At 51.9% G+C, this 115343-nt stretch carries 100 protein-coding genes and 1 other annotated feature (2 of these 101 running past the window's edge); of the genes, 6 read left to right on the top strand and 94 right to left on the bottom strand.

From position 1 onward, the window contains the following. The 23 genes from rpoD to rsgA all read right to left on the bottom strand — a co-directional run. A protein-coding gene (gene rpoD / locus AR333_RS06065) for an RNA polymerase sigma factor RpoD (protein ID WP_068774388.1) crosses the window boundary here: on the bottom strand, positions 1-392 show its 5' portion. Its footprint begins 730 nt before the window's first position; the window shows 392 of its 1122 coding nt (coding positions 1-392); it begins with the start codon at positions 390-392; the stop codon falls past the left edge of the window. Positions 393-432: 40 nt separating this feature from the next. Continuing rightward, entirely contained in the window at positions 433-2259 is a 1827-nt protein-coding gene (gene dnaG / locus AR333_RS06060) for a DNA primase (RefSeq protein WP_068774387.1), read from the bottom strand. 60 nt (positions 2260-2319) lie between these two features. Next, positions 2320-2784, bottom strand: a complete 465-nt coding sequence (locus AR333_RS06055) for a YaiI/YqxD family protein (protein WP_068774386.1) — start codon at positions 2782-2784, stop codon at positions 2320-2322. 88 nt (positions 2785-2872) lie between these two features. Beyond that, positions 2873-3700 (bottom strand): pyruvate, water dikinase regulatory protein, encoded by an 828-nt coding sequence (locus AR333_RS06050; protein WP_068774385.1) that lies wholly within the window; start codon positions 3698-3700, stop codon positions 2873-2875. 200 nt (positions 3701-3900) lie between these two features. Continuing rightward, positions 3901-4650, bottom strand: a complete 750-nt coding sequence (gene recO, locus AR333_RS06045) for a DNA repair protein RecO (RefSeq protein WP_068774384.1) — start codon at positions 4648-4650, stop codon at positions 3901-3903. A gap of 56 nt (positions 4651-4706) precedes the next feature. Beyond that, positions 4707-4853: a YqzL family protein gene (locus AR333_RS24205; protein ID WP_084783515.1), complete on the bottom strand. Its 147-nt coding sequence runs from the start codon at positions 4851-4853 to the stop codon at positions 4707-4709. Between the two features lie 109 nt (positions 4854-4962). After that, positions 4963-5862, bottom strand: a complete 900-nt coding sequence (era, locus tag AR333_RS06040) for a GTPase Era (protein ID WP_068774383.1) — start codon at positions 5860-5862, stop codon at positions 4963-4965. Between the two features lie 114 nt (positions 5863-5976). Next, positions 5977-6678, bottom strand: coding sequence for a diacylglycerol kinase (locus AR333_RS06035; RefSeq protein ID WP_068774382.1), 702 nt, complete (start codon positions 6676-6678; stop codon positions 5977-5979). Further along, on the bottom strand, positions 6675-7205 hold the full coding sequence (gene ybeY / locus AR333_RS06030) for an rRNA maturation RNase YbeY (RefSeq protein ID WP_068774381.1): 531 nt from the start codon (positions 7203-7205) through the stop codon (positions 6675-6677). The genes AR333_RS06035 and ybeY overlap by 4 nt, the downstream gene beginning before the upstream one ends. A 33-nt stretch (positions 7206-7238) precedes the next feature. Further along, the gene (locus AR333_RS06025; protein ID WP_068775146.1) at positions 7239-9461 is read right to left on the bottom strand and encodes an HD family phosphohydrolase; all 2223 of its coding nucleotides are present in this window, start codon (positions 9459-9461) and stop codon (positions 7239-7241) included. 40 nt (positions 9462-9501) lie between these two features. Further along, the gene (locus AR333_RS06020) at positions 9502-10473 is read right to left on the bottom strand and encodes a PhoH family protein (RefSeq protein WP_068774380.1); all 972 of its coding nucleotides are present in this window, start codon (positions 10471-10473) and stop codon (positions 9502-9504) included. 6 nt (positions 10474-10479) lie between these two features. Next, positions 10480-11670 (bottom strand): sporulation protein YqfD, encoded by a 1191-nt coding sequence (gene yqfD, locus AR333_RS06015; protein ID WP_068774379.1) that lies wholly within the window; start codon positions 11668-11670, stop codon positions 10480-10482. A gap of 25 nt (positions 11671-11695) precedes the next feature. Continuing rightward, positions 11696-11974 (bottom strand): sporulation protein YqfC, encoded by a 279-nt coding sequence (yqfC, locus tag AR333_RS06010; RefSeq protein WP_068774378.1) that lies wholly within the window; start codon positions 11972-11974, stop codon positions 11696-11698. Positions 11975-12231: 257 nt separating this feature from the next. Further along, positions 12232-12750 (bottom strand): hypothetical protein, encoded by a 519-nt coding sequence (locus tag AR333_RS06005; protein WP_068774377.1) that lies wholly within the window; start codon positions 12748-12750, stop codon positions 12232-12234. Between the two features lie 67 nt (positions 12751-12817). Next, positions 12818-13801, bottom strand: coding sequence for a flotillin-like protein FloA (floA, locus tag AR333_RS06000; RefSeq protein ID WP_068774376.1), 984 nt, complete (start codon positions 13799-13801; stop codon positions 12818-12820). A 60-nt stretch (positions 13802-13861) separates the two neighbouring features. Next, positions 13862-14641, bottom strand: coding sequence for an NfeD family protein (locus tag AR333_RS05995; RefSeq protein ID WP_068774375.1), 780 nt, complete (start codon positions 14639-14641; stop codon positions 13862-13864). A gap of 138 nt (positions 14642-14779) precedes the next feature. After that, complete coding sequence (locus AR333_RS05990) at positions 14780-15220, bottom strand: GatB/YqeY domain-containing protein (RefSeq protein WP_068774374.1); 441 nt, start codon at positions 15218-15220, stop codon at positions 14780-14782. Positions 15221-15236: 16 nt separating this feature from the next. Beyond that, a complete protein-coding gene (gene rpsU / locus AR333_RS05985) occupies positions 15237-15410 on the bottom strand; it encodes a 30S ribosomal protein S21 (protein WP_024094532.1) in 174 nt (57 codons plus the stop codon). 122 nt (positions 15411-15532) lie between these two features. Beyond that, positions 15533-15880, bottom strand: a complete 348-nt coding sequence (locus tag AR333_RS05980; protein ID WP_068774373.1) for a histidine triad nucleotide-binding protein — start codon at positions 15878-15880, stop codon at positions 15533-15535. Positions 15881-16099: 219 nt separating this feature from the next. After that, positions 16100-16405, bottom strand: coding sequence for a hypothetical protein (locus AR333_RS05975; RefSeq protein WP_068774372.1), 306 nt, complete (start codon positions 16403-16405; stop codon positions 16100-16102). Positions 16406-16464: 59 nt separating this feature from the next. Next, positions 16465-17532, bottom strand: coding sequence for a hypothetical protein (locus tag AR333_RS05970; RefSeq protein WP_068774371.1), 1068 nt, complete (start codon positions 17530-17532; stop codon positions 16465-16467). Between the two features lie 332 nt (positions 17533-17864). Further along, positions 17865-19154: an MFS transporter gene (locus tag AR333_RS05965; RefSeq protein ID WP_068774370.1), complete on the bottom strand. Its 1290-nt coding sequence runs from the start codon at positions 19152-19154 to the stop codon at positions 17865-17867. 453 nt (positions 19155-19607) lie between these two features. Then, positions 19608-20681 (bottom strand): ribosome small subunit-dependent GTPase A, encoded by a 1074-nt coding sequence (gene rsgA, locus AR333_RS05960; RefSeq protein ID WP_068775145.1) that lies wholly within the window; start codon positions 20679-20681, stop codon positions 19608-19610. A gap of 219 nt (positions 20682-20900) precedes the next feature. Between rsgA and AR333_RS24915 the strand changes: the two genes are divergently transcribed. After that, positions 20901-21044, top strand: a complete 144-nt coding sequence (locus AR333_RS24915; protein ID WP_172798773.1) for a hypothetical protein — start codon at positions 20901-20903, stop codon at positions 21042-21044. A gap of 112 nt (positions 21045-21156) precedes the next feature. Here the strand turns inward: AR333_RS24915 and AR333_RS24575 are convergent, their stop codons facing one another. The 8 genes from AR333_RS24575 to adhE all read right to left on the bottom strand — a co-directional run bounded on the left by AR333_RS24575 (position 21157) and on the right by adhE (position 32211). Continuing rightward, positions 21157-21366: a hypothetical protein gene (locus tag AR333_RS24575; protein WP_156430841.1), complete on the bottom strand. Its 210-nt coding sequence runs from the start codon at positions 21364-21366 to the stop codon at positions 21157-21159. Positions 21367-21396: 30 nt separating this feature from the next. Next, positions 21397-22794, bottom strand: coding sequence for an ATP-binding protein (locus AR333_RS05955; RefSeq protein ID WP_068774369.1), 1398 nt, complete (start codon positions 22792-22794; stop codon positions 21397-21399). Continuing rightward, positions 22775-23491 (bottom strand): response regulator transcription factor, encoded by a 717-nt coding sequence (locus AR333_RS05950; protein ID WP_068774368.1) that lies wholly within the window; start codon positions 23489-23491, stop codon positions 22775-22777. Before AR333_RS05950 ends, AR333_RS05955 begins: the two co-directional genes overlap by 20 nt. Positions 23492-23512: 21 nt before the next feature. Beyond that, positions 23513-24913, bottom strand: coding sequence for a hypothetical protein (locus tag AR333_RS05945; protein WP_068774367.1), 1401 nt, complete (start codon positions 24911-24913; stop codon positions 23513-23515). Positions 24914-25086: 173 nt separating this feature from the next. Then, positions 25087-26052, bottom strand: a complete 966-nt coding sequence (locus AR333_RS05940; RefSeq protein WP_068774366.1) for a polysaccharide deacetylase family protein — start codon at positions 26050-26052, stop codon at positions 25087-25089. 331 nt (positions 26053-26383) lie between these two features. Next, positions 26384-27142, bottom strand: a complete 759-nt coding sequence (gene pflA / locus AR333_RS05935; protein ID WP_068774365.1) for a pyruvate formate-lyase-activating protein — start codon at positions 27140-27142, stop codon at positions 26384-26386. A 40-nt stretch (positions 27143-27182) separates the two neighbouring features. Beyond that, positions 27183-29453 (bottom strand): formate C-acetyltransferase, encoded by a 2271-nt coding sequence (gene pflB, locus AR333_RS05930; protein WP_068774364.1) that lies wholly within the window; start codon positions 29451-29453, stop codon positions 27183-27185. Positions 29454-29604: 151 nt separating this feature from the next. Next, the gene (adhE, locus tag AR333_RS05925) at positions 29605-32211 is read right to left on the bottom strand and encodes a bifunctional acetaldehyde-CoA/alcohol dehydrogenase (protein WP_068774363.1); all 2607 of its coding nucleotides are present in this window, start codon (positions 32209-32211) and stop codon (positions 29605-29607) included. Between the two features lie 298 nt (positions 32212-32509). Between adhE and AR333_RS05920 the strand changes: the two genes are divergently transcribed. Continuing rightward, the gene (locus AR333_RS05920; RefSeq protein ID WP_068774362.1) at positions 32510-33034 is read left to right on the top strand and encodes a hemerythrin domain-containing protein; all 525 of its coding nucleotides are present in this window, start codon (positions 32510-32512) and stop codon (positions 33032-33034) included. A gap of 127 nt (positions 33035-33161) precedes the next feature. Here AR333_RS05920 and AR333_RS05915 read toward each other — a convergent pair whose 3' ends face one another. Continuing rightward, on the bottom strand, positions 33162-33638 hold the full coding sequence (locus tag AR333_RS05915; RefSeq protein ID WP_068774361.1) for a hypothetical protein: 477 nt from the start codon (positions 33636-33638) through the stop codon (positions 33162-33164). Between the two features lie 522 nt (positions 33639-34160). Here AR333_RS05915 and AR333_RS05905 point away from each other — a divergent pair. Beyond that, complete coding sequence (locus AR333_RS05905) at positions 34161-34886, top strand: Crp/Fnr family transcriptional regulator (protein WP_068774359.1); 726 nt, start codon at positions 34161-34163, stop codon at positions 34884-34886. 274 nt (positions 34887-35160) lie between these two features. Here AR333_RS05905 and AR333_RS05900 read toward each other — a convergent pair whose 3' ends face one another. The 11 genes from AR333_RS05900 to AR333_RS05850 all read right to left on the bottom strand — a co-directional run bounded on the left by AR333_RS05900 (position 35161) and on the right by AR333_RS05850 (position 56184). Then, positions 35161-35952: a formate/nitrite transporter family protein gene (locus AR333_RS05900; protein WP_068774358.1), complete on the bottom strand. Its 792-nt coding sequence runs from the start codon at positions 35950-35952 to the stop codon at positions 35161-35163. A gap of 67 nt (positions 35953-36019) precedes the next feature. After that, complete coding sequence (nirD, locus tag AR333_RS05895) at positions 36020-36364, bottom strand: nitrite reductase small subunit NirD (protein WP_068774357.1); 345 nt, start codon at positions 36362-36364, stop codon at positions 36020-36022. Between the two features lie 55 nt (positions 36365-36419). Then, a complete protein-coding gene (nirB, locus tag AR333_RS05890; RefSeq protein WP_068774356.1) occupies positions 36420-38852 on the bottom strand; it encodes a nitrite reductase large subunit NirB in 2433 nt (810 codons plus the stop codon). 582 nt (positions 38853-39434) lie between these two features. After that, positions 39435-42965 carry an AAA family ATPase gene (locus AR333_RS05885; RefSeq protein WP_068774355.1) on the bottom strand — a complete coding sequence of 1177 codons (3531 nt, stop codon included), beginning with the start codon at positions 42963-42965 and terminating at the stop codon, positions 39435-39437. 15 nt (positions 42966-42980) lie between these two features. Beyond that, a complete protein-coding gene (locus AR333_RS05880; protein ID WP_068774354.1) occupies positions 42981-44165 on the bottom strand; it encodes an exonuclease SbcCD subunit D in 1185 nt (394 codons plus the stop codon). Positions 44166-44264: 99 nt separating this feature from the next. Beyond that, on the bottom strand, positions 44265-48644 hold the full coding sequence (addA, locus tag AR333_RS05875; RefSeq protein ID WP_068774353.1) for a helicase-exonuclease AddAB subunit AddA: 4380 nt from the start codon (positions 48642-48644) through the stop codon (positions 44265-44267). Then, on the bottom strand, positions 48641-52318 hold the full coding sequence (locus tag AR333_RS05870; RefSeq protein ID WP_084783514.1) for a PD-(D/E)XK nuclease family protein: 3678 nt from the start codon (positions 52316-52318) through the stop codon (positions 48641-48643). Before AR333_RS05870 ends, addA begins: the two co-directional genes overlap by 4 nt. Before the next feature lie 290 nt (positions 52319-52608). Beyond that, positions 52609-53049: a GNAT family N-acetyltransferase gene (locus AR333_RS05865; RefSeq protein ID WP_367583964.1), complete on the bottom strand. Its 441-nt coding sequence runs from the start codon at positions 53047-53049 to the stop codon at positions 52609-52611. A gap of 73 nt (positions 53050-53122) precedes the next feature. After that, positions 53123-54043, bottom strand: coding sequence for an AEC family transporter (locus tag AR333_RS05860; RefSeq protein ID WP_068774351.1), 921 nt, complete (start codon positions 54041-54043; stop codon positions 53123-53125). A gap of 155 nt (positions 54044-54198) precedes the next feature. Then, positions 54199-54729, bottom strand: coding sequence for a DinB family protein (locus AR333_RS05855; RefSeq protein WP_068774350.1), 531 nt, complete (start codon positions 54727-54729; stop codon positions 54199-54201). A 90-nt stretch (positions 54730-54819) separates the two neighbouring features. Further along, a complete protein-coding gene (locus tag AR333_RS05850; protein WP_068774349.1) occupies positions 54820-56184 on the bottom strand; it encodes a class I SAM-dependent rRNA methyltransferase in 1365 nt (454 codons plus the stop codon). 124 nt (positions 56185-56308) lie between these two features. Here AR333_RS05850 and AR333_RS05845 point away from each other — a divergent pair, with 124 nt between their 5' ends. Next, on the top strand, positions 56309-57772 hold the full coding sequence (locus AR333_RS05845) for a Na/Pi symporter (protein ID WP_367583961.1): 1464 nt from the start codon (positions 56309-56311) through the stop codon (positions 57770-57772). Between the two features lie 56 nt (positions 57773-57828). On the opposite strand, the gene AR333_RS05840 is transcribed toward AR333_RS05845, so the two are convergent. From AR333_RS05840 to gpr, 21 genes are all read right to left on the bottom strand, one after another. After that, positions 57829-58263 carry an NUDIX hydrolase gene (locus tag AR333_RS05840; RefSeq protein ID WP_068774347.1) on the bottom strand — a complete coding sequence of 145 codons (435 nt, stop codon included), beginning with the start codon at positions 58261-58263 and terminating at the stop codon, positions 57829-57831. Positions 58264-58586: 323 nt separating this feature from the next. Beyond that, positions 58587-60992 (bottom strand): transglycosylase domain-containing protein, encoded by a 2406-nt coding sequence (locus tag AR333_RS05835; RefSeq protein ID WP_068774346.1) that lies wholly within the window; start codon positions 60990-60992, stop codon positions 58587-58589. Between the two features lie 318 nt (positions 60993-61310). Then, a complete protein-coding gene (locus AR333_RS05830) occupies positions 61311-62375 on the bottom strand; it encodes an aliphatic sulfonate ABC transporter substrate-binding protein (protein WP_068774345.1) in 1065 nt (354 codons plus the stop codon). Positions 62376-62458: 83 nt separating this feature from the next. After that, entirely contained in the window at positions 62459-63670 is a 1212-nt protein-coding gene (locus AR333_RS05825) for an LLM class flavin-dependent oxidoreductase (RefSeq protein ID WP_068774344.1), read from the bottom strand. A gap of 322 nt (positions 63671-63992) precedes the next feature. Further along, a complete protein-coding gene (gene mtaB, locus AR333_RS05820; protein ID WP_068774343.1) occupies positions 63993-65351 on the bottom strand; it encodes a tRNA (N(6)-L-threonylcarbamoyladenosine(37)-C(2))-methylthiotransferase MtaB in 1359 nt (452 codons plus the stop codon). 4 nt (positions 65352-65355) lie between these two features. Then, positions 65356-66183, bottom strand: coding sequence for a 16S rRNA (uracil(1498)-N(3))-methyltransferase (locus AR333_RS05815; protein ID WP_068774342.1), 828 nt, complete (start codon positions 66181-66183; stop codon positions 65356-65358). 199 nt (positions 66184-66382) lie between these two features. Beyond that, a complete protein-coding gene (locus tag AR333_RS05810; protein WP_068774341.1) occupies positions 66383-67087 on the bottom strand; it encodes a site-2 protease family protein in 705 nt (234 codons plus the stop codon). 10 nt (positions 67088-67097) lie between these two features. After that, entirely contained in the window at positions 67098-68072 is a 975-nt protein-coding gene (prmA, locus tag AR333_RS05805) for a 50S ribosomal protein L11 methyltransferase (protein ID WP_068775143.1), read from the bottom strand. Positions 68073-68566: 494 nt separating this feature from the next. Then, on the bottom strand, positions 68567-68938 hold the full coding sequence (locus tag AR333_RS05795; protein WP_068774339.1) for a hypothetical protein: 372 nt from the start codon (positions 68936-68938) through the stop codon (positions 68567-68569). Next, positions 68935-69096, bottom strand: a complete 162-nt coding sequence (locus AR333_RS24200; protein WP_084783513.1) for a YfhD family protein — start codon at positions 69094-69096, stop codon at positions 68935-68937. Before AR333_RS24200 ends, AR333_RS05795 begins: the two co-directional genes overlap by 4 nt. A gap of 198 nt (positions 69097-69294) precedes the next feature. Next, positions 69295-70644, bottom strand: coding sequence for an APC family permease (locus AR333_RS05790; RefSeq protein WP_068774338.1), 1350 nt, complete (start codon positions 70642-70644; stop codon positions 69295-69297). A gap of 217 nt (positions 70645-70861) precedes the next feature. After that, the gene (gene dnaJ / locus AR333_RS05785) at positions 70862-71977 is read right to left on the bottom strand and encodes a molecular chaperone DnaJ (protein WP_068774337.1); all 1116 of its coding nucleotides are present in this window, start codon (positions 71975-71977) and stop codon (positions 70862-70864) included. A 114-nt stretch (positions 71978-72091) separates the two neighbouring features. Next, positions 72092-73927: a molecular chaperone DnaK gene (dnaK, locus tag AR333_RS05780; RefSeq protein WP_068774336.1), complete on the bottom strand. Its 1836-nt coding sequence runs from the start codon at positions 73925-73927 to the stop codon at positions 72092-72094. 75 nt (positions 73928-74002) lie between these two features. Next, a complete protein-coding gene (grpE, locus tag AR333_RS05775) occupies positions 74003-74602 on the bottom strand; it encodes a nucleotide exchange factor GrpE (protein ID WP_068774335.1) in 600 nt (199 codons plus the stop codon). A gap of 101 nt (positions 74603-74703) precedes the next feature. Next, positions 74704-75729 (bottom strand): heat-inducible transcriptional repressor HrcA, encoded by a 1026-nt coding sequence (gene hrcA / locus AR333_RS05770; protein WP_068774334.1) that lies wholly within the window; start codon positions 75727-75729, stop codon positions 74704-74706. Positions 75730-75875: 146 nt separating this feature from the next. Beyond that, positions 75876-76337 carry an N-acetyltransferase gene (locus tag AR333_RS05765; RefSeq protein ID WP_068774333.1) on the bottom strand — a complete coding sequence of 154 codons (462 nt, stop codon included), beginning with the start codon at positions 76335-76337 and terminating at the stop codon, positions 75876-75878. Between the two features lie 158 nt (positions 76338-76495). Continuing rightward, positions 76496-77644 carry a radical SAM family heme chaperone HemW gene (hemW, locus tag AR333_RS05760; protein ID WP_068774332.1) on the bottom strand — a complete coding sequence of 383 codons (1149 nt, stop codon included), beginning with the start codon at positions 77642-77644 and terminating at the stop codon, positions 76496-76498. A gap of 152 nt (positions 77645-77796) precedes the next feature. Beyond that, the gene (lepA, locus tag AR333_RS05755) at positions 77797-79614 is read right to left on the bottom strand and encodes a translation elongation factor 4 (RefSeq protein ID WP_068774331.1); all 1818 of its coding nucleotides are present in this window, start codon (positions 79612-79614) and stop codon (positions 77797-77799) included. Positions 79615-79739: 125 nt separating this feature from the next. After that, positions 79740-80243, bottom strand: coding sequence for a hypothetical protein (locus tag AR333_RS05750; protein ID WP_068774330.1), 504 nt, complete (start codon positions 80241-80243; stop codon positions 79740-79742). 37 nt (positions 80244-80280) lie between these two features. After that, positions 80281-81489, bottom strand: a complete 1209-nt coding sequence (gene spoIIP / locus AR333_RS05745) for a stage II sporulation protein P (RefSeq protein ID WP_068774329.1) — start codon at positions 81487-81489, stop codon at positions 80281-80283. 307 nt (positions 81490-81796) lie between these two features. Further along, on the bottom strand, positions 81797-82798 hold the full coding sequence (gene gpr, locus AR333_RS05740; protein WP_068774328.1) for a GPR endopeptidase: 1002 nt from the start codon (positions 82796-82798) through the stop codon (positions 81797-81799). A gap of 225 nt (positions 82799-83023) precedes the next feature. On the opposite strand from gpr, the gene rpsT reads away from it, so the two are divergent. After that, complete coding sequence (gene rpsT / locus AR333_RS05735) at positions 83024-83296, top strand: 30S ribosomal protein S20 (RefSeq protein ID WP_068774327.1); 273 nt, start codon at positions 83024-83026, stop codon at positions 83294-83296. Between the two features lie 473 nt (positions 83297-83769). Here rpsT and holA read toward each other — a convergent pair whose 3' ends face one another. The 8 genes from holA to AR333_RS05695 all read right to left on the bottom strand — a co-directional run bounded on the left by holA (position 83770) and on the right by AR333_RS05695 (position 92964). Continuing rightward, a complete protein-coding gene (holA, locus tag AR333_RS05725; protein WP_068774325.1) occupies positions 83770-84789 on the bottom strand; it encodes a DNA polymerase III subunit delta in 1020 nt (339 codons plus the stop codon). A gap of 315 nt (positions 84790-85104) precedes the next feature. Beyond that, entirely contained in the window at positions 85105-86289 is a 1185-nt protein-coding gene (locus tag AR333_RS05720) for an anti-sigma factor (RefSeq protein ID WP_068774324.1), read from the bottom strand. Further along, on the bottom strand, positions 86286-86834 hold the full coding sequence (locus AR333_RS05715) for an RNA polymerase sigma factor (protein ID WP_068774323.1): 549 nt from the start codon (positions 86832-86834) through the stop codon (positions 86286-86288). Before AR333_RS05715 ends, AR333_RS05720 begins: the two co-directional genes overlap by 4 nt. 270 nt (positions 86835-87104) lie before the next feature. Beyond that, the gene (locus AR333_RS25315) at positions 87105-90104 is read right to left on the bottom strand and encodes a ComEC/Rec2 family competence protein (RefSeq protein ID WP_068774322.1); all 3000 of its coding nucleotides are present in this window, start codon (positions 90102-90104) and stop codon (positions 87105-87107) included. Between the two features lie 49 nt (positions 90105-90153). Then, on the bottom strand, positions 90154-90306 hold the full coding sequence (locus AR333_RS24570) for a hypothetical protein (RefSeq protein WP_156430840.1): 153 nt from the start codon (positions 90304-90306) through the stop codon (positions 90154-90156). Next, positions 90306-90818, bottom strand: a complete 513-nt coding sequence (locus tag AR333_RS05705; protein ID WP_068774321.1) for a dCMP deaminase family protein — start codon at positions 90816-90818, stop codon at positions 90306-90308. Before AR333_RS05705 ends, AR333_RS24570 begins: the two co-directional genes overlap by 1 nt. 9 nt (positions 90819-90827) lie before the next feature. Then, the gene (locus AR333_RS05700; RefSeq protein WP_068774320.1) at positions 90828-92120 is read right to left on the bottom strand and encodes a homocysteine synthase; all 1293 of its coding nucleotides are present in this window, start codon (positions 92118-92120) and stop codon (positions 90828-90830) included. 133 nt (positions 92121-92253) lie between these two features. Next, entirely contained in the window at positions 92254-92964 is a 711-nt protein-coding gene (locus AR333_RS05695) for a ComEA family DNA-binding protein (RefSeq protein WP_068774319.1), read from the bottom strand. 295 nt (positions 92965-93259) lie between these two features. Between AR333_RS05695 and comER the strand changes: the two genes are divergently transcribed. Beyond that, on the top strand, positions 93260-94087 hold the full coding sequence (gene comER / locus AR333_RS05690; RefSeq protein WP_068774318.1) for a late competence protein ComER: 828 nt from the start codon (positions 93260-93262) through the stop codon (positions 94085-94087). A 255-nt stretch (positions 94088-94342) separates the two neighbouring features. Here comER and leuS read toward each other — a convergent pair whose 3' ends face one another. The 22 genes from leuS to AR333_RS05580 form a co-directional block, all read right to left on the bottom strand. Next, entirely contained in the window at positions 94343-96790 is a 2448-nt protein-coding gene (gene leuS, locus AR333_RS05685; RefSeq protein WP_068774317.1) for a leucine--tRNA ligase, read from the bottom strand. Between the two features lie 59 nt (positions 96791-96849). Beyond that, positions 96850-97141 (bottom strand) — a binding site (T-box leader). Between the two features lie 69 nt (positions 97142-97210). Next, positions 97211-97993 (bottom strand): class I SAM-dependent methyltransferase, encoded by a 783-nt coding sequence (locus AR333_RS05680; RefSeq protein ID WP_068774316.1) that lies wholly within the window; start codon positions 97991-97993, stop codon positions 97211-97213. Positions 97994-97995: 2 nt separating this feature from the next. After that, a complete protein-coding gene (locus tag AR333_RS05675; RefSeq protein WP_068774315.1) occupies positions 97996-98880 on the bottom strand; it encodes a S1 RNA-binding domain-containing protein in 885 nt (294 codons plus the stop codon). Beyond that, positions 98877-99224, bottom strand: a complete 348-nt coding sequence (gene rsfS, locus AR333_RS05670) for a ribosome silencing factor (RefSeq protein ID WP_068774314.1) — start codon at positions 99222-99224, stop codon at positions 98877-98879. The genes AR333_RS05675 and rsfS overlap by 4 nt, the downstream gene beginning before the upstream one ends. Before the next feature lie 120 nt (positions 99225-99344). Beyond that, positions 99345-99911: a bis(5'-nucleosyl)-tetraphosphatase (symmetrical) YqeK gene (gene yqeK, locus AR333_RS05665; protein WP_068774313.1), complete on the bottom strand. Its 567-nt coding sequence runs from the start codon at positions 99909-99911 to the stop codon at positions 99345-99347. Then, complete coding sequence (gene nadD, locus AR333_RS05660) at positions 99901-100488, bottom strand: nicotinate-nucleotide adenylyltransferase (protein WP_068774312.1); 588 nt, start codon at positions 100486-100488, stop codon at positions 99901-99903. The genes yqeK and nadD overlap by 11 nt, the downstream gene beginning before the upstream one ends. A gap of 31 nt (positions 100489-100519) precedes the next feature. Next, entirely contained in the window at positions 100520-100813 is a 294-nt protein-coding gene (gene yhbY, locus AR333_RS05655; protein ID WP_068774311.1) for a ribosome assembly RNA-binding protein YhbY, read from the bottom strand. Between the two features lie 13 nt (positions 100814-100826). After that, the gene (gene aroE, locus AR333_RS05650; protein WP_068774310.1) at positions 100827-101696 is read right to left on the bottom strand and encodes a shikimate dehydrogenase; all 870 of its coding nucleotides are present in this window, start codon (positions 101694-101696) and stop codon (positions 100827-100829) included. 85 nt (positions 101697-101781) lie between these two features. Next, positions 101782-102897 (bottom strand): ribosome biogenesis GTPase YqeH, encoded by a 1116-nt coding sequence (yqeH, locus tag AR333_RS05645; protein ID WP_068774309.1) that lies wholly within the window; start codon positions 102895-102897, stop codon positions 101782-101784. A gap of 78 nt (positions 102898-102975) precedes the next feature. Beyond that, a complete protein-coding gene (locus tag AR333_RS05640) occupies positions 102976-103476 on the bottom strand; it encodes a YqeG family HAD IIIA-type phosphatase (protein ID WP_068774308.1) in 501 nt (166 codons plus the stop codon). Positions 103477-103764: 288 nt separating this feature from the next. After that, positions 103765-106035 (bottom strand): transglutaminase domain-containing protein, encoded by a 2271-nt coding sequence (locus AR333_RS05635; RefSeq protein WP_068774307.1) that lies wholly within the window; start codon positions 106033-106035, stop codon positions 103765-103767. Continuing rightward, complete coding sequence (locus tag AR333_RS05630) at positions 106028-107272, bottom strand: DUF58 domain-containing protein (protein ID WP_068774306.1); 1245 nt, start codon at positions 107270-107272, stop codon at positions 106028-106030. Before AR333_RS05630 ends, AR333_RS05635 begins: the two co-directional genes overlap by 8 nt. After that, positions 107269-108234, bottom strand: coding sequence for a MoxR family ATPase (locus tag AR333_RS05625; RefSeq protein WP_068774305.1), 966 nt, complete (start codon positions 108232-108234; stop codon positions 107269-107271). The genes AR333_RS05630 and AR333_RS05625 overlap by 4 nt, the downstream gene beginning before the upstream one ends. Before the next feature lie 233 nt (positions 108235-108467). Beyond that, the gene (spoVAE, locus tag AR333_RS05620; RefSeq protein WP_068774304.1) at positions 108468-108818 is read right to left on the bottom strand and encodes a stage V sporulation protein AE; all 351 of its coding nucleotides are present in this window, start codon (positions 108816-108818) and stop codon (positions 108468-108470) included. A gap of 2 nt (positions 108819-108820) precedes the next feature. Then, complete coding sequence (gene spoVAD / locus AR333_RS05615; RefSeq protein ID WP_068774303.1) at positions 108821-109840, bottom strand: stage V sporulation protein AD; 1020 nt, start codon at positions 109838-109840, stop codon at positions 108821-108823. Continuing rightward, the gene (gene spoVAC, locus AR333_RS05610) at positions 109837-110310 is read right to left on the bottom strand and encodes a stage V sporulation protein AC (protein WP_068774302.1); all 474 of its coding nucleotides are present in this window, start codon (positions 110308-110310) and stop codon (positions 109837-109839) included. The genes spoVAD and spoVAC overlap by 4 nt, the downstream gene beginning before the upstream one ends. 28 nt (positions 110311-110338) lie before the next feature. Continuing rightward, positions 110339-111202 (bottom strand): DUF421 domain-containing protein, encoded by an 864-nt coding sequence (locus AR333_RS05605; protein ID WP_253735729.1) that lies wholly within the window; start codon positions 111200-111202, stop codon positions 110339-110341. A 477-nt stretch (positions 111203-111679) separates the two neighbouring features. Further along, complete coding sequence (locus AR333_RS05600) at positions 111680-112675, bottom strand: cation diffusion facilitator family transporter (protein ID WP_068774301.1); 996 nt, start codon at positions 112673-112675, stop codon at positions 111680-111682. 254 nt (positions 112676-112929) lie between these two features. Continuing rightward, a complete protein-coding gene (locus AR333_RS24910) occupies positions 112930-113127 on the bottom strand; it encodes a hypothetical protein (protein WP_068774300.1) in 198 nt (65 codons plus the stop codon). A gap of 89 nt (positions 113128-113216) precedes the next feature. Next, complete coding sequence (locus tag AR333_RS05590) at positions 113217-114575, bottom strand: TrkH family potassium uptake protein (protein ID WP_068774299.1); 1359 nt, start codon at positions 114573-114575, stop codon at positions 113217-113219. Positions 114576-114609: 34 nt separating this feature from the next. Further along, on the bottom strand, positions 114610-115158 hold the full coding sequence (locus tag AR333_RS05585) for an SGNH/GDSL hydrolase family protein (RefSeq protein ID WP_068774298.1): 549 nt from the start codon (positions 115156-115158) through the stop codon (positions 114610-114612). A gap of 66 nt (positions 115159-115224) precedes the next feature. Next, positions 115225-115343 carry the 3' portion of an 8-oxo-dGTP diphosphatase gene (locus AR333_RS05580; RefSeq protein ID WP_068774297.1) on the bottom strand. Its footprint extends 430 nt past the window's final position, so the window shows 119 of its 549 coding nt (coding positions 431-549); its start codon lies beyond the right edge, outside the window; it ends in the stop codon at positions 115225-115227.

The raw sequence follows: 115343 nt of genomic DNA, 5'->3' as shown, positions 1-115343 counted from the left end.
TCATTAATACGCTTGGCCAAGCCCACTTCATCATCTGCAGAGAGAAGCGGAACACGACCTATTTCTTTCAGATACATACGGACAGGATCATTAATTTTAATGCCTGGCGGTAGAGTCAGATCATCTTCAAAACTAAATTCTTCATTGTCCTGATCATCCGACTTCGGTCTTCCTTCTTCTTCATCGGATTCGTTTCCAACATCAATACCCATTTCAGATAATTGTTCAAAGAACTCATCAATCTGTTCCGGATCTTGATCGTAAGGAGCCAACCGTTCCGTAATATCTTTATAAGTGAGTGAGGAACGTTTCTTGCCTAATTCAATTAGCTGATCCTTTACTTGCTCCAAGGTCAACTCGGTTTCGATATCAGTATGTTGATCGTTCGCCATAATCCAACTCCCTCCTCCCTAGATTATCCGGAACCTTTCGTTACGATAACTTAAGCTGTTTCTCTAGGGCAATGATTTCACTAAGAATTTGTGCGGCCTGCAATGGATCTCCCGAACGCTCCGCACGGACCATTTCTTCTCTTTTTTTCACTATTTCCTGCTGCTTCGGGTATTTTTTGATTTCTTTAATGTAATCATCAATAACCGTTTCATTAATGCCATGTCTTGCGCCGATCATCGCGATAGAACTAGCCAAAGATTCGAGTTTGTCATCCTGCAGCATAGCCATATACCGGCTTACATTAGGCATGGGATTCTGAGCGTAAAAAGCATATAAATAAGCTGCAAGAACCGCATGGGCATCCACGTTAAATTCATCGCCTAGCCGCTCTTCCACATGGGCACATACGTCCTGATCGTGCATCATAATGGCAAGCAGTTGTCGTTCCGCATTGTGATAAGCCGGATAAAGAGGCGTCTTTGGCTTTTCCTTCCTATTCTGCCTACCATTATTCCACGGAGCGTCGATATTATCCCTGAACGTGAGGTTTTTTTCGCTTTTGGTCCGGTGATTGGCAAGATCTTGCTTAAGGGACTCGTAGGATGTGTCGAATTCCGATGCCAATTGTTTTAAATAATGTTCACGTTCGATCGAACTCAGATCCGCAATCATCTTCAGGGCCGTCTGCTGGTAACGCAGCCGATCCCCTTCCTCTTGGAGGCGGAAATGCCGGCGGACGTAGTGCAGCTTGTATTTGATCGAGGGTGCGGCATATTCGATAATATCCCGTACAAATCGCTCGGCGCCGTATGCGGTAATAAATTCATCCGGATCTTTGGCATCCGGCAGCATAGCTACTTTTACTTCCAATCCGGCTTGTTCGAGCAGGGGAATAGCTTTATAAGCCGCGTTCTGGCCTGCTGAATCTCCGTCATAACAGATGACAACTTTTCCTGCGTTGCGCCGGATCACTTCAGCATGCTCCGGTGTAAGTGCGGTGCCCATTGTACCGACCCCGTGCTTCACTCCGGCTTCCCACGCTTTTACCACGTCCATATAACCCTCAAACAGAACCATGGTATTCGTTTTCCGAATATGCGGGCGTGCCTGATGGAAATTGTACAGCACCCGGCTTTTGTTAAACAGCATGGTTTCGGGACTATTTAAATATTTGGGCTGTACCTCACCTATAGCCCGGCCGCCGAAGGCGATCACCTTGCCTTGAGCGTCCCAGATCGGGAAAATTACCCGGTCCCGGAACTTATCGATATATCCGTCCCCTTCAGAGCGTGCGGATATCAGCCCGCCGCGCTCCATAAGCGGAAGATCATATCCCGCTTTTTGCAGCTGCTGGACAAGCGTATCCCACATCGCGGGAGCATATCCGATTTGAAAACTATCGATCAATTTATCCGACATCTGCCGGCGTCGCACATAATCCAGCGCATTTTTACCTTGATCGGTGTTCATTAAAATGTAACGGTACAGCTTGGCCGCTTTCTCGTAGGCTTCAAGCAGCTTGGACCGGTCCATCTGCTGGGGATTTTGTCCCAGGTTTGAATCTTCCCAAGTAACGGGAATGCCCGCTTCTTCCGCAAGATGGCTGACTGCCTCACCGAACGAGTACCCTTCGATTTCCCGAAGAAATTGAAACATATTCCCGCCAGATCCGCATCCGAAACAATGATAAATTTGTTTCTCAGGCGTAACGGTAAAGGAAGGTGTCTTCTCCGAGTGAAAGGGGCAAAGCCCTTTCAGGTAGTGGCCCTGTTTGGTCAAATGGACGTATTTGCCGATAACATCGGCGATGTCATGTCGCTGCAAAACAGCTTCAATCACTTCATCCGGGATGCGTCCGTAACCCATTTCCCCCACCTTCAATCCTTAAAAAAAGCTTCATGTGCGGTAAACAACTATACGTATTCGCTAAACAGGCCTATTCTCCTGCAAACGACGTAAAACTTTTGTCAAACCATGTAGAAAAAATTCTCTATCTTCGCTTGAAAAGGGGTTAGGTCCCTTGGAATGTTTACCTCCACGGCGTAGTTTTCCTTGGGTGTGGCGCCTATCGAGCAGAAAATCAATGGTCTGGTTCGTATACTCCTGACCCCGATTAGATAAGCATACCGCCCCCTTACCTAAACCGATAGCAGCCAGTCCGAAATCTTGCGTTACAAGCACATCTCCACGGTGGATATGGTTAGCAATAAACAAATCGACGGATTGATCCGAGCGGTCGACCTGTACGATTTGAACTCCTTCCTGCTCTTGAAGCCGGTGATCAAAAGAAGCCACCATAAGAACAGGAACCGAATATCGTAAAGCAACTTGTACGATCTCGTTTTTGACGGGACATGCGTCTGCGTCTACGATGATCTGAAAAGAAGAAATGACAATAAATAAAGCCCCCGATTCTTACTTAAGTTCTTCCGTACTATTATATACGCGGAACACCCGAAAAATCCTGCCTCTTATGTGCTTAAGATAAATTAGGGCTGCGCCGGATGTGTTCGAGAACAAGACTGGCCGTTTCTTCGACTGCGCGGTTCGACACATCGATCACCTTGCATCCAATCCGGTCCAATACTTTCCTTGCAAAATCCAACTCTTTTTTAATACGTTCCGCATTGGCATAAGTTGCATTGGAAGCTAATCCAAGGGTACGCAGCCTTTCCCTGCGGATCGCATTTAATTTATCGGGATCAATAAGAAGTCCGATAACCTTATTATTAGGTACACGGAAGATAATGTCGGGAGGCTGCATTTCAGGCACGAGCGGCACGTTAGCCACTTTATATTTTTTGTGGGCTAAGTACATGGATAACGGTGTTTTGGACGTGCGGGATACGCCGACCAGAACGATATCCGCTTTGACAACCCCGCTAAAATCACGGCCGTCATCGTACTTAACAGCAAACTCGATAGCTTCGACTTTGCGGAAATAATCTTCGTCCAGGGGATGGTTCCCACCAGGCAGATGACTGGCTTTCCGATTGAAAGCTTTCTCGAATGTATGGATGAGCGGTCCGAGCAAATCAACGAAAGCAAACCCGGCCTGTTCAGCCCGGGTCGTTAAATAATCACGTAATTCAGGTATAACCAGCGTAAAAGCAATAACTCCCTGCTGCTTGGATACTTTATCGAGAAGTCTGTCGATCTCTTGCTTATCGTGAACAAAAGGCACTCGTTCGATAATAATAGGCGCAGGGTAAAATTGTAAGGCAACTGCATTGACAACCGATTCGCCCGTCTCTCCAATGGCATCGGAGACCACATAGACGATAACCGGGTTGTTTGTTGAATTCATAGGTTTCCCTCCCTGTACCAATTGACGGAAAGGACGACAAAAGAACCGTCGGGAGCTTCGAATGCCAAGGCATCCCGGATACGAGAAGATTAAGAAATTCTTCCTCAAGTTTCACCCACGGCTTGCATCTATGAACGAGCATCCATTTCCGTATAAACCATATCCACTTACTATAGGGAATGAACTTACAAAAGTCAAACCTACAAATCGTATTTATCCATCTGATCTAGGAAGCTCCGTGCTTTCCACTTAATACCTACATGTGCATCCATATAAAGCCGCATGGAATGCTTGAGCTGCGCTTTAGTCGAGTCTTTCACGTTCACGTTACCGATTCTGCGTAAGTCAACTTGCTGCAAAAGCCTCATCAGCCTGAGGGTGCTGTCCGCCACTGGAGCCGCGTAGTGATCCTGCCTGCGGCAATTGATGCAGGCGGCTCCTCCAAGACTGACACTGAAAGCCGACAGCTCATCAGTACGCTCGCAGGAGGCACATCTATCCAGAATCGGCGTATACCCTGCCAATGCCAGCATTTTGAGTTCAAAAACATGCGCGACAATTTGCATATCCTTGTCCTGTTCAATAGCCAGTAAACCTGCTTCCAGCTGGTCAAACAAGAATAAACTGCGGTCTTCCTCTCCTAACATACGATCGACCATTTCGACCAAATAGGAAGCGTACGCAGATTTGTAAAGATCTTCTCTGAGCTTATGATGGGGCTCAATGATTTCGCCGCTATTAAGTGATGCGAGCTGCTGGCCTTGTCTGAAAAATACGTAATCTCCATTGGTAAACAACTGGGTTACGGCACCGAGCCTGCTTTTCACTTTCTTAGCTCCGCGCGCCATAACCCCCACTTTACCGAGTTCACGCGTATACAGCGTTATGATTTTATTGCCTTCTCCATAGTCCATACTACGAAGCACAATCCCTTGCACACGGTTCAGCATTATTCATGCGCTTCCTTCCCCGAAGCGTGAACCAGTCTCACGTTCTTATGTGTTCCTCAGGCTTCAACCGGCTCCAATGCCATCCGCTCGAACGTTTCAGACTCTTCCGCACCGGTATCGGAACTTGGAGTCAAATCTTTGTAGAGCATATAGGCATCTACATCTCCGGTTGTACAGAAATATTGCCACGTAAAATCTCTCATGCGGATCATCCTCTCCTGGAATCTCAATTATTGATGATTACCCTTAAGATGAGCCTGCCGAAGCAGATTATACGAAGCAATTAATGGAACAACCGCAGGTGCGGCGAATTTATTCGTTACGGAAGCCCAAATCACGCAGAACACGTTCCTGGTTCCGCCAATCTTTTTTAACCTTGACCCATAATTCAAGGAATGTTTTGGAGCCAAGCAGCGTTTCGATATCATGTCTGGCCTGCTTGCCTATTTCTTTGAGCAGGGCACCACGCTTGCCGATAATGATTCCTTTCTGGGAATCACGTTCCACGTAAATAACAGCCGAAATATGCACAACTCCATTTGGTTCTACCTTCATGTCCTCAATAGCTACCGCAATGGAATGCGGGATTTCTTCCCGTGTGAGATGCAGAATTTTCTCCCTAACCAGCTCTGCACATACAAACTGTTCGGGATGATCCGTAAGCTGGTCAGCCGGGTAATATTGAGGCCCTTCCGGTAAATAACGGACAATCTGATCGAGCATAGTCGTTACATTGTTGCCTAGAAGAGCAGATACCGGTACGATCTCTGCAAAATTATACAGATCTTTATAGGTTGTAATGATAGGCAGGAGCTGTTCCGGATGGACCTGATCTATCTTATTAAGAATTAGAATAACCGGCGTCTTGATGGACTTCAGCTGTTCAATGATATAGCGGTCTCCGCCGCCAATTCCTTCCGCCACATCGACCAGGAAAAGAATCGCATCCACTTCACTTAATGTTCCGTGAGCCACTTTCATCATATAATCGCCCAGCTTCGAATTAGGCCGGTGTATCCCCGGCGTATCAAGGAATACAATCTGCGACTGATCTGTTGTGTACACACCATGAATTTTGTTCCGCGTGGTTTGCGGTTTATCTGACATGATGGCGATTTTCTGGCCGATAACCTGGTTCATTAAGGTTGATTTACCTACGTTGGGACGTCCAATAATAGAAACGAAACCCGATTTGAATTTTTCTTTAGTCATGCTGTTATTGTTCCTCCTATTGCTCGTAAAAGATTATTCTTCATGATATAAAAGAGCCGTGTCCACCTTGAAGTGCGACTACGGCCGTAAACATCTGCATGAGCTTCCGTGAATTCAGCCCCATCCTCGCCACATCCATGCGATCAGCGTGATGGCAATGCCGATCACAGCTCCCAGCAGCATTGAGGGCAGGGCTCTATGCTTTTTCTCCGCCAGGACCATAAGAGCAAGTCCCGCTAGAGTATAAGAAAGCAGGGTAACAATCGTTTGGCCGGACAGGGAAGAGATCAAGGTTGCCAGTGCGGTTAATACCGCCGATAGCAGACTAGGTCTCACCAGCTTGCCCCTGTCGCTGAAACGCGTTTCAATAACGAGAGTCACGAGCATAACGAGTGCGACTAAGGTCCATACCATGCCGGGCATGTTGGCAGAAGCAGTGCTTTGCGCTTGTCGCAATAACCGGTCTACCGGTCCGTAGAAGACGACCATCCCGACAACAACTGCGAATAACGCTGCTACCAGCACGGCCCCGGCGGCTGTATCTTTAGCGATTTTGGCCAAGGGATGCTGCTCGGGCATGGCCAGATCAACCGCTTTCTCCACTGCGGTGTTGATTAGTTCGGTCATCACCACCAGCACTACTGCCAGCAGAAGAAAGAGCACGTCCCAATGAGGCAGACCTAAAATTACCGATGCGAGAAAGACCAGAAAAGCGACCAAAAAATGAAACTTCATATTGCGCTGAGTATCAAACGCATATTTAATTCCTTCGTATGCGAAGCGGAAACCCCGCAGAAAGCGACGGAAAGAACTCAACGGGTAAGCCCCGCTTGCTGCAGAATTTGCTCCTGCTTAGCGAACATTTGCTGTTCAGCCTCTTCATTGTCGTGATCATAGCCTACCAGATGCAGGAATCCGTGGACAAACAGAAAGCCAAGTTCGCGTTCCACGGAATGTCCGTACTCCTCTGCTTGGGCAGCAGCCCGCGGCACAGAAATAACGATATCCCCTAACGGTTCTTCAAAACCTTCTTCATCTTCTGTATTTTCAGAATCAGATGCTACATCCTCATCTTCCTCTTCTTCTCCGTAAATAATAGCGATCTCGTCTTCACCCTTCTCCAGCATGGCGAAAGACAAAACGTCTGTCGGACGGTCAATGCCCCTGTATGTCCGGTTCAACTCATGTATGCTCTCATCGTCCACAAAGGTTAAGGCGACTTCTCCGTCCTCAATGCCTTCCGCCTTACCGGCCAGACGTAATAATTCTTTCAACTTGTCCGCAAATTTAGGATCAACCGGCAAAACATCTTGTTCATCGTTCCATGCTAATACTAATGCCACTACTATCCCTCCTAATGGGTTCGTCTTCGAATGCTATTTTGCTTTGGCAGGAAGTTCGCTTGGATATTCAATCCGTGAATGGAAAATACCAAGCAGAGACTCATTCAGCGTTTTGGCAATTGTATCCAGTTCTTTCAAGGTGAGATCACAATCGTTAAATTGCCCGTCGTCCAGTCTTGATTTAATAATTTTGCGCACCATCGTATCGATTTGTTCAATTGTCGGATTGCGCAGGGACCTGACAGCAGCTTCTACACAGTCCGCAATGCCGACGACAGCCGCTTCCTTCGACTGAGCTTTTGGCCCTTCATAACGGAAGTCCAGTTCTTCAACCTCACGGCCTTCTTCTTCCGCCTGCTTCCTTGCTTTGTGATAGAAGAAAGTCAGCAGTGTCGTTCCATGGTGCTGCTCAGCAATATCGCGAATGGGTTTAGGAATGTTATATTCCTTCAACATTTCTACACCATCGCGGGCATGTGCCGTTATAATCGATTTGCTAAGAGCCGGTTCGATTTTATCGTGCGGATTCTCAATGTTCGTCTGATTCTCGATAAAATAACTCGGCCGTTTGGTCTTCCCGATGTCATGATAATAAGATCCTACCCGGCATAATAGGCCGTCTGCACCAATTGACTCGGCGGCTGATTCCGCCAGATTCCCTACCATGATGCTGTGATGATAGGTACCCGGAGTTTCCGTAAGCAGCTTCCTCAGCAGCGGATGATTGGGATTGGAAAGCTCTACGAGCTTCAGCGGTGAAAGGATACCAAATGCTGTTTCAAAAAAAGGCAGCAGCCCGATCACGAATACCGCTGTAAGAATACCGCTCGCCGCTGCGAAAGAAAGTGAAAATAGCATGTCCCTGCGGGTAATACTATCCTCCAGCAGAATCAGCGAGATGATCGTCATCATCGCAATAAAGGAAATGACTATTCCAGCTTTCAAAATACTAGAACGCTGGCTTGCCTTTTGAATCACGAAGACGGAAGCAAAGCAGATTACTAGCGTCACTAGACCGTAACGGTAATCAAACAATTGAGTACCGTGCATATTGAAAATAATACTCGACATGATGCTGAACAACACGCTCGCGACAAAAGCAAGCTGACTGTTCAGCAAGATCGTAATCAGCATGCTGCCGATCGCCACAGGCGCCAAATAACCGATATAAGGATATTCGGGATTCTGGCCCAGCGCCACTACTTTCATGGTCAGAATATTAATGGCAAAGATCAGCACAAACATGAGCAATTGGGCATTGTTCGTTCTTATAGAAAGTGTGCTTTGGCGTATAAACAAATAAATCATCATGGTTAGAATAAACACCAGAAGCATCAGGCCGACATGAGGCCAATAATTCGCCTTTTCTTTCAAAAGCTCCGCAGTTTTGAGGCGTTTATAAATCTCGTCCGTGATTATATCGCCTTTACTGACTATTACATCACCCTGATTGATATAAACAGGTTTCACAGTTTCACGCTCTTGCGCACGTTTATCTTCCGTTGCTTTCTGATCCAGAAATTTGTTCGGAGTAATAACAACGCGGACAATCTCCTGCACAAGTTCACGAAGAGTATTCTTCGAAAGATCGGAGGAATTGACAAGCTCCGCGACTTTGGCTCTGGCCGTCTGCGCGTCAGTAACCTGGTCAATCATTAGTTTGGAAACAATTTCCCGGGTAATAGGAATCATTGCAGCCACATCTTCCTTCGTCAGACGAGGGAATTTGTAATAAACCTCTTCCGGAATCCGGTACTGCTGTTCACTTAGTTTGGTTCTGATTTCATCAATAAAGGCCTGGTTATCGAAATTACTGTCGCTTATACTTCTAAGAGCCTGTTTCTCTGTGTCCGCTATGATAATCGTTATAGCTGTACGGTATACGTTTACCTTATCTTCAAACTTTACATCCGGATCTGCATTAATTTGCTGGATGCGGTTATAGATTGATTCCACCATAGCTTCATTGCGAAGATTAACGACTTTATAAACCGGAGGCACTTTCTTGGCCGCATCTTCCTTGGCTTTCTCTGTAGCTACTGAATTCTCGAGCTGCTTGGGCGCATAGATGGTTCTCTCGGCAGTTGAACCCAGCGTGATATCAAATGTCTGCGGGACAAGCCTTGAGAACAAAGATACATAGCAAATCAATACAAGGGCGAAAAGCAGAAGCAAGCGTGCCGGAAAACTTGTCCTCCAGCCGCTTAGCTTGTTATTACTTGTTTTGAAATCCTGCATGGTCACTTCTTTTTTCATGATGAAGGTCATTCCTCTCTTGCCTCTTCGTTCCCGTAAATCAACCCGATATTGGCGAGTCGTCATTATAAGCGACGATGATTTTTTGAACCAAGGAATGACGGACAACATCCTGCTCCGCGAAGGTGATAAAACCAAGTTCTTCAATGCCGTTCAGAATGCGCTGAGCTTCAATTAAACCTGAAGTTTTGCCGCGGGGCAAATCGATCTGTGTCACATCACCGGTAACGACCATCTTCGAACCGAATCCAAGACGGGTCAGAAACATTTTCATCTGCTCGGGCGTCGTATTCTGCGCTTCATCCAGAATAATAAACGAATCATCAAGCGTACGCCCGCGCATATAAGCCAGTGGAGCGATTTCAATCAAGCCGCGTTCCAGGGATTTAGCAACCTGTTCAGGTCCCAGCACGTCGTTAAGAGCATCATACAACGGCCGCAAATAAGGGTCAACCTTTTCCTGCAGGTCACCCGGCAAGAATCCCAGACTTTCTCCCGCTTCTACGGCAGGGCGTGTCAATACAATGCGCTTTACTCTGGATTCCTTAAGGGCTTTAACGGCAAGAACAACCGCCAGATACGTCTTCCCCGTACCCGCCGGTCCGATCCCGAATACAATATCTTTCTTTTGTATAGTAGAAACATACTGTTTTTGTCCAATCGTTTTGACACGGATAGGCTTCCCTTTAAAGGTTGTGGTGATTTCTCCCTTGAAAAGTTCCAACAGCTGGTCCGCTTTCATTTGTTTAGCAAGTTCCACCGCATACAGAACATCGCGCTCTGTCAGCGGATATTGGTTGCGCACCAACTCCAGCAGCACTTCGAATAAGTGCTCCAGTTTACGGACTTCCTCCGTGCTTCCCTGGATCGTAAGCTCTGCATCACGCGTGAAAATCCTTGCGTTCATTTCCTGTTCGATCAGGTGCAGAAAGCGGTCCTGTGGACCGAATACGGCCTGAGCTTCCGATGTGTTAGACAACTCTAATTTAACAGTCTTTGCGTATTCTCCCAAAAGGTCTCATTCTCCTTGCTTTACGATAGGTTGCTCTTGCATAATAAATTCTTCTACCTCAAAATGTACTTCCATATAAACTTTACCATTCTCTGTTTTTTCATGCAAAATTTTTTCGCTGACGATGCGCGCTTCTCGTCCGCCTTCCGATAAAATATCTGCGCGGGCCTGCTCCATTCCCATTCCTTTGGCTTCAGCCGGTTCCATCTGTCGTTCAACCGTCTCCGAGGCCAGAAGCTTCTCGTTCAGCCATCCTACCGGGAGCTTGAATGAGCGCCATTGCAAGGTTGTATGCTCGGGAACTGTCACGTATTGCTCGAAAGGCAGCTTGCCGTAACCGCTCACTTGAATGCCTTGGGAACCCAGAACAAGGTAGCGCCGCGTTTTGCTCTCTCCCGTATAGGTCTGATAAGTTTGAACCAGCGGAACCTCAATCTTCGATACATACCAGACGATGCCTTTAACATATCCGTCTGCAACCACAATAGATTGGTGAGTTTCATCCCCTAGCGTACCCGAAATAAGCACGTCCCCTTTACGGACATAGGTATTGGGCTGAACTAGCGGGCGTCCTTTCTTAGCCTGAATTTCCGTCACCACCGCATGCTTGCCCGCTATCAGATTACGCGGGCTCACCAGAGGCTTTTCTTCAGGTTTGTCCGCTTCGACGACCTTAATGATCACCTGCGTCCCGTTAATTTCAACACCTACCCAGGATGTCCCCTCCAGACGTGTCTGGAGCTGATAAGAGAGCTTCTCGGAATCCGGCAAGCGAGGCTTCCATTGATAAGGATAAAGTCCCTCCTGCTTGGCTGCATCCAGAATCGCCTGTGTCCTTATTGATACGTTACCTTCGACCTTTACGTTCCAGACAAAGGAAGAAAGCAAATAAAGCGCAGCAACAAACAGGACAGCACCAATGGCAAAGGTCTTACGCTTGGACCATTTTCTCACGGCGAAAGGAAGGCCTTCGCGTTTTTGCACACGCATACGGCAGCCTGTCTCTTTCAAAAGCGGACGAAGACGCAGTGCATCCCGGCCGGGAATGCTGATCTGCACCTTGTCTTCACCTGATACCCTTATATCCCATAAAGCGAAACCTTGTGCCAGCGCCCGGTTAATGAGTTCCGCACTGCTTCTGCCCTGCATCTCAAGTCTGACATAACCCCGAATCCACCGCATCACTTCCGATTGCACCCGAAGCGCCCCTTTCCAATCCGGTTTACGGCATATATTTGATGTCTGCTATAATCCCCTCGATCAATACTTCCTCGGACAAAATGGCGCGAATAACCAGTTCTTGACCGGTTACCTCCAGCCTTCCTTTCGTCAGCTGCAGGCGCAGCATTTCGCTTGAGAAATGAAGGACGCCGCAGTGGTTCTCCACATACAGCTGGACATTGCCAATCATCGTAATCCTTGGGATGTCTTGTACGACATCCTGAGGCAGGTCGAGCATATTGGCGGTCAGTTGCTTCCACTTTTGCGTGAGCCGGCGCATCCTCTCTCGTCCCTCCCAGCCATTGCCCGTCAGTGCATAAGCATGCAGGCGTATGTTCTAAAGACATGCTTTTTAGACCGCTGCTTTTTCCAATCTATGCGGCGCCGGAACGTTTTATGAGCTTATTGCCTGCAATGTTTCTAAAAAGTTGGAGCTAGGCAAAATTAGCACGGCGTGACGGACACCGTGACGGACACCGTGACGGACACCGTGACGGACACCGTGACGGACACAAAAAAAAGCCGTTCCAGCCGGTATTACCGGCGGAACGGCTTTTTGGCCCGCGGCGGGCCGAGTATTTCGGCCCAGATGGCCCCCTGCACCGCATGACGCGGATGCAGAGTGTCTTTGGACGCGGGTATGCTGCCAGGCGAGGATGGGGGCTCCTGAGGCGCACGCGGCCGTGTACCCGAGGCAGCAAACCCCGATCGGCCGACGCCCGCGCCTGCGGCGTCCCGGCCACGCTCAGCCGACGGATCAGCAGCCGAGCTCCAACCGTCCGGGAATTGCTCCTCGGACGCACTGCGCCTCTCCTGCTGCGCTTGACTGGTCCGGGAGCCTGACATCCCGGTCCCGGTATCCCGGTTCATCTCGGAAGAACCGGAACGCCCCGGGGTCCGGCGAGGAGCAGACGGCATCCCTTGGCCGCTGAAATCAGGCATCCGGTTCGATGAACCGGACTTTCCTCTTTTGCCTGAAAGCAGCGAGACCAGGAAAATTCCAATTAAAACGACAAAGAAAAAGTTAGCCGAAAAGAATTCAATCAGACGTTCCAAGGTCCCGCCTCCTTCCTGTCCGGCAGGCTAAACCTATGACCGCCGGAAAATCCCGTTAATACGGGTATCATTCCTCATGTCCTTTTCCGTCATCGGACATTTTGCCGATGGAGCTGCGCATATTCGTGTCCGCGTCGATATTCTTATAGTTCATATAATCCATAACCCCGAACTTTCCGCCGCGCATAGCTTCCGCCATTGCTTGCGGGACTTCAGATTCCGCTTCAACAACCTTAGCCTGCATTTCGACGACGCGTGCTTTCATCTCCTGCTCTTGAGCTACAGCCATCGCACGGCGTTCCTCTGCTTTGGCTTGAGCAATGCGCTTATCGGCTTCAGCCTGTTCCGTTTGCAAGTGGGCACCAATGTTCTTGCCTACATCAACGTCCGCAATATCAATGGACAGAATCTCAAACGCAGTACCCGCGTCCAGACCCTTGCCCAGTACCGTACGGGAAATCATATCCGGATTCTCAAGAACGTCTTTGTGGGAACCGCTGCTACCGACGGTTGTAACGATTCCTTCCCCTACACGGGCAATAATCGTCTCTTCTCCAGCACCCCCGACTAAACGGTCAATATTAGCCCTTACCGTTACACGCGCTATAACTTTGACTTCAATCCCGTCTTTGGCTACTGCAGAAACGGTAGGAGTCTCAATCACACGGGGATTAACGCTCATTTGTACCGCTTGAAGCACATCACGTCCCGCAAGATCAATAGCTGCCGCACGCTCAAAGGGCAGATTAATATCCGCACGGTGAGCAGCAATCAGCGCGTTGACGACCCGGTCCACATTACCGCCGGCAAGATAGTGACTCTCGAGCTGATTGATATTCAGACCCAGCCCCGCCTTAATTGCCTTAATCAGCGGATTCACAATCCGGCTCGGAAGGACCCGGCGCAGCCTCATAGCCACCAGTGTCAGGATTGAAATACGCACGCCCGACGCCAAAGCTGAAATCCAGAGCATCACCGGTACGAATGTGAAGAATACCATGAGCAGCACAATCACAACCGCTGCTATAAGCAAGTAAAAATAAGATTCCATTCCATTAAAACCTCCCTTTGTTAGTTACATTTTGTTTACATCACTGCTTCTCTATGCCTATTAGTCTATTTGTGCAGGATGTTCATCCTTCTCTTCATGGACGACAACTCTGCTGCCTTCTACATGAACGACACGGACCGACTTGCCTGCCGTGATGAAGCCGCCTTCCGTCACGACATCGATCCGGTCTTCGCCAAACAGCGCCGTGCCCGACGGACGAAGCGGAGTCAGTGAGGTACCTGTTTGTCCGATGAGATGTAGTTTGAACGATGAGGATACAAAACCTTGCTCGGAAGTCAGTTCCTCTTTAAGAATGAGCCGGTTCCAGATTCCGCGCTGCGGAAATTTTTTGACAATCAACAACAGTAAAACGAGTCCGATCACGAATGCAATGGCAAGAGACAATGCCGCAGCCTGAGGACTCTCTGCCGCCAGAATAACTCCGCTGAATAACGAAATAGTCCCCGCAATACCCAGAATACCAAAGCTTGGTATGATCAGCTCAAGAAGCAGCAGAATGACGCCTAGTACGAATAATCCGATATCCAAAGATCCCACTCCTCCCGCTAAGTAGTTCCCGAGAAAGTACAATCCGAATCCGAGTACACCCGCCGTACCAAGCAGACCGGATGTCCAAAACAACAATTCAAGTCCGATTCCGACAATGCCAATCATTAATAGCAGTGTCGTCACAACAGGATGCGTCAGAAAGCCCCCAAGGGCGCTTATGGCGGTAGGACCTGCTGCAGAAGACGCGGCGGCCCCTGCAATGCCAGGCATTAAAGCACACAGCATCAAGGATGCTGCGCCGACAGAACCTGCCCTGTGCAATTTCGACATGGCATTCCCTCCTTCTTGTGTCATATCCCGCAGTATGTCTATGTACAATACGTTATCCAAGCTGGAAACGTTTCATTAATTTACGCTCCGCGTCATGAAAAAAGGCCGGAAGCATCACTGCTCCCGACCCTGTTTGCATTACAAGTTTTGTTGTACCAGTTGGTTAACTAATTTGCCGTCAGCCCGTCCTTTTACTTTGGGCATGAGAGCAGCCATAACTTTTCCCATATCTGCTTTGGAGGAAGCGCCAACTTCTTGGATGGTCTGCTGTACAATTACGTTTACTTCTTCCTCTGTTAATTGCTGCGGCAGGTACTTCATTAGGATGTCGATCTCAGCCTTAAGGCTTTCGGCCAAATCGTCCCGTCCGGCATTTTGAAATTCTTGGAGGGAATCTTTGCGTTGTTTGACCTCACGATTCAGAACATCAAGCACTTCATTGTCATCTAAGGTTTTACGCGTATCTATCTCGATATTCTTGATAGCTGCTTTTACCATACGGATTACGGAGAGTGTAAACTTGTCTTGACTCTTCATCGCTTGCTTCATATCTTCGTTCAAACGATCGCTTAAGCTCATGAACTTTGGTTGCCTCCTAGAACTTTCTCTTACGAGCAGCCTCAGATTTCTTCTTACGCTTAACGCTTGGCTTCTCGTAGTGCTTGCGCTTTTTAATCTCCGCTAACACGCCATCCTTAGCGATGGAACGCTTAAAGCGGCGAAGTGCAGCATCTATGGTTTCATTCTTGCGAACTCGAGTTTCTGACACCAGTTTTCCCTCCCTCCGAACAGACCGTCCAATCAAAGCGGTTCATCAAACTTCATTATAGGGGAAACCGAATCTAGGTGTCAACCTAAAGGTGAAGCTAATTTCACTTCATTTCCCGCAGTTTAATGCAAAGCTACCAGAGGACCCAGATTTTTGCCGCCGAGCAGGTGATAATGAATATGATAAACGAGTTGTCCGCTGTCGGGTCCGCAGTTGTTAATAAGCCGGTAGCCGCTCTCCTCAATCCCCTGTTCACGGGCGATGTGCTGCGCTGCTTTATGTATGGAGCCAATCAGTGCCCAGTCCTCGCCGGACGCGTCCTTCATCGAGGCGATGTGCTTTTTGGGGATAACAAGAATATGTACGGGAGCAGCCGGTGAGATATCATGAAAAGCAAGCACTTCATCATCCTCATACACTTTTTTGGACGGGATCTGGCCGTCTATTATTTTACAGAATAGGCAATCCATTCGATTCAATTCCTCCTTCATAATTTTTATTGGAAAATGGATAAGACTATCTTGTTATCATACTGAATAATTCACTAAAAAGAAAATGCCCGGACCTTATAAAATTAATTTTAAGCCCGCATAAAAAAAGCAGAGAAAATGCATACGGCATTTCCTCTGCGGCCCTATTCTTCTCCCTATTTAAGAAAGGTTCCACTCAATACACACCCGGAGCCTAGATTAATAAAAAGGCAGTAAAGTCAGTGCCGCAAGGGCGGCCAGCGGGAATGCCCGGCGGAAAAACCGGCGCCGCGGATACGGGTACGGATACGGATAATAACTGAATCCAGGGTAGCCCCATCCGTACCCGTAAGCTCTAGAATCCTCAGATCCGTTTTCTCTTCCATCGTACGGCACAGCTAAGTATACATAATTGTCATCCACGTCTTCCACAAAACCATCCTGCATCGTTCCGTCATTCAGTTGGACGAGCACATACCGGTATTTATGCTGTTGACACAACCCCTGCGCTTCTTGCTTCTGCATGAGCGAACACCTCCTACCCCAACATATGCAGCTCTGGGCAAAAGGCTACCGTTTTTCTATTAATCGGAAACAGCTTGCTCGCTCATCTTCTCATGCAATTGACGAATAAATAGATCCGGCTCATCGAGAGCCAAATAGATGCTGCTGACGTGGCGCGGCATAAATAACAGGCATTGCGCGGAAGCAGGACGGCTCAGCCTGAGCCTTACATTGGCGGTTGCCAGGACCGGAAGCACAGCATCCCGCTGTTCCTTGGAATCCGGCGCATACTCGCGGGCACTTTCGGCCGATTCGATATCACATAGGGGAATATCGGCCTGGATACGAAGTCCGTACCGGAGCCGGAGGACACCCTTAGTGATCTGAACAGGTCTCAGAACGGAGACTCGGCAGTCGGCCCATAATAGAAGGAGCAGCCATAGGTTAGCCAGAGTCAGAATCCAGGCTGCCATATGGGACCACTGCTGGATGAGCAGGTGGATCACGACACTTTCGATCAGCAAAATTTTAGTAAAAATCGCGGCATGCAGAATTTGTCCTGTTGTACGGTGATAGGTGAAGGAATTTCCGGATTCAATTGGGGCGGAAGTCTTTCTCCTGCGCCACGAAAAACATAGATAGTAGACCATGGTGGCGTCATGAAGAAGCAAAGAAGCGAGCTTGCCTTGTCCCAGCTTCTCCTTAACCGTAATCCGCAGTGCTTCGCCCCTGTCCGGCTCTGTCTTTATTACTTGGCGAAAATGCTTTACTACCCTGTACACGACTCTGATCTCGTAGCCGACAAACAAGACCTCTACAAAAATAATAAGAAATTCAATAGGCCAGATAATGTCCCACGCGGTGCTCCTAAGTGAAACCGGCAGGATAAACCACGCAGCCAAAGCCCCGATAAAGGTCAGGGGCAGCGCCTTCAAGACAGACTTCCCCTTCCTGCGCAGGATAAACAGCCAATAACACACGGGAATGGCAAGCATAAAATCAAATAAAATCGCGTAGACAACCACGGAATTCTCAGCCGTCAAGGTAACCGTACGAACCGCAGTCAAGTTAGCTAGCAAGGTCAGCAGGACAAATACCGTGAAGTAAATGGTGGATCTATGAAACCGATGAAGGAAGACTGGGGACATGCCGCCCACTCCTTTACATGTTCTCTTAAGTTTATTATACGAACCCAATATGTAATTAACCTTTCAAAAAAGGAAAAATGTGTGAACGAAGGCCTGTTACAGCCCGTATATGTACGGTGTCTTCATGCGGATCTGTCCAGCGCCGCCTGCAGCCGGCCTGTACGGATTAAAAAAAGCGTTATATGCCGCTATGATTCTGACCATACTGATGCCGACGGCCCTTCGCGCACATTTGGTAAGGGCTAAACAAGCTCTAACATGGCGCTTAACGCTTTATTGATGATTGCCCTATGGTCTAGCCCTGTTTTACTCCGCCTATGCCTAGAAGGAGCCTACAGAGGCTTCTCTTCACTTCTTTGGCCAGTCCGGAAGAACATGGATACCACAACGGAGACAACAAGCAGGCAGAACGGAACTGCGGAGATCAGCACACGGAAAGTTCCGGCGGGGTCCGGCCCCGGATTCTCCCCGCTGACATAGCCGAACATCATGCCTACAATCCAGAAGGCCAGCGCCGAAAGCAGCCCGCTGGAGCGGGTAATAAATCCTCCGACCGCCGTATACATGCCTTCTCTTCTGCGGCCGGTTACTTCAAAATCACGGTCGATAATTTGACCGCTTAGGACGGCGGGTGTGACCAGAAACCCTGCCAGTCCAAAGCCTGCTATCGCTCCGGCTGCAATACCGGTTCCAAGGCTGAAAGCAAACCCGAGCGGAAGAACACTTAAGGCATACACGCCTAAGGAGATGCGCCAGCCTACGGTGCTTCCGAATCTGCGGATTACCCAGAACCAGACAGCAACGAGCGGAATAACCGGGACAAAGACGGAAGCCAGCAGGAGCGACACTTGAGACTCCGGCAGTCCGAGTACATATTTCGCATAGAAGGGGATCATAGATCCCAGCAAACCGTTAACCGTCTGGGCAAATGAATTCGCGATATTAAAGATCCAAAACTGTTTATTTTTAAACGTTTCCCGGAAAGCTACCAGCAGAGGCAGCGGCTCTTCCTTGGCAGCATCCGCATTCTCTCGGATGAACAGGACACAAAGACACATAAACAGAGCAAACACGCATGCATATACGAGCGCCATCCTGCCAAAACCCATCGCACCGAATAAAAGCGGAGTCAGAGCAGCGCCGATGAGAAGAGCCACAATTTGAAAGCCCTGCTGAACGGCAGAAGCTTTAGCCCGCATCCGGTCGCCTTTAAACAGTTCGGGGAAAAGGGCGCCGTAATTCACCCAAAGAATCGTGGAAACGCCTTCAAATAAAATCAAAGCCACGAGAAACCAGATAAACAGGGAAGTCTCGGTCAGACCTTCTGGAACGGCAAATACCATGACAAAAGTGGCCATAAAAAGTGGAATGGATGCATAGATCCACGGTCTTCGCCTGCCCCAGCGCGTTCTTGTACGATCGGATAAATAGCCGAACAGAGGCTGGTTGAGGGCATCCCAGATCAGATAAATCGTACGTGCAAGAGTAGCAAGTCCGACCCCCAGGCCTAATTTTTCGACATAAAAGTAGCTATAAAACGAACTGAACGCCTGAGTCGGCACCATCAGCGCAAACATCCCTAATGCAAACATTACCGGGGAATTCATAAACTTTTTGTTCATTCTTTTATTCCTCTCCGCTCAGCCATGATCTATATAAATAAACAGGGTACAGCAAAGATTACTTGGTAAACGTTATGAATATATGCTTTCCGCTCCCTGAATACAAGGCTATATTTTCCATTTATTTGTCTTGTTATGGAAATAGTCACGGCGGCCTAATCGTGTACCCCGGACTTCCATTAAATATCCTGTTCCAGACTCATGCTTTTCCCGGCCGGCCACTACATAAGTCCCAGGACAAACACCAAGCCGCATTTACGACCCGCTGTTAAGGGGAATAAAAATTTTCCTTAAACACGTGAAAAAAACCTCCAAAACCACTGCAAGAGTGGAACTGAAGGTTCTATATACTCGTCTTGCTTATCCGTGAACCTCGCAGGCAAAGGTTCGTGATCTGACTTACAGCTCTGCCATGCCGTCAAGTGCGAAGCGCCAGTATGCGTTTCCTCCCGGTCATTTGGGCGGTTTGCGCCTCATCTCTTTGGCGATCTTCTTCCACCGGTCCGTCTCCGCATGCTGCAGAGCTTTGTTCTCCTTGCGCGCAAGGTAGGCCAACTCCTTCTGAAGCTTGACGTAGCTGTCGTACCGCCCGTGGTCAAGCGACCCTTCCTGCAGCGCGTGCTGAACGGCGCAGCCCGGCTCGCTCCGGTGACTGCAATCCGGGAAGCGGCACTTGCCGGCAAGCGACTCCACATCGCCAAATGATGCGCTGAGGCCGCTGTCCGCCTCCCACAGCTGCAACTCCCGCATGCCCGGCGTATCGATCAGCACGCCGCCGCCCGGCAGGAGCAGAAGCTCACGGTGAGTCGTCGTGTGCCGGCCGCGGGCATCATCCTCACGGATGCCGCCGGTCTCCATCGCTTCACGCCCGAGCAGCGCGTTAATCAGCGTCGATTTGCCGGCTCCGGATGATCCGGCCACGGCGGCTGTACGTCCCTCACCCAGGTAGGCTGCGCGAAGCTCCTCGACGCCCGCTCCGAGCAGCGAAGAGACGGCGTGCACCGGAACTCCCGGTGCCACAGCCTCGGTTTCGCCTACGCGGACGGCAACTTCTTCACCCGACGCACAAAGGTCGGCTTTACTCAGAATAACGACCGGCGAGGCGCCGCTTTCCCACGCCATAACGAGATAACGTTCGAGCCGTCGCAAATTGAAATCGCCATTAAGCGCGAGTATCAGGAAGATCACATCCACGTTCGCGGCTACGATCTGCTCTTCAACAACCGAGCCCGCCACCTTGCGCACGAAAGCACTCTTCCTGGGCAGCAGAGCGTGAATCGTAGCACGGCCTTCCTGCTCACGCACACGGACTGCGACCCAGTCCCCTACGGCCGGGTAGTCAGCACGGCTGCGGGTCTGGTACCGCATACTGCCGCTTACTTCGGCCAGCACTTCGCCGTCTTCCGTATATACCCGGTACATCCGTTTATGTTCAAGCACTACCCGCCCCGCCTGTGCGCCCTCAATTCCTGCTCCATCCAAAGCTTCCTGCCAATCGGCATTCCACCCTAATTCGATTAAATTCAATACAGCTAACACCCTTTCTTTTCGCTTGCTGTAAGTGTAGCAGAGAACCCCTATTGTTCGGTGGGAAATAATCATTTCCAACCGTTTTTTACATGCAATCCGCTGATCATCCGCTGTTAATCCTCCATTGCAGCGGAGCCGGAGCGCAGAGAACATTCCTTTCTGCTTTTTGCGTCACCGGCTGCTGCCAATGGGAAGACGAAACGGGCTATTGCGAGTATGCGGTATACGGCAAAGTTGACCCTGGAGGAAGCAGAGCCTGCGGAGCCTGCGGAGCCTGCGGAGCCTGCGGAGCCTGCGGAGCCTGCGGAGCCTGCGGAGCCTGCGGACGATCGGAGAGACGGATCTCTTATGAAAAGGTAAACTTAGTTTTCATAAGACTGCATCCGATAAATGAAAGAGGCTCTCCTGCAAATCTCAGATCTGCCGGAAAGCCTCTTTGTATGGAGTACGGTATGCGCGGTTGGGGTAAGGTTTAAGTTTGGATTCCTTTGTTGTGACGCTTCAACGCTACCGGGGGGCTGTCAGGGACCGCAGCAACCTGCTGCTCCCCTATCGTCTTCTCGAATGCCAAAGCTATATCGGTATGACGCTCGTACTTATTCATCAGGCAAGCTTTCACCTGCTCCCGTATAGAGACGTTCATCGGCAGACAAACGGTGCTGCACTCGATCGGTCTGTTCATCCCTCTGAACTCACTCTGCCCTTGTCCCAGCTACTCTTCCTCAATCAAACGAGGCAGAGCGACCGTAACGGTAGTTCCCTCACCGAGTCTGCTGCTGATCTCCAGCGTACCGCCGTGAAGCTGGGCAATCTCTTGGCAGATCGACAGACCAAGCCCGCTTCCAGGCTGTCTGTTATCCGCTTTAAAGAATTTGTCGGTTACGTATTTAACCGCTTCGGGAGAAATCCCTTCCCCCTGGTCCTCTACGATCAGCCGGACCTGATGCTCATCCTGCTCAGCCGCAATGCGGATAACCCCGTTCTCCGGGGTAAACTTCATTGCGTTATCGAGCAGATTGATCAAGATTTGCTTCAGCCGGTTGGAGTCGCCTATGACGAATGTCGGCTTATCGGCGAGCGATATTTGCAGAATCATCTTCCGGCGCTGACAATTTGCCGCAAACTGCTGGTACATTTCCTGCACAATGCGGTTTACGTCAACGGGTTCCCGCAGCATTTTCATATTCCCCGACTGAAGCTTCGAGAAGTCAAGCAGATCCTCTACCAGCCCGATCAGCCTGTCTGTCTCCTTGGAAATGACAGATAGTCCCATCATCGTCTCCTCTTTCTCGCTCAGATCACCGGAAACCAGCGTCTCGCTCCAGCCCTTGATCGAGGTCAGCGGAGTCCGCAGCTCGTGGGAAATCGAAGAAATGAATTCATTCTTGAGTTTGTCGTTCCTCAGAATCTCCTCGGCCATGTAGTTCAGCGTTTCGGCCAAATGACCGACCTCATCGTCATTCCTCTTAAGCGCCTTATTGTGAAAATCGCCTTGAGCCATATTCTGGGCAACGCCTGTCAATTCCCGGATAGGCCGTACAATCCGGTTCGCCAGAATTAAGCTAACGGACAACGATACCAGAATAACTGCCGCTCCGATGCCGATAATAATCCACGCCGTCTTCATAACCATGGCGTCAATCTCTTCAATCGACGTCGTATGGCGGAGAACTCCGACGATCCGGTCTCCGTTCTTTAGCGGATTCGACAGTGCCAGAATTCTTTCCTTCGTATCGGCATTCATCCCGATCCATTTGCCGGGCTCTCCAAGAAGAGCCGACTGCACATCCGCTGTTTCGATTTTCCGTTTGGACGCAAATCCGTACGAATCGATAATGAGATTGCCGTTCAGATCAACAATCTCCACGCGTGTCATTTCATCATTGCCAAGCTCCTGCAGAATATCACGGGCCCTCTCCTGCAAAGAGGACATCGCGAAATACTTGTTGTAGAATTCAACCGTTACTTTGGCACGCTCGCTCAGCGCCTGAAGAGCACTCCCGTAATAATACTGGTAAATCGTTCCCAGGAAGAGACCGCCAAGCAGCAGCACAATAAATACGATAATCAACAAGAAATTCCATACAACCTTACTCCTGATGCTGCTCAAAACCGGAATCCTTCTTCCATAAGTATCCGTAACCCCAGACCGTCTCAATATGGGCCGGATGTGAAGGATCACTTTCGATTTTTTGGCGGATGCGGCGTATGTTCACATCCACGATTTTCAAATCACCTACAAAGTGTTTCCCCCATACCGCATCCAGGATTTCATCGCGTGAAATCCCCTGATTGGGCCGCTCCATGAATAATTTGAGGATGGCAAATTCAGTCGGTGTAATATCAATTTCGGTCTGCCCTTTGAGCAGCTTCCGCTCCTTAAGCTGCAGGCTGAAAGCCCCGCAGGACAAGCTTAATTTAGCCGGCTCGCGTTCAGGTATTTCCAGCCGCCGGTACAACGCTTTAATTCTCGCTATAAGCTCTACCGGGCTGAAAGGCTTGGTGACATAGTCGTCCGCCCCGATTTCAAGCCCTTCGGCTTTATCGGTATCCTGGGATTTTGCGGTCAGCATAATGATGCCCATTTTGGGGTACATTCTCCGGATCTCGGCACACACATCGAAACCGGACATTTTAGTGGGAAGCATCACATCAAGAAGCGCCATATGAAACGGACCTTGCTCCTTCACGATTCGGAGCGCCTCTTCTCCCGTCTGCGCTTCGGTAACATCGATATCATTGCGTTTTAAATTAATCCGGATAAACCCTCGGATGGATTCTTCATCCTCCAGTACGAGTACTCTCAAGCCGATCTTCCTCCTTGTCCCTTAATAATACGCGGGCTTCAGCCGCTCCTGCACATCCTTCTTGCTCAGCTTCATTTGATTGTACTCCTGCAGAGATTTCACCGACAAGTTCGTCGGCCGTTCAGGGAGGAACGCAATCGTTTTACTTCCATAGACCGTGTCAAGCTCAACAAAATCGATTTCTTTCTTTTCCATTTCCTTCTTCATGTCTTCCCACTGCTCGGTCGGATAATATCGGATGGTCAAAAGCTCCGCTTTTTCTTTACGGTTAGCGCTCAAATAGTAAAAAGTCGTATAACCGTCCGTGCCGCCCGATTTAGACCGCTCCAGCGTAATTTTCCCCCGCCATGTCTCCGGGAAATCAAACCGGTACGATACACCGGTGTCGTAATAGTTATCATGCACCCACTTAAGACCGTTCTTGCCGTCCCACTGATACCACTGATGAATCCAGGGCATATCGGCCAAAGAACTGCTTTCGTTGAATGGGGGGATTTTGAGCAGCTCAATCTCCATAATCCCATCCGCGTTAATGTCCTGAGTTTTGCCGGGATAATCTTTGAAGGTCATCACGTTACCCATGTCATCTTTCTGGCTGAAAACATCTTTCAGCTTCCCGCCGTTCCACACGAGCAAGGACGTATAAGACGCGTGACTCCCTATTCCTACATCAACGAAGATGCCGTTCTGGCCCGGAGCCGCTTTACCGATCACCATTTGATAGTAGCCGTTAACGCCGCCGTCCATCGGCAATTTATGGAGAAGTTTCTTTTTGCCGTCTGCAAATGAATACAAAGAAGCAGATGCCTCCAGCTTCTCACGCTCGAGGAGCATGGCCGCTACCTCCGGTATTCCATTGCCGTCCATATCCCCGATAGCAATTTCGGTGTAAGCGATTTTTTCCATTTCACTGACTTCGGAACCTTTCATTGTATACACGAAAAGCTCCTTGCTCTGGGTTTCGCCTGCGCTCCAGCCCACAATAAGCTCGGAAGCTTTATCCCCTGTCACATCTACAAAATCCACCCGGTCAATCTCGCGTCCGAGTTCATTGATATCGGCAACCTTACGCCACTCTCCATCACCCTGCTCCAGTATGACGGCCCCCAGTTGAAAACCGTTTTTCTGAAGCCGGTAGAAGGCCACCGCTTCTTTCTGTCCATCCCCGTTCAGATCCACTTGAAAAATAGAACCTGCCACACCATTGTCCGGCAGTTTATTGGGATTGGTAAGAACAGCGCCTTGCGGCAAATAATGCGTAACCGCTTCTCTCAACTGGTACAGGCTAGAGCTCATAGCCGGTGCCTTTAGCAATTCCACGGGAGAAGAAGCGATAAGCTGACAACCGCTTAGCAGCACACAAAGTGCAGCCGTCAGCAGACTTGCCGCCGGACGCTGAAACCTATCAGTTCTCCACTTCATGACATTCCCCTTTTCTCATGCTAGGTCCATTATAACAAAGCTTTACTGATCATGGTCCTCTAAAATATGGTCCCATCCTGCCCCTCTCACAGCAAAACCGCCCACAACCTTATCTCAAGGCATGGACGGCAGTATCCGGCTCTGCGACCGACAGAGCGCAGCTGCAGGATCGCTTATCGGGCAGTTAATAGTTCAGGCAGAGTCACAATTTCATACCCTTGCCCTTGCAGGTATTCACAAATGAGCCGTGTCGCTTCAATCGTATTGCTTAAATCTCCGCCTTTGCCCCCGTAGCTATGCTGGAGAATGATCCCGCCGGGCTTTATATTCGCTTTAACGTTATTCAGAATATTTTGCGCGGAATTGCCCGCCCAGTCTTTCGTATCAACCGACCATCCGACGATCGTCTGGCCTTCTTTGGCTGCTGTCAGATTGACACTTTCATTCAAAGCTCCGTAAGGTGCCCGGAACAGATTCGTTCCATGCCCGATCGCTTTTTTCAGCGCATCGTCAGCTCGTGTCATTTGCAGTCTGGCCTGCTCCTCCGTCAGCTTGGGAAGCTGGGCATGATTCCAGGAATGGTTGCCGACGGCATGACCTTCGCTAACTATTTTCTTGACCATATCGGGATATTTGTCGATTTGCTGGCCGACCAGAAAAAACGTTGCCTTCGCATTGTATTCTCTCAGCACTTCCATCACCAGAGGTGTCCAGTGTAAATCAGGACCGTCGTCAAACGTTAAAGCGACGAGTTTGCGGTTAGTGACGACAGAATGTACCGGTACAGCGGGCTTCAGTGAGTCCGAAGGCTGCGGAGTCTTCGTCGGAACCGGTGTCGGTGACGGTGTGGCTGGTGTCGGTGACGGCGTCGGTGTCGGGCTCGGCGTCTTAACCGGGCTTGCCGTCGGAGACGGCACAGGTGTGGAGGTCTCGGCCGGATGTGCCGGTGTCGGACTCGGCCGTGTACTCGTGCCGGCCGAAGGGGCCATGCTTGCCGCAGGCTGCTCCAGCTGTGTCGTTGTACCCGCTGTTCCCGTCTCGCTTGCGTGCCATAAGGAATTCCCTGCGTTGTAGGCAATAAATAGACCGCACGCCAGCATCAACGGATAACGCAATTTAAACCTTCTTTTCTTCTTCATTGCTTTCTTCCTTCTCCCATTATGTTCTCTCCGGCTGTTCTCTGTTTCTATCAGCCTGTCTATGTTTGTCCATATACATATAGAATCGCTATGAGGATCTTCAAAAACTGCCTTCGCCTGCCTGTATCTATAACGATGAGCACCCGTTTTCCATCACAACGTTCTCTCTATTACTCATACTAAAGCATCTTTCGACACAAGTAGTTACGAAACCTTTACAGATGCGAAACTTGGACAAACATGACGAAAAAGCTTCCGGCCATTGGGGTGGCCGGAAGCTGGATGGGAAGAACGATAGCAGAGTCTATTAAATTCGGATGGTAGACTTGTCCTAATTCTTATATACACCATTCCGAGCGGCTGCTTCCTGGCGGGCCCGATCCACGATTTGCCGGGCCGCCTGCATCTCCTCATCGGTAGGAGTGCGTGCATCCTTCAGCGGGTACTCCCGCTGGAGCAAATCCCACTTGTACAGCGCCATGCTATGGTAAGGCAGCAGCTCGAATTTCTCCACATGATCCAGACTTCCGATAAAAGAACCCAGGCGGACCAGTTCATCTTCTGTGTCGGTGAGTCCGGGTACGATGACCCGGCGCACCCACATAGGCCTGCCATGATCCGACAACCAGCGCGCTGTCCGCAGAATTCTGTCGTTCGGCTGGCTCGTAAGCCGGATATGTCTGTCCCGGTCCATCATTTTCAGATCCAGCAGAACAAGATCCGTCTCTTCGAACATTTCGCGTACGTGCTCATGGCCCACTTCGCAAAATCCGGATGAATCGAGTGCAGTGTTCAGCCCAAAGCGCTTTTTACATTCACGGAACAATTCCGCTACGAACACCGCCTGCAGGCTCGGCTCTCCTCCCGTTACCGTGATGCCCCCGCCTGATTTCTTATAATAAGAAATGTAAGGCTCCATCTCGTCCAGGATCTCCTCTACCGTAACCTTACGCCCCGTACTCGTATCCCAAGTATCCGGGTTGTGGCAGTAACCGCACTGGAGTGCACAGCCTTGCATGAACAGTACAAATCGGATACCGGGACCGTCTACCGTACCGAACGTTTCGATGGAATGAATTCTGCCTATCATGACAACACGTCCTTTACTTCGAACGAATCCCGGGCCATGCTTACATGGAACCGTGGAACGTCCGGTTGATTACGTCGAGCTGCTGCTCGCGGGTCAGTTTAATGAAATTGACGGCATAGCCGGACACCCGGATGGTTAACTGCGGATACTGCTCAGGATGCTCCATAGCATCGATCAGCTGCTGTCTGTCAAACACGTTCACGTTCAAATGATGGGCATTGTTCTCAAAATAACCGTCCAGCATATGAACCAGATTCATCTTACGGGTCTCGGCTTCCTTACCGAGCGCTTTAGGAACGATCGAGAAGGTGTTGGAAATACCGTCCAGGCTGTGCTCGTAAGGCAGCTTCGCTACCGAACCGAGGGAAGCAAGCGCACCTTTGCGGTCGCGTCCGTGCATCGGGTTCGCACCCGGAGCGAACGGTTCTCCGGCTTTACGCCCATCCGGTGTCGAACCGGTTTTTTTGCCGTATACGACGTTAGATGTAATCGTCAGAACGGATTGGGTCGGAACCGCATTCCGGTATGCCTGATGCCTGCGGATCATGCCCATGAACGCTTCCACGAGCTCTACGGCGATAGAATCAACCCGGTCATCGTTGTTGCCGTACATCGGATATTCGCCTTCGATTTCAAAATCTACGGCAATTCCTTTGTCATTGCGGATCGGCTTCACCTTAGCGTACTTGATGGCACTGAGCGAATCTGCAACTACGGACAATCCGGCAATGCCGCAAGCCATCGTGCGGACGATTTCACGGTCGTGAAGCGCCATTTCGATCCGCTCGTAACAGTATTTGTCGTGCATAAAGTGAATAACGTTCAAAGTGTTCATATAGAGTTTGGCAAGCCACTCCATCACACCGCGGAATTTATGCATGACTTCATCGTAATTCAGCACCTCTGCGGTAACCGGTACGGACTCTGGTCCTATCTGAATGCCCAGCTTCTCATCCACACCGCCGTTAATCGCGTAAAGGAGCGCTTTGGCAAGGTTGGCACGGGCGCCGAAGAACTGCATTTGCTTGCCGATCTTCATCGCGGACACACAGCAGGCGATTCCGTAATCGTCGCCGTAGAACGGGCGCATGAGATCATCGTTCTCGTACTGGATCGAACTCGTCTCGATCGAGACTTTGGCGCAATATTTCTTGAACCCTTCCGGCAGCTGTTCCGACCAGAGGACGGTCAGGTTCGGCTCCGGAGCCGGCCCGAGGTTATAGAGCGTATGCAGGAAACGCATGGAATTCTTCGTCACACGTGTCTTGCCCGAGAGCGACATGCCTCCGATGGACTCCGTTACCCATGTCGGGTCACCGCTGAATAATTCATTGTAATCCGGAGTGCGAAGGAATTTGACGATCCGCAGCTTCATGACGAAATGGTCGACGATTTCTTGCGCCTCGGATTCGGTCAGCGTGCCTTCCTTCAAATCACGCTCGATATAAATATCGAGGAAGGAGGAGACACGCCCCAGGCTCATGGCAGCCCCGTTCTGCTCTTTGATGGCAGCCAGATAACCGAAGTACAGCCACTGGAAGGCTTCCTGGGCGTTAGCCGCCGGCTTGGAGATGTCAAAGCCGTGATCCGCCGCCATTTTCTTCAGTTCAGCCAGCGCACGGATCTGCTCGGAAATTTCTTCTCGATCGCGGATGACATTTTCCGTAATTGCATCCACTTCAAGAAGGAAAAGTTCTTGCTTTTTGTCCGCAATAAGGCGGTCAATACCGTAAAGGGCTACTCTGCGATAGTCTCCGATAATACGGCCGCGGCCGTAAGCATCCGGCAGTCCTGTGATGATCCCGGCTTTTCGGGCGCTGCGCATCTCTGTGGTGTAGGCATCGAATACGCCCTGATTATGCGTCTTGCGGATGTCCGTAAACAGACGGACCATATCCTCCGGAAGCTTAAACCCGTAAGCTTCGCATGCATCCTCCATCATCCGGATCCCGCCAAAAGGTTGTACGGAGCGTTTGAACGGCTCATCAGTCTGCAGGCCGACAATACGCTCTTTGTCCCGGTCCAGATAACCCGGGGCATGGGATACGATGGAGGAGACCGTATTGACGTCTACGTCGAGCACCCCTCCATTATCCCGTTCCCGCCTGGTCAAATCACTTACGACTTCCCAGAGTTTCTTCGTATCCTCCGTCGGAGCGGCCAGAAAAGCCTCGTCTCCTTCGTAAGGTGTCAGGTTCAGCTCGATAAAGTCACGCACATCAATTGCCCGCTGCCACTTTCCTTTGCGGAACCCGCGGTATACTCCTTCTTCAGCAGACTTCGTACGCATGTCGCGTTCTTCAATGGCCATTTCAGTTCCCTCCTTGGAATGAACGGAGCGGCCGGATCAACCGGCCGGTCCGGTAAGACGTTCGTATTCTGACAATACTCTCAAGATGTATTCGGCTGCCGTTACAGCATACCCTGCTTATCTGGCTTTATCGGTTTCTTGGTGGATGAAGTTAAATCCGGCCGTAGAAAGCGTCGCGATACACATCGGCCAGTTCGCTGACCAGCGGCATTTTCGGATTAGCAGTTGTACACTGATCCTCAAAAGCCTTGTCTGCAAGCTGCTCAACGCGGCTTTCAAAATCATCCGCATCGAATCCGAGTTCGCGGAATGTGGCCGGGATACCCAGCGCCTTGTTCATGCGGCGGATCGCTTCGATCAGGCTTTTTACGCCTTCTTCGGTCGTGGAAGCCGGAAGACCCAGCGTGCGGGCAATTTCGGCATAGCGCTCATCCGCGCAGTAATGCGTATATTTAGGGAACGAAGCATATTTCGTAGGCTTCGCCGCATTATAGCGGATCACATAAGGCATGAGAATCGCATTCGTGCGTCCATGCGCCGTACCGTACTGTCCGCCCCATTTGTGCGCAAGACTGTGGTTGATGCCCAGGAACGCGTTGGCGAATGCCATACCGGCAATGGTCGAAGCGTTATGCATCTTTTCGCGGGCTAATTTGTCACCGGTCGCATACGAATTCTCCAGATGCTGGAACACCATCTTAATCGCTTGGAGACACAGGCCATCCGTATAATCGCTCGCCATAACCGATACATACGCTTCAATGGCGTGGGTCAGAACGTCCATGCCGGTGTCCGCTACGGCTGTTTTGGGCAGCGAGTATACGAATTCCGGATCCACAATGGCTACGTCCGGCGTAAGCTCGTAATCCGCCAGCGGATACTTGGTGTGGCCGTTCTTTTTATCCGTGATGACTGCAAAAGACGTGACCTCCGAACCTGTTCCCGATGTGGTCGGGATCGCAACGAACTTCGCTTTGTTGCCGAGCTTCGGATATTTGAACGTCCGCTTGCGGATATCCAGGAACTTCTGCTTCAGGGAATGGAAGGTAACATCCGGATATTCGTAGAACAGCCACATCGCTTTCGCGGCATCCATAGGCGAACCTCCGCCCAGGGCGATGATACAGTCCGGCTGGAACGCATTCATAGCAGCTGTCCCGCGCTCGACCGTATCCACGGAAGGATCCGGCTCCACATCACTGAAGACTTCAATCGCAACCGGAAGCCTGCGCATACGCAGATAATGTTCCACGCGCTGCACATATCCCAGCTTAACCATCATCGGGTCCGTGACTATCAGAATCCGGGTAATGTCCGGCATCTTAGCCAGATATTGAGTGGAATTCTTTTCGAAATAAATTTTATCCGGCACTTTAAACCACTGCATATTCACCGTCCGGTGTGCGACTTTTTTGATATTGATCAAATTGACAGCCGTGACGTTCAAAGAAGTTGAGTTGCGGCCGTAAGATCCGCATCCGAGCGTCAGCGACGGGATATTGGCGTTGTACATATCGCCGATCGCCCCGTGTGTGGACGGTGCATTCACGATAATACGGCACGTCGGAAGTTTGCTGCCGAAGGCTGCGATAACCGTGTCATCATTCGAGTGGATGACCGATGTGTGGCCCAGGCCGCCGAAAGCCGCAATCTCGGCCGCCCTCTCAATGCCGGCCGCTGCATCCGGCACCGTGTAGCAGGCCAGGACGGGGCTGAGCTTCTCTGCTGACAGCGGATAGGCAGGTCCGACGCCATCAAGCTCCGCGATCAGGATCTTCGTTCCGGCCGGAACTTCGAATCCGGCCATTTCGGCAATCCGCACCGCAGACTGGCCCACAATGGCGGCATTGACCGCACAACCGCTTTTCATACCGAACTGAGTTAGCTTCTTCGTATCCTTGGCGCTGAGGAAATGGCAGCCCTGCGCTTTCATCAGCGCTTTGGCATCGGCTGCGATGGCCTCCTCTACTATTACCGCTTGTTCGGATGCGCAAATCATTCCGTTGTCAAAGGTCTTGGACAAAATCAGGTCCGTAACGGCCTGGCGCAAATCGGCTGTCTTCTCGATAAAGCACGGTACGTTGCCCGGGCCTACGCCAAGCGCCGGTTTGCCGGAGCTGTAAGCGGATCTGACCATGCCGGAGCCGCCGGTCGCTAAGATAAGCGCGACTCCTTCGTGGTTCATGAGTTCATGGGTCGCTTCCATGGATGGCGTCTCCACCCACTGGATGCAATCTTTGGGCGCTCCGCTGCGGATTGCAGCCTCGTACAAGACCCGGGCCGCTTCTGAACTGCATCGCTGCGCGGACGGGTGAAAGGCGAAGATGATCGGATTGCGCGTTTTGATGGCGATCAGTGTTTTGAACATGGTCGTAGAGGTCGGATTCGTCACTGGGGTTACGCCTGCAATAATACCGATCGGTTCGGCTATCGTCTGAGTGCTGGTAAAAGGATCATCATCGATCACTCCAACCGTCTTGTCATATTTGATATAGTTGTGGATGTACTCTGTCGCGAAAAGATTCTTGATGATTTTGTCCTCGTAGACGCCGCGCCCTGTTTCTTCAACAGCCAGCTTGGCTAGAACCATATGCCGGTCTGCACCGGCCAGAGCCATTTCTTGTACAATTGTATCAATCTGAGCTTGATCGAAATCCTGAAAAGCCGTCTGGGCCTTCTTGGCCCTCTCCACCAGCCGGTCTACCTCTGCTTTGGCAGCCGCCGCCGGTTTTACAGCTTCTCCCTCCTGTACAGCCATATTCTCCGCCTCCTAGTGTCTCTTTCTACACCTTCATTATAAGGGAATTGTGAATTATTTCACTATGACATTTCTCACAGACAGATTACCGTAATCTGCCTTATCCTAGGAATGAGAAAAGAAGTTCTCACCCTTAAGAACGGCTATTTACATCCGATGTATACGCCGGACGATCCGCAATCATTCGCCCTGACAGCGGGATATCCCGTTATATATTGAAGCGGATCCTTCTTTTCCGCACCTAAGTCCGCAAGTCCGATCGTTTGTCACCCGAAAGACTCGACAGGAGGAATAGATCATGAGTACGTTAACGCTGGAACAACTGCCCTACAACGCAATGGACCCCGGCAGCCAATTATCCGATGCCTTATATTACTTAAAGCAGCAGCATGAATTTCTGGAGGCCGATCTGCTGGAGCTGCAGATGCTTGCCCGCAGCATCGGTACGACAGGTGACCGGGCTGCTTTGAAGATGGAACTGCACGAGCTCAAAGTGCGCGCCGAGCGTTTTCTGAAATTTTTTCAGCAGTACCAGCAGGATGAGCAGGAGACTCTGTTCCCGATCGTCGATCTCTATACCGGTGACAAAATGGGCCCGACGGCTGTTATGAAACAGGAATACAAGATGGCCGTCCATAACCTGCGGTTATTCTTCCAGGCTTGTAAAGAAGAGCAGTCGATGGAAAGCTTGTGTGCCAAACGTTCGGTATCCCATGTACTCCAGTCGTGCTTCATCCTGCTTGAGCATATGCGTAAAGAAAAGGAATGGGTCTTCCCTCTTGCCGAGCAGATGCTGACGGATATTGAGCAGTTTTATTCGTAAAGCAGCCGGAAGCCGGTGTCAGATCACAAGCAGTCTCTCCATTTAAAAAAGAAAGCTGATGCCTTCAGAAAAACGGGCGTCAGCTTTTTGTGCATAGTTACATTCAATATGTCTTCACCCTTCACGGTCAAATACTCCACCGGAATCCTTCCGCTCTAAACTTATCCGCTATTTCGGGGTGGACGAACATCATATTGTAAAATTCCATACCTGTATTCGTGTCCGCGAATCCGGCAATTTCGATATCCGCGGTTCCTGCCAGTTCAGGGTCTTTACCGAAGCCGGGTGTATTAGGCGCAGCCGGTTTATTAAATACATTCAGTGTGAGCTTGTCACCTGCGCTCAGCTTTTGTTTGAGGGTACGCATCATCTGGTCATTATCCGGCCATTCCTCTGGAGCAAACTGGAACTTTTTACTCAAGATTATATAACGCGGATCAATGTTTACCGCTGCCCAAGCTTCTTCATCGGTAGCAAATTCAGCCGATCTCTGTGACAATTCAGGCTCTTTCCCCTGTGCAAAAGCCTCCTTCGGGACTGTCAGCGTAAACTGCTCAAGCCTAGCAACCTCCCGCTCATCCTGACGGATATCGGACCTGATCATGTAAGGCTCCGCCACGATAGGCTGCCCGACCGAGCGGCTAAGTTCAGGGTCTTGGCTGATCGCAGCGAGAGCTTTTTCTTTGTCGGCGTCATCCCCGTATTTAATAAAGGCGGATATTCCAGAACGGAGTATTCTTTGCCGCTTCGTTCATGATCCATATGGCTGTTCAAGGATACGATAAGAGTCAGGATCATAAAAGAACTGCTGAACAAAGAAGCGGTTAGAATCGTCCGCCGGTAATTATCGGACGGATAACGGAAGGCCATCAGCTGCAGAAGTTTCGGCTATAGAACCAGGCATAGAAGTTCTGCGCAGCACAGCACGGATTCGGGCAAGGAGCTCTCTGATTTTTATTCTTATAAAGGGACGAATGAACGCGTCCTGTTGTACGCGGACAATTCCTAAAGTTTGCACTTTTTACCAAAGGGTAATAAAATAGACCGGTGCTGTGACTTTTGTCATATATGATAAAGATCATATCCGTTATACTGGAAGCAGAAGGAATAGAGGAGGAGAAGCCTCATGAATACCGAAACACATCCTGTAATAAACTCCAATCCGCGCAATACCGCTTCTTTTAAAACAGAGAATTTACAGAAGCTGACAGATGCCATGCACGAGCAGAAGCTCCAGCCCGGTTCCTATTTGTTCTGGGAAGGCGATGCGGCTGATAAACTGTATTACATTAAAAGCGGCAGAGTACGCGCTACGAAGTCCACTGACGAAGGCAAAGATCTTGTCCTTTACTTATATCAGCAAGGCGATTTAATCGGAATGATCGACCCCTATGACGATACTAAGCACTGGTACAGTGCCGAGGTGCTCGAAGAATGCGTAATCGGCGTCGCACACAAGAAGGACGTAGAGATGCTCATCTGGCAGAGCGGTGAATTCGCGCTGGAGTTCATGCGCTGGATGGGTCTCGCCCACCGGATGACCCAGACGAAGTACCGCGATATGATGCTGTACGGCAAGCCGGGCGCTCTTTGTTCTACGATCATCCGCTTATCGAACACATACGGTGCACATGAAGATGACGGAACCATCCGAATCACGAAGAAGCTCACCCACTCCGAGCTCTCCGATATGATCGGCTCCACCCGCGAGAGCGTGAACCGCATGTTCAGCGACCTCCGCAAAGCCCAGGCGATCGAAATGGACAATGGCTACATTCTGATCCGTGATCTGGATTACCTCAAAGGCATCTGCCATTGTGAGAACTGCCCCATAGAAGTGTGCCGGATGTAGCCGGTGCACTTTTTTTTGCGTGCAGCCTTAAACATCCCCGGATACCGCTTTACACCGACCATGGACATCGACGACATCAACAAGCCCGGTTGACCGCAGATTGGCCGGAAGACATGCAAAAGAACCTTCTAAGCCCCTGTATGGATGGAGCGGGAAGGTCCTTCATCTGGTAACCCATGAATTTCTCATAAATTAGATCCGAATAATTGTGTCTTTGTGTCTTTGTGAAAGCAAGCACAGTCGTTCGCGGCCGCGATCCTGCCAGGTCCGGGGATTACAGCGTTTTGCCGCCGCCTTTTTTAACGGGTGAGATGAAGTAATAGACCATGCCCACGAAGAAGGCTCCGCCGACGATGTTGCCGAGAGTAACCGGAATCATATTGCTGAACCAGCCGGCAAGCGTAATCGTCTCCGGATGCGGCAGCATTAGAGCCAGTCCAAGGACCGTCATGTTGGCGATGCTGTGTTCATATCCCGAAGCGATAAAGCCGTACAGCATCCAGAAGATCAGGATAAGCTTCGCGGTATCTTCCTTCGCTTTCATCGAAGTCCATATAGCCAGACAGACGAACCAGTTACATAAGATTCCCCGGAAAAAGAGCTGCATGGGGTCCATGTTCATTTTCTTGGCCGCAATGGTCATCAGCAGATGATCCGGCGCTATTTTGGCGAATACGCCCGCTCCCACCACAAGCAGCACCAGAACCATGGCTCCCGCGAAATTCCCGATGTAGCACCAGAACCAGTTCACGAGGGTATCCTTCCAGGTAACCGTGCGCGAGAGAGTCCCGATCGTAAAGATCATATTATTGCCTGTAAAAAGCTCCGATCCTGCGAAGATAACAAGGGTCAGCGCTACTCCGAAAGAGAGGCCCATAACCATCGTCGTGACGGGTGAACCCGCTGCAAACAAGGGAGCTCCGACCGAAAATATAAGGATAATGCCCAGTCCGACATAAGCGCCCGCCAAACCTGCTGCGGCCAAATAGCGGAGCAGGCTATCCGACAGGAACTTTTTCTTCTTTGCGGCCGCAGCCGCCATTTGTTCTACGGTTTCGGTAAACATTGCAGAGTCATCTCCTCGCGGTAGTAAAACAGGATGAAGGGAACAAGAGATCCGAACAGAGGAACATTTAGAGACCGATCAGAACGTCGCTTCCCTCGATTTTAACCGGATAAATTTTCACTTGTCCCGTATCGGGCGCCATTACTTGGCCATCCAGAAGATTAATCTTCCAGTCGTACAGAGGATCGTATAAGGTATGACCCGATACCATTCCCTCGCTAAGCGGGCCTCCCTTACGGTTAGGACTCCGGTTGTCGATGGCGCAAAAGCGCCCATCCGTTAACCGGAAAACCGCAATCTCTTTCTTGTCGACAAAAACCGTCTTACCCAAACGGGGCGGAAAGTCTTCTGAATGACCGACACGGATGTATACGGCATTCTGTTCTTCCAATGCTGCCTGTTCCTGGATCATTTCAATCACTCCTATTCGGTTAGTTAGAGTACAGCCCCTTGCGGGGCTGCCTTATTTAATCCGCTGTGTCTGTACGGGCGACCTTGACTGTTTCGAAGAGCGCCTGCTTGTCTTCCGGGCTGCCGATTACTTTCTGCCAAGGATCTGCTGCACGGGTCAACGCTTCTTCCATTCTCTCCACAAGCCGTTCCCGGTTCTCCAAGTCGTGGACAGCCGCCTGTGCAACGGCAGCAAGCCCGATTCTTTCCACCCAGTCCGAAGTCCTCTCGAGGTATTTGGCTGTTTCCCGGTAATGCTGCAGGATAGCCGCCGAGATATCGATTAATTCCTCGTCTGTTTTCACTTTGGCAATCAGATCAGCCAGTCTGGGCTTGATCCCGCCGTTACCGCCGACATAAATCTCCCAGCCCCCGTCATTCCCGACGATTCCGATGTCCTTCGTACACGCTTCAGCGCAGTTGCGCGGACAGCCGTTTACGGCGAATTTCACTTTGGCCGGCATATCGATCCGCTCAAATTTACGCTCCAGCAGCTGCCCCATCGCCATCGAATCCTGGGTGCCGAACCGGCAGAACGCCGAGCCGACACAAGTCTTCACAGTCCGCAGCGCCTTCGCGTAAGCGTAGCCCGAAGGCATATCGAGCTCCTCCCATACTTTCGGAAGGTCTTCCTTCTCGATCCCCAGTAAGTCGATCCGCTGCCCGCCTGTGATCTTGACGGTTTTGACGCCATATTTGACGGCGGTATCGGCAATCCGTTTGAGATCCTCCGCGGTTGTAACGCCGCCGTAAATCCGCGGCACAACGGCATAGGTGCCGTCTTTATTGATATTGGCGTGGAGGCGTTCGTTGACGAAACGCGATTCTTTCTCCTCGACGTATTCACGCGGCCACATCATGGTCAGGAAGTAGTTCAAAGCCGGACGGCATTTCGAGCAGCCTTCGGGGTTGGTCCACCCCAGCTCTGCCATAACATCCCGGGTGGTCATCAGTTTATGGTCGCGGATTGCAGCTACCACCTCATCACGGCTGTGCGTCGTACATCCGCAGATGCCTTGTGCAGCGGCACCTGTAAAGTGATCTCCGAGCACACTCTGCATTACCTGCTCAACCAGAGGCTTACAGCCCCCGCACGAGCGGCAGGCACCTGTACATCCTTTAACTTCATCAATAGTCGTAAGACCCTGGTCGCGGACCGCTTCGATGATCTGACCTTTCGTTACACCGTTACAGCCGCATACGATATCTTCATCTGCGAGCAGCTCCGCCGCATTCGTCACGGCGGCTTCACCCGCAAGACCCATGATCGACGCATGCATATCGGCCGTCATCAGGGCTCCGGCTTTGATCCACTGCTGAAGCTGGGTCGCCTGTGTCACATCTCCAAACAAGACGCCGCCGACGATCCGGTTGTCGCGGAGCAGCACTTTTTTATACGTATGTCTCCAATCATCCTGCATTTTTACAATCGTCAGCTCCGGTTTATCTATGAATTCTCCTGCCGAGAATACATCTACACCCGAGATTTTGAGCTTAGTGGCGAGTACGGTTCCTTCATAAGGTTTGGTTTCCACGCCGCACAAGTGCTTGGCAAGCACCTGTCCCTGTTCGAACAGCGGGGCAACCAGTCCATAGCAGACGCCTCTGTGCTCGCAGCATTCCCCGACCGCATAGACATCCTCAGCCGTAGTGCGCATGTAATCGTCTACGACAATCCCCCGGTTAACTTCAATGGCTTCGCCACGGGCGACATCGTTGTTCGGCTTAATCCCGACCGCCATCACGACGAATTCCGTATGGAGCTCTGTCCCGTCTGCAAAACGCAGCCCTGTTACGTGGTCATCTCCCATGATTTCCGCGGTCTGTTTCCCCATGGCAAAATGCAGCCCCTGGCGCTCCAGCTCATCCTGAAGCATACGCGAAGCAGCCGGATCAAGCTGCCGTTCCATCAAATCATTCATCAGATGGACGACCGTAACCTCCATGCCCAGCTTCGCCAGCCCTTTAGCCGCTTCGAGACCGAGTAAGCCGCCTCCGATTACTGCCGCTTTCGTCTTCTTCCTGGCAGCCTCCAGCATCCGGTCGCAATCCGCGATATCGCGGAAGCCTACGACGCCCTCTTTGTCAGCACCGGGAATCGGAAGTATAAACGATTTCGAGCCTGTCGCGATCACCAGCTTGTCGTAAGCCACTGCCTCCCCTTGATCGGTGAGTACTTGCCTCGCATCTGTATCAATTCCTGTAACGGTGGTGCCTGTCAATAAACGAATTCCATTCTCGCGGTACCAGTTCCAGTCATTAAGTACAATATCGTCTACCGTTTTGCTGCCCTCCAGAACATACGAGAGCTGAATCCGGTTGTAGTTGGGGTAAGGTTCACTGCCTATAATCGTAATTTCAAATAAATCGGAATTCAGCTTCAAAATCTGTTCAATGACTCCGACGCCTGCCATACCATTCCCGATGAGCACCAGCTTATTTCGCCGCATGCGTATCTCCTCCTGCCGATTGTATATCTTTTATAGCGATAGGGCTGCTCTTAGCAGTAAGAATCCAAGACCGTTTCGTAAGCTGCTCCGAGCGGCATCACTCTTGTTCCACGTCCGGTTCTTTGTCTCCGGTGTCTGTGCCTGATTAAAACCTGCTTGATGAAAACTGCTCTTTTACAAAAGAAGAATGTGAAATTAAGCACATACTTAGTATAAACCGGGGAAGCGGATCGCAGATGTGACGGACATCACATTAGCTTCCAGAAATGTGTACAAGAAGTGAACAAAATGTGAACAGAGCGGAAGGAGAGTATAGGGAATAACCCGGCAACTACATGCAGGATGCGGGTTCCTGACCATGGGAAAGCCGGTTTTTCTGTGAACACGGCTTGCCAGCCGCAGGGCAGCCTATCCTCTTGCCGCATATAAAAAAAGCGCACAACTCAGCTTTCGGCTGAGTTATACGCTCTATAGAACTGTGGGTTACAGAAGGTCAGATGCCTTGATCCGTCCATCCACACGGTTTGAAACAGGCTGCCGGACAGTAACTAACCGTATACGGTATTCACGGTAAGCCGCAGCTTACAGCAGCTCCAGCCGGACACGGCTGCCTCTTCCGGAAGGTTCAGCCGGATCGACAATGAGCTTGCGGGGAAGCCTGGCTCTCAGCTCCGGTACGTGACTGATAACACCGACCGCGAGCCGGTCCATATGAAGCTTCTCCAGAGAGGTGACAACCATATCCAGCAGATCCGGATCCAGCGTACCGAAGCCTTCATCGAGGAAGAAAAACTCAAGCGGTACCTCGCCCTTAAGCTGGATCTGTGCGGACAAAGCAAGCGCCAGCGCGAGCGAAGTCAAGAACGTCTCGCCGCCGGACAGCGTACCGACCGGCCGCTTCACGCCGCCGGAGCCGTCATCCCGGATAACGAAGCCTCCCCCCGAGTCCACTTCAATCGCATAGCGCTGGCGGGTAAGCTGGCCGAGCCGCTGCGACGCCGCGCGGCTCACCTGCATGAGCTGCTCCTCTGCGAGGAACTCCACGAATGCATTCGCTTTGAGCACCGACTGCAGCTTAACCAGCCGGCCGTGCAGCGTCTCTTGCTCCGCGCGCTGATCCTCAAGTCCGCGCCACTGCTCGTGCTTGGCCTGCAGCTCCTCGCAGTCGCGCTCCGCTCTGGCGCGGGCCGCAAGCGCGGCTTCGTCGCTTGCCTGGGCGCCGAGCAGCAGCTGCTGCGCCTGTGCCCAGTCGTCGCCGGTCACCGATCGCCCGGCGAGCTGCGTGTTTAGCTGCGCGAGCCGCGAGCGCAGCGTCTGCTCCCGCTCGCGGTGAATACGCGCCGCCGCTGCCCAGGCGCTGCGCTCGGCTTCGCCGACGTACGCAGCCTGCACGGCGGCGGCATCCGCGAACGCGGATGCTTCCAGCGCTCGGCTCAGTCGCTCCAGCGCTTCGGCAAGCTGGCGCTCAGCCGAAGCGGCAGCCTGCACCGCGGCGCTCAGCCCCTGCGCCGCTTCCTGCTGCTCGCGGCGGGAAGCTTCGTGCGCCTGCTTCGCCCGCTCGCAGCGGCTGCGGAGCGCTTCGAGCTCGGCCGCGGCCGCCTCGATCTGGCGCGGCACCGGCTCGCTGCCGGCGCGTCCCTGCAGCTGCTGCGACTTCTCAGCGGCGAGCTGCGTCAGCCCCTGCAGCTTCGTTGTGAGCTGCAGGACGGTTTTGTCCAGCTCCGCCGAATCGTTGCGGAGCTGTTCGAGCTTAGCCAGCACCCCGTCGATGAACGGGATGCTCTTCTCTATGCGGGCGCTCAGCTCCTCCGCCTGCTGCTCCTGCTCGTGAAGCTGCTTCAGCCGCGCTTCCACATCTTCCTGCTTCAGGCCGTCCGCGCCGTGCCGCTCGTGCCACTGCGCGTCCTGCTCGCGGATCGCCTGCTCCAGCGCGGAAGCTTTGGCTTCATCTGCTTGAAGCAGTCCCCGCAAGGAGCGCAGTTCGGCTTCGCTGCTCCGCGCCGCTGATTCAAGCGGACGTAAGCGCCGCAGAAGAGACTGGTAAGCCTCTTCCAGCTCCGCCGCCGCCATGGCGAACAACCGCATACGGGCTTCCATCCGTTTCCATGCATCTGCCAGGCGGTTTCCATTGTCTTCCGCATCCGGATCTGGAGAAGAAGAATTTTCAAGCGATCCAGGATTCTCTGGAAGATCACTTCCTGATTCCCCCTCAGCACTTGCAGTTGCGGCAGCCGCTTCCGCAATCATGCCGACGGATGACCCTGTCGCTTGCAGCAGTGCTTGGTTAGAATCTGTACTCCCGTGTTCTTTTGCCCGTTTCACGAGAGCATCCAGGGCAAGCAGATGTTTGTCCGCCTGGACACCGGCTGTCCGGTACTGTTGAATAAGCTTCTCACATTCTTCTATCTCCCTCAGACCGTCAGCAGCCGGCCGGCCGGCTGCAGGCAATGATCGATTGTGATGCGGAGCCGGATGTTCCACAGCTCCGCACACCGGGCACGCCTCCCCCACCTGCAGCTGCTCCGCCAGCTTGGCAGCCAGCTGGTCCAGTTCCGCTGCACGCTCTTCGGCTCTGCGCGCTTCAAGCAGGCGGATTGCCGCAGCCTCGCTAGTGTGCAGCTGCTCCCTCAGCCCGGAAGTCTCCTGCTGCTCCTCTAGGACACGGCCCATCCAGTCCACCAGATCCCCGGCCCAGACTTTCATCTCCCGTGCGGAAGCAGCAGCTTCCTGCTCCTTCGTCCGAATTTGTTCCTGTCTGCGCTTATTCTCGGCAGCAAGTTCACTCAAGCGCCTCTTATCTCCATCAAGCTGTCTTTTGTCATCCATCGCCTGCTGGAGTTTACTCCGAAGCTCGTATCCCACCTGTACCGATTTAAGAGCTTCTTTTAATTCCGCCTGTCTGGCTAGCGCTTTATCTTTCGTGTCGGATTCTTTGCGGTATGCTTCCTTCGTTTGAACAAGCTCGCGGGTCAGCTCCTTCTCCTGCTGCTGCATATCCCGGCACTGAATGTAAAGGGCCTCGAGCTCTTTCTCCTGCTCCAGAGCCTGATTAAGGTGCTCCAGCCGGATAAGAAGCGGCTCTTCCCGCTTCCCCAACTCCGCCTGCGCCTGCCCCGACACCTGAGCGGCTGCCGTGAGCTTCCGGTCGGCTTCCTCTGCAAGAATCCGGGTCTCCTCCAGCCGGCTTCTCTGCTTGGTTTCCGCTGCCGCAGCCGCTTCCTGATGTTCCACGTAAGGCCGGAGCTTCTCTGCCTCTTCTGCGCGTTTGACGCGTTCTTCTCTTGCACGCACAGCTGATTCTTCCTGCTCCAGCTTCATCCGCTGCACATGGATCTGCCCCACTTCCTCTTGCAGGGACAAGATACTTTTCATCTCGTCATGCCGCTTCACCGCTTCCTGGAGCGTTTTACGCTGCTCTGCTGCGTAAAGATCAGCTTCTTTCCTTCGCTGCTCGGCACTTGCCAGCGCCTCAGCCGAAGCGTCCCCCAGTCCCTGCTGCCGGGCTGCAAGCTGTTTCAGCAGGCCGTCCGCTTCTTTCAGCTTGCCGCTTACTCGCGCACTCAGCTGATCTCCGTACGCCTCCAGGTGAAACAGCCGCTGAAGCATTTGGCGTCGGTCTTTGCCCGTCAGCGACAGGAACTCGGCGAATTTCCCCTGCGGAAGTACTACGGCGCGTGTGAAATCCTGCATAGACAAACCGAGAACATGCTGAACCTGATGCGTCACATCGGTTGATTTATCTGCCAGCACAACCGGCTCTTCTCCGCTGAGCCGGACAAAGCGGCTTACCGTATTCGTTACGGATACATCCGTGCCGCGTTTGAACTGACGGTCCACTCTGTACCGGACCGGTCCCTCCGGATAACTGAGCTGGAAAGTAAACGAGACAGCCAGCGTATTCTCCGCATGATTCATAATCCCTTGAGTACCGCCTGAAGCCCGCTCTACTTTACCGTAGAGCGCAAGGGTAATCGCATCAAGAATCGAGGATTTACCGCTTCCGGTCGGTCCGAATATCCCGAACACGCCCGCATCGCACAGCTGCGTAAAATCAATTTCCTGTGTTTCCCGGTAGCTCTGCAAACCGGACATTTGCAACATAATTGGACGCATATGCTTCGTCTCCTCCTATTCCGCCGTCTCTGGATTCCCTGTCTCGTCCTGCAGCAATTCCATAAACAGCCGGACCAGCTCCGGTTCAGGCACGGCTCCCCCTGTCTGCCGCTCATAGAAGCGCCGGAACAGCTCATCGACCGGAAGACCGGCCGTTGAGGCTGCCGCCGTCTCTTCCTGCGCACTGAGCAACGGGTAAACAGGCTTAATGTGTATAAAGCCTCCGTGCGCTTTACGAAGTGTCTGTATTTCGTGCAGAGACATCGCTTCGCTCACATGGATTTCCAGGTCAATCCAGGCATTAGCGTCGCGTCCCTCATCCAGCCAGCGGTGAATCTCCGCCAATCCGTCTTTTGCCTTCCACTTTACCAGAGGCCTTCCCGATAACAGAAAAACTTCCTCCATCACAGCCGGCTCTCCCGGCTTCACGTCCAGAACCGTAACGGATTTAGCCTGACCCGCTTCGGAAAAGCTGTAGGCAAGAGGCGATCCGCAGTAACGGATGGGGCTTGCTCCCTTCATGGTCTGGGGCCGGTGCAGGTGGCCGAGCGCCACATACTGCGCGCCGACATCCAGTGCCGACGTGTCCACGGTATACGCTCCGCCAACCTGAATCGGGCGCTCCGATTCACTCTCATTGCCGCCCAGCACATAAAGGTGGCTCATCAGCAGATTAACGGTATCCGGGCTGAAACCGGCTGTCTGGGTCCGCACCAACTCTCCCACTCGTTCGGAATAGGCACGCCTCAGAACTTCCTCTCCGGCATCGTCGCTAAGCAGCTCGCCCAGTCTCGATTCGGACGGATAAGGCAGCGCAAACAGCTTAGCCGTCTCACCCGTCCGCGAAACACCGATCTCCAGAAGCCCCGCCTTGGGCAGACCAATCAGCGTAATTCCCTGCGCACGGGCGATCGGAGATGATGCTCCGAGCCTGTCCGGATGGTCGTGGTTGCCCGAGATCACGACAACTTGACGGCGTCCATCCTCAGAAAGCCGCGACAGAGCTTCATAGAAGAGCTGCTCAGCCGCAGCCGGCGGATTGACCGTGTCATACACATCCCCTGCCAGCAGCACAAGATCAATGTTTCCTTCCTTGACGATCCCGACAAGTTCATCGACGAAAGCCACTTGTTCATCAAACCGGCTGCGGCCCTCCAAAGTACGGCCCAAATGCCAGTCTCCCGTATGCAGTACTCGCATAACTAGTCCCCCAACTCTTTTTGACAAAATCTTCAATTGAATACATTCATAATTTCCCGTTCAGCGCCGTCTATCTCGCGTTTAATTCTGGCCAAACCACTATCTTTCGAGCTCCACCACATGTCCTCCGTCAAAAAAGAACAAATACGTTGCGGCCAGCTTCCGCCGCCAAATGGTTTCCACAGCCTGCGCATAGAGCCCAATCTGCACTTTATATCTCTCTTTCAATTGAGGAATTCCTACACCCTTGACCTTATCCGTCTTGTAATCCAGAAGAACAAGCCCGTCCGGCGTCTCGAACAAACAGTCCACTACCCCTTGCACCAGCACGGTTTCGAGGCGGGTAGCCGAATCGGCATGCGGGTACACGGTTCCGGCAGGCAGTCCCAGGCTAAACGGCACCTCCCGCCATACCCGATCGGACGAAGCCAGGCTTGCACCCAGCTCAGAGGCAAAGAATCCCGTAATGATCTCCGCATCAATCACCCGGCCTTGTGCGGGTGTAATTAGTTCTTTGGCGATCATCTCCTGTACCGTGACCCTTACCGTATCTGCCGTGACATTCCCAAGCGGAATATGCTGCATAACGGCGTGGAACACCGTTCCGCGCTCTGCCGACGTCAGCTTCTTTTCTTCCATAAAAGCAGGCCTTCTGAACAGGGAGGAACGGGCTGCAGGCGTTGAATCGGTCTTATCTCCGGTCGCTTCCTGCTTGGAATCATTGGAATCAACCATGGAATCAACTACAGGAGTATCCTCAGAACCCGTTAACAGCAATTGTTCGGATATGAAATCAAGCGGCATTCCCGCCCTCGCCACACTGTTCTCTTTACTCGTGGACGAGGAGCTTGGCAATTGACCGGCTTCAGGCGATAACGATGTCGTCTCTATGGATAACGGCGCGCCTTCTCCCGCCGCCATTTTGAGCAGCCGTGTCGGCAAAATCAGTCCGCTTCCGGGACTTGGCATGAGCTGAGCCGCAGGCTTCTCATCTTGACCAGCCCCGCCGGTACGCTCCGCCAGCCGCTTCAGCTCGGACACAGAAGTTTTGGAGAAATAGGCCGTAGATTGAGCATACGGATATGTCCAAGACAATGACTTCGCAAGCGGCACATCCCATTCGCTGGAAAAGGTAGACACCCGGTTAAGCGTCTTTAACGCTTCGAGGCGATCGGCCTGAATCGTTACGGCTTCATCCGCTTTACCCATTGCGGCCAGCGTATCCGGCGTCAACACTTCAAAGTGCCACAGGGAACTGTCAGCCGCAAGCGAAGCAGGTACGCGCTCCGGAAGTCCGGCACGCTCCCGCCACAAGCTTGCATCCTTGTGGCGCATTAAGGATGGTCCGAGCCAGTCCATGTAGCTGCGGGCACGCGCCACTTCATCATCCGGCAGCGCCCAGCTGCCGTGCTCCAGATAGCGGCTCCAACCGAGCAGAGCCTTGTCCAGCGAACGGACCGTACCGAGCAGGTAGAGCTTCTCCCTCGCTCGCGTTAATGCCACGTAGAGCACGCGAAGCTCTTCGGACAGCGTTTCGATCCGCATGCGCCGTTTGATGGCAAGCTGCGGAAGTGTCGGGTAGGCGATCCGCAGCTCCGTATCGACAAAGCGCGGACCGAACCCGAGTTCCTTATGAATCAGAAACGGGTCAAGCAGATCGCGCTGGTTGAACATTTTGCCAAGACCGGCGACGAATACGACCGGGAACTCCAGTCCTTTACTCTTATGGATGGACATGATCCGTACCACATTTTCCTGCTCGCCAAGCGCCCGTGCCGTACCCAGGTCTCCTCCGGTTTCCTTCATCCGCTCGATAAAACGCAGAAAGCGGAATAGCCCGCGCAGTGAGGTGCTTTCGTACTGGCGTGCCCGGTCATAAAGCGCCCTTAGATTCGCCTGGCGCTGCAGACCTCCGGGCATAGCGCCTACAAAATCAAAATAACCCGTATCTCCATAGATCTGCCAGATCAAACGGGCCAAGGAGCCCTGCCGGGCCTCACTCCGCCACTGGCCGAGCCGCTCAAGGAAATCTCTGATCTTGCCGTGGAGCTCCGGGTCCGGTTTCCACCCGGCGGCATCCTGGAGACCGGAATCGGCAGGCTGACTTGACGCGGAACCGCCTTCCGCATAGGAGCGGACTGCTTCGTAGTAAGGGATATTCTTGCCGGTAATCCGCAAAGATGCCAGCTGCTCAGCCGTCAATCCGACTATAGGAGAGCGTAACACCGCAGCAAGCGGCACATCCTGATAAGGGTTATCAATTACTTTGAGCAGCGCCAGCATGACTTCCACTTCCGTTGCGGTAAAGTATCCCGTATTCAGATCCGCATAAGCGGGTATTCCCAGCAGGCGCAATTCCTCGATAAATATAGGCGACCACTGCTGAGTGGCACGAAGCAGAACTACGATATCCCGGTACGTGGCCGTCCGCATGCTGCCGGATCTTTTGTCATATACAAGGGAAGGCTCCCCTGTCTCAGGCTCCAGCATATTCCTGATCTTGAGCGCGATTGCCCGCGCCTCCATTTGAGCCGTTTCTAGCTCCTGGCCTTCAAGCAGCATGCCGGTTTCGTCGCCCGAAGCCGTTTCGCCCAGGTCTTCTGCGCCCTCATCGCCATCCGTATAGTCGGATTCTCCGCTTGGCTGGGAAGCGGCGGAACGATCAATGAGCAGCATTTCAACTGCGAGATTCTGACTCTCCGAGGCCGGATAAGAAGCGCCGTTCACCAGCTCGGCCCGCGCATCGTATGCGATATCTCCGACACCTTCGTTCATAATCTGCCGAAAAATGAAGTTAACGGCATCGACGACTTCCTGCCGGCTCCGGAAATTCCGCGCAAGATCAATCCGCCGGCCCGGTCCGCCTCCTTCGCTTCTGTAGGTCCTGTATTTCTCCAGGAAAAGGGCCGGCTCTGCCAGACGGAACCGGTAGATACTCTGCTTCACGTCGCCTACCATAAACCGGTTACCCGGCACAGGCTCCGAGATCAGTTCCACAATGGCTTCCTGCACACGATTCGTATCCTGATACTCATCGAGCAGCACCTCGGCAAACTGCTCGCGGAATTCGATAGCCGCACGCGAAGGAATCAGCTCCGCAGGATTCGATTCAGGCGCGCGCAGGATACGGAGGCAGAAATGCTCCAAGTCTGCAAAATCAACTAGTCCTTTGGCCGCTTTGGCCTGACGGTAGCGCTCTGAGAAGTCGATAACCAGATCGACCAGAATATGAATGACCGGCGCCATTTGACGGGTTTCCGCCAGAAATTGCCCCGGCGGACGCCCGAACAGTTCTTCCCGGAGCGAAGTAATCCGTTCTTTGGCCCGGCTGCGCATATCTTTGACCTGCTCTTGCAGCATCGGATCGGCTTCATCCTTTTTGCAGGCTTTGAGCTTGCCGAACGTTACAGCTTGAAAAGCACTGTACAGGATCTCCCAGGAATGATGATCGGCAATTTCCAACAGTCCGCTCACAACCGCTAGATCATCCTGAAGGGCGGCTTCATACGGATAGGGCCCGCCAGGCTGTCCGGTAAGTTCAATGGCCTGCTTCAGCAGCTCCGCAGTCCCCTGAAGTTCAAGCCGGACATCTGCGGTCAGGCTGTCCAGCCAAAAATCTGCGGGTGCTCCCTGACCGGTTTCTACTCCGGTGACTTCGATGTCTTTAGCGATTTCGGTTTCTTCAAGCTCAAGAGGGGTTTCATTGCGGTCAGTCCCCTCACTCATTACCGCAGAAGCAGCTGCCGCAGCTTCTTTATACGCTTCGTTCAAGGCCCCGATTGCTGCCGCTCTTTGCGTCTGGCCTTCCATGGTGTTCCCTGCGGCTTGATGAACAGCGGGCCCGGGACCGAACATCGCCGCCATCTCGCGCAGCCAATGCTCCGGCCATGGATGGCTCCGAGACTCATCGTACAGCTTCTGAATCAGCAGGTGCAGAGGGACATCGCTCCGCTCTCCGCCGAATGTATCGACAAGCCGCCAGAAGGGACTGTCTTCCACACTGTCCCCGTAGTACTGCTCCATCATCTCTTCCAACTGATCATGACGCATCAGCTCGGCTTCTGTCTCATTCGCAATGCGGAAGCCCGGGTCAAGCTGGATGAGGCTGTAGTGTCTGCGGATCACTTCCAGACAAAAAGAATGCAGAGTCGTCACGGAAGCCCGACCCATAAGGGCGAGCTGACGCTTCAGATGCTGTGAATCGGGCCTCTCCGTCAGCTCCTTTTCCAGCGCCTCGCGAATCCGCTGCTTCATTTCGGCCGCAGCCGCTTTCGTGAACGTGGCAACGAGCAGGCGGTCCACATCCAGAGGAGCGGATTCGTCCGATATGCGGCGGATAATCCTTTCGACCAGCACGGCTGTTTTACCGGAGCCTGCTGCTGCCGCTACGAGCATATTCTGTCCCTTCAAGGAAATCGCGTCCCATTGTTCGTCCGTCCAGGTACTCCCTGCCGGTTTACTTACTGAATCAGTTTTCATGCGTCCCGTTCCCCCTTCCCGCTTTCCCGACTGTCCGGCTGCGTTTTTGAAAGCTCGGCCCATACGCGCTCACGGCCCATTTTGATCATATGATTAGGCTCATTGCCTTCCAGCACCGGATCGAATTGGCACACGGCCTTATACGAACAGTGCTGACAGGCTGATTTATTGCCGGTCCGGTAAGGCGTGATATCCACGCGTCCATCCGTAATTTCCGTCCCGATATCCCGGATTCTGCTGCGTACAAATCCGCGCAGCGTATCCCACTGCTCCTCCGATGCGACGGATGAAGATTTATAGAAGCCCCCGTCCTTGGACAATGCCGCCGGGACAAGCTGAGAGTGTCCGCTGGCATCCTGGAGTCCGCTGTCCATCATTCGTACAACGTCAGGATCGGCCATGAGCAGGCCTTTCATTTTATACCGTTTGCGCAGCTCTTTCTCGATATCCTGCACGTTCATTCCATTCGTAAACTGAAGCAGAGGGTTGTGAACGTGGAAATACAGCACGCCCGCAGGCGTAGCCGACATCCCGAGCCACTCCGGTGCATGCGTAAGAATAACGTCCAGGTACGTCAGCATTTGCAGGGACAAGCCGTAATAGACGCTGGACAAATCCAGTGCTGTCGGACTCGACTTGTAGTCGATGACTCTCAGGAGCAGGCCGCTGTCTCCCTGCGCCTGATCCACCCGATCGATCCGGCCGACAATTTCCATCGTGCAGCCATTATCGAGCTGGAAGTTCAAGGATGGCAGCGTCCCGCCCGGTCCAAAGTCGATTTCGAGGCCGACAGGCGCGAACCGGCTGCGTTTGGCATGCTCACCGAGCATAATCGCCGCTTTACCGACCACTTGCTTGAGTTTATGAGAGATATAGCGATATCGTTTGGAGCTCAGCAGGATCTCGCCCTGCAGTCTTGGAGCAAGCCGGTCAACCACATCCGATGTCCGTTTGTAAGTCTCCGTACTAGACAATGATGCCCAGTCGACCTTGTCCTCCTGAATACCCTTTACGAACAAATTCAATGCCCCGTGAAAAAGCTGTCCGATATCCGGCGCTTCAAGCCGGAAAACTCTGCGCTCCCTGAGCTTCAGGCCATGCGTCAGAAAATGGGAAAACGGACACGCTACATAACGTTCCATCCGGGACACGCTGGCACGGAGATGCCGGCCGTACAAGAGACGGCTGGTCTCTCTGGGCAGCCGCTCTTCCCTGTTGGAATAAAGCAGGCCTTGGACGAGGCGGTGCATACTCCCGCGCCACTGCGGCTCGGAAGCGAAATAATTATACGTCCCCCACCAGACATCCCCTATGGCCGCTCCCCGCATCCACTGCTTAAGCTGCACGCCAAGATAGGACAACGCTCTGGCCGGGCTGGCCATATAAGCAAGCTGCTCTGATGCGGACATCGCAGGGGACGGCTCGCCCATCCACTGCACTTCCTTGAGATCGGGCAGCAGACCCTTGATCTGCCGGATCAGCTCCGATGGAAGCAAAGACTTCCCTTCCTCATCGGCGAGCGGATACGACAAAGACAGCTGCCGGCTGGGTACAGCCAAGGAGGAATAAATCAGGAAGGATTCATCCAGCAGCCGTCTGCGGTTGCCGTCCGCCATCGGCAGACCCGTCTGCAGAAGCAGCTCCCGCTCCGCTTCGGCCAGTACGCCGTCTTCTGCCTGAGAGGCAGGAATTACACCATCACTTACGCCTAGAATAAAAGCGTACCGGATTTTCATCGAACGAGTCCGGTCCATACTGCCGACGAGAACCTGGTCAAGCGCCGGTGGTACGAGTCCGAGCTTGATGCTCTCCAGACCCGTCTCCAGCAGCTCGGCATAGAGTTCGGCCGAAATTTCTTCATCGCCCATCAGCTCGACAAGCTGGTCGAACAAGTCCATCAGGCTGCCCCATAACTGGCTGTGCTCACGCGCCTTCTCCGGTTTGCCGGCCTGCACGGCCTCCGTATGCCAAGCTTCCAGCCTCTCCGGTGCATGCACGTCCGTCAAAAGTTCATAAAGCGCTTCGGTTCTGGCGCTTACGGTTTTGGATTTGCGAAGGCGCTTCTGAAAACGCAAAAGCGGCTGCGCCACCCACTCCCTGGTTTGCTGAATCTCTTGCAGAAACTTCTCCTCGGCCGCATTTGCCGCTGTTTCTTCCTCTTCCAGCGACGCCCGGGACCGGTGGGTCCACGGTTTGCCATCTGTCCATCTGCTCCCCTGGATCCCGTAGGACAGCACGTAGTTCTCGAGCCGGTCCATGGCGGCTCTCAGCTCCGTCAAAGTCAGATCCGCCGCTGCCGGAGCTTCCATAGCCTCCGCTGCGGCCTGCTCAGCGGAATCAGCCCCTTGAGGGGAGCTGCTCTCGTTCCCGGCCTGTGCAGCGCCGGAGGGAGTCCACGGCAGCAGCAGGTCTGTTTTGACGCACCGGAACACAGCGTCATATCTCCAGTTGTGCAGCACGACTTCCAGCGCAGACCGGATGAATTCGGCTAACGGATGATGGAGAACCGTTCTTTTCTGGTCAAAGAAATGAGGAATGCCGTAATCCGTAAAGGTTGTTTCCAGCAGATCCTCATAATGCCCCATATCACGCACCATCACGGCCATATCTCGCCAGCGGACACCCTGCTCACGCGCAAGCTTCGTCATTTCCCTGGCCACGCCCTCGGCTTCCGCCCGGCGGTTCACAGCCGCATACAGAGTGACCTGCTCGCGCTCCGCAGATTTGCCGGCAGGCCAATAAGGCTTTGCATACCGTCCCACACGCTGCTCGAAGTTCTGCTCGAGATGCGCCAGCATCGGACTGGCCGCAAAGCGGGGCTTAATAGCCGGCTCTACGACAATCGTTTCAGCGGGCCCTCCGTCTATCTCATCCAGCAGCTCTTGAAGCTGCACCATCGTCCTGGCGGTCGGATGGAACAAATCAAGCTCCTCCGGAATCTCTCCGGCATAATAAGGCCTATTCAGGCAAAGCGACACGCTTATTTCCCTGCCGGTCCGGAACAGCTCCCTGACTACCCTGAGCTCTTGGGGTGTAAAGCCATGAAAGCCGTCGATCCAAATACGCGCATCCTGCATATACCGGGATTGCCCCAGTTCTTCTGCCAGCTTCGCAAGCGTACCCTCTCCGTCCAAATAGCGGACCGATATTTCTTCTTCAAATGCCGAATAAATGACTTGAAGGTCACGCATTTTGTCACGAAGCAGCTGCTTGCGGCTGCCCAGAAATTCTTCATAAGTCTCCACGTGGCGGCTGAGCCCGTCTCCGGTCACGCAGTAACGTCTCCATTCGGCGAACAAATCGTTTAAACGATCAACAAAACCGGTCTGTTCATAGACAGATTGATAAAATCGGAGATCATCCTTACGCTTATGTAAAAGCTTGTGAAGGAGAAGCTTCTTGCCCACATCATCAATCGGTTGTCTCGCGGTTCCGCCTCTTTCCTGCATAATCCTCCATGCGAGGCGGCGGAAGCTGAGCACCTGGGCACGGATCGTCCCGCCCACATCCGGATGGTCGACCAGCGCAAGCTCCGTCTGGAAAGTGGCCTGCTCGGGGACGATCAGAATGAGTGGAGGCCCATCCGGCTCTTTCTTCAATTCTTGTATCATTTCGTCCATGCACAGCTGGCTCTTGCCGCTTCCTGCACGGCCTACAATAAATCGTACCTTCAAGGGAATCCGCTCCTTTCGCGATCTTTAAGCAATCCTAATTCAATATAAATGGAATCATTCACCTTGACAAATATGGGGAATCTATGTTCCCTATCGATCTATTGTATCATAATTTACAGGAGAGAGGCCAAGACGGGGATGTGGGACATTTTGCAATTCTTACCGGAGACCTTCTGCCCTCAGGACAAAAGAAAAAGCCAGCCAGGTACTCCCGGCCGGCTGAATCAAACGGATAACCCGGACGCTCTCGTCCGCTGATTATCCCTATCCGTTCTTCACTTTGTACTAGTTTATGCGCCGTCTTCCAAATCAGCCGAGTAGTGGCAGCGGAATCTTTCGGTGCCGGGGTAAGTCTCGCCCAGACTGCTGATCGTGAATCCGATATTGCGGTAAAAATCAACCGTGTCTTCGTCCGTCTCTACGACGATTTCGCGCGGTTTTTTCAGCTCAATCAGCTCTAGAACCAGTCCGCGTCCATAACCTGCTCCCCTGCACTCCGGATGTACCGCAAGATGATGGATCGTCAGGGAAGAACCGGCGTCTACCGAAAAGCCGACTATACCGATTAAATCCCCCTGATCTTCGTAACCGTACAGCTGCTTCGCTGCATCATTCTCGTATGCAAGTTTAGCTTGCTCTATTCTCTCCGGATCGGGAAAGATAGCCGCCTCGAGCAGTTCGGCCACTTCTTCTTCCCTGATCTTGTCTTTGATGTCTATCAACATATTCATAATCCTCCTTGTTTGTAGGCCCACATAAGAATGGCATCCCCGTATTTCAAGCTCTCCATTCACGCGATTAAACTTATAGAAAAGGAAGCAGATAAATCACAAGTGTAACGGTAAACATACTCAGTACCGTAGACATAAACACCGCTTGCGAGGAGAAATCCGGCTCATTGTCGTATTCGACGGCAAGCAGCACACTGCTAAGGGACGTAGGAACGGCGCAGGACAGCACCAGTGCCTGGGCCATAGGTCCTTCCAAGCCAAGCAGCAGAACGATCAGCAGGCCGATCACCGGACCCATGATCAGACGCAAGAAGTTGGACCAGAGCACATCGGAGAACATGAACTTCCACTTCATGCCTCCAAGCTGCACGCCCAGCGTAAGTAAAGCCGTCGCCATAAAACCATCCGCAATGTAATGAAGCGGGGTATTAATCGGCTGCGGGATCGGGATCTCGAAATGCCTCAATAGAAAAGCAAGCGGGATCATATAAATCGTAGGCAGGAAAGCGACGGTTCTCAGAATGTCTTTCCAACTGCTCTTGTGGGCATTGACGTTGTAGACGCCCAAAGTATTGGGCAGCAGGTTCTGCATCATCATGATGATCATTTGAATGGACATGGTAAAAGCATCTCCGACAAACACCATCTGATTAAGCGGAATGGCATAGTTCGCACTGTTGTAGAAAACGACGCTGTTGCGCATAGCCCCCTTCATCCCGCCCTTGTAACGGCGAATCCGGATAAAAATCTCTGCCATTACGGAAATGGCCGTAAAGAACAGCAGGAAAAAGAACAAGACTTGTCCGAGTACCGCAACCGAAAGCTCCGACTCATATAATTTCACGAAGACAAGAGCCGGGGAAAATACGAAAAAATTCAACTTGGATAAGGTCTTGATATCGAGCTTAAACGCCCTGTACATGGCCGCCCCAATAAGGATCATAATGGACAGCGGGACGATATTATTCAGAAAAATATGTACGAAATAGGTCATAACTCATCACTTTTCATCTGGAATTGGTCTGGTCTTGATGCATGCACGCTTGCCGGCTTGAAATCATCCCTCATTGTATCACAGGATTCAAGCCTGCGGGGATGCAAAAAAGCCGGTATACAGCTTCGCAGCGTGTACCGGCTAATCTGGCTCGCTTAACGATTAGCTTCACGGATTCTTTGAAGCTGTCTCACGTGAGCCGTTTCATGAATAGCGATAAAATGCGCCCACTGGGTCGCGTTCAGCTCAAAGCCGAGCGGATGCGGGAACAGCAGATCGTTTGTATTCCGCTGCGCCAGTTTGGGAATGAAAGCTTTGGTCTTGGCTCTGACCTCTTCCAGCTTCTGGACCGCCTCCTCGTAGGAGAGCGTTCCGGTCGGCCGGGACGGTTCCGGCGCTTCGATTTTCTTGCCGATTACCCCGTTGTTCTGAATAATCTCCATCACATCGGTTACTTTGTCCTCCGGTGCCTCAGACGGCCCGACCGGCTCTTTGCCAACGACTTGAGTCAGCTGATAGAGGATCATTCCTTCCAGTTTGCTCAAATGCTCAACAACTTCAGTCACGGTCCAGCCGTCCGGTTGTTCTCTAAGCTGCTTCTCATCGGGGCCGAATGAATGAAGCACATTCATCAGATCCTGCCGTACTTTATCCATAAAAGGGTTGATATCCTGAAATTTAACCATGCTCATTACCTCCCGGGTTACTTGCAGTTCTAGGTGTTCAGCTTCATTGTATCACGCGGGAAGAGCAAAATGAAAAAACGGGACGGTCCTCTAACGGCTTCGTACCTCGAAAATAGCGAACTTCAAGTAATTGCCCTCATCGACGCCAAGAAGCCTCGGATGATCCTTGCCCGCCGCGCGGAACTCAACCAGCCGGAGAATTTTGCCGGCATCGACTGCCGCCGCGTGAATCGTCTCCAGGAACAGATCCGGCTGCATGTGGTAGGAGCAAGAAGCCGTCACGAGGTAGCCCCCTTCATTAACCAGCTTCATCCCGTGCAGGTTAATGTCCTTGTACCCGCGGCAGGCTCCTTCAACGGCGCTGCGCGTCTTGGCAAAGGCCGGCGGGTCCAGAATGACCACATCCCAAGTCCGGGCTTCGCCCACCGGCTTGGAGGTGTCGACCTTGGCCCCTTGTCCGGCCTGTGCTCTTTGGCGCCGGTCTTCAACACCTCTTACCTGCTTGCGTAAGTATTCGAACGCATCCGCCACCACAAACTCGACGCGGTCTTCAAAGCCGTTCAGCTGCACATTCTTGCGCGCGCTTTCGACCGCATGCTCCGAGATATCAAGGCAGGTCACTTTCTTCGCCCCGTATTTGCAAGCATTCAGCGTAAAGCTCCCCGTATGAGAGAAGCATTCCAGTACGGTAGCCCCGTCCCAGTAAGGGAACGTGACCACTTTGCCGTTGGCATTGACCGGAAGCTGCTGCAGCTTGCCTTCGTGCTCGATTTCGCGGACAGCGATCCCGCCGCTTCCTCCCCAGCCCGTCATCAGCGGATCAATCGCCGCGCGGTTCTCACGCTGATCGAAGAAATAACCCGTTTTCTGGCCCTGCTCGATATCCACCTCAATGTGCAGCCCATTTTCCAGGATACGGACATAGCGCGGACAGTCTCCATACAGCGGGCCCTTTAATTGCTCGAGCCCTTCCAGTTCTCTGACCGTTACATCGCTGCGCTCATAGATCCCTTGAGGGGCAAAAACCTCAACCAGCGCTTCCGTAATCGCTTCCCGGCATACATCCATGCCCAGCGTTAAAATTTGAACAACAAGGATGTCGGCAAACTTATCCACCGTAAGCCCCGGCAGAAAATCCGCATCTCCGTATACAAGCCGGTAAGAATCTGAATCCTCCAGAAAACGTTCCCGGTGGCGCGCACAGCGTCTGAACCGTTCCAAGAAGAACTCTTTGGTCATCGCCTCAAGCGGCTGATAACTGACTACCCGTCCCGTTATTTGAGACTTCGGATTGTAGTAGGCATAAGCAAGCACTTGTCCCGCATGGGTGCGTACTTCCACAACCTGCCCCGGGGCCGGTTCTCCCTCCACGCGTTCAATCTCACTTGCATAAATCCAGGGATGTCCCTGCTCCAGCCGTTTTTTTCTTTTTTTCTGCAACACAATCGCTGCCATGTAAGTGCCCCTTCCTGATGCCCGAATCCGCCTCTTGGCGGCGATAATTAAACTTTATGCGCACGATATGGACAAAGCCGATTGTCATGCCCTGTCCTGCACGTACATATATATGCTTCAATGAATGAATCAGACAACCCGTAACCCGGGAGAAAAATCAAAGGAGCTGGGCCTCATGTGGACGACTCTTGCACTTCCCCTGCTCGCCGGATTATCTGTTTTTTTGTTTGGCATGAAAATGATGGAGCTGGCGCTGCACCAGCTCGCCGGCCCTCACATCTACCGGTTTCTCGAAACCGCAACGAAGACACCGGCGCACGGCCTGGCGACAGGCACGGCGCTGACGGCGCTGCTTCAGAGCAGCAGCGCCGTCACCGTCATCTCGATCGGCCTCGTCAACGCCGGTGTGCTCACCTTCCCGAGAACACTCGGGATCATCCTCGGCACGAACATCGGCACGTGCCTGACGACCGAGCTCATCGGGCTGAACGTAGCGGGCATCGCGATCCCGCTGCTGCTGGCTTCTGCCGCCGTCTGGCTCGGCAGCTGGCTGGTCTCGCCGGGAGCCGGCCCAGGCCCCCGGGAGGCCGCGGGACGCGTGCACGAAGCGCCGGGATGGCCCCGCAGCGCCGAACTCCGCAGGGATGCCTGCACGGGCGGAGCGCCCGGGTCAGCAGAACTGGCCCAGGGCGGCACAGGGGCGCAGCCTGCGGTCCATATACGCGGCAGGGCGGGCAGCCGCTCGCGGCTGCTGCTGCATACGCCGGCCGCTGCCTCAGCAGACAGCTGCCAGGCTGAACCCGGCACAAGCATCCCAACGGCAGGGCAAGTGCATAGCGGCGGCGGGCAGGTGAGCCCTGGTGGCAGGCGGGCGGGGCGAGTCCCGCTGGCTAGCAGCAGTCTGCGGGCCGACTCCCGCCTGCCTGACCCTGGCACAAGCATCCGGCCAGCGGGGCAAGCGCACAGCGGCGGCGGGCAGGCAGACCCTGGTGGCAGGCGGGCAGGCAAGCCCGGGAACCCCCGCCGCTGGCTGCACGGCGTACGCTACGCCGCGCTGGCCGCTTCCGGGTTCTCGCTTGTGCTGCTCGGCATCCAAATCATGCAGAGCATCGGCCCTGCACTCGGGAACCTCGGCCTGTTCGCCTGGTTCATCGAGCATGCTAAGATCAGCCTGCTCTGGGGAATAATCGCTGGTGCCGCCGTAGCCGCACTGATTCACAGCAGCAGTGCCGTCATTGTCATGTCGATGGGGCTGGCCGCCAGCGGCGTCATTTCCCCTGAACTCGGAATCGCCATTACCATCGGTTCGAATGTCGGCACCTGTGTCACAGCTTGGATGGCAAGCATTGGCGGAACGCGTGCCGGCGTCTTTGTTGCCTGGTCGCACATTCTGCTCAATGTCGGCGGTGCCGCTTTATTCTTCCCGATGATCGGCTTGCTTCATGATGCGTCCGCCTGGATGACTTCCGACCCATCCGCTCTAATCGCGCGCGCGCAGACTTTGTTTAATATCGCCTGCTCCCTGATTGCTCTGCCGCTTTGCTACCTGCCCTTCAGCCGCAGCAAAAGTTTCCAGCCGCATACGTAAGCTCAGACCGGACCCGTGCACCTTACCGGTTCGGGCTTTTTATTTGCCTCGGGGTGCTACGCCCGAAATCCTATTTTCTCCAGAGCTTTACGCAGAATGCCGTCATTATTATCATAACCGGCTTGTACCTGTTTCTCCCACGCATCTTCCGGAGAAAACCACTCTACACCGTTTATTTCCTCAACCTGTGCCTGCAAGTCGCCTCCGACTGCCTCCACCAGGTAATAGTGCACTTCCTTATGTACAGTGCCGTACTCTTTATGCTCGTAATCATACGTTATCCTATCAAGAGGTTCTACAATCCGCCCGGTAATGCCCGTTTCTTCATTAATTTCCCGCAGCGCTGTTTCTTCAATGGTTTCACCCGGTTCCATCTTCCCCTTAGGAATCGTCATCTTCCCGAATCGGTCCTGGATCAGCTGCACTTCTGTTCGTCCGTCCTTCTTGCGGAACACCACGCCGCCGCCTGATATTTCTTTCATTGGAACCATCCTTTCACAATCCTCGTAAAGTCTTGCTTTAGTCACGCTTTTCATTCTAACTAATAAGGAGCCGGACAAGCAACCGGGTTTCGAAGATCACCTGAAGAAACCAACGGATCGGCTCCACCATAACCTCGCAGCACAGATAAATTTTAGTCGTTCTCTCCGATGCGCACCGGAGAATTACGGCGGCCTAAAGACACTTCTTGATAGCTTTGCTCGGGTTTAACCGTACATAAAATACGCCCAAATCACCAGTCCCTAGACTAGTGATTTGGGCGTACTTGTTTGATTTCTGTCCAGCCGAAACAATATTAAGCCAAAGCTCAAGTTTATTTAGCGCTTTCTTTGACAGTAGGCGTTTTCACGGGCTCTGGCGCTACCGGTTTGTCTTTCCCGTTTTCTTTATCCGGCTTAACCGGATCCTTGGACGGGCTGTCTTCCTCTTTACCGGGTTTACCAGGCCGGTCTTGATCCGTCTGGTCCGGTTTGTCTTTGTCCGGTTTGTCCTTGCTTCCTTCAGAATCTTTCTTCCCCCCGCCATCCCCCTTATTATTGGAAGGATCCGCCTTTTCCTTATCCGGCTTATTAGCTGTGCCGTCATTCTTAGCCGGAGTAGACGTCGGAGTGGGACTTGGCGAAGAAATGTCCGCTCTGTCAACCTTCTTAATCGGAGAATCCGCCTTGCCGGAGCTCCTCCTGCGTTCAGACGAATCATCGGCTGAGGCATACAGTTTGTCTTCTTCTCCGTTGATTCTCTGAATTTTACCGCCAGCCAGTCTATATCCTTTGGGTGGCTGGAAAGCGGTGACCGGACGGTTTTTGAGTGCTCCGCTCATGACTTTGCCGAACAGGTCTCCCGGAAGCGTTCCGCCTTCCGACGGAATATAGTGCTCCCGGTTCGTTACGGGATAACCGACCCAGACAGCCGTAACCAGCTCAGGGGTATACCCGACGAACCAGGCATCCTTCATTCCGTTGATTACTTTGCCTGATCCTGTCCGGAATTCAGCCACATCCGGCAGCTGCGTCGTTCCCGTCTTGCCGGCAACAGGATACTTGATCCGGGCACTGCGGCCCGTGCCATCCGTCACCACCTTCTGCATCATCTGCGTCATGGTATATGCGGTGTTCGCATCGATGATCTGATTTGTTTGCGGTTTTTCCTGCAGAATAACGTTACCGCTGCGGTCCACAATTTTGGATACCGCATAAGCCTTGGACAGTTTGCCGTTATTGGCATACATCGTGTAAGCCTGAGCCATGACAAGCGGCGAGGTGCCGTATTTCAGGCCGCCCAGCGCCAGACCGTACACACGGTCGTCATCTTCAAGAGGCAGACCGGCTTTGCGGCCGAAATCCATCGCTTTGCCGATCCCCACTTCTTTCATCAATGCAACCGCCGGCACGTTATAAGATTGCATCAATGCGGTCTCCATTGTTACCCAGCCATGAAACCTCTGACCGGAATTGCCGGGCTTGTAGCTGTTTCCGAATTCCGTCTCCACATCATTGATCAAATCCTGCGGCTTAAACCCTGCCAATAAAGCAGGCGTATACACCACAACCGGTTTGATCGTAGATCCGGGTTGACGCTGCAGCTGTGTCGCATAATTGAAAGCGCGGAATTCACGCTTCTCGCTGCGTGAGCCGACCAGTCCGCGAATGGCGCCCGTCTTTGAATCCAGCACGATGACGGAGCTTTGCAGACCGCCTTTATCGCCCGGGAAATTTTTCTTCTCCATGTACACGGCCTCTGCCGCGTCCTGGACAGCCGGATCGAGATTCGTATAGATCTGGAGACCCGAAGAAAGAATTTCTTGCTCGGACAATTTAGTCTTGCTCAGTGTTTCCTCGATCACGTGATCGACATAACTTGGATATTTGTTCGTGGCCGCAAGCGACGATTGGTCCGTAAGTTTAATCGGCTCGCTCTGAGCCTCATTCTTCTGCTCCGCCGTTATTTTCCCCTGATCCGCCATCAAAGAGAGCACAAGATCACGGCGTTCCTTAGCTTTCTCTATATTGTTCAGGGGTGAATATACATTCGGTGATTTCGGCAGTCCTGCAAGCAGCGCCGCTTCGGCAAGTGTCAATTTCGAAGCATTCTTGTCAAAATAAGTCTGGGAAGCCCGTTCGATTCCCCACGCGCCTCTGCCGTAATAAATATAATTCAAATACAGCTCCAGAATTTGATCCTTGTTGTAATTCTTTTCGATTTTCAAGGCAGCTACGGCTTCATTCACTTTTCTTTCCAGCGTCTGCTCGGAAGAGAATAGCATGACTTTGGCCAGCTGCTGTGTAATGGTACTTCCTCCCTGAACCACATCACCGTTCCGCAAATTCGTATACATGGCGCGGCTAAGGCCCTTAAAATCAATTCCTCCATGCTCATAGAATCGGGAATCTTCCACGGCAATGATGGCATTCTTCAAATTCTCCGGAAAATCAGATAGCGGTATGTACTCCATCCGTGAATTAGTTAATTCCGTTATCAGTTTCTGATTAGCATCGTAAATCCGGAGCGATTGAGGCGGTTCCTGAGACAGTTTGGTGATATCGGTCTGCTCGTACATGGTGAATCCGGTTTTGGCAGCCCAACCGGCTGCTCCAAGACCGATCGTCAGTATACCTATGAAGACAACTCCTGCGATTCTGCGAACCGCTTTCTTTTTCTTTTTTTTGGGCGCCGTAACGGTAGTCTTCTCTAGCTCGGCTTTGTGCTGTGTGTTGGCCATAAGTCCCCCTCCGTCCAACGTCTATGGAAGTTCTCTTTTACCTCTTACCCAACAGCACTCTCCGTCTAAACGCGCAAAAGTAAATAAGCTTCATAACAAAAGAAAAACAGCGTCAGGAGGACGCTGTCATTCATTAGATGAGGAACGTTGCCAGTGGACTCACCCCAAGCTTGCTAAGAGGCTGTAGTGGATTACTTCCGTAATCGAGACTGTAAAATGCAGCTGATACAGCTTAAAAGAGGAATGGTTGAACGGGGAAACAGTAGGCTGCAAAGCAGATTGCCTCTGTTTATTTAGCATTTACGGATGAAGACAGTCCTATGGAGCAGCGGGGACAGCAGCAGTTCCCCCCAGCTGAGCCAGTGCCTGCTTGATAAAAGTATTGTCCACGACCTTCGTAACATCAATTTGCTGCTTAATCGCTTCATTCTCATGCATGAAGTCCGCCGTCGTCTGCTGCGCTTTTATAAACTCATCCGAAATAACGGCGTTCATCGGCTCCGTATTCTCCAGAATTTTCCGCACCGTCTCAGGCTCCAGTTTCTTGGCCTTTGCCAATATCTCTGCCGCTTCATCCGGGTGCTCCTCCATCCATAGGCGTGCCTCTTCATAGGTTTTTAGGAACAGTACCGTTAATTCGGGGTGCTCCTTCGTAAACGCGGTTCGCGCGACCGCAAACCCTGGTCCAAGCAGATTCAGCTCCTCCCCATCGGCAAGGATGCGGGCGCCTGAAGTTTGAACTTCATTGGTGATAAAAGGCTCCCAGACGGCCCATGCGTCTACAGCACCCGAACCAAAGGCCGGCTTAGCCTCATCGGGCTGGAGCTGGACGATCTTGATATCCTTAGGCTGCACACCCGCCTTGGCCAGCGCTCTGTACAAGAAAATCCAGCCGCTGCTTCCTTTGGCTACAGCTACCTTCTTTCCTTTTAAATCCTGGACGGATTGTACCGGACTTCCTTTGGGCAGCAGGATGGCGTTGCCCTTTTTACCGTCCCCGGTAACAGCGATTTCTTTAAAATCCAGATTCGATGCCTGGGCGGCGATAACAGGTCCGTTACCGACCATTCCGAAATCCAGGCGCCCGGCTGTAATCGCTTCAAAATGGGGAGGTCCGCTTTGGAACTCATGCCATTTCACCTCGGCTCCTGCCTTGGCGTATGCTTCCTCGAACCACTTCTTTTCCCTGGCGATCAACAGCGGTCCCAGGCTGTGCTGGATGCCGATGTTAACCACCGTTTTCTCTTTCTTCTGGCCGAGGGAAGCGCCCGACTCTCCTCCGCTTGAAGCCAGCTTAGCGGAACAGCCCATTAACCCCGGCACAATAAGTGCGGCGGCAAGTAAAAGCGACGTATACCGGGTTTTACGTACTTTCAGCATCATGCTCCCCCTTTTATTTCAAAATCAAATGTCACCTTCCTGCGGTCGTTTCAACGATTGTAAAATTCTCGCATCCGCGTCCTTCTTTACACCTCAACGGTGACCTCTTGGTTGGTGTGGTTGGTTTGGTTGGTACGTTGCACCAGCTTTTCCTTAAAAACCGGCAGCAGCAGATCTCCCGTAATTTGAGCCTCTTCCAAGTTAGGATAGCCCGATAAAATAAACGACGAGATTCCAATGTCAACAAACTCAAGAAGCCTGTCCGCTACCTGCCCGGGTGTCCCCACGAATGTCATAGCGCCTCCGCCCCGCAGAATCGAAATTCCGGCCCATAAGTTAGGCCCGATGAGGTATCCATTATCACGCGAGCCTTCCCGGAGCTGATTCTGCCTCTGCTGGTTCGTGGCATCCGTTTCTTTGAAACGGTGGCTGGACCATTCCACCGCTTCCGGCTCCACCTTCGAAATGATTTCCCACGCTTCTTTCCAAGCTTCCTCCTCGGTAGTCCGAACAACAACTTGCGCTCTGAGCCCGTAACGAAGCTCCCGGACCGTCCCCTTCTCAGCTTGTACTTCACTCCGAATCCGCTCGACTTCTTGAATCTGCTCCTCGATCCACGGAAGAGGCTCTGCCCACATCAAGTAGACATCCGAAGTTTCTACGGCGGTTCGTTTGCCAGCCTCAGAACTGCCCCCAAAATAGAGGGGAGGGTGCGGCTGCTGCACAGGCAGCGGCAAGCCCGCCCCGTTCTCCAGCTCATAGTAGCGGCCTTTAAAATTAACTTTCCCGTCGCCGCCATAGTGGTAACCTCCCCCTGCCAGGAACTTCTCTCCGCTTTCATTCGAGCGCGTCCATATGCTTTTGACAATATGAAGGAATTCCCGCGTCCGTTCGTAGCGTTCATCGTGCGCCAGCGCGAGAGGATCTCCCGTAGCCTGCAAATCGCTCGGCGAGCCGCCGGTCACGACGTTAATCAGAGCCCGGCCTCCCGAGATCACATCCAGCGTGGCGGCCATCCGTGCAGCAAGTACGGGAGCGATCAGCCCCGGTCTGAGGGCGACCAGCGGCTTCAGCGTCTTCGTATGCACGGCAATAGAGGAACCGACGATCCATGCATCCAGGCAAGATCCGCCCGTCGGTATCAGTGCAAAAGTAAATCCCGCCTTTTCCGCTGTCTGGGCGACTTCAATCATATAATCAGCGGTCGATTCTCTCTCCGGCTCCACACCTATGTACTTGCCGTCACCGGTCGTGGGGATAAACCAGCCGAACTCCACATCCTGTTTGCCAACTGTCATACTCTTTCACTCCTTATATATTAGTTAACACATGTTTTTACTCGGAATTATAAATAAAAAATTTTGTTTTCATACTTCAGCATCGTGCCTCAAACAACTATTGACAAGAACTGAAGCAATAGCTGCCCCATTCTGCCAACCCTTGTTTTTCCCTCCTTCCCCTGCTGAGAATCAACTCCCGCTTCTGCTGGGCGGACAACAAAAAAGCCGGAAACAACAAGCCATAATCGCTTGTGTCTCCGGCGGTCCGGTAGAGGGCTTCAATTAGATGTACCCCATCTTATCACCGCATATATGGTCTGTCAATACATATCTTACAATTTTAAACAATTGCTTGAATACGTTCTTCTGCCGCCTTGGCATCCTCTGTACGAATCAGAACACCTTGAGATTCATTGACACCGGCTTCGTTCACCTGTACGGTGCACACTTTGCCGATCATCTCTTCCGGTGCATTGAATACGACCTGCAGGTAATTGTCCGTGTAGCCCATCAGCAGTCCGCTGTCTTCCGCGGCACCTTTATACGTGCGCTCCGGAATGACTTCAAGCTGCTTCCCGACAAATTGACGGGCATATTGCAGCTGCATCCGCTCCGACAAATCAATCAGCTCATGAACACGCGCATTCTTGATTTCTTCGTCAACCTGATCCAACATCCGTGCGGCAGGCGTGCCTGTCCGCTTCGAATAAGGGAAGACGTGCATCTCGGAGAATTGCATCTGCTCCATGAACGCATACCCTTCCCGGAACATTTCGTCCGTCTCTCCCGGGAATCCTACAATTACATCCGTCGTTATAGCGGCTCCCGGCATCGCCTTCTGGATCAGCTCGATTTTGCGGCCGTATTCGGCGGTCGTGTACTTGCGGCGCATCCGTGCCAGGACCTGATCATTACCCGCCTGGAGCGGGATGTGAAGATGGCGGCACATTTTATCCGAAGTGTTCAGCACTTCCAGAACCTCATCGGTAATCTGGCTCGCTTCAATGGATGAAATACGGACGCGCTTCAAGCCGTCCACTTTATCCAGATCCCACAACAGGCGTGCCAGGCTGTAGTTCTCGATATCCTCGCCATAGCCTCCGGTATGAATCCCGGTCAGGACAATTTCCTTATAGCCGGCGTCCACCAGCATGTGAGCCTGCTTCACCACGCTTTGCGGTTCACGGCTGCGCATGAGTCCGCGCGACCAAGGAATAATGCAGAAGGTGCAGAAATTGTTGCAGCCTTCCTGGATTTTGAGGAACGCACGGGTCCGGTCCGCAAAATCCGGTACATCCAGCTCTTCGAACTCGCGTGTCTTCATAATGTTGCGAACCGCATTAATCGGCTTGCGCTCATCTTGAAACTGCTTGACAAGGGTCAGAATCTGATCACGGTCTTGTGTACCGATAACCAGATCCACACCCGGAATCGCCATAATTTCAGCCGGCGACGTCTGCGCATAGCAGCCGGTTACCGCCACAATCGCTTCCGGATTACGGCGGACGGCGCGGCGGATCATCTGCCGGCTTTTCTTATCGCCCGTATTCGTAACGGTACATGTATTAATGACGTAAACGTCTGCGGTATGTTCAAAATCGACCTGTTCGTAGCCTTCGTTTTTGAACAGCTGCCAGATCGCTTCCGTATCATAAAAATTCACTTTACATCCTAGGGTATGAAATGCCACTGTTGACATAACTTTATCCTCCCATCTCTCCTGATTCGTATAAGATGCACGTCAAGCCGACCATAGCGGCCGTTTCCGTACGTAGAATTCGCCGTCCCAGCGAAACGGACACGCAGCCCGCCGCTTCCGCTTCCTGGATCTCCTGCTCGCTGAATCCGCCTTCGGGCCCGATAATCAGCAGCAATCTGGCAGGAGCCTGCGCAGATAAGCCCGCTTGCTGTCCCTCGGATAACCGGACACTATGTACAGCTTCACCGGAACCCTCTGCCCTTGCATCGTCAAAATAACGCCGGATAGCCGTACCGATTCCGAATCCGTCTTCTTTCTCATAACAGATCCAGGCCCCGCTTGTTTCTGACGCACGCTGAAGAAGATTCTTCCAGGACAGCACGGGCTCGATAACCGGAACACGGTTCCGGTGCGCTTGCTCCGCTGCTTCCTTGGCAATCTTACTCCAGCGCTCCGTGCGCTTCGCTTCTTTCTTCGCATCGTATTGAACGACCGTCCGCTCCGATACGAACGGCAGAAAACGAGCCGCGCCAATCTCGGTCCCCTTCTGGATGACCGTCTCCATTTTATCGCCTTTCGGCAGACTTTGCGCAATCCATACTTCTACAGCAGGTTCCGCTGTCATCGCCAGAATTTCGACAATTTTCGCCTCGACCTTATTCTTATCCACAGCTGTAACTTCAACAAGAACTTCCCGGCTGACCCCATCGCTGCAAATACAGCGGTCGCCTTCTTCGGCGCGCATAACACGCGCAAGATGGTGAGCATCGTCACCCGTTATCTGGACTGTATCCTCGCCGAAATTCTGAGCGGGAACAAAATATCTTTGCATTGCGGCCACTCTTTCTTTGTCAGGACTCAAAAAAGCATACATTTTATCTTACAATGTTCTTGCTTCAAAAGCTACCTTTGGGGGTAATTTCATGGGTCATTTGGAATTGCATCTTTGTAACAGCAAAGCGTGTATGCACCTGATTTTCCCATTAACAAGGTTGCTTCCCGGTGTAAGAAAAACTCCGCCCGGCCTATCGTTACAAACCGCCGGAAACACGGAACAGCTGCTCAACGGGTATCCTGAAGCCGAAGATACTGCTTAATGCTGTATTAAAGCCTGCAATAATATCATACTGGAGCGCAAAAATCGGTCCCAGCGTAACCCGGTACAGAGGCTCGATAAATACCAGCAGCAGAAGTACAATCATCCCCCACTGTTCATACTGGCGCATTTTCTCACGTCCGGCAACCGGCAGCACATCCTCCAGAATCCGGTAGCCGTCCAGCGGCGGGACAGGCAGCAGATTCAGAATAAAGAGTACAATATTGATTTGGACTAACAGGACCAAGAAGAGAAGAGCCGCTTTCTGTGTACCCGTCGACCATGTCTCAATGCCGCCAAAAGTCCACAGCAGGTACAGGATAAGCAGGCCGATAAAAGCCATCACCAGATTGCTGAGCGGACCGACGGCACTGACGATCACGCCCATAAGCCGGGGCTTCTTAAAGTTGGAACGGCGCACAGGCACCGGCTTGGCCCAACCGAAACCCACGAGGATAAACACAATGGTTCCGAATACATCCAGATGAACACGCGGGTTCAGTGTGACCCGGCCTTCGTTGTAAGCCGTAGAGTCTCCGAACTTATAGGCCGAATACGCATGCGCGAATTCGTGTACCGTGAACGCAAGGATGAGCACGAGCAGTACAAAAGGAATAACATCAAAACCGTATGCGAGCAAGTTAGTCCACCTACCTCTTCCGTGCTACCATCGCTACCCATTCTCCGTCACGGCGGACCGCCTCGACCTCGAAACCGGCAGCCAGCAGGCCGTTTTCTACATCCTTTTCCTTGCTTTGTATAACGCCGGATACGACATAGTATCCATCTGGTGTAAGCACTTTGTATACATCGTCCACGAAGAGCAGAATGACTTCCGCCAATATATTGGCGACCACGATTTTCACAGGCAGGGTAACTCCCAGGTCCGCTCCGTGGCCTGCTTCACTCTCTTTGAATACTTGCAGCAAATCGCTCAGCTTGACATGAATCCGGTCATCCAGGCCGTTAAGGACGGCATTCTCGCTTGCACTGGCTACGGCTACAGGGTCGAGATCCACCGCAAGAACGCTCCGTGCTCCAAGCTTGGCAGCCGCGATCGCCAGAATTCCCGAGCCCGTACCGACATCAATAACGTCTTCGCCGCCTTGAATCACCTCTTCAAGTGTTTTGAGGCACAGGGAAGTAGTAGCATGCGTCCCGGTTCCGAAAGCCATGCCCGGATCGAGTTCCAGAATTAATTCTTCCGGAGATGCTTCATATTCTTCCCAAGTCGGCTTAATCGTTAAACGCTCCGTAATGCGGGTCGGCTTAAAATACTGTTTCCATGCATTCGCCCAATCCTCTTCATCCACTTCCCGCAGTCCGTAAGCCGGTGTTCCGATATCAATCCCGAACTCCGTCAACCCTTCAACCAGCTGCTTCAGTTCGGTCATAATGGCCTCCAGAGGCGAACCCTCAAGGAAGTACCCTTTAATCTCTGCAAATCCTTCCGGAATATCATTGAGCGGGTGCTCGTAAAACTGTCCCATCGAAGTATCCCGCTGTTTATTTAAAGTACCTGATTCTTCGATTGAAACGCCTCCGGCCCCAAATTCATGAAGGAAATTGGAAATCATTTCGGTCGCTTGTTCGGTTGTATATACGGTTATTTCATGCCAACGCATCGTCATCTTGTCCCCCTTGCGGATTCTGCTTTCTATCCGCTTACATATCTAGCTATTGTACACTACTTTACATGCCCGGTAAAACTTGCTTCCGCTCTTTTTTCGCATAAAAAAAGGAACACCTGCGTCCGCCCTTAAAGAGGGAGGGTGCTCCATTTCCATCCGGTTCCAACACTCTGCCACATTCAATATCATAAACAGCTGTGACGGCCGTATACAGGCGGCCGCTCAAAGCCGTACCTACCACTCCCGGTTCATAAAGCCGGCTGCACTCAGCCTCACTACAAACACCCGCATTCAGCACGTTACTCGCATCCCTCGGTATTCAGAGCCTCGGGCCGCAGCGTTGTGGAATGCCGGTGATTCCCGCACAGAATCAGGCAGGCCCGCCGGCGCGGCCAACCCAGCCGTTCACCCGCAGCCGGATGCGGCTTGGCTGGCAAAACTAAGGTCCCGTCCACTCATATGGACGGGACCTTGGAGCTGCGGGGCTCTCAAATCTCGCCCCCGCACTGCTCAATAACGCGCACCGCCAGAGGCCGGGTGCTCTCCTCCACCACGACCGTCAGCAGGATATCCCTGCCGGTCGGCATTCCCTGACCGCCATCGCTCATTCCGCTCGCGGTCGTATCCGACGCGCCTAGAATACCCGCGTCAGGACTGAACCACTCGGCAGCCTGCGTCAGATTGCCAAGGCTGGCAAAGTCTCCGCTCAGCGGGTTCATCACCTGCTGGACGTCGTTTCCCTGATAGCGGTCGATCCGATCGATCTGAAGATCGATCGCACGCAGCGCTCTCAGTTTAGCGGCCGCCGCTTCCGCCTCCTCCGGCGATTTGAAAGCCGCCAGAATGCTCTCCTCGCTCATTCGCTGATCCGCTCCTGGCGGCTGTCGGCCGCTTCCGCACGCTGCAGCGCTTCGAGGTCTTCCGCATCCGCCAGTTCTGCGCTGAATTCGACATCCTCGCTCTTCCCGATCGGAAGCTCGTTCTCTTGATTCTGCTTCTCATTGCGATTGTTGCTCATGACAATGGCCTCCTTTATGACAAACTACCCAGTAGCATGCTTAAAGGAGACCATTCTTATTCGCTCCGAGTGCGTCTTAGACGCCTCATAATCACGGTGCCGGGACTGAATCAATGCTCATTACCCGGTGTCTGTACGGACGGATGAAGCGGATATGCCTGTTTCTTCCTTTTAAACAAGAACATGCCGCCATCCCACTTAGCTGTTCGCCTCGGAATCGTCCATTCTCATTTTACCGACATCGCGTTTGACAACCGTAATCAAATAAATCAGATATGCGGCTCCTACCGCTGTCCAAATCAAGCCCAAAGTCATCGAATGACTATCGAGATGAGTCCAGATATAAGCCACGAAGCCCGCGCCAATCAGCGGTGAAATCAGATACCGTACATAATCCATCGCACTTCTTTGCTTCTTTTTGAACACATAATGAATAATAACCGTAAGGTTTACGAATGTGAACGCGATCAGGGCGCCGAAGTTGATGAACGAAGTCGCTGTGACCAGATCCAGTTTCAGAGCAGTCAGCGACAAGCAGCCGATAATGAGCACGTTATATACAGGCGTGCCGTTCCTGGGATGAACATACCCGAAAATTTTCTTGGGCAGATAATGATCGCGCCCCATCGCGTACAGCAGCCTCGTCACACTCGTCAAAGACACCAGACCGGACGCAAGCGTGGACGATAAAGCCGCCGCCAGGAATACAAGCTGAAATACTTTGCCGCCGATAAAGAGTGCAATTTCAGGAGAAGCCGCTTCCGGATCTTCGAAAACGGAGGTGTCCGGGAAGAGAGATTGTGTAAAATAGGATGCCGTCATGAACAAAATCCCGCCGAGCATCGCAACGAGAATAATGGCGCGCGGCGTATTCTTGACCGGATCGACCGTTTCTTCCGTCAACGTGGATACGGCGTCAAAGCCGAGGAAAGCAAAACACAATATAGACGCGCCCACAAGAAGAGCCGGCAGCGATAAATCCGGACCATAGAAAGGCTGTGCCGAGAACACCTGTCCGGCTCCATCTCCATTCATCAGGCCTCGTATGGCAAGTGCTGCGAATAAGAGCACGACTACGATCTGGAACAAGACTAAGAAAGTATTTACCGAAGCCGTAATTTTGATCTTCAGCAAATTGAGGACGGTAATGAACAATACAAAACCGACAATCCAGATCCACTCGGGAATCCCCGGGAATACCGCGGACAAATAAATGCCGGTTAAGAGCGCATTGATCATCGGCAGGAACAAATAATCAAGCAGTGCAGCCCAGCCTACCAGAAACCCGGCATAGGGATGAATCGTATTCCGGGTGTACGCATATGCAGATCCCGCGGTCGGATACACACGGACCATTTTACCGTAACTTGAAGCCGTAAAAAGAATCGCTAACAAAGTCAGGGCATAGGCGGCCGGAACGTGTCCGCCCGTTTCTTCCGATACGATCCCATACGTATCAAATACCGCCATCGGCGCCATATATCCCAAACCGATAACAACAATGTGCCATAGCTTCAAAGTTCGCTGAAGTTCCACTTGTCGGTTCAATCGAAGCTCTCCTTTATAGATGAAAATGTGTATATCTGCACAAATTATTCTGACTAGAATATAGATACAACGTATTATTATACATGAAATCGCATGCTTATCTAGCGTTACTTTTTAACCCTTGCACCTTTAATAAGCACACGCCAAAAAGCACCCTTTCATGCCCGTTGAAAGGGGATGAAAGGGTGCTTCTCCAGTACTGCCTGCTTCCGCAGCATTAGTCACCGCGGAAAGCTTTGCGCATCTTATCAAAGAACGATTCCTGATGTTCTTTGGTATCCTCTCCGCTCATCTTGGCGAAATCACGGAGCAGATCTTTCTGTTCGTCTGTCAGATTCTTCGGTGTGACGATGACGACTCTCACGTGCTGGTCGCCCTGTCCATAACCGCGAAGCTTCGGAACACCTTTGCCGCGAAGACGGAAGTACGTGCCCGTATCCGTGCCCGCCGGAATCTTCAGCTTCACTTTCTCTGTCAGCGTCGGCACTTCGACTTCAGCGCCAAGCGCCGCCTGTACGAAAGTCAACGGCATATCGAGATAGATGTCGTCATCGCGGCGCTCGAAATATTCGTGCGCTTTGACATGAATCACGACGTACAGATCACCTGCCGGACCGCCGCGTGTACCGCTTTCGCCTTCACCGCTTACGCGCAGCTGTGCGCCGTCGTCCACGCCTGCCGGAATTTTGATGTGTATTTTGCGCTGCTTCTTAATTTTCCCCGATCCGCCGCAATCGCTGCATTTATGGCGGATAGTTTTGCCTTGCCCGTTACAGTTGGAGCAAGGACGGCGGTTTACAATACGGCCAAACGGCGTATTCTGCACCACTTCCTGCTGACCCGAACCCGAGCAGACCGTACAGGTCTCCGGCTTAGTGCCCGGTTTGGCTCCTGAACCGGAACACTTGTCACAATCTTCGGTACGCGGAATCTGCAGATCCAGTTCCTTGCCGAATACCGCTTCTTTGAATTCAATTTGCAAGTTATATTGCAAGTCGCTTCCCCGCTGCGGGGCATTCGGATTACGGCGTCCGCCTCCGCCGCCGAAGAACATATCAAAGATATCGCCGAAACCGCCGCCGCCAAAGTCAGCTCCGCCGCCCATGCCCTGATTCGGATCTACATGCCCGAAACGGTCATAGGTTGATCGTTTCTGATCGTCGCTGAGTATGTCGTAGGCTTCTTTCGCTTCTTTAAACTTCGTTTCTGCATCATCCGCTTTGTTAACATCCGGATGGTATTGACGCGCCAATTTGCGGTAAGCTTTCTTAACGTCTTCCGCAGACGCGTCTTTACTGACGCCCAACACTTCATAATAGTCCCGTTTACTCATGCTCCACCCCCACTAAAAAACGTACCCGACTCCGCGGCGCCCTAACACAGGGAAAGTCAAAGCCGTCAAGACGGCTTTGACTTCTCTTCTGTAACAGACGTTCTACGGCGCGGTTTACTTCTTGTCTTCGTCTACAACTTCGTAATCTGCGTCTACAACGTTGTCTTTCTTGCCTGCATCGGCTGCGCCGGCAGGTCCTGCACCTTGCTCTTGCTGAGCTGCTTGCTCATACAGTTTAACAGACAATTGCTGAACAATTTCAGTCAATTCTTCAGTCGCAGCTTTGATCGTCTCCAGATCATTGCCTTCCAGCGCCTGTTTCACTTTTTCTTTCGCCGCATTGGTTTTGTCGATTTCAGCCTGGTCTACTTTATCTCCCAGATCCTTGATCACTTTGTCAGCGGAGTATACCAGCTGGTCCGCTCCGTTGCGAACTTCGACGAGTTCTTTGCGGAGGCGGTCTTCTTCAGCATGAGCCTCTGCATCCTTCATCATTTTATCGATTTCATCGTCGCTCAGGCCGCTTGAAGACGTGATCGTAATTTTCTGGCTCTTACCTGTTCCCTTATCAAGAGCCGATACATTTACGATACCGTTGGCATCGATATCGAAGGTAACTTCGACTTGCGGAATGCCGCGCGGTGCCGGAGGAATATCTCCAAGCATGAAGCGTCCGAGTGTTTTGTTGTCATTAGCCATAGCGCGTTCGCCTTGCAGAACGTGAATTTCTACGCTCGTCTGGTTATCCGCATAGGTCGTGTATACTTGCGATTTGCTCGTCGGAATGGTCGTGTTGCGGTCGATCATCTTCGTGAATACACCGCCCGCCGTTTCGATACCAAGGGACAGAGGCGTTACGTCCAGCAGGACAACGTCTTTTACGTCGCCAGTCAGAACGCCGGCTTGAACAGCAGCGCCCAGGGCAACTACTTCGTCCGGATTCACGCCTTTGTGCGGATCTTTGCCGATCAATTTCTTAACAGCTTCCACTACAGCCGGGATACGTGTCGAACCGCCGACAAGAACAACCTTGTCAATCTGGTTCGGGGATAATCCAGCGTCACTAAGCGCTTGACGGGTAGGTCCGAGTGTTCTCTCAACGAGTCCAGCGGACAATTCTTCGAACTTCGCACGTGTCAGGTTAAGCTCCAAGTGCTGCGGCACGCCGTCTACTACTGTAATGAACGGCAGGGAGATCGTCGTTGTAAGAACTCCGGAAAGCTCTTTCTTCGCTTTCTCGGCAGCATCCTTCAAACGTTGTACAGCCGCTTTGTCTTTGCTGAGGTCGATGCCGTGCTCTTTTTTAAATTCGCTCGACAAGTATTCGATGATGACTTGGTCAAAATCATCTCCGCCCAGGCTGTTGTCGCCGCTTGTCGCTTTTACTTCGAAGAAGCCGTCGCCGAGCTCAAGGATAGATACGTCGAACGTACCGCCACCCAGGTCATAGACCAGAATTGTCTGATCTTCAGATTTCTCCATACCGTAAGCAAGCGCAGCTGCTGTAGGCTCATTGACAATACGCAGAACTTCCAGACCTGCGATTTTACCCGCGTCTTTAGTAGCTTGGCGCTGGCTGTCGTTGAAATAAGCAGGTACCGTAATAACGGCTTGCGTTACTGTAGTGCCCAGGTATGCTTCCGCATCGGCTTTAAGCTTCTGCAGGATGATAGCGGAGATTTCTTGCGGCGTGAAGTCATTGCCGTCGATCGTTTCCTTGTGGTTCGTACCCATGTGACGCTTGATGGACATAACCGTACGATCCGGATTCGTAATAGACTGGCGTTTAGCCGTCTCGCCGACAACACGTTCGCCGTCTTTCTTAAAACCTACTACGGACGGGGTTGTACGATTGCCTTCCGGGTTAGGAATAACGACTGCCTCGCCGCCTTCCATAACAGCTACGCAAGAGTTGGTGGTTCCTAAGTCAATACCGATTACTTTACTCATGATAAACGAAGTCCTCCTTATAGGGTCATGTGTAGATCTATGTTAAACCGGTGGGCGGGATGTAGTCGGTCTATATTACACGCTCACTTTAACCATGGTCGGACGTATAACTCGGTCCTTGAGCATGTAGCCTTTCTGCATCTCTTCCACTACGATTCCTTCTTCATACTCTTCGGTTTCCACCTGCATAACTGCCTGGTGGAACTCCGGATTAAACGGCTGGCCTACGGCCTGGATCGGCGTAAGACCTTCCTGGGTCATTAATTGCTCCAGCTGGCGATACACCATCTCAATCCCTTTGGCCAAGGCTTCGAAATCTTGTGTTTCCCGGCTGGAAAGAAGGGCGCGGTCAAAGTTGTCGATAACCGGCAACAGCTGCTCAATCAGCTTCAAAGAAGCGTATTTCGCAAACTCTTCCTTCTCCTGTCTGGAACGGCGGCGGAAATTATCGAAATCGGCTTGCGTGCGCAAAAGGCGCTGCTGATTCTCCTCTGCCTGAACGCGAAGTTCCTGCAGTTCGGCATCGCGAGCCGAGGATTGTTCACCGTCTTGCTGAGCAGATTCTTGTCCAGTACCTGCCTCATCAACCGATTCCGCGTGTCCCGCTTCATATGTAGCTTCTGTGTCTGCGGCGTCGGTATTCGGATGGTTATTCTTCGTTTCTTCGGTACTCACTTGTCGTGTTCACCTCCTTAAAAGAGTGGACGGCTGGCTCCAGCCGAACCACGCTTAAGTTTACCCCTCAGGGAGTCTGCATAAACCGGCGTCTGCCCGTGTTATTTATACCAGCGCGAAAGCAGCACTTCCATATTGGAAGACAGATGCTCCAGCAGCCTGATGACTTTGGCATATTCCATCCGGGTCGGACCCAAGATCCCGATCGTCCCGAGCGGTTTGTCGTCAAACGCATACGTAGCGGTAATAAGACTGCAATCATTCATAGCGGCTAAACTGTTCTCAGAACCGATCTTAATTTGCAGACCATTAGGCGATGAGGTCACTAATTTGAAAATAACCGGCGTCTGCTCCAGCAAATCCAAAATGCTTTTCACCTTATCGACGTCCTTGAACTCGGGCTGGGTCAACATATTGGTCGTTCCGCTCAAGAAAATACGGTCCTTCTCATCGTTCTCCAGTACGCTTTCAACCATTGCCAGCAATTCATAATAACCGGACGCATATTTGTTCAGCTCATCGGCTACTTCCGTATACAGCTTCGACTTGAACTGCAGAAGCGGCACTCCTTTGAGCCTTGCATTCAGAAGGTTAACCACCTTCTCGATTTCAGCTACGGGTATTCCCGGAGGAATAGGGACTGTCTTGTTCTCCACATGTCCCGTATTCGTTACGATAATGGCAACCGCGGTCGTGTCGCTAATCGGAATAATCTGCAAATGCTTCAGCGTATTCGTAAACACTTCAGGTCCAAGGACGATGGATGTGTAGTTGGTCAGACCCGATAGCATATTGGCCGTGTGCTGGATAACTTCTTCCATAGCCTGGAGCTTCTCGGCAAAGAAGCGCTTGACCGTCTCTACTTCGTGGGCATCCAGCGAGCCATGCTGCACAAGATGATCGACGTAATAGCGGTAACCCTTGTGAGAAGGAATACGGCCGGCGGACGTATGAGGCTGCTCCAGGAAGCCCAGCTCCTCAAGATCCGACATTTCATTGCGGATCGTCGCGGGGCTGTAACCTACATCACCCCGTTTGGAAATACTGCGTGAGCCAATGGGTTCTGCAGAACGTATATAATCATCGACTATGGCGGTTAAAATCATCTGTTGACGCTCTGTTAGCACAGGTAACTCCTCCTTCTCCTCTTTGGATTTTACACGCTACGCACGCCTAACCGGAACGTCCGGCTGTTGTCCGTTCGTTAGCACTCAACCTTAGCGAGTGCTAAATCATAATACAAAAATAACAGACCTCTCGGTCTGTTGTCAAGTCAATCGAGCTCTCTAAGTACAGCAATTTCGTCACAGCAGTATTGCTTGTTGCAGTGCATGCAGTCGGTCCACACTTTTTCGGGAAAAATATGTTTAGGTACAATGGTAAATCCGTTCTTCTGAAAAAATCGCACCTCGTATGTCAGAGCCATGACTTTGGTAATATTCTGATCTCTCGCTTCTTCCAGCAGACAATCGACGAGCTTAGAGCCGACTCCCTTGCCCTTGTAATCTTCCGATACCCCGAGAGACCGGATCTCCACGAGATTCGCTCCCAGTTTGGTAAGTGAACCGCAGCCGATCAGGACCCCTTCATCTACCGCGACAACAAAAGAATCCAGCTGCTGCTGTACCATCTCTCTGCTGCGGGGAAGCATAATCCCTTGACTCGCATATCCCTGTATCATTTCCACTAATTCGTCCACATCAACTTCGGTTGCTTTCCGGCAAGCTATCGTCATCGCTACTCCCACCATTTCGTGCTGAAAAGTAAAAAAACACCTGTACGAATCATACAAAGCCGTATGTTTATTGAATAAATATACATCAGCTTGCATAATCGCACAAGTGGCATTTTACATAATATTCATCTAAAACGGCGGCTAGTCCCTCAAATCATCTAAAGAAACGCGGCAAATACATCATTGCCGAACAGTATCCCCTTCTCGCTAAGCCGGAGCCTGTCCCCCGCAATTTCCAGCAGTCCTTTGGACGTGAGGCTTGTGACAATAGGCCCGAATTTTTCTTCTATAGAAATACCGAACTGAGCGCGGAAGTCCTCATCTCTAACGCCTTCCAGCAGCCTCAGCCCAACCATCATGAAATCCTCCATGGCCTCTTCACGGGTAACCTCGAAGCGTTCCAGATGAGGCATCGCTTCTTTGGTCTTATTTATATAAGGCTGAACGCCTTTAATGTTGACATGCCGGAAGCCGCCTGCGTATCCGTGCGCTCCGGCGCCGAGTCCATAGTAAGGCTCATTGCGCCAGTAAGTGCGGTTGTGCCGGCTCTCATAACCGTGCTTGGCGAAATTGCTGATCTCATACATCTCATACCCCGCCTGCTTCAGGCGGCGCATAATAAGCAGGTACATCTCCAGCTCCTCATCTTCACTCGGCAGCGGAAGCTGGTTCTTGTTATACATCGTATGGAAAAGCGTATTCTCTTCCACTTTGAGGCTGTATATGGAGTAATGCTTCAGATCGAGTGCAAGTGCTTCATCCAGTGTCTTCTGCATGATTTCGGGCGTCTGCTTGGGCAGGCCGAACATCAGATCAATCGACATGTTGTCAAAACCAAGCTTTGCGGCATTCTCCAGACTGCGGTAGACATCATCCGTGTTATGAATGCGTCCGATTGTCTCCAGCAGCGCGTTATCAAAAGACTGGACACCGAACGAAATCCGGTTGACTCCTCCCTCTTTCATCGCAGCAAGCTTCTCGAGATCGGTCGTACCGGGATTAGCTTCCATCGAGAACTCCAGTTCAGCCTGACGCTCGGGAAAATACGTCCGCACCAGTTTGAGAAAATGAGCCATCTGATCCGGAAGCAGAACGGTAGGTGTTCCTCCGCCGACGAAAATCGTTTCAATTTCTCCGGGCGGCATCGATTTCACCGTAAGCTCCATCTCGCGTTCAAGCCCGTCCAGATAATCCATAACAGGCTGGCCTTTAAGGACATAAGAGTTAAAATCACAGTAATAGCATTTATTCGTGCAAAACGGAATATGAATATAAACCGCCTTTGGGGCGGAATAAAGTGGTTTCATTGCGGGTTGTTCCTTTCCAGTCAAGGTCCGGCTGAAGCCGTTCCTTCATTGTACTACAAAAGCAAACAAGATCGAAGTCAGGATGCTCTGCGTCATAAAAATAAAAATAGGAGCACTAGGCTCCTATTTAAGCTGCTGTAACAGCAGCAGTTTTAGTTGTCGTCGATTTTGAGCACCGCCATGAATGCTTCCTGCGGCACTTCAACGCTGCCGACCTGCTTCATGCGTTTTTTACCTTCCTTCTGCTTCTCCAGAAGTTTCCGTTTACGCGAGATATCGCCGCCGTAACATTTGGCAAGAACGTTCTTGCGCATTGCTTTGACCGTCTCTCGGGAAATAATCTTCTGTCCGATTGCAGCCTGAATCGGCACCTCGAACATTTGACGAGGAATGAGCTCTTTGAGCTTCTCGCATATAATACGGCCGCGGTTATAGGCACTGTCGCGATGTACGATGAATGACAGAGCATCGACCTGTTCGGCATTCAGCATGATGTCCATTTTGACGAGGTTCGATTTCTTATAGCCCGAGATCTCGTAATCAAAGGAAGCGTACCCTTTGGTTCGCGATTTCAGCAGATCGAAGAAGTCATATACAATCTCGGCAAGCGGGATATTGTAAGACAGTGTCACCCGGTTCGTATCCAGGTATTCCATGTTCAGAAATTCTCCGCGCTTATTCTGGCAAAGATCCATAATCGCTCCGACATAGTCATTGGGCACAATTACAGACGCCTTAACGTAAGGCTCCTCTACGAAATCAATGCGCTGAGGATCCGGATAGTTCGAAGGGTTGTCGATCTCGACCACATCACCATTGGTCATGGTGATTCGGTAGATAACGCTCGGTGCGGTCGTGATGAGCGGAATGTTAAATTCACGTTCAATCCGTTCCTGGATAATCTCCATATGGAGAAGTCCCAAAAATCCGCAGCGGTAGCCGAACCCGAGTGCTGTAGAAGTCTCCGGCTCATACGTAAGCGAAGCATCGTTGAGCTCCAGCTTCTCAAGCGCATCGCGGAGGTCGTTGTAGTCCGAGGTTTCGATCGGATACAATCCGCAGAATACCATCGGATTGATCTTGCGGTAGCCCGGCAGCGGCTCAAGAGCCGGTTTGGCGGCATTGGTGACGGTATCACCGACACGCGTGTCGCCGACCGTCTTGATGCCTGCCACGATGAAACCGACATCGCCCACATGAAGCTCGTTGACCATGGTCATGCGGGGCATGAAAGCACCGACCTCGATGACTTCAAATGTTTTACCGGTTGCCATCATTTTGATTTTGGAACCTGTCTTGATAGAGCCGTCAACGACACGCACGTACATAATGACGCCTTTGTACGGATCGTAATGCGAGTCAAAAATGAGCGCTTTGAGAGGCTCGTCTGGGTCACCCTGCGGAGCCGGGACCTTCTGGCATACCTGCTCCAGAATTTCCTTGATGCCGATGCCCGCCTTGGCGGAAGCCAGAACGGCATCGCTCGCGTCGAGGCCGATTACATCCTCGACCTCTTGCTTGACACGCTCCGGATCTGCACTCGGCAGGTCAATTTTATTGATAACCGGCAGAATCTCAAGATTGTTGTCCAAGGCCAAATACACGTTAGCCAGTGTCTGGGCTTCGATGCCTTGGGCGGCGTCTACCACGAGAAGGGCGCCTTCGCATGCAGCAAGGCTCCGGGATACTTCATAGGTGAAATCCACATGTCCCGGGGTATCGATGAGATTCAGGATATACTCTTGCCCGTCGTCGGCTTTGTAGTTCAGTCTGACGGCCTGGAGCTTGATGGTAATACCCCGTTCCCGTTCAAGATCCATCTGGTCCAGAACCTGCTCCTGCATCTCACGGGACGACAAAGCCCCGGTGAATTCCAGAATACGGTCTGCCAGCGTTGATTTACCGTGGTCAATATGCGCGATAATCGAAAAGTTTCGAATTTGTTGTTGCCTTTGGCGAATGTCCGTCATGCCTAACCCCCACACAGTTACATACAGTATCTTTTATTATATCAGTCCGGAGGTTCGGCGGCAATGCTTATCCGTTTACACCCTGAATATGCAGGGATTACACTCATTGACCCGGGTGTTCCTCCCTATTTCACAACCCATTCGAACAAGGAAACGACACCGTCCATGCCGGACTGGGCGGTTATTTCCAACAGGTCGCCAAGCTTGTTGCCCAGATGGTTCATGGAGCCGATTTCTTCAGGCCCGCCGGACGTGATAGGACGCGGCGCCGGCGGCGAAGGCTCCGGGGTTGGCTGCACTGCAGCTCCGTTTCTTTGCGGAGCGCGGTTGTCAGCCCCGTTCGTGGCATCTGAATCGGCAGGCATCCCGCTGCGTGCGCCGGCGGAACTGGCCGGCACCGATACGCCGCCCCGGGGCACGGCCCTGATGGCCGTCTCCCCGGCAGAAGGACTTCCATCCGCAGATGGACCCGCCGCCCGCCCGCCTGAGACAGACGAGACCGGCCGGCCTGCGCCGCTCTCCGGCCCTTCAATCCGGTTCATGCCGCGGGAAGCCAGGTCGACTCCGAACATGACGCAGAAACTCAGTACAATCCCATACATAAACAACTTCCAATACCAGCGCGGCATGTTCAGCCCTCCCGTCTTTGTTCCTGCTCATCAGGAATCAAGATTTTTTACCTGCCGGAGCCGTCACTTTCTCCGCATCCATGATAACTTCCGAGATTGATTTGGCGAGCAGCTCCGCAGTCCGGTAGCACTCTTCCAGGGTGTTGTAGGGTCCGCCGATTTCGACAAGCACACTGTTCGGGGAAAAATTCTGATTGTATACGCCGTTCACTTCATGTCCCGCTTTAGCGTGAATCCCTTTGGAAATCCCGGGCATCTTGCCTTCTAAGATGTCATGAATTTTGCCGGCAAAACTCTCATTCTCTTTCCAGTTCGGATTCTCGCCACCGAGAATAAAATAAACCTGGGCATAATCCTTTCCATTCAGGCTGACCGTTGTCCGCTTTCTTTCCTGGGAATCGCGGTGAATGTCGAAGTAGAACTTGAGGTCCGGATGCTTGCCCGCGGCCGCTTCAAGCGTCTTCAAGGAATATTTGTACGAGTACGCATATTTGAAATCCTTGACGGTGCTCGGATAAATCGAATCGGAATGAACCGCCCCGACGCCCTCCTTCTCCAGATATTCCGCAAGTTTCTTGCCGACCAGTGTAACGTTGGTTTTGGCATCGTACGCCTTATCCGGGTCCGTCACTCCCTTAAGCTCCGGCAGAAACGATTCGTTGCTGTGAGACTGGTAAATAAAAGCTACATTGCGTCCGGGCCCCTTCGGCTTATCCTCTCCCGCTGCGGGAGTCGGTGACGGAGTCGACGCAGGCGGCTCCGCAGCAGCCGCGCCTCCCGTATTCCCGCTCACCACGCCCTCAGCGGGCGTATATTCGACCGGGCCGCTTCCGTCGCTGTCTTTGCCCGTGCGCAGCACAGTGCTCTTCTCAGCCTTCAGACCGGGCACCTCCTGGGCAATGAGACTTTTGGGGTCGCCGGGATTAATATCGGTCAGGAAGCGGACGGCAAAGCTCAACATATTCTGCTGGGAGAAAGTGAATTTGCGGTGATCGTTTCTGAGATGAGGCACCTCTAACCCCAGCATATCCAGAAAAAACTGATTGGAAACCGAGGCTGCCAGTCCTTTCATCGAAGAGACAGGTGAAGTGGACAGCCGGGATTGCAGCATGCTTCCGATACCGAGCAGTACAAACAAAATCAGGGTACATAAGCTGAGTGTAACTGCGGTTTTCCCTATGATTCCGGCACTTTGAAACGTATGGCGAATTTTGCTGAGATTGAAGGTAACGTCTGTTCTTTTCATGGGGATTCCTCCTAGCATTTGGGCTGGTACCTGTCCGGTTTCAGTGATCCGCTTCGTGCGGCAGTGAATCTATCTACTCCCAATCTATGAGCCCGTCCCTTTCGCTAGAACCACTTTTCCCATCAAAATTAGCTGTGCTTCCACGTTAGAGCGCAATCTATCAGATTAAATCCGTGCCATCTCTTGCTTTTGGAATTGGCAAAATACCCCTGGGCCCACCGGTGAGCCGAATGCCATACAAAAAAGAGTATCCGGCACTGCGCTCAGGCAGCACGGGATACTCCTTGAAACCAGTTCAGCTCTGCAATTAATGCGTATAAGCCGCCACATTGCTCGTATCTACCGCATCATGCAGAGCCGCGTTGAGACCCGATGCGATAATATTCGCGATATCTTCGATAAACTCGTCAATTTCCTTCGGCGTCACAAGAAGATCATGTCCGAGCGGGTTCAGCACTTCCCTCACGAGAGCCAGCCGCTCCTGCTCCGGCAAATCATCCAGCATGCCGAGGATATCTTGCGTATTGGAAGTTTGTGAACGGAAATATTGCTGCATCATATCAATGCAGGAATTTACAATGGATGAAGCATACACAACTGTCGGCACGCCAATAGCGATGACCGGGATACCGAGCGTCTCGAACGTGAGGCCTCTTCGCTTATTGCCGATGCCCGAGCCGGGATTGATTCCCGTGTCTGCAATCTGAATGGTCGTGTTCACTCTCTCCAGAGCCTGGGAAGCGAGCGCATCCACCGCGATAATCAGATCCGGGCGCGATTTGTTCACAATACCCTCAACGATCTCGCTGCTCTCGATTCCTGTCGTTCCCAGCACGCCAGGCGCAACCGCACTGACCGGCCGGTAACCGGGACTAACTTGTCCCGGCATCAACTCGAAGTAATGCCGCGTGACCAGGATGTTCTCTACGACAAGCGGTCCGAGTGCATCCGGTGTCACGTTCCAGTTCCCCAATCCTACAACCAGTATTTTAGAATCCGGAGTAATCCCGGCATTTTGCAGATACTGCTCGAAGACCTGGGCGAATTTTGTAGCTACGCGGTCTTGCAGCTGGGAATCCTTCTTGCGAAGCTCCGGCACTTCAATCGTCAGATACCGTCCCGGCATTTTGCCGATTGCACGCGCTCCTTCATCTGTCGTAACCTGAATGTTCGTGATCCGAATGCCGCCGTCTTCAGTTATCTCCGAAATAACTCCCGGTATTTCCGTGCTTCTTCTCGCTTCCGCCACCAAGTCTCTGGCTTCAAGCGCCAAATCGGTTCTCACGGTATAAGCGCTAAGATCCGCCATTGATCATTCCTCCTGTTACGGGCTACAGCCCTCTCGCGTGCCTATAGTGTGCGGACGACAGCCAGAAATTATTCAATATTTCTACCGGAACCGGGCAATTTCGCGCTCTCCGGAAAGCTAGATAGAAGCTATTGATTTTTAAAAGTAGCCGTGTTAAACTACATAGAGTTGTCAACAATCATGGAAAACGTTCGATTGTGTACCTGAAGTAGGAGGTGAATGTCAATGCCAAACATCAAATCCGCGATCAAAAGAGTTAAAGTAAGTGAGAAACGTCGCCTGCGCAATGCTTCCGACAAGTCCGCTCTTCGTACAGCTGTTAAAGCTTTCGAAACGACGGTTGCCAGCAATAACGTAGAATCCGCTAAAGAAGCTCTGATCAACGCGTCCAAGAAATTGGACAAAGCAGCTTCCAAAGGATTAATCCATAAAAATGCCGCTAGCCGCAAGAAGTCCCGTTTAGCGAAGAAGCTTAACGCACTTTCCGCACAAGGCTAATAAGCATTACCTACACATAGGTGACGAGAAGACCGGATTCCCCAAGGGACCCGGTCTTTTTTTAATTTCTTAAAGTTAAGCAACTGGCAATAAAAATAATTAGGAAAGAAGGGATTATAATGAGCAAGTCCTCCATTAGGAAGCGGCTCACACTTCTTGGCACCTTATTATTTGCCACAGGTCTGGCCTTCAGGATTATTGAAGAACTTATTCCCTACAGAACTATAAGTATTATTGGAATGATTGCGGGCATCATCCTCATTCTTATCTCTAATTTTTACAGAGAACAAAGAAGCAGGGACTAAACCCGGCTTCTTTGTTCAAGCATTTATATAACAGTCGATTCTAACCCAGCGTCCTGCACAAGCTCCGTAACATCGTCCGTTCCATAGCCCGTAGACTGCTGTACATAACCAAGATTATAGGCTATCAGATCACCTCGTTTAGAAGACGTCTACAGTACATGGCGAACCTTATACTGCCAGCCCCAGCAGAAACAGCTCCAAGCCGAGCACCTTGTCAATTCCGCCGCTTTTCATTTTAAAATCCAAATCTGAGAGCTGGGAAATGATGCGGCTCAGCTTCTCCGTGTCATAGGCTCTTGCCTGCCCTTCAGCTACTTTGACCGCATAGGGGTGAAGACCAAGCTGTCCGGCTATCTGCTGATGAGAATAACTCTGCTTGCTGAGCTCCTTAACCTGAAGCATAATGCGGAACTGGCGGGCCATCAGCATGACAATTTTGATAGGTTCTTCTCTTTGCTTAAGCAGTTCTTCCAGCAGAGCGAAAGCTTTATCAAGACGAAGCTGCACAACCTGCTCGATCAGAATGAATACATTCTGTTCCGTGCTGCGCACGACTAGCGCTTCAATCAGCTCTTCCGTAACCGTTCCGCCACGGCCCACATTCAGTGCAATCTTCTCCATCTCGGCCGCTAAAGTCTGAAGATGCCCACCGGTATACAGAATAAGCTGCTCGGCGGCCCGATCCGTCAAAGTGACATCTTCTCGCTTGGCCTCTCGGCGCACCCACTGCTGGAGCTCTTCCGCCGTTAACGGCAGGCACGGCACCAGTACATTCTTCTCCTTCAGGAGCTTCACGATCTTCTTCCGCTCATCCAGCTTGTCCGCCTGGACCATAAAAATAAGCACCGTATAGTCAACAGGCGACTGAAGGTATTCCGTCAGACGATCAAGCTGATGCTCGACCTTCCCGCTATCTTTGCTTCCTGTAAAAAACTGCGCATTCCCTGCCGTAATTAATTTGCGCGGGACCATGAACGGAAGTGTCTCAGCGTCCGCAATAACACTCTGGACAGAAGTCTCTGCCAAATCATATTTGCTGACCGCAAAGTCACGATGCTCAGGCTCGATCATTTTATCTGAAATTCTCCGAATAAACTGCCGGATCAGGTACGACTCGCTTCCGTAACATACATAAACCGGCTCGAACCGGCCTTCGTCTATTTGTTTTAATGCTTGTTTGTATTCCATCTGTTCGTTCCCCTCTTCGGTATCCCTTATCCCCCATCTTACCAATGACAAAGGGATTACGTCAAAACGGTTTCCCGTCTTGCCGTAATCCCTGTGCCCGAGCAGAAGAAGAACATGCTGCCTCCGCATACAACCGTTTGGAAGGCATCTATTTGAACACGGAAAAAAAGCTCTAGAAACTTTTTGTCCCGTGGCTGTCATGATGCTTAGCACCCGTATCTCTTCTGATCTCCGTGCTTTAAATGGAGTGCCTTGTTAATTCAGCATACGCTCTATCGAATGAATTGTGCGCGTCCCAAAAAAAAGAAGCACACCCTATTGAGTGCGCTCCTGCTTTGTTTTGAGGGATACAATAAAAGTTTGCTGCTGGTCACCGCTTGTAACCTGATAAGTTAACTCGTCGTTGCCTTTCCAGCCCACTATCTTAACTGCATCCGTTTCTTTCCATTGCTTATCCGAAACGTATACGGGAGCTCCGCCGGCTGTAAGAATGGTTAACCTGCCCTCATCAAATGCAGCGGTTAATTTCTTATCCGGCGATAATCCGGCATTCTGCTGAGCCGTCAGGGGTGTTCCCTTATCCGTATCCGGCTCTTTGGTAGCGATTTGACCGCCGCCATCCGCTTCCCCTACAACAGGGGTAGAGCCGGTGGTAGGAGCAGGTGTGGTCTGGCTGCCAGTGTTTTTAGAAATTCCTTTGTCCCCGTTATCATGAGTAGCGGGAGGCGTTGGCGTAACCGCTGAACTAGGCGGCGGCGTTGTGACACTGCCGCCCGGTGACGCCTCATTAGCAGCCTTTGTATCCGATGACGTGCTGCCAGGAGTACCGGCAGACTGGTCGGCATCTTTATCCGAAGAACGCGAATCCGGGGCTTTTACTCCGTTATCCGCTGGTACAGGTGATTCCTTAACGGAACCTGCAGCTGTCTGGGCGGGAGTGTCCGTGTTCGACTGTGCCGCCTTGTTCTTATCGCTATTCTGATCCGAAACCGCTGTAGATGAAGCATCCGGCAACGGACTCGTTCCGATCTCCGATGATTTCTCGCTGACGCCAAAAGGATTCAGCAAACCTTCCGCATCGGAACGAACCGGGCCCTGCGTATTAAACGCAAAAAATCCGAGTACGAAACTAGCCGCTACCACACCACTCACGGTCTTCCATGAAACGGCGGCAGTTATACGGCGCTTCCAAGGAAGCGGCTGCGGGGAACGCGGGGAGCGATCATGGATATGCGAGAGACCGGCTGCCTCTTCACGGCCTCCCTTCTTCAGCTCCTGATCCAACTGCTCAAGCTGCGGCAGAATAGAATCGACGATACTGAACGATGGTCTGACCTTCGGCAAGTTCTCAAGCTCCCTGGACAACATACGCAGCCGCTGCAGCATGGCGCTGCATTCCGGACACTGCTGTGTGTGCTGAGTCAGGCGTTGCCGCTCAAGATCATTTAAATCTCCATCAAGATCTCTCTGCATGAGTTCCTTCACCTCTTTGCAATTCATCCCCGTACACCTCCTTTCTGATAGTCTTGGAGTAACCCTTGAAGCTGTTGTCTCGCCCGAAACAAGTAAGATTTTACCGTGTTGAGCGGAAGTCCCAAACAGTCCGCAATCTCGTGATACGAGAAGTCCTGCAAATATCGCAAAACGACGACCGAACGGTGATGATCCGGAAGTTTCTCAATCGCATCTTTAATATCCTTAGCCAAGTATCCGATCATGACCTCGTCTTCAACGTCCCTGGGGGTAGTGAACGTCATTTCGTATTCATCAATCGATACGGTCGGCTTCGTCTTGCGGAATTTGTCGATACAGATATTCGTCACAATACGCTGCACCCATGTCTTAAAGAGAGCCTTCTCTTCATAAGATTGGATTTTCGTATAAATACGAATCAGCGCTTCCTGCGATGCATCGAGGGCGTCCTGCTCATTACCAAGCAAATAATATGCCGTGCGGTAGACGTGGGTCTCAATTTCTCTCAATATTCCGACAAGCGCTTCCCGGTCACCCGATTGAGCCGCTTTTACCAGTTCGGGCGCTACCACAAGAATCCCCCTCTCCTGCAACTATACAGACGGTTTTATATTCATGAATGTTGCAACATATACATAAATTTAGGACTTTCATTCTAATAGGATATCAAAAAAGAGACTACAGGTATACTTAAACCGGAGAAAATTTACATAATGGGAAATGTCAGAGAAAACTATTCTCCTGTCCTGCCTCTCTTCCGTTAGTACGGTGTTCAAATAAACATTACTTATTTAAGTGTAACAGAGTATTATTTCAAAACTATTTCACAAGAACAAGCATCCCTATGGAAAAACAGGTATCGGATCCCGCGCAAACTTGGTACGGGCAAATATTTCGTTTTTTCGGATAATCAGCTGAATTTCCCCGGAAAGATCTGTGCGGTACGCTGCTATCCCATGCTGTTCAAGTCTATTCATAACATCCTCAGACGGGTGCTTGTATCTGTTATTGACTCCTGCTGAAATGATGGCCCATCGCGGATTCCAGTACTCAAGCCACTGCTCGCTGGTTGATGTCTTGCTTCCGTGATGAGCAACTTTCAGAACATCTATAGGCGCAGTCTTCCCTATATCTGCCGAAGAAGAACCGGCCGGCGCAGACTGTACATATTTTTTTGTATGATTCTGAAGAGAATCCAATACACTTCGTTCTGCATCCAGCTCCATATCACCGGTAAATAACCAGCGAGTGCCCAGTATCGTCATAAGAAATGCGACAGAATATCCATTCTGCTCACTGGACAAAAGAACGCTTTCTTTTGAGTCTTCCCGTAAATCTTGAAAAGAGGAATCGGCAAGCTCTTTCCCCGCCGTATCCGGTTCCTTCTGCACATGCGTTTCATTCGTATCTCTTGGTTGTTCTATGTATGGAGAAAAATTCGGAGAAAGAAAATCGATCCGGGTATCGTGGCCGATTTGCAGACTTTTACCGTAGGATGCCGCCAAGAGCGGAATATTCTTATCCATAGCAGATCGATAAAGCTTTTCTATCTGCCCGTTATGTTTGTAAGTGCCATTGAAAATAAATTGTTTTACAGGAATCCCATCCAGCACCGCTTGAAGTCCTCCGCTGTGGTCCTGGTCGGCATGCGTGAGAATAACGGCATCCAGTTGATGCACCCCGCGTTTTTTGAGAAGAGGCACCAGAAGCTTCTTGCCAACCTCGAACGGGTCCCTGCGCTGCTTCCATTCCTCACCGCCTTTGCCAAACGTAACTGTCCCGCCGCCATCCACCAGTATAAACTTACGCTCGGGAGACCGGATCAGAATACTGTCGCCCTGTCCCACATCAATCATATCCACATAGGCGGTCCGGTCCCAGCGGTCCGGTGTGTATCCGTAGAAAAGTAAAGCCAGCCAGCATAAAGCCAAGATGGCGGAAACTGCGGCATACTTTCGGATTCCGAACCCATTCTTAAAGCTTCTGTTTAAATATACAACGAACGGCTTGTCATGTAAAAAGCAGCGGCTGTGCCTAATCCCCTTCAGCTCCGAATCTCCGGCCAAATACTCCGATTCACTCGTAGAAACATCAGAGAAAAAGCCGGATTTCAAAGATGATGCACGTATGAAATTACCTTCATGAGCAGGTCTAGCGGCGGACAGGGCTCCGGCAGCAGTTCCATGTCTTGAATCTTCACGGATTACCATTGCCAATGAAGGTGACAGGCCAGGGCTTTGATTGTTAACGGGAATATGAAGCATAGGACCCGCGCCTGAGCCTTCATCCCGCATTTTCAAATATTTCTGAAGCGATAAGCACAGCAGAGCCAGAAGAGAAAAATACATCAACATCCATAAAAGAGACGGGGACGGCCAGATGGTCTGAAACCCCTCCCACTGATCCAGCCACTGCACAACTCCAAATACCATTTCATTCACTCGTTCGGTAACCCAAGCGACCGTGCGTCCTGCAGGCGCGAACAGAAGTCCAGTGATCATCGCGATCAGACCGGCCGGAAAAATAACAAGGCTGAAAACGGGCACCAGTACGGCATTGGCCAGCCAAGAAAGCAAAGAAAACTGATTGAAGTAGTAAATGGATACTGGAAAAGAAGCAAGCTGGGATACGATTGTGATGGCCAGCGTGTTACGGAGCAGCGCATTTTTTACGGGGAGAAGAAGAGTAACGCGGGGAACACCGACAATCAAACCGAGTGTAACCAGGAACGAAAGCTGGAAGCTGACATCGAGAAGATAATACGGATTCCATAGCAGCAATGCCCAACCGACCAGACACGCAATTTGAAGGACATCCTTCTCACGGTTTTTGCGGACTGCAAACAGTCCGATCATGGTCATGAGTCCTGCCCTTACGATAGACGGCGAGGCACCTGTAATTAAAATATAAAAGGGCAGCAAAAGTGCGGTAATCAGCAGGTAAGTTTCTTTGGCGAGGCCCAGCCGTTTCAAAATCCAGATCAGCACACCGATAAAAACAGCCACATTAAGCCCGGAGATGGCCAATATGTGCGTGAGGCCGAGGTTCGAGAACTGCACGTAGCGGTCCGGGTCCATATCATCCGTGAGTCCGATCAGCATGCTTTTCATAAATCCGGCATGAGCCGCGGTGAAAAGCATATCGATCCGGCCGCCAAGAAACGAGCGCAGCTCGTCCGAGCCCCGCAGCAGCCGGTCGCTTAGCTGCTGCATGCCTCCTCCCGCGTATAATGCCGCGGGGGGAGTATGATTCACCTGCTCCGTCCCCTTGGCGGTTAGCAGCCAATGAATCTCTTGCTGCCGCAGATAACGGCGGTAATCGAATCCGCCGAAATTGCGCGCGGCGGCCGGCTCCTGCACCACGCCCCGCAGCGAGAGCCGGTCCCCCCTCCGCCAGGATGCGGCGGCGGTCTGCTCCTCCGGGCTCAGCAGGCGCAGGTTCACCTGCATGCGCTCACCCGGAGGAGTCTCCGCGGCGGCTCCTTCCATCTGCGAAACTCGCAGCTGGAAGGAAGCCCTGTCGCCATCGACGGCGACAGGGGTCACAAGCGTGCCCGCCACGGTCACTTCGCTGCCGCTCACGGCAGCGGCAGCAGCGGCGGGCAGCGCCGTCACATTACGCCGGTCGGTGTCGGCGTAATAGCAGCAGGCCGCGGCGGCGATGAGCGCCGCGGCAATCAGGCGGTGCTGCGGCAGGCGCAGCACCAGCACCGCCAGCGCCGCAGCAGCGCACGCTATGCCGGCCCAGATCGTCAGCAGCGGCCATTGCCACTGCATCGCCGCTGCGTAGCCGAGCACCCATAGGACGGCGACCCATACGCCGTCTTTACTAGTCCATACCATTGAATCTATCCCCTCTATGGAGTTTAGTAATCTCTTAAACATTGCTGCATCATAATCCATCAAATGCTGTAGGGCAGCGGTTGCCCGATGAGTCGATGCTGCGTTTGCCTTTAATAGATTCCCCACCCCCGGCAACGAAAGAACCTCCGCTGCTCTGTAAGAGCAGCGGAGGTTCTTCCTCACGCCATTTATACAATCTCATTAATTGACCACTCTGTGATCCGTACCTCTAGGAGGCTCATAATGGTCCATTTGCCGGAAGATAATTCCTCTGGCCGCCATTAGTGCCTGGACTTTCTCACTATCTTTAGGATAAGGGCGATGGTATATGATTTCTTGTACCCCGCTGTTGGCCAGCATGTTCGAGCAGGTCCAGCAAGGCTGATCCGTTACATATACACTCGACCCTTCACGGTCCTCACGGTCTGTAAACAGCAGCAGATTCTGCTCCGCATGAATGGTCCGGATACAGCGCTGCTTGCGGATCATCTCCTCCTTGCCGTCGATGACCTGAAGCTCGAATTCTTCCACCAGCATACAGCCTTCCTCCGAACAGTCCGGAACCCCCATAGGAGCTCCGTTGTAAGCGGTACCCAGAAGCTTCTTCCCTTGAACCAAAACGGTTCCGACCCGTCGGCGGCTGCACTGTGAACGCGTTGATGCCATGTAAGCAATATCCATGAAGTAAGTGTCCCAATCTTTGCGCCCGGTCATCGTCTTCACCTACAGCTGGCTGGCACGGATGGCCTGATCCAAATCATGCAGAATATCGTCGATAGCTTCCGTTCCGATCGACAGACGGATCATTCCCGGCGTTACACCCGCACTGGCTTGCTCATCTTCATTAAGTTGTTGATGAGTGGTGCTCGCAGGGTGAATGATGAGGGACTTGGAATCGCCCACATTCGCAAGGTGCGAGAATAATTTGACATTCTCAATTACCTTGCGGCCTGCTTCGATACCGCCTTTAATCCCGAATGTCATAATGGCGCCTTGGCCATTAGGCAAATATTTCTGCGCCAGCTTGTACGATGAATGGCTCGGAAGCCCGGCGTAGCTTACCCATTCTACCCCCTCATGCGACTCAAGGAATTGGGCTGCTTTGAGTGCATTGGAGCTGTGACGTTCCATCCGCAGGTGCAGCGTCTCAAGACCTTGCAGCAGCATGAAAGAGTTGAACGGCGATATGGACGCCCCCATGTCACGAAGCAGCTGCACACGCGCTTTGATGATATACGCGATCGGTCCTACGGCATCGGTGTAGATGACACCGTGATAGCTCGGGTCCGGCTCGGTCAAGCCCGGGAATTTACCGCTCGATTTCCAGTCGAACTTGCCGCCGTCTACAATAACGCCGCCGATAGAAGTTCCGTGTCCGCCGATAAATTTGGTAGCGGAATGGACAACAATGTCAGCGCCGTGTTCAATGGGACGAAGCAAATACGGTGTCGGGAATGTATTATCGACGATCAGGGGAAGCCCGTTCTCATGAGCAATCGCTGCAACGGCTTCAATATCGAGAAGATCCCCTTTAGGGTTGCCCACTGTTTCGGCGTACAGAGCTTTTGTTTTATCTGTAATGGCCTTGCGGAAGTTCTCCGGATCGGATGGATCGACAAACTTGACGTTAATCCCCAGCTTTGCAAAAGTGGTCGAGAACAGATTATAAGTTCCGCCATATAGACTGGATGCCGATACAATTTCATCCCCGGCGCCGGCAATATTAAGAATGGAATATGTAATAGCAGCCTGACCGGATGCCGTGGCAAGCGCACCCGCTCCGCCTTCCAAAGCCGCAATGCGCTTCTCAAACACATCGCTGGTCGGGTTCATAATACGCGTGTATATATTACCGAATTCTTTGAGTGCGAATAAATCTGCCGCATGGTCGGCATCCCGGAAACCGTAAGAAGTCGTCTGATAAATAGGCACCGCACGGGAAAGAGTTGTCGGATCAATTTCCTGACCTGCATGTACGGCTAATGTTTCTAGAGAATACTGGCGTTCTTCTGCCATGTTTCTTTCCTCCTTTATCGCTTTTACGTGGCAATTTGCCAAGCTGATTTTGTCCTATTTTCTCACATTTTCTAATAAAATGAAAGAAAGATTACTAAATTCCTTCTAAACAGATGTGTTTAAACGGAAATAATTATGGTGCACCCAGCATTATATACGGTTTCATTTTGGCGAGCATTTTATCTCCGATCCCTTTTACCTGAAGAAGCTGGTCAATCCGCTTGAATTTGCCGTGCTGCTCACGGTAAGTGATGATAGCTTTAGCCTTACTTGGACCTACCCCGGGCAGCTTCATGAGTTCCTCTAGTCCGCCGTGATTGATATCCACTTTAGGCTGATCACCGTCCGCTTTTCCTTGACCGCTAATTTTACCGCTCTCGCCTGATTCTGTCCCCTCTGCGGGCGCGGCTGTACTGGATACGATAGGACTCGTCTCTACCGAACCCGGTACAGCATTCTCAGGATTGCCGCCTACCGGAGCGTTCCGCGGATTGCCTCCGGCCGGCAACGGCGACGGCGTCATTGCCGATTCCGCTCTAATGTCACTCCTGCCGCTTTCGTTCCCGCTACTAGCCGCCTCTTTTGCTGCGCCTGATTCTGCACCGCCTTTAACGGCTGCCTGACCGGGAACATCCGGGCTGCCGGAACCTCCGATTATACCCGGCTTAGTTGTAGAAGATGCACCTGCCGCTTGAAGCATGGCCTCTTCCATCTGTCCATGCAAAGACGTAAATCCAGCGGGTATCTTCTCCCCCCTGCCGGCCGACACCCAGATCGCGAGACCGAGAACGACAGCTGCCAGAGCCGACAACGGGCCTATTTTCATTTTAAAATTCCAATTCATCTTTGTTCCTCCTGTTTCGTTATCGATCTAGAGCCCATGAAAGCCATCCGAGTACAGAACACCGGAAAACATGGTAATGGAATACTTTTAAAAACAAATTAAGCATATTTGCGCCCCAATACTCATACCGTTAAGAAACGTCTTCCTGTTCTTAGGGAATGAACGTTTAAGATAGCTCTGTGCCGTTCTTTACGCCAGCAGGCCTATCCCTTACTAGGTGCCATAAGCGTTGCAAGCAAGAGGGGCAGAGCCCCGTTCCTGCATAGGTCAGGCTAATCTAAAAGGAGGGTTGTCGATGAAAGCGGGATTTATCGGTACGGGCAGCATGGGGAGTATTCTTATCGAAGCGCTCATCCATTCGGGAGCACTCAATCCTGAGCAAATCTGCGCCGCAAACCGCACCCCCGGTAAAGTAAAAAGGTTGGCGGAAACGTACGCGGGACTGGTTGCAGCCTCTGACAACCCGGAAGTTGCCGGCGGCAGCGATGTACTTTTTCTCTGCGTAAAACCGCTTGATTATAAGCGTGTGATCGACGAGATCCGCCCCGTTCTGAAGCCCTCGCAAATCCTGGTGTCCATCACCAGTTCTGTGCTTCTCAGGCATCTGGAGAGCCAGCTTCCCTGCAAAGTAACCAAGGTCATACCGAGCATTACTAATTATGTGCTGACAGGTTCTTCGCTTTGCATTCACGGAGAGCGTATGCATCCGGAAGATAAAGAATGGATAGAAAATTTACTTACTCATATTTCCACACCAGTGCGGGTGTCCGAAGCGCATACAAGAATAAGCTCCGATTTGTCGAGCTGCGGGCCGGCGTTTCTGGCTTTCTTTTTGCAAAAGTATGTAGATGCGGCCGTTCAAGAAACCGGGATATCGCGGGAGGAAGCTAATATACTGGCCGCGGAAATGACACTGGGTACGGGTAAACTGCTTACGACCGGAGGTTTTAATCCTGTTACTTTGCAGAAAAGAGTATGTGTTCCCGGAGGGATTACAGCGGAAGGATTGCGTTTGATGGATCATGATTTGGACGGCATGTTTAACCGGCTGATCCAGATCACACATGCAAAATATGAAGAAGATTTGGAAAAAGTGGAGTCTGTCTTTGCAACGAAGAGGTAAGGATTCAAGCGACAGCGGATAATAGAGGTCGAAAGATAGCAGCGGAATTCCTGCAAGAATATAATTAAGAGTATGAGTGGAGGGTTTTAAAAACAACGGGCCTTACGGCGGCGTACAGCAGTTTACCTGAGTCAGGGTTTGCTGTTTGTACGCCGCTTTGAGCTGCCCGGATTTATGCATCCCGTCCCGATTTCGTCCCGAAATCAACACGGTTTTTTTTACTTTCTCTATCGATGTTACTGTTTCAGACACCGACTAACCGACAACAATGTTAACCAGCTTGCCTTTAACCGCGATCACTTTGCGGACTGTCTTGCCTGCGCTCAGTTCTTTCACTTTGTCCAGACCAAACGCAAGCTCCTGCATGCCGGCTTCATCCAAATCTTTGGAAACCTTAACGCGATCGGCGATTTTGCCGTTGACCTGAACAACAATTTCCACCTCGTCATCCACGGTCCACGCCTCTTCATACACCGGCCAGGCTTCATAAGTAATAGATTCGGTGCCTCCGAGTTTGGCCCACAGCTCTTCCGCAATATGGGGAGCCATCGGGGAAAGCAGCTGCACAAACTGCTTCATGGCGGCAACCGGCAGGTGTTCCGTCTTATAAGCTTCGTTTACAAAAATCATCATCTGGCTGATGGCGGTATTGAAACGAAGGGCTTCATAGTCTTCCGTGACTTTCTTAATCGTGCGGTGCCACGTCTTCTTGAAGGCATCTGCACATGCGTTGTCATCACTCGAGATTTTGCCGTTTACCGCTCCATTCTCATCGACGAACAGGCGCCATACCCGGTTAAGGAAACGGTAAGAACCTTCCACCCCGTTTGCATTCCACGGTTTCGTAGCTTCCAGAGGACCCATGAACATTTCATACAAACGCAGTGTATCCGCGCCGTATTCATTCACAATCACGTCGGGGTTGATGACATTCCCGCGCGATTTGGACATTTTCTCCATGTTCTCCCCGAGGATCATTCCTTGGTTAACCAGCTTGTGGAAAGGCTCTTTGGTCGTGACTACACCGATGTCATACAAAACTTTGTGCCAGAAGCGCGCATAAAGCAAATGAAGAACCGCATGTTCCGCGCCGCCGATGTAAAGATCAACCGGGAGCCACTCTTTCAGCTTGTCGGGTGAACAGATAGCTTCATCGTTACGCGGATCAATAAAGCGCAGGTAGTACCAGCAGCTTCCGGCCCATTGAGGCATGGTATTCGTCTCGCGGCGTGCTTTCATACCTGTCTCAGGGTCAATGGTGTTCACCCAATCCGTTGCGTTAGCGAGCGGAGATTCTCCGGTGCCGGACGGTTTGATGTTGTCCATTTCGGGAAGCAGCAGCGGAAGCTGGTCTTCCGGAACGGTCTTCATCGTGCCATCCTCCAGATGAAGGATTGGAATCGGCTCGCCCCAGTAACGCTGGCGGCTAAAGAGCCAATCACGAAGACGGTAAGTTACTTTGCCCTTGCCTTTGCCATGCTCTTCGAGCCAGGCAATCATTTGTGAAATGCCTTCTTCTTTGCCCAGTCCGTCGATAAAGCCGGAATTCACATGAATCCCTTCGCCGTCGTATGCGGCTTCATCTACATTGCCGCCCTGGACAACTTCTATGATCGGCAGTCCGTACTGCTTGGCGAATTCCCAGTCGCGCACGTCATGTCCCGGAACGGCCATAATGGCCCCGGTTCCGTATCCCGCAAGCACATAGTCGGCAATCCAGATCGGCAGCTTCTGACCGTTAACAGGGTTAATCGCGTAAGCTCCTGTAAAGACGCCGCTCTTTTCTTTAGCCAGATCCGTACGCTCCAGGTCACTCTTGTGGGAGGCTTTCTCCTGATACGCTTTTACTTCGGCTTCCTGAGCGGAAGTCGTAATGCGGGAGACAAGCTCATGCTCAGGAGCCAGTACGCAATAAGTAGCTCCGAACAGCGTGTCCGGGCGGGTCGTGAATACGGTCAACTGATCTGCATCGTGACCTTCGATGCCGAACGTCACTTCGGCGCCTTTGGATTTGCCGATCCAATTGCGCTGCATGTCTTTAATGCTTTCGGACCAGTCCAGTTCCTCCAGATCATCAAGCAGGCGCTCGGCATACTCGGTAATTCTGAGCACCCATTGACGCATCGGTTTACGAATCACCGGATGGCTGCCGCGCTCGCTTAATCCGTCAATAACTTCTTCGTTCGCCAGAACCGTTCCAAGCGCCGGACACCAGTTAACCGGCACTTCGTCCACATAGGCCAGGCCTTTTTTGTACAATTGAATAAAGATCCACTGGGTCCATTTGTAATACTCCGGATCCGTCGTGGAAATTTCCCTGTCCCAGTCATAAGAGAAACCGAATGACTTGATTTGACGGCGGAACGTCTCGATATTCTTCTTCGTAAAATCACGGGGGTCATTTCCTGTATCCAAGGCATACTGCTCAGCCGGAAGACCAAACGCATCCCAGCCCATCGGATGCAGGACGTTAAATCCGCGCATGCGCTTATAACGGGATACGATATCCGTAGCCGTATAACCTTCCGGATGCCCTACATGAAGACCTGCGCCGGAGGGATAAGGAAACATATCCAACGCATAAAACTTCGGCTTGCCGGGTTCATCCTTCGTTTCATACGTCTTGTTAGCGTCCCAATACTGCTGCCATTTCGGTTCAATAAACTGGGGATTGTATCCTTGTTGTTCTTTCTCTTGAGCCATAATCCGTTCCTCCTGACATTCATTGACAATCAAAAAACCTCCCGCCTCTAGCTCTATTGGCTAGGGACGAGAGGTTATATATTCCCGTGGTACCACCCTAGTTAACACCGGGCATTCTTTGCCCTGTGCTCACTCGATCCCTTAACGCGGGCTAAACGGTCCGGTTACTGGACATCTCCCTGCCTTCTCTTCCGCCGCTGTAAGGACATGCTTCCAGTTCGGTCATTGGTGGGAGTTGCCGTTCGCCTTCCGGCTCCAAGGTGAGTTCTTCTGCTGCATATACCGGCTCACACCATCCGCCGGTTCTCTGTGATATACATGCAAAATACTGGTCCTCTTCAAAGCGGGTACGAATACAAATTTGTAATGATTATAGGCAATTTGTACGTATCTTGTCAAGTATCCCTCTACACCGGAGTGCTAGGGTTTACGGGCCGAAAAGAAAAGTCTCCTCGAATCCGGAGTCAACTTCTCCTGCCATTCAAAATCCGCACTAATCTGCAAATCGGTAAAACCTGCCGCAGCCAGCATATCCAGCATCCTCCGAGGATCGTACGCCCGCTGATGGTGAGTCTCCTCAATACGGCGGAATAAAGCTTCGCCTGACGCTGACCCGGCAGAATTCTCCCGGACAAAAATCGTTAAGGCATGCTCGATCTCCGTACGCTCTTCATCCAGTTCACACGTCCACAAGTAAGCGATATCTTCCTCATCGAATACGAATGGCTGCAAAGCCGCATACTCCGCGAATTGAGCAGGGCTGTGTACATCAAACAAAAACACCCCGCCGCTGCGGAGTCCTTGAAAAGCCTGCTCAAAAGCTTGCAGGATATCTTCTTCCTCCAGCAGGTAATTGAAACAGTCACAGAAGGAAACAACGGTATCCGCCCCTTGATCCTGCGGAAGTTCCCAGTCCCGCAGATCCTGCTGGAGCCACAGGATCCCCGGGCCTGTCTCACGCTGCCGCTCCGCCTTGTGCTGCGCAACAGCCAGCATGTCATCCGAGAGGTCGATCCCGGTTACTTTGTAGCCGTCTCTCGCCAGCGGAATGGATATATTCCCCGTTCCGCAGCCGAGATCCACGACGGTTTCAGGCTGAATTCCATACGCTGCCCAAGCTTTTTTGGCAAAAGATATCCAGGCCTCGTAAGGCATGTCTTCCATCAGCCGGTCATACGTATAGGCAAAATCCTGATAGGACATTCTCAGTTCTCCTCTTGCTTCAGGCACGTCCAGTTTTCCTTCTGGTAAACGAGGCCGTCCTTCATAAGTTTGCCCAGAGCACGCTTAAATGCGGATTTACTGATACCGAACTTCGTCATAATGACATCCGCTCCGGTCTGATCCGAATAAGGCATGGCTCCATTGGGCCGCTCACGGAGCACTTCCAGAATGCGCTCGGCGTCTAGGTCGCGCCCTTTTTCCTTAGGCTGACGCATGGACAAGTTGATCCGTCCGTCTTCTCTGATGTAGGTGACACGAACACTTACTTCTTCACCGACACGCAGCAGCCGGTCACGCTCGGAAGCAGGGATAAGGCCGATGGCCCCGAATCCGACCACGCCTCCGTCTACCACGACGAAAGTGCCCATCTGCAGCGGCTTATAGACGCGCGCGTTCTTCCATTGATTTCTCCATGTCTGCGGAGCAGGGAAGCATTCGTTCATCAGCACTTCTTCTCCTGCAAGACGGGCAACCAGCCGTCCTTGACGGTCATGATCCATCGTGACATAGATCCGGTCCCCTACTTGGGGGCGCAGCTCTTCGAGCTCCGGCATTTCTTTGAAGGGAAGCAGCAGGTTGCGGCCTATCCCCATCTCCAGAAAAGCACCGAAACGCGGATGAAGATCGACCACTTCGAGCAGGGCAAGCTCTCCCAGAAGGAGCATCGGCCGGTGCATCGTCGCCGCAAGCCGGTCTTCCGTATCGTAATAAAGAAAGACCTCCAGACGGTCACCCGGCGCTACTTTGGTTGTCGTCTCCGTGTAATGCAGCAGAACATCGCGCTCTCCATCGGTCATAAAATACCCGTATGGAGACACTTCCCGCGCCACATCGAGTGTTACGAGTGTTCCGGCTTCAAGATTCATACGCGTTCCACAACCCTCGCGTCAGACCACAGACGTTCAATGTTGTAATACTCCCGGTCATCTCTGTGGAAGACATGAACCACTACGTCTCCCAAGTCAACCAGCACCCATCTTGCAGTATTGAATCCTTCAATACCACGGACAGTAACGCCTTTTTCGTTAGCCTGCTTGCGGATTTCAGTTGCGATAGCCTGCACTTGCGTCTCCGAGTTACCGTGACAAATAACGAAATAATCGGCAACCAGGGAAATTTCCTGCAAATCCAGTGCCACCACGTTAATGGCCTTTTTGTCTTCGGCCGCATCCACGACCATATTCATCAGTTGTTCGGGGCTTATTTTCATCCCATCATCTCCTTCATGTTGTTTCGTTAAGCAATCTCTTGTTCGTTCTGGGTCAGGCTTCTATCGGCAAGTCTTGTCTATAGACAGAGACTGATCTTGAGCAGCAGCTCTTCCTTTTCCTTACACCTCTAATTCACGGATTAAACGATTCCGCGTCAGTACCGTGAGGGGGTAAATACGCTTTCCTTTGGCCAGTAAAAAGGAGATCGTCGAGTCAAAGCCGGCGATTAAAGCCTGCTCCAGACTTGTTTCGGCCAGCTTGCGTATTGCGTCCACACCCGGAAAATCCCGGCTTGGCTCTATATAATCCGCTAAGCACACGATTTTCTCCAGCTTCGACATGTCTTCTCTTCCCGATGTATGGTAACGAATGGCATTCAATACTTCTTCGTCCTCCACACCGAACTGCTTGGCGGCGATCCAGGCTCCTGCATGAGCATGCCACAATTCTTTGTCGAAGTCGAGCACATCCGTATCAGTGCCGCTTTCGCGGACCGTCTCGGCCTGCTTCTCAACCGGCCAAAACTTGCATACATCATGAAGGATAGCTGCCGTTTCCGCGCGATTCTCATCTTCCCCATATAAGCGGGCCAGAATAACGGAGGTTTCCATCACACCTAAGGTGTGCTTCCAGCGTCTTTCGGGCATGTTCTCCCGCACAATCCGGATCATCTGTTCACGGTCCATATAAATCATTCCCCTCGATATATTCATGTACCGGAGCAGGAACGAGATAGCGGATTGAACGCCCCTCTTTCCTGCGGCCGCGGATATCGGTTGAAGATATATCGAGCAGAGGCATTGGAGCTATGCTCACTCCTGAGCGTATATAGGACGGCAGGACATCCAAATCGAGCTCGTAGCCCGGTCTCTGAAGACCGATAAATCCGATCAGCCCCATAATCTCTTCAATCTTATGCCACTCCGGAAGGTACTCCACCATATCCGCGCCGATGATATACTGGAACCTATGCTCAGGATGCTGCTGCCGGAGCAGCTTGATCGTGTCAATCGAATAAGAAACTCCGCCTTTGCGCAGCTCGAAATCCAAGGGCCTAAAAGCGGGATTATCCGCTACCGCCCGGCACACCATCTCCCACCGCTGCCCGGCCGAAGCCTTAGGCGCATTCGGTTTATGCGGCGGCACATTGGCCGGCATAAACCAGACCTCGTCCAGACCGCAAGCAGACCGCGCACATTCCCCTGCAACCAGATGACCGGTATGAATGGGATCGAATGTCCCTCCCATGATTCCAATTCTCATATCCACATCTCCTGCCCGGCACAACCGGCGGTTATCTCGGCAGCACGATTTGTTTGTTATCGCGGGATTCCTTGTACAGCACAATTGTTCTTCCGATTGTCTGTACAAGTTCAGCCCCTGAGCCTTCCGCCAGTTCCCTCGCCACTTCTTTGCAATCTTCCGTGTAATTGTTAAGCACCGATATCTTGATCAGCTCGCGGCTCTCAATCGCATCCTCGATGTGCTGGATCAAATGTTCATTAACTCCGCCTTTGCCCACTTGAAAAATAGGCGTTAAATGATGTGCAAGCGCACGCAGATGTCTTTTTTGTTTCCCAGTAAGCATATAAAAAATTCCCTCAATTCTTAATAAATGATTGCTCTACAACCTGACGCATCGCTGCGGCAGGAGCCGGAACACCGGTCCAATATTCGAACGCGTAAGCTCCTTGATAAATAAACATGCCGAGACCGCCGTGGGTGATAGCACCCCGTTCTCCCGCTTCCCGTAAAAAGCGCGTCTCGAGGGGATTGTACACCAGATCACTCACGATAACCCCGTCCCGGAGCCTGAGGCCGCCGAGCTGCACCGGCAGTTCGTCAACGTTCGGATGCATACCGGATGAGGTGGAGTTGATGATGAGGTCGACATCATGAATAATATCCCCCAAATCATGCAGACCCATGCCCACCGCACTAGTACGGTTACGTACGGCGGAAGCCAGCTCATGCGCTCTCTCCACGGTCCGGTTAGCGATGGCGATGAACGAACAGCCTTCCTTGGCCAAGGCAAAAGCGATCCCTCTGGCTGCGCCGCCCGCACCGATAATCAATGCTTTTTTCCCTTCCAGATTAAGTCCTGTCTCCTCTTTAAGGGAGCGGACATAACCGATGCCGTCCGTATTGTAACCGGTTAGCCGGCCCTGGTTATTCACAATGGTATTAACGGCGCCGAGTGCTTGAGCATCCGCGTCGACTTCATCCAGATACTTCATTACATTGACTTTATGCGGAATGGTTACATTCACACCGCGGAATCCCAGCGAGCGGATTCCGTTAACCGCCCGCTCGAGCTGATCCGGCATAACATGGAACGCCGCGTATACGCCGTTAATCCGGGCTTCGCTGAAAGCGCGGTTCATCATAATCGGTGAACGGGAATGGCGCACCGGATCGCCAAAAACCCCATAAAGGACCGTGTTACTGTCCAAAGACAGATTTTCCACCATGATCTATATCTCCCCCGTACATCCTGATCCTTGAAAATTCAGTTTCGCGAACCTCATTAACTTGCAAAACTTAAGGCATACCGCCTTAAATTAAGGAATCGCGTTGAATGATTTTGACACCTTTGGGAGCATGAACGGCAAGCTCCGCTCCCGCTTCACTGTTTACTTTGATCCATCCCAAGCCCGAAATAAGCACATCCACGCTCTTGCCCTTCTGGATATGAAGCGTATGCTTCGCCAGCGGCGGCAGTTCGAGCAAGTCCTTCTCAGAAGGAGGCGCAAGCATAACTCCCTTATGATTGGCATACAGCTCGTCCGCTTTCTCCAGCTTCGTGCGGTGCAGCGGTACGGCATTGGATGCATAAATGGTAAACGACTGACGCGCACCCCGTACGAAATCAAACCTGGCGAACGAACCAAAGAACAAGGTCTGGCCTTCGTTCAGCTGATAGACCATCGGTTTGAGCGGCTTGCCCGGCATAATTTTGCCCAAGTCCTTCTTCGATACCAGCTCCGTCAGACGATGCTGATAAACGATGCCGGGTGTATCAATAATATTCCGTCCGTCATCAAGTGGAATTTCGACCGTACCGAGCGTCGTACCCGGGTAGTGGGACGTCGTCAATTCAGCCTCCAGATCACTGTAATCCGAAATCAGCCGGTTAATCAAAGTAGATTTACCCACGTTGGTGGCACCGACCACATACACATCCTTGCCATCGCGGTATTGTTCAACCGCCTGAATAACCCGGTCGAACCCTATGTTCTTCTTGGCGCTGCACAGGACGACTTCGACAACTTTTAGCCCCTGCTCTTTGGCCAGCCTGCGGACCCAGTTCACGATCCGGTTCCAGTTGGTCACTTTGGGAAGCAAGTCGATTTTGTTAACGACGAGCACAATCGGATTGCCGCCGACAAAACGCGCCAAGCCGCTAATAAGGCTGCCCTCAAAATCGAAAATATCGACAATATTGATGACCAGGGCCTCTTTATGCCCGATATGACCGAGCAGCTTCAGAAAATCATCCTGGTTCAGCGTAACACTCGATGCTTCATTATAATGCTTAATGCGGAAGCAGCGCTGGCAGATAATCGGTTCTTTCTGCAGCGCTTCCTCCGGCACATACCCGGTTGCGCTCGGGTCCTCTTGCTGCAGCTTTGCACCGCAGCCTCCGCAATGGTTCATCTCTTCCTCGTTCATGTGTCCTCCTTGAGTTTACAGCAGGAGAACCTGAATTCCCCCCGCAAGCAAAGTGAAGCTTTCCCGTGAAGGAAAGCTTTATTTATTCTTCGAGATGTAGTTATTGGCCAGCTTCTCGATGCGCCGGTTGATTCGTGTAAAGAAACCTTCATCATTCACGGCGATCGGCGCTACAAGAATGGTATATAAGCCGAGCCGATTTCCTCCAAGTACGTCAGTCAGCATCTGATCACCGATTACAACGGTCTGTTCAGCCGTAGTGTCCATCAATGCCAGTGCTTTACGGAAGGCGTTATTCGTCGGTTTGCGCGCGGCATGAATGAATGGAATGGATAGCGGGAGTGCAAATGCGGAGACACGGAGTTCCTGGTTATTGGAAACAATGACCACCTTAAACCCGAGCTGCTTTACATTACCAAGCCAATTAATAAGCTCCGGTGTAGCGTCTGCCACTTTCGCTCCTACGAGTGTATTGTCGAGGTCCGTAATGATCCCGCGAATTCCGTTCCGCCACAGTTCCTCCAAATTAATATCATAGATCGTCTGTGCGAACTGCCTCGGTACCAGTTTTTTAAACAAACATCGTCACCCCAACCTCTTTCGAATCTATAGGAACTATACCATACATGTCCAATTCCTTGCAAAAAGAAAAAGGCCGCCGTAACCTGCATGAAGGGGATGGAGCATCTGATAAAGAACGGTCTTTCAGTAGCTTTCCCTTATAACGGAGCCATCCATACAGCACCCCGCAGAATACGGTTCCACCCGCAGATGCTGAATGAAAGAATTTCCGCATAAAAAAAGAGGAAGCCGCTTTCCATCCATAGAAGGAAGCGGCTTCCAATAGCCCCTAGAGGCTCTCTGGCATTATTTCATTTGCGCCCGCAGCGTCTTGACACTTTGCTGCACCTTTACCAGATCTTCCTCCGTTACGGATGCACGGCTGTATTTGGCTTTCTCGAACAGGTCAAGTACAGGTGCCAGCTCCGGAGCAAGCCAGTAGCTCTGCGTATTCCACCGGGCAGCAGCCTCCCGGATCGTTTCATGTTCGTAGCGCACGTAGCCTTTGCGCTTGCTGTACCGGAGCAGCCGGTTTACTTCTTGCACGATACTCTGTGCATAGTTATCGGCGCGGGGGCCGCGGCTAAATCGGCTCAAGACATTTCTGCCCGTGAACACGCGGATCAGAGTGACAATGATAGCGACTAACAGCACCACAGCGCAGAGGCCGTATGCCATGTATTTCAACCATGACCAGGCGCCCGCCGCATCCGATGTTCCGGATGCCTCCGGATTCGCATCTGGCGCTTCCGCAGAAGCAGCCGGTTCCGTGTAATAGTTCTGAGGCAGGGAAAATCCGGCAGTCGGCTCAAAAGGAAGCCAACCGTAACCCTCGAAATACACTTCCATCCAGGAATGAGCATCCGAATTGCGGATACTGTAAGTCCCCCCCGCATCGGGATCGGACATGGCACCCCGGATATAGCCCATCGTGGATGCTTCATTGGATGTACCGGATGCATAACCTTTCACCCATCTGGCAGGTATTCCCAATGAACGGGTCAGAACGACCATAGAGGTCGAGTAATAATCGCAGTATCCTTCTTTGATTTCGAACAGGAAACGGTCTACGAAATCGCTGCTCTTTCCTTTGGATACATCCGGTGTATTCGTATACGGATATTTAGTAGAGAGATGCATTTCCAGTTGACGGACTTTGCCGTAAGCAGTCGTTTCGTTCTTCGTGGTATCCCGGGCCAGCTGGACAACCCGATCCGGCAGCTTATCCGGCAGCTGCAAATATTCTTGCCACTGTGATTTGTCCAGTTTGTCCATATCTACTTTCTTAAGCCCGTCCAGATCCAGCATCGGTGTCTCCGACACCAGCTCATATTGACGGGGGTAATTCGTTCTGGTGTTAAAACGGAGCTCGCTCTGGCGACCGGACCAGCGCAGTTTGTTGTGCTGATCGGGCACAGGCTGGCTGGGGTCTGCGCCTTCTTTGCCGGTATACTCAAGTAAAGTGACCTGAGCCATCGGAAAAGCGCCGAAGAGAACCGGATATACATCGTTATTGCGCATCGTAATCGTCTGTTTAATTTTATTGGTTTTGAGCTTAGAGGTATCCACTGCCGGGTCCGGGGCCAGCTTGCCGTCCGTTCCGACTGTGACGGACCTGGCACGCTTATCCCCGCTGCTGGCTTCCCAGCCTGATCCGGTATACAAAGCTCGGGTCTCTCCGCGGTAATACGTTCTTGCACTCGTCTCTACATTAAAAACCGGCGAGTAGTCATACTGGAACTGGCCGCCTAGCTGAGCATCGTTACGGCTGTAACCGGACGATTTGAGAAGCGGATCCGATGCTTCCGGAATAACGGCTCTCCCGGAATTGTCGCTGCTGGGAAGGAAAGAAACCTTATCCCCCTTAAACTGCCTCCATGCTGTATACGGGTCGGTCAGTATGGGATCGATAGCAGGAACGATCGCCCCCATTGAGAACGTTATGACAATGATCAGAATGACAGGAACAATCAGCGGACCGGGGTATTCGGCCAGGTTGTCCCAGCTCTCCGGCGCTTTTTTCTTCAGATTGGCGAGATGGCGCACGATCAGCATGCACAAACCGCAGAAGATAATCGTTGCCACCTGTGGCCAGAGCAGCAAGACACTGAACGAATCCCGGACGGCGAAGAATAATATAGACAAAATAACAACAAAAGATACGCCGAGTTTTGTACGGACAGCCCACATCATCATCAGGAAAACCCACCAGGCAGCAAGGCCGAACCATATATACGGCACAAGCTGCGACACATTGGCTTGAAGCCATGTGGTCATGGAATCTACTTGGGATAAGGGAACGAACTGATACTCGAGAACAACGGCATGAACAAGAAGAACAAGAATAATTTGCAAAAGTTCACGTACAAGATAATACAACTTGGGGATGAAATACGTAAAACAGACGGCAAATAAGGTCCATACTACGGCGGTGACGGTTTCGGGAAGCCACATGCCCTCTTCCTGGCGAATCCAGCCAACAAACTGATATAAGAATAGCAGAACCAGCAGGGACATAATTTTCTGAGTGCCCTCCGTGCCGGCCAGCCATCGGATTATTCTCCAGAGCCTATGCATACGGTTGTGCACCCCCTAAAGCGGCAGGCAGATCCGTTAACGATTGGATTGCATAGCCCATAAAGCCCTGTTTGTGGATTTCCCGCATCCAGCGATCGGTTGAGGCATCTTTGATGCTTTCTGCACACAGATGACAAGCAAGCATGCGCTGCTTCTCCGCGCTGTGCAGAAGAGCCAGCGTGTCTGTCCCTCTGCGGGGCGTTACGAAAATCACAAGCGTACCGGGAGAGAACAGCTCTTTAGTATTGCTAATAACCTGCTGCAGGGTCCGGCTGCCGTCAGCTTCCACCTCTACAAGGTGGTCCATGAGAATCTCGGCCTGACGGGTTCCTGTCTTAGGCAGGGCCATGTAAGTGTCCTTGCCCGAAGATAATAAGCCTACAGCGATATTGCGCTGGGCGCCGAACTGAAGCAGGGAGGCCGCTGCCGATACGGCGAGTTCAAAATCAGCCTGCGCCCGGTAACTGCTGCGGGCACGGTCGATGATTATGACCATCTTCGGCAAAGTCTCTCTCTCGAACTCCTTGGATCTCCAGTTGCCCGTTCTCGCGGTCGCATTCCAGTGAATGCGGGACAACCGGTCTCCGTGGATGTACTCGCGGACTCCGTTGATCTGAGTCGTTTCCCGCTGCATGCGGGCAGTAACGGAATGGTGCCTCGATCCCCGGGGAGAATGGGAAAACTGCGCCCAGTTGCGGATCTCAATTGTCTGTGGGTGCACGACGAAACTGTACGGGAGATCCACCGTTCCGGTATGTTCGTACAAGCCGAATACATCCTCCGTAGCGAACTCGGCTTTCTTCATGCTGTAGTGGCCGCGGCGAAGCGGCGGGGTTTTATACACAAATTCCCCTTTGCGCATCCAATTGAGGACTACAGAACCTTTCATCCCCATTTTCTCCTTATTGCCGCGGATCATCTCGTCCTTAACAAGCAAATAAGGAATCGGCCAGACGCCGGGCACGTGGATGCGCAGCTTGATTTGTATCGACTGACCGGCTTGAATTCTCTCTGTTCCGTCTGCCGTCATGATTTCTCTATGAGCCTCTGCCTGCCGGATTCCGCTCCATTTGCCCAGAACAAGGTATACCGTCAGTAGACTCAAGATGACAAAAAGCATCGAGGCCAGCTTGCCTCCCTGGAATAATATGAACAGGAAGCTCATGACCAGCAGAAAGCCCAGAATTAATGTCGCCTGTCTGCTCTTTTGGGTGGCCGAAGGGGTAAAACGCTTCATCTTGCCTTCTCCAGACGGACCGGCACCTTGGTGCGCGCCATTACCGATTCGAACACGGATCGTGGTGTCTCTCCTTCCATGCGGGCCTCCGAGGTAAGAATCAGCCGGTGCCCGAGCACATAAGGGGCCAAGTATTTCACATCGTCGGGGAGCACATAATCCCGGCCGTTCAAGTATGCATAGGCTTTGGACGCCTGAACAAGCGCAAGCGTCGCACGGGGACTCGCGCCCAGATGGACAGCCGGATGCTCCCGTGTACCGCGAGTTATATCCACCAGATAGCGGGCAATGGCGTCATCAAGATAAAGACTCCTCACTTCATCCTGCATGGCAAGAACTTGTTCTACGCTTACCACCTGCTGAAGCTGCTCTACCGGGTGAACCCGGCTCTGCGAAGATATCATTTCTAGTTCTGTCGCACTATCGGGATAGCCTAGACTGAATTTGATCATGAAGCGGTCCAGCTGGGCCTCCGGAAGCAGATAAGTGCCTTCAAAATCTATCGGATTCTGCGTAGCGAGCAGCATAAAAGGCCGTGGGAGCGGGTAAATTTCCCCATCCACCGTAACATGATGCTCCTCCATCGCTTCTAGTAAAGCCGATTGGGTCTTCGTAGTCGCCCGGTTTATTTCATCGACCAGCAGAATATTGGCCATAATCGGGCCGGGCCGGAAAAAGAAAGCCTCTTTCTTCGGATGGTAGATGGATACACCTGTAATATCGGTCGGCAGCAGATCGGGATTGCACTGAATGCGCCGGAATTGTCCTTGAATCGAACGCGCTAGCGACTTGACGAGTACCGTCTTCCCCGTACCGGGAACGTCCTCAAGCAGGACATGGCCTCCTGCAAGAAGTGCGGTTAACAGCAGCATAACCTCTTCACTTTTACCTAATATACATGATTCCAGATTGGATCTAATTTGTGTAATTTCATTCATTCTGGGTTGGGACACAGCAGCCATACTTCGTAAATCCTCCTTCGGGTAAAAGGTAGTGGAAGTGCTAGTTTTTATATTACAGGAAAGTCGAAAGCGTGTACAATAATGCCCCCCTGAATTTTAAGAAAATCCCACACTTCGTGGGATATTGTAAAACCGCGGGATATTCGCATTGTTCCCCGTACGCAAAAAGTCCCGGTTCCAGAAATCGAACCGGGACGCTTATTCTAACGGGAAGCCGGGCCGCATCTCCCAATTTATCCTTTGGGCCTGACGAACAAGGCCGCCAGGAAAGAGAAAATAATCGCGGATGAAATCCCTGCGCTTGTTACTTTGAAGATACCGGTTATGACACCGATCCAGCCGCTTGACTGCAGCTCCTTGATCGCGCCATGCACGAGCGCATTCCCGAAGCTTGTAATCGGAACGCTTGCGCCTGCGCCTGCAAATCGGACCAGCGGGTCATATAAGCCGAATCCATCCAGGATAGCTCCGGCCACTACAAGCGTAGTCATCGTATGCGCCGGTGTAAGCTTGCCCAGGTCCATCATCAGTTGACCGATGACACAGATCGCTCCCCCGATAAGAAATGCCCATAGAAACTGCATGATTAAGCTCCTTCCTGTCTTTCAATTGCTACCGCATGGGCGATGCAAGGAATAGATTCTCCCTGCTGGTAGGACAGCGGGGACAACAAAGCACCGGTGGCGACGACGAGCAGACGCCGGATTTCACCCTTCTCGATCCGCTTGAGAAGGTGTCCGTATGTAACGACGGCCGAACAGCCGCAGCCGCTTCCTCCGGCTTGGACACCCTGCTTCTCGATATCGTAGATCATCAGGCCGCAGTCACTGAACAATCGGCTGGGAATCGGCATTCCCTGCTCCTTCAGCAGCTCATTGACGATCTTGAATCCCACCGAAGCAAGGTCACCGGTTACAATCAGATCGTAATAGTCGGGCGAGCGCTTCATATCACGGAAATGAGCCACGATCGTATCGGCTGCAGCGGGTGCCATGGCGGCTCCCATATTGAAAGGATCTGTGATTCCCATGTCAATGACTTTGCCGATTGTAGCCGAGGTCACCACAGGGCCCTTTCCCTTCGCCGCTACTACGGAGGCCCCTGCACCTGTCACGGTATATTGGGCGGTAGGGGGTTTCTGCGAGCCGTATTCCGTGGGATAGCGGAACTGCTTCTCTACCGTACAGTTATGGCTGCAGGTGCCGCTAAGGACGTATTTGGCAGCTCCCGTACCTATCATGAGAGAGGAGATTGCCAGACTCTCCATGGACGTAGAGCAGGCACCGAACACGCCCAGGTAAGGGATAGACAAGGTTCTCGCCGCGAAGCTGCTGGAGATGATCTGATTCATCAAGTCTCCGCCCACGAAAAAATTGATGTTGTCCTTCTGCATTCCCGACTTCTTGATGGCGAGATTAGCCGCGTCCTCCATTAACGCTTTCTCGGCTTTCTCCCAGCTTTTCTGCTTAAGCGTGTTGTCTTGGTGAATCAAGTCAAAATCATTAGCCAGGGGGCCTTGCCCTTCATCGGGCCCGACTACGGTTGCCGCTGAAATCAGTACCGGAGGATTATGAAATTCCCAGGTTTGTCCTTTGTGACTAATCAATGTGCTCCTCCTCCGAATATCAGTGTAAAGATACCGACAAGAAAAGCGGTCACGACGCCGAACACGATTACGGAGCCGGCCAGCTTGAACATATTGCTCGCGGTTCCCAGCACAAGGCCTTCACTGCGGTGCTCAATTGCCGCCGAGCACATCGAATTGGCAAATCCCGTGACCGGTACGGCCGTTCCGGCTCCCGACCACTGGGCGATCTTATCATAGACGCCCATCGAGGTCAGAATGACGGAGATGAGGATAAGAACAGCTACAGTCGGATTAGACGCTGTTTCCTTCGTGAAGCCGAACACTTTCTCGAAAAACATCATCAGGCCCTGACCGATTATGCAAATGAATCCCCCGACGATAAAAGCACGGATACAATTGGCGACCACGGGTCTTTTGGGTTCATTCTTCTTAGCCAACTCCTGGTATTTCTGCTGGGAAAGTGTCGTTGTCTTCTTGTTGCTCGCCATCAGTATTTACCCCCTTTATCTTGTGCGGTTATTTATAGGCTTTGCCGGACAGCTTCTGCACAGCCTCCCGGAGCGCCGCCGCAGTCTGTTCATAATTTACGCGGGCTTCGATTGTTCCGCTTGACCGTGCCAGAGAATCCATATCGGCTGTACATTTACGCAAGGTGGCAAGCAGCTCAGCCTGCGGCTTCTCTTTCTTATGGCCTTTCCCGTCATCGTAGAAGTCCACATACAGCTTGTTGCTGTCTCCTACCTGAGCAAGAAAAATATTGTCTACGGTTGCGTTTAGCTTGACCAATTCCTTGTGCAGCCATTCCCTTGAAAGGGAAGATGCCGCCAGTTCTTCATCATTTATTTGTCCATCCATAATGACCGTATGAGGCAGGCTGTCCGGCCCGCTGATAATTCCTACATCTTCGACAGTCAGCGGCTGCTTATCTTTCTTAAGCAGAATACTCAGCTCACCGCTTGCTTCAAGCATGGCAAATTCAACATCTGCGACTTTGAATACACTTTTGGCCCGGAGTTGTTCCAATAATTCATCCGCCGTATAACGTTCTCTCCTCAAATTATCTTCCAGAATTTTTCCTTGCCGGATCACGACCGTGCCTTTTCCTTCGAATAAATGACGCAGCCGCTTGCTTTTCAAAGTGGTATATTCGAGTGTCAGCGGGATGAAGAACCATAAACTAAGGGCAGCTACACCATGGAGATAATGAGCCTCGATATCCGTCGATAAGAATCCGGCAAGCTCACCCAGCGTAATACCCGTTACGTATTCAAATAAGCTTAATTGGGAAATTTGTTTTTTGCCGAGCACCCGGGTAATCACGAACAGCATGAAGATCGCTCCCAGAGAGCGCAGCATAATATCCCCAATCCCTTCGACCACGATATCCCCTCTCCTCCCGGCTTTAATTGAATTCTTAGCATGTCCGGGCCGCAAGCAGGTATGAAAGGAAAAGCTTGGGTAAACAAAAGGAATAACTTGTCCTGGCTGCCCTTTGCAAGTTCCTTTTGAGTAATAGCCTGTAACAAAAAAACGGCTGTCTTTCGCAAGAGCAGCCGTTTGTTCATATGTCATTATAGAAACCCTAAAAGAATGGCGACCAGCAGGATAAACAAGATTAGAATGGCGAGCAAGTAACTCGGTTTCACGGCAGGTTGACTCCTTTAACAATTAGTCTAGAATCCCTATCAGGATATGCGTCTATACTCTGGAGAGTGAATCAACCCGCAGAAGGTGATGAACGGGAAGGCCGATCGAATGATGCGACAGGTTTAGCGGCACAAAAAAAATCCCAACCTCTTTGCGGTTGGGATTTCAGCCTGTTCAATAACAATAATTTCCGGGCTTGATGATAGGGAATTATTTGGCAGGATTCGGTACCCAGTCCTTCACTCCGTTGTCTTCCAGAATACCCAGGGTAACGTCTGCAATATCCGGATCGCCCAGCAGCTTCTCACGGATTCTTAACTTAACGTCGTCCGCATCGGCAAGTGTCATCCCCGGCTTCAGCTCAATGAGACCATCCACATGATAATAGCGCCCTTCCTGTACGACGCGCATCGTATATATATCCGTCACGTTCGAGTCGGAGAAAATAATGGCCGCAACCTTGTTCTCCACATCCGGAGGTGCCGATACACCGATCAAACCGACCATGTTATCATATCCTACTCGGAACGCTACGATGACCATCAGAATCCCGATCAGAATACTGGAGATACCGTCAATCGCCGCAAAATTCGTCAGTGTTGTGACAACGACCGCAATAAGTGCCAGCACTGCGCCGCTAGTGGCTACAAGATCTTCGTAAAAAACAAGGCGGGTTGGAGGCGCTGCCCGTTTGACATTACGGAAAGAGCTTCCGACTGTACCCGCAAATCCTTTGGTTTCCACACGCGCTTCTTTGTTCACTTCTTTCATGGCTTTGAAAAGAATCAATCCGTCTACGATGATGGAAAAAAGGAGAACAACCAGATTAATCCAGAAGCCTTTGGATTCAGAGGGGTGCTGCAGAAGATGAATGCCTTCACGAATCGTTTCGTAAGCCATGAACGTTACGACCATGACCGCGATCATGCAGAAAATATTAATAACGCGTCCGTATCCCGTCGGAAACCTGCGTGTCGGCTTCTTCTCGGCAAGCACGCTTCCTACAAATACAAATGCCTGATTGACCGCATCGGCAATGGAGTGCATCATCGAGGCATACATAGCTCCGCTTCCCGTCATGGCGGATGCAACGCCTTTGGCGACAGCGATAGCTGCATTCCCGACTGCGGCCGTGCCCGAAGATACATTCCCTTTTTTGATCAATTCGATCCAGTTTGTTTTCTCGCTCGTTTTTTCAGATGCCATAAAGTTTTAAACTCCTCCTATGTAAACTTAACAACCGTTGCCTACTTTTGTAACCACGAAACATGCAGACTCAACCAGAGCATACGGCAATTCATGAACAACGGTTTCAGAAAATCAGCTGACCGTGATGGACATCGCATTTATAAAAAGCACGCGCCCGGCAGCAGACGCGCGCTAGTATGAATTGCTCAAGCTGAGCCGGGCAGGCCAATCCAGCAGATTCATCCGGCACGGCACCTCCAGGGAATATACAATTAACCCCAGACGTTCTGTCTATCTTGCTCCTGTATCGCTCCCGTGACGTCCGTATCCGAATCTTCCGAGACCGGAACGGAGTCATCCGCCCTCAGTCCGGTACGCTCATGCGGAGTTACATCTTCATAAATTCCCTGCTGACGATGATCGCCGCCGGGTAATTTATTCGTCTCCCGGTTACTCGGTTGTCCCGACATCTTGATTCCTCCCTCCAGATGTGCTCAAGTGAACGCCATCTTAGGGTATCCGCAGATGATAAGGGCTACTCCGCCATCCGAACGTTCTTTTATCCGATTGTGATTTTACCTTCGGGATAGCGGTACAGCTCCTTGCCTCCCTTAGGAGTAAGGGCATAGGCCAGAGTAAGCGGACCCAGCCGGCCGATAAACATCAGGACCGTCATTAACATTTTGCCGGGAACGGACAATTCAGATGTCAACCCGAGGGACATGCCCGCCGTACCGAATGCGGAGGTAATCTCGAACATAATGATAAGAAACGGGGCCCTCTCAAATACAGACAGAGCCATGGTCCCGACAATGATCAGAAACAAGGCAAGGAGGGTCAAAGTCGTTGCCTTGTAGAGCCTGTCCTTGGCCAGTCTTTTACGGAAGAAGACAATTTCTTCTTTGCCGCGGCTCATCGCGTATACAGCTCCGACGAGAATGGCAAAAGTCGTGATTTTGATTCCGCCTCCCGCGGAACCGGGAGCTGCCCCGATGAACATCAGGATAATAATAAAAAACTGGGTAGCCTGACGCATCGATTCGATATCAATCGTATTTACGCCGGCAGAACGGGTCGTGGCCGATTGAAAAAAGGAGGCATACAGCTTACTCGTAAAACTGAGCGGCTGCAAAGTATTCGGATTCGTAAATTCAAAAATAAAAATAACGATCGATCCTAACAGAATTAGCAGCCCTGTGGCGGAAAGAACAACTTTGGAATGCAGGGAAAGCCTTCGTGTCTCCTTGTAATCCAGAAGATCCACCATCACGATAAAGCCTATCCCCCCCAGTATGATAAGCGTTATAGCAACGATGTTAATAAAAGGGTCATGTACATATTCCATCAGGCTTCCCTTGGAATCCGGGATGCCGCCGAACAAATCAAATCCCGCATTGTTAAAAATTGAAATACTGTGGAACACGCCAAAATAAATGGCTTTGCCCAGCGGCATATCAAACGACCAGCGAATGGCAAACAAAACAGCGCCTGTGAGCTCAATAATCAGCGCGTAGGTCAGTACTTTGCGGATTAACCGTACAATGCCTTCCACAGAGCTTTGATTCATCGCTTCCTGCAAGAGAAGACGTTCCCTCAAAGAGATCTTTTTCCTCAGAACCAATGCAATCAATGTAGCCATCGTCATAAAACCCAGGCCCCCGACTTGCACGAGCGCCAGAATGACCAGTTGACCGAACAGAGAAAACTCCGCTCCGGTATTAACGACCGTGAGCCCCGTAACAGTAGCCGCCGAAGTGGCGGTAAAAAAAGCATTCAGGAAGGCCAGCGGCCGGCCTGAGACGGTAGCAGCCGGCAGGGACAGCAGGACTGATCCGATTATGATAATCGTCAGAATTCCCAGGGCGAGCACTTGTGGCGGCGTAAAGCGTATCAGGAACTTTTTTTTCTTTCTAGCCATTTCTATTCTCCTTGTCGCGAGCAAGCAATTCCGGTTACAAATATTGTCGGATGACGGAGGCAACCTGCGCGGCGCATGCCGCACTCCCCTGTTCATTCATGTGCAGATTATCTTCACAAAGATGACTTCTGAGATTCTGTTTAATGAGAGCATTCAGATCATTCACTTCGATTCCGTGCCTGTTCATTAGTTGAACGGCCGCTGTGTTATACAGGTCGATTTCGGCATTGCTTCTCCCTACATAATCAGGCGTTACAGGAGTCGTCGTCGCAAAAATAATCGGAGCTCCAGTACGATGCAGCTCGTTAATGATCCGTCTAAGCGTTTCTATGTATTCATCCAGCGCCGTCAGCGCCTCAACCATAGGCGCTTCATGATGCAGGTCCCAAAGCCCGTTATTCCAATGAATAACATCCGGGGTGCCAATCTCTTTGAGCCACAGATTCACACCCCAAAGCGTGTGTTTGGCAAAACGGCAGTTTTCCTCGGGCCCTGTAACTTCCGCCTCCCCTCTTAGTCTCTCCTTAACGAGAGGCTGGTACCCGAGCCGGATTGAATCTCCTAACAATAATACTTTTTTCATCGTCCACCTCATAGTAAACCGTCATTTAAAATGGTAAAGGAATGTCTTAAACAAGAGTATAAAGGATCAGGATGGATTTGGAAATGATACAGCCCCTTTATTCCTTAAATAGAACTCGGTCATTTCCAGACTATCCTCCGCTATTTCCAGCAGGACGGATTGGTGCTTGACCAGCTTGCCGTCCC

Origin of the sequence: Paenibacillus sp. FJAT-26967 (assembly GCF_001541095.1) — a bacterium.
In the GTDB taxonomy this organism is placed as follows: Bacteria; Bacillota; Bacilli; order Paenibacillales; family NBRC-103111; genus Paenibacillus_F.
Note: the sequence above shows the minus strand (reverse complement) of the source record. Positions and strands in the feature narration are given on the sequence as shown.

Coding starts and splice junctions, on each gene's coding strand:
- AR333_RS05970 (WP_068774371.1), bottom strand. CDS start 17,532: ATGTCCCCAGTCTTCCTTCATCGGTTTCATAGATCCACCATTTACTTC.
- AR333_RS05635 (WP_068774307.1), bottom strand. CDS start 106,035: ATGCATAGGCTCTGGAGAATAATCCGATGGCTGGCCGGCACGGAGGGC.
- AR333_RS05590 (WP_068774299.1), bottom strand. CDS start 114,575: ATGGCTAGAAAGAAAAAAAAGTTCCTGATACGCTTTACGCCGCCACAA.
- aroE (WP_068774310.1), bottom strand. CDS start 101,696: ATGGTGGAAAATCTGTCTTTGGACAGTAACACGGTCCTTTATGGGGTT.
- spoVAE (WP_068774304.1), bottom strand. CDS start 108,818: ATGCAGTTTCTATGGGCATTTCTTATCGGGGGAGCGATCTGTGTCATC.
- AR333_RS25315 (WP_068774322.1), bottom strand. CDS start 90,104: ATGGTATGGACTAGTAAAGACGGCGTATGGGTCGCCGTCCTATGGGTG.
- AR333_RS05795 (WP_068774339.1), bottom strand. CDS start 68,938: ATGAGCGAGGAGAGCATTCTGGCGGCTTTCAAATCGCCGGAGGAGGCG.
- AR333_RS24570 (WP_156430840.1), bottom strand. CDS start 90,306: ATGAGATTGTATAAATGGCGTGAGGAAGAACCTCCGCTGCTCTTACAG.
- nirD (WP_068774357.1), bottom strand. CDS start 36,364: ATGATCCAGGAACAGGCAGCATTGGAAGAACAGAATGCCGTATACATC.
- AR333_RS24200 (WP_084783513.1), bottom strand. CDS start 69,096: ATGAGCAACAATCGCAATGAGAAGCAGAATCAAGAGAACGAGCTTCCG.
- AR333_RS05975 (WP_068774372.1), bottom strand. CDS start 16,405: ATGCAGAAGCAAGAAGCGCAGGGGTTGTGTCAACAGCATAAATACCGG.
- mtaB (WP_068774343.1), bottom strand. CDS start 65,351: ATGTCAACAGTGGCATTTCATACCCTAGGATGTAAAGTGAATTTTTAT.
- AR333_RS05825 (WP_068774344.1), bottom strand. CDS start 63,670: ATGACAGTTGGCAAACAGGATGTGGAGTTCGGCTGGTTTATCCCCACG.
- dnaJ (WP_068774337.1), bottom strand. CDS start 71,977: ATGAGTAAACGGGACTATTATGAAGTGTTGGGCGTCAGTAAAGACGCG.
- AR333_RS24910 (WP_068774300.1), bottom strand. CDS start 113,127: ATGTCGGGACAACCGAGTAACCGGGAGACGAATAAATTACCCGGCGGC.
- holA (WP_068774325.1), bottom strand. CDS start 84,789: ATGGAATACAAACAAGCATTAAAACAAATAGACGAAGGCCGGTTCGAG.
- AR333_RS24915 (WP_172798773.1), top strand. CDS start 20,901: ATGCGGTATACGGCAAAGTTGACCCTGGAGGAAGCAGAGCCTGCGGAG.
- AR333_RS05915 (WP_068774361.1), bottom strand. CDS start 33,638: ATGATCAGGTCCGATATCCGTCAGGATGAGCGGGAGGTTGCTAGGCTT.
- AR333_RS06025 (WP_068775146.1), bottom strand. CDS start 9,461: ATGAAAAAAGAAGTGACCATGCAGGATTTCAAAACAAGTAATAACAAG.
- AR333_RS05815 (WP_068774342.1), bottom strand. CDS start 66,183: ATGCAAAGATATTTTGTTCCCGCTCAGAATTTCGGCGAGGATACAGTC.
- AR333_RS05675 (WP_068774315.1), bottom strand. CDS start 98,880: ATGAATCTTGAAGCCGGAACACTCGTAACACTCGATGTGGCGCGGGAA.
- era (WP_068774383.1), bottom strand. CDS start 5,862: ATGACTAAAGAAAAATTCAAATCGGGTTTCGTTTCTATTATTGGACGT.
- hemW (WP_068774332.1), bottom strand. CDS start 77,644: ATGAAACCACTTTATTCCGCCCCAAAGGCGGTTTATATTCATATTCCG.
- rpsT (WP_068774327.1), top strand. CDS start 83,024: ATGCCAAACATCAAATCCGCGATCAAAAGAGTTAAAGTAAGTGAGAAA.
- floA (WP_068774376.1), bottom strand. CDS start 13,801: ATGGAATCTTATTTTTACTTGCTTATAGCAGCGGTTGTGATTGTGCTG.
- AR333_RS05850 (WP_068774349.1), bottom strand. CDS start 56,184: ATGGCAGCGATTGTGTTGCAGAAAAAAAGAAAAAAACGGCTGGAGCAG.
- AR333_RS05865 (WP_367583964.1), bottom strand. CDS start 53,049: ATGAATATGTTGATAGACATCAAAGACAAGATCAGGGAAGAAGAAGTG.
- spoIIP (WP_068774329.1), bottom strand. CDS start 81,489: ATGAAAAGAACAGACGTTACCTTCAATCTCAGCAAAATTCGCCATACG.
- recO (WP_068774384.1), bottom strand. CDS start 4,650: ATGCTGAACCGTGTGCAAGGGATTGTGCTTCGTAGTATGGACTATGGA.
- AR333_RS05885 (WP_068774355.1), bottom strand. CDS start 42,965: ATGCGTCCAATTATGTTGCAAATGTCCGGTTTGCAGAGCTACCGGGAA.
- nadD (WP_068774312.1), bottom strand. CDS start 100,488: ATGAGAATTGGAATCATGGGAGGGACATTCGATCCCATTCATACCGGT.
- AR333_RS24205 (WP_084783515.1), bottom strand. CDS start 4,853: ATGAGAGATTTTACGTGGCAATATTTCTGTACAACCGGAGATGTAGAT.
- yqeH (WP_068774309.1), bottom strand. CDS start 102,897: ATGAACGAGGAAGAGATGAACCATTGCGGAGGCTGCGGTGCAAAGCTG.
- pflB (WP_068774364.1), bottom strand. CDS start 29,453: ATGGCCATTGAAGAACGCGACATGCGTACGAAGTCTGCTGAAGAAGGA.
- AR333_RS06050 (WP_068774385.1), bottom strand. CDS start 3,700: ATGAATTCAACAAACAACCCGGTTATCGTCTATGTGGTCTCCGATGCC.
- AR333_RS05840 (WP_068774347.1), bottom strand. CDS start 58,263: ATGGTTCCAATGAAAGAAATATCAGGCGGCGGCGTGGTGTTCCGCAAG.
- AR333_RS24575 (WP_156430841.1), bottom strand. CDS start 21,366: ATGAACAGACCGATCGAGTGCAGCACCGTTTGTCTGCCGATGAACGTC.
- addA (WP_068774353.1), bottom strand. CDS start 48,644: ATGAAAACTGATTCAGTAAGTAAACCGGCAGGGAGTACCTGGACGGAC.
- AR333_RS05750 (WP_068774330.1), bottom strand. CDS start 80,243: ATGCCGCGCTGGTATTGGAAGTTGTTTATGTATGGGATTGTACTGAGT.
- AR333_RS05980 (WP_068774373.1), bottom strand. CDS start 15,880: ATGGATTGCCTATTCTGTAAAATAATAGACGGCCAGATCCCGTCCAAA.
- yqfC (WP_068774378.1), bottom strand. CDS start 11,974: ATGCGCCGGCTCACGCAAAAGTGGAAGCAACTGACCGCCAATATGCTC.
- spoVAC (WP_068774302.1), bottom strand. CDS start 110,310: ATGGCGAGCAACAAGAAGACAACGACACTTTCCCAGCAGAAATACCAG.
- AR333_RS05900 (WP_068774358.1), bottom strand. CDS start 35,952: ATGTTTACCGAAACCGTAGAACAAATGGCGGCTGCGGCCGCAAAGAAG.
- AR333_RS05680 (WP_068774316.1), bottom strand. CDS start 97,993: ATGTCCTATCAGGATTTTGCCTATACGTATGACCGGCTGATGGAAGAC.
- AR333_RS05965 (WP_068774370.1), bottom strand. CDS start 19,154: ATGAACAAAAAGTTTATGAATTCCCCGGTAATGTTTGCATTAGGGATG.
- rsfS (WP_068774314.1), bottom strand. CDS start 99,224: ATGAAAATAAGCCCCGAACAACTGATGAATATGGTCGTGGATGCGGCC.
- AR333_RS05695 (WP_068774319.1), bottom strand. CDS start 92,964: ATGAATTGGAATTTTAAAATGAAAATAGGCCCGTTGTCGGCTCTGGCA.
- AR333_RS05855 (WP_068774350.1), bottom strand. CDS start 54,729: ATGGTTAAATTTCAGGATATCAACCCTTTTATGGATAAAGTACGGCAG.
- AR333_RS05920 (WP_068774362.1), top strand. CDS start 32,510: ATGAGTACGTTAACGCTGGAACAACTGCCCTACAACGCAATGGACCCC.
- yqeK (WP_068774313.1), bottom strand. CDS start 99,911: ATGGACCGTGAACAGATGATCCGGATTGTGCGGGAGAACATGCCCGAA.
- dnaG (WP_068774387.1), bottom strand. CDS start 2,259: ATGGGTTACGGACGCATCCCGGATGAAGTGATTGAAGCTGTTTTGCAG.
- lepA (WP_068774331.1), bottom strand. CDS start 79,614: ATGACGGACATTCGCCAAAGGCAACAACAAATTCGAAACTTTTCGATT.
- AR333_RS05880 (WP_068774354.1), bottom strand. CDS start 44,165: ATGCGAGTACTGCATACGGGAGACTGGCATTTGGGCCGTACTTTGGAG.
- AR333_RS05830 (WP_068774345.1), bottom strand. CDS start 62,375: ATGATGCTGAAAGTACGTAAAACCCGGTATACGTCGCTTTTACTTGCC.
- AR333_RS05600 (WP_068774301.1), bottom strand. CDS start 112,675: ATGGCATCTGAAAAAACGAGCGAGAAAACAAACTGGATCGAATTGATC.
- pflA (WP_068774365.1), bottom strand. CDS start 27,142: ATGATAGGCAGAATTCATTCCATCGAAACGTTCGGTACGGTAGACGGT.
- yhbY (WP_068774311.1), bottom strand. CDS start 100,813: ATGCTTACTGGGAAACAAAAAAGACATCTGCGTGCGCTTGCACATCAT.
- AR333_RS05630 (WP_068774306.1), bottom strand. CDS start 107,272: ATGAAGCGTTTTACCCCTTCGGCCACCCAAAAGAGCAGACAGGCGACA.
- AR333_RS05765 (WP_068774333.1), bottom strand. CDS start 76,337: ATGACGATAGCTTGCCGGAAAGCAACCGAAGTTGATGTGGACGAATTA.
- AR333_RS05995 (WP_068774375.1), bottom strand. CDS start 14,641: ATGTCGAAATTGCACAGGGCAGGTTCTGTCGGCGCAGCATCCTTGATG.
- AR333_RS05860 (WP_068774351.1), bottom strand. CDS start 54,043: ATGACCTATTTCGTACATATTTTTCTGAATAATATCGTCCCGCTGTCC.
- AR333_RS05845 (WP_367583961.1), top strand. CDS start 56,309: ATGAATCAGACAACCCGTAACCCGGGAGAAAAATCAAAGGAGCTGGGC.
- gpr (WP_068774328.1), bottom strand. CDS start 82,798: ATGGCGGATCTTAGCGCTTATACCGTGAGAACCGATTTGGCGCTTGAA.
- AR333_RS05945 (WP_068774367.1), bottom strand. CDS start 24,913: ATGAAGTGGAGAACTGATAGGTTTCAGCGTCCGGCGGCAAGTCTGCTG.
- AR333_RS05585 (WP_068774298.1), bottom strand. CDS start 115,158: ATGAAAAAAGTATTATTGTTAGGAGATTCAATCCGGCTCGGGTACCAG.
- AR333_RS05835 (WP_068774346.1), bottom strand. CDS start 60,992: ATGGCCAACACACAGCACAAAGCCGAGCTAGAGAAGACTACCGTTACG.
- AR333_RS05705 (WP_068774321.1), bottom strand. CDS start 90,818: ATGACCGGGCGCAAAGATTGGGACACTTACTTCATGGATATTGCTTAC.
- AR333_RS05700 (WP_068774320.1), bottom strand. CDS start 92,120: ATGGCAGAAGAACGCCAGTATTCTCTAGAAACATTAGCCGTACATGCA.
- leuS (WP_068774317.1), bottom strand. CDS start 96,790: ATGGCTCAAGAGAAAGAACAACAAGGATACAATCCCCAGTTTATTGAA.
- AR333_RS05905 (WP_068774359.1), top strand. CDS start 34,161: ATGAATACCGAAACACATCCTGTAATAAACTCCAATCCGCGCAATACC.
- dnaK (WP_068774336.1), bottom strand. CDS start 73,927: ATGAGTAAAGTAATCGGTATTGACTTAGGAACCACCAACTCTTGCGTA.
- adhE (WP_068774363.1), bottom strand. CDS start 32,211: ATGGCTGTACAGGAGGGAGAAGCTGTAAAACCGGCGGCGGCTGCCAAA.
- prmA (WP_068775143.1), bottom strand. CDS start 68,072: ATGCGTTGGCATGAAATAACCGTATATACAACCGAACAAGCGACCGAA.
- AR333_RS05720 (WP_068774324.1), bottom strand. CDS start 86,289: ATGAATTGCAAAGAGGTGAAGGAACTCATGCAGAGAGATCTTGATGGA.
- AR333_RS05625 (WP_068774305.1), bottom strand. CDS start 108,234: ATGGCTGCTGTGTCCCAACCCAGAATGAATGAAATTACACAAATTAGA.
- AR333_RS05990 (WP_068774374.1), bottom strand. CDS start 15,220: ATGAGCTTAAGCGATCGTTTGAACGAAGATATGAAGCAAGCGATGAAG.
- AR333_RS05940 (WP_068774366.1), bottom strand. CDS start 26,052: ATGAAGAAGAAAAGAAGGTTTAAATTGCGTTATCCGTTGATGCTGGCG.
- comER (WP_068774318.1), top strand. CDS start 93,260: ATGAAAGCGGGATTTATCGGTACGGGCAGCATGGGGAGTATTCTTATC.
- nirB (WP_068774356.1), bottom strand. CDS start 38,852: ATGCGGCGAAATAAGCTGGTGCTCATCGGGAATGGTATGGCAGGCGTC.